This window comes from Sphingomonas cremea, from assembly GCF_021502585.1.
GTDB lineage: Bacteria > Pseudomonadota > Alphaproteobacteria > Sphingomonadales > Sphingomonadaceae > Sphingomicrobium > Sphingomicrobium cremea.
This window is the reverse complement of sequence record NZ_JAKFGM010000003.1, coordinates 54,118-163,950: the sequence shown is the minus strand read 5'-3', so window position 1 is coordinate 163,950 and position 109,833 is coordinate 54,118. Positions and strand designations below refer to the sequence as shown.

At 62.2% G+C, this 109,833-nt stretch carries 120 protein-coding genes, 3 tRNA genes and 2 pseudogenes (2 of these 125 cut by a window edge); 81 read left to right on the top strand and 44 right to left on the bottom strand.

Annotated elements, in window-relative coordinates; genetic code table 11:
* Positions 1-1,156, top strand: the 3' portion of a protein-coding gene (locus tag LVY65_RS11060) for a protein-disulfide reductase DsbD family protein (RefSeq protein ID WP_235068298.1). 842 nt of this gene lie to the left of the window's left edge; only the last 1,156 of its 1,998 coding nucleotides appear in the window; its start codon lies off the left edge, out of view; it ends in the stop codon at positions 1,154-1,156.
* Here LVY65_RS11060 and LVY65_RS11055 read toward each other — a convergent pair.
* On the bottom strand, positions 1,128-2,777 hold the full coding sequence (locus tag LVY65_RS11055) for an amidohydrolase (protein ID WP_235068296.1): 1,650 nt from the start codon (positions 2,775-2,777) through the stop codon (positions 1,128-1,130). The two genes, LVY65_RS11060 and LVY65_RS11055, sit on opposite strands and share 29 nt — an antisense overlap.
* Positions 2,778-2,830: 53 nt before the next feature.
* Here LVY65_RS11055 and LVY65_RS11050 point away from each other — a divergent pair, with 53 nt between their 5' ends.
* Positions 2,831-4,060, top strand: a complete 1,230-nt coding sequence (locus LVY65_RS11050; protein ID WP_235068295.1) for a threonine ammonia-lyase — start codon at positions 2,831-2,833, stop codon at positions 4,058-4,060.
* 133 nt (positions 4,061-4,193) lie between these two features.
* Positions 4,194-5,000 carry an arginyltransferase gene (locus LVY65_RS11045; protein ID WP_235068294.1) on the top strand — a complete coding sequence of 269 codons (807 nt, stop codon included), beginning with the start codon at positions 4,194-4,196 and terminating at the stop codon, positions 4,998-5,000.
* Positions 5,001-5,082: 82 nt separating this feature from the next.
* Here LVY65_RS11045 and LVY65_RS11040 read toward each other — a convergent pair whose 3' ends face one another.
* Both LVY65_RS11040 and ctrA read right to left on the bottom strand, forming a co-directional pair.
* On the bottom strand, positions 5,083-5,310 hold the full coding sequence (locus LVY65_RS11040) for a tautomerase family protein (protein ID WP_235068293.1): 228 nt from the start codon (positions 5,308-5,310) through the stop codon (positions 5,083-5,085).
* 207 nt (positions 5,311-5,517) lie between these two features.
* Positions 5,518-6,228, bottom strand: coding sequence for a response regulator transcription factor CtrA (gene ctrA, locus LVY65_RS11035; protein ID WP_235068291.1), 711 nt, complete (start codon positions 6,226-6,228; stop codon positions 5,518-5,520).
* Positions 6,229-6,457: 229 nt separating this feature from the next.
* Here ctrA and LVY65_RS11030 point away from each other — a divergent pair, with 229 nt between their 5' ends.
* From LVY65_RS11030 to LVY65_RS11020, 3 genes are read left to right on the top strand one after another with little or no spacing between them, the layout of a single operon-like run.
* Positions 6,458-7,153 carry an RluA family pseudouridine synthase gene (locus tag LVY65_RS11030; protein WP_408021989.1) on the top strand — a complete coding sequence of 232 codons (696 nt, stop codon included), beginning with the start codon at positions 6,458-6,460 and terminating at the stop codon, positions 7,151-7,153.
* Entirely contained in the window at positions 7,150-7,560 is a 411-nt protein-coding gene (arfB, locus tag LVY65_RS11025) for an alternative ribosome rescue aminoacyl-tRNA hydrolase ArfB (protein WP_235068289.1), read from the top strand. Before LVY65_RS11030 ends, arfB begins: the two co-directional genes overlap by 4 nt.
* Positions 7,560-8,039, top strand: a complete 480-nt coding sequence (locus LVY65_RS11020) for a GAF domain-containing protein (protein WP_235068287.1) — start codon at positions 7,560-7,562, stop codon at positions 8,037-8,039. Before arfB ends, LVY65_RS11020 begins: the two co-directional genes overlap by 1 nt.
* Positions 8,040-8,053: 14 nt before the next feature.
* Here LVY65_RS11020 and LVY65_RS11015 read toward each other — a convergent pair whose 3' ends face one another.
* On the bottom strand, positions 8,054-8,512 hold the full coding sequence (locus LVY65_RS11015; protein ID WP_235068285.1) for a universal stress protein: 459 nt from the start codon (positions 8,510-8,512) through the stop codon (positions 8,054-8,056).
* 163 nt (positions 8,513-8,675) lie between these two features.
* Between LVY65_RS11015 and LVY65_RS11010 the strand changes: the two genes are divergently transcribed.
* The 10 genes from LVY65_RS11010 (at position 8,676) to LVY65_RS10965 (ending at position 16,736) form a co-directional block, all read left to right on the top strand.
* Positions 8,676-9,983: a pyruvate dehydrogenase complex dihydrolipoamide acetyltransferase gene (locus tag LVY65_RS11010; protein WP_235068283.1), complete on the top strand. Its 1,308-nt coding sequence runs from the start codon at positions 8,676-8,678 to the stop codon at positions 9,981-9,983.
* A gap of 1 nt (position 9,984) precedes the next feature.
* Complete coding sequence (locus LVY65_RS11005; RefSeq protein WP_235068282.1) at positions 9,985-10,197, top strand: hypothetical protein; 213 nt, start codon at positions 9,985-9,987, stop codon at positions 10,195-10,197.
* Between the two features lie 46 nt (positions 10,198-10,243).
* Positions 10,244-10,594, top strand: a complete 351-nt coding sequence (locus LVY65_RS11000) for an acyl-CoA thioesterase (protein WP_235068281.1) — start codon at positions 10,244-10,246, stop codon at positions 10,592-10,594.
* The gene (gene lpdA / locus LVY65_RS10995; RefSeq protein ID WP_235068279.1) at positions 10,587-11,999 is read left to right on the top strand and encodes a dihydrolipoyl dehydrogenase; all 1,413 of its coding nucleotides are present in this window, start codon (positions 10,587-10,589) and stop codon (positions 11,997-11,999) included. Before LVY65_RS11000 ends, lpdA begins: the two co-directional genes overlap by 8 nt.
* Positions 11,996-12,925 (top strand): cation diffusion facilitator family transporter, encoded by a 930-nt coding sequence (locus tag LVY65_RS10990; protein ID WP_235068277.1) that lies wholly within the window; start codon positions 11,996-11,998, stop codon positions 12,923-12,925. Before lpdA ends, LVY65_RS10990 begins: the two co-directional genes overlap by 4 nt.
* Positions 12,926-12,978: 53 nt before the next feature.
* On the top strand, positions 12,979-13,911 hold the full coding sequence (locus LVY65_RS10985; RefSeq protein WP_235068274.1) for an aminotransferase class IV: 933 nt from the start codon (positions 12,979-12,981) through the stop codon (positions 13,909-13,911).
* A gap of 14 nt (positions 13,912-13,925) precedes the next feature.
* Positions 13,926-14,642, top strand: a complete 717-nt coding sequence (locus LVY65_RS10980; RefSeq protein WP_268828741.1) for a sulfotransferase-like domain-containing protein — start codon at positions 13,926-13,928, stop codon at positions 14,640-14,642.
* Positions 14,643-15,926 (top strand): Xaa-Pro dipeptidase, encoded by a 1,284-nt coding sequence (locus LVY65_RS10975; protein WP_235068269.1) that lies wholly within the window; start codon positions 14,643-14,645, stop codon positions 15,924-15,926.
* A gap of 69 nt (positions 15,927-15,995) precedes the next feature.
* Positions 15,996-16,334: a DUF3140 domain-containing protein gene (locus tag LVY65_RS10970; RefSeq protein WP_235068268.1), complete on the top strand. Its 339-nt coding sequence runs from the start codon at positions 15,996-15,998 to the stop codon at positions 16,332-16,334.
* On the top strand, positions 16,335-16,736 hold the full coding sequence (locus tag LVY65_RS10965) for a cupin domain-containing protein (protein WP_235068267.1): 402 nt from the start codon (positions 16,335-16,337) through the stop codon (positions 16,734-16,736).
* Here the strand turns inward: LVY65_RS10965 and LVY65_RS10960 are convergent, their stop codons facing one another.
* A complete protein-coding gene (locus LVY65_RS10960) occupies positions 16,737-17,195 on the bottom strand; it encodes a YbhB/YbcL family Raf kinase inhibitor-like protein (RefSeq protein WP_235068265.1) in 459 nt (152 codons plus the stop codon).
* Positions 17,196-17,403: 208 nt separating this feature from the next.
* Between LVY65_RS10960 and LVY65_RS10955 the strand changes: the two genes are divergently transcribed.
* The 29 genes and pseudogenes from LVY65_RS10955 (at position 17,404) to LVY65_RS10815 (ending at position 36,272) form a co-directional block, all read left to right on the top strand.
* Positions 17,404-18,687 (top strand): metal-dependent hydrolase family protein, encoded by a 1,284-nt coding sequence (locus LVY65_RS10955; RefSeq protein ID WP_235068263.1) that lies wholly within the window; start codon positions 17,404-17,406, stop codon positions 18,685-18,687.
* Between the two features lie 207 nt (positions 18,688-18,894).
* Positions 18,895-19,266, top strand: a complete 372-nt coding sequence (gene rpsL, locus LVY65_RS10950) for a 30S ribosomal protein S12 (RefSeq protein ID WP_235068262.1) — start codon at positions 18,895-18,897, stop codon at positions 19,264-19,266.
* A 60-nt stretch (positions 19,267-19,326) separates the two neighbouring features.
* On the top strand, positions 19,327-19,797 hold the full coding sequence (gene rpsG / locus LVY65_RS10945) for a 30S ribosomal protein S7 (RefSeq protein ID WP_235068261.1): 471 nt from the start codon (positions 19,327-19,329) through the stop codon (positions 19,795-19,797).
* A 66-nt stretch (positions 19,798-19,863) separates the two neighbouring features.
* Positions 19,864-21,960, top strand: a complete 2,097-nt coding sequence (fusA, locus tag LVY65_RS10940) for an elongation factor G (RefSeq protein ID WP_235068259.1) — start codon at positions 19,864-19,866, stop codon at positions 21,958-21,960.
* A gap of 80 nt (positions 21,961-22,040) precedes the next feature.
* The gene (gene tuf / locus LVY65_RS10935) at positions 22,041-23,231 is read left to right on the top strand and encodes an elongation factor Tu (protein WP_235068257.1); all 1,191 of its coding nucleotides are present in this window, start codon (positions 22,041-22,043) and stop codon (positions 23,229-23,231) included.
* Between the two features lie 171 nt (positions 23,232-23,402).
* Positions 23,403-23,714: a 30S ribosomal protein S10 gene (gene rpsJ / locus LVY65_RS10930; RefSeq protein ID WP_235068254.1), complete on the top strand. Its 312-nt coding sequence runs from the start codon at positions 23,403-23,405 to the stop codon at positions 23,712-23,714.
* A gap of 237 nt (positions 23,715-23,951) precedes the next feature.
* Positions 23,952-24,818 (top strand): 50S ribosomal protein L3, encoded by an 867-nt coding sequence (rplC, locus tag LVY65_RS10925; protein ID WP_235068253.1) that lies wholly within the window; start codon positions 23,952-23,954, stop codon positions 24,816-24,818.
* Between the two features lie 3 nt (positions 24,819-24,821).
* Positions 24,822-25,451, top strand: coding sequence for a 50S ribosomal protein L4 (gene rplD / locus LVY65_RS10920; protein WP_235068252.1), 630 nt, complete (start codon positions 24,822-24,824; stop codon positions 25,449-25,451).
* The gene (locus tag LVY65_RS10915) at positions 25,444-25,767 is read left to right on the top strand and encodes a 50S ribosomal protein L23 (RefSeq protein WP_235068250.1); all 324 of its coding nucleotides are present in this window, start codon (positions 25,444-25,446) and stop codon (positions 25,765-25,767) included. The genes rplD and LVY65_RS10915 overlap by 8 nt, the downstream gene beginning before the upstream one ends.
* Positions 25,767-26,603 (top strand): 50S ribosomal protein L2, encoded by an 837-nt coding sequence (gene rplB / locus LVY65_RS10910; protein WP_235068248.1) that lies wholly within the window; start codon positions 25,767-25,769, stop codon positions 26,601-26,603. The genes LVY65_RS10915 and rplB overlap by 1 nt, the downstream gene beginning before the upstream one ends.
* A 5-nt stretch (positions 26,604-26,608) precedes the next feature.
* The gene (rpsS, locus tag LVY65_RS10905; protein ID WP_119531602.1) at positions 26,609-26,884 is read left to right on the top strand and encodes a 30S ribosomal protein S19; all 276 of its coding nucleotides are present in this window, start codon (positions 26,609-26,611) and stop codon (positions 26,882-26,884) included.
* Complete coding sequence (rplV, locus tag LVY65_RS10900) at positions 26,884-27,261, top strand: 50S ribosomal protein L22 (RefSeq protein ID WP_235068247.1); 378 nt, start codon at positions 26,884-26,886, stop codon at positions 27,259-27,261. Before rpsS ends, rplV begins: the two co-directional genes overlap by 1 nt.
* Positions 27,261-27,968, top strand: a complete 708-nt coding sequence (gene rpsC, locus LVY65_RS10895; RefSeq protein ID WP_235068246.1) for a 30S ribosomal protein S3 — start codon at positions 27,261-27,263, stop codon at positions 27,966-27,968. The genes rplV and rpsC overlap by 1 nt, the downstream gene beginning before the upstream one ends.
* A 12-nt stretch (positions 27,969-27,980) precedes the next feature.
* Positions 27,981-28,412 carry a 50S ribosomal protein L16 gene (gene rplP / locus LVY65_RS10890; RefSeq protein ID WP_235068245.1) on the top strand — a complete coding sequence of 144 codons (432 nt, stop codon included), beginning with the start codon at positions 27,981-27,983 and terminating at the stop codon, positions 28,410-28,412.
* A gap of 2 nt (positions 28,413-28,414) precedes the next feature.
* Positions 28,415-28,621: a 50S ribosomal protein L29 gene (rpmC, locus tag LVY65_RS10885; RefSeq protein ID WP_235068242.1), complete on the top strand. Its 207-nt coding sequence runs from the start codon at positions 28,415-28,417 to the stop codon at positions 28,619-28,621.
* 12 nt (positions 28,622-28,633) lie between these two features.
* Positions 28,634-28,879 (top strand): annotated as a pseudogene (gene rpsQ, locus LVY65_RS10880) (30S ribosomal protein S17); the annotation flags it as partial.
* A 138-nt stretch (positions 28,880-29,017) separates the two neighbouring features.
* Positions 29,018-29,386 (top strand): 50S ribosomal protein L14, encoded by a 369-nt coding sequence (gene rplN / locus LVY65_RS10875; protein WP_235068240.1) that lies wholly within the window; start codon positions 29,018-29,020, stop codon positions 29,384-29,386.
* Complete coding sequence (rplX, locus tag LVY65_RS10870; protein WP_235068238.1) at positions 29,386-29,709, top strand: 50S ribosomal protein L24; 324 nt, start codon at positions 29,386-29,388, stop codon at positions 29,707-29,709. The genes rplN and rplX overlap by 1 nt, the downstream gene beginning before the upstream one ends.
* A complete protein-coding gene (gene rplE, locus LVY65_RS10865) occupies positions 29,702-30,280 on the top strand; it encodes a 50S ribosomal protein L5 (protein WP_235068235.1) in 579 nt (192 codons plus the stop codon). Before rplX ends, rplE begins: the two co-directional genes overlap by 8 nt.
* A 22-nt stretch (positions 30,281-30,302) precedes the next feature.
* Positions 30,303-30,608 carry a 30S ribosomal protein S14 gene (gene rpsN / locus LVY65_RS10860; protein ID WP_235068232.1) on the top strand — a complete coding sequence of 102 codons (306 nt, stop codon included), beginning with the start codon at positions 30,303-30,305 and terminating at the stop codon, positions 30,606-30,608.
* Positions 30,609-30,617: 9 nt separating this feature from the next.
* Positions 30,618-31,013 carry a 30S ribosomal protein S8 gene (gene rpsH, locus LVY65_RS10855; protein ID WP_235068230.1) on the top strand — a complete coding sequence of 132 codons (396 nt, stop codon included), beginning with the start codon at positions 30,618-30,620 and terminating at the stop codon, positions 31,011-31,013.
* Positions 31,013-31,549: a 50S ribosomal protein L6 gene (gene rplF, locus LVY65_RS10850; RefSeq protein WP_235068228.1), complete on the top strand. Its 537-nt coding sequence runs from the start codon at positions 31,013-31,015 to the stop codon at positions 31,547-31,549. The genes rpsH and rplF overlap by 1 nt, the downstream gene beginning before the upstream one ends.
* A gap of 3 nt (positions 31,550-31,552) precedes the next feature.
* The gene (gene rplR, locus LVY65_RS10845; protein ID WP_235068227.1) at positions 31,553-31,906 is read left to right on the top strand and encodes a 50S ribosomal protein L18; all 354 of its coding nucleotides are present in this window, start codon (positions 31,553-31,555) and stop codon (positions 31,904-31,906) included.
* Positions 31,907-32,677: a 30S ribosomal protein S5 gene (rpsE, locus tag LVY65_RS10840; RefSeq protein WP_235068225.1), complete on the top strand. Its 771-nt coding sequence runs from the start codon at positions 31,907-31,909 to the stop codon at positions 32,675-32,677.
* A gap of 6 nt (positions 32,678-32,683) precedes the next feature.
* Positions 32,684-32,860, top strand: coding sequence for a 50S ribosomal protein L30 (gene rpmD, locus LVY65_RS10835; RefSeq protein ID WP_037499835.1), 177 nt, complete (start codon positions 32,684-32,686; stop codon positions 32,858-32,860).
* A gap of 79 nt (positions 32,861-32,939) precedes the next feature.
* Positions 32,940-33,494, top strand: coding sequence for a 50S ribosomal protein L15 (gene rplO, locus LVY65_RS10830; protein WP_235068665.1), 555 nt, complete (start codon positions 32,940-32,942; stop codon positions 33,492-33,494).
* 103 nt (positions 33,495-33,597) lie between these two features.
* Positions 33,598-34,968, top strand: coding sequence for a preprotein translocase subunit SecY (secY, locus tag LVY65_RS10825; protein ID WP_235068224.1), 1,371 nt, complete (start codon positions 33,598-33,600; stop codon positions 34,966-34,968).
* A 34-nt stretch (positions 34,969-35,002) separates the two neighbouring features.
* Positions 35,003-35,647: an adenylate kinase gene (locus LVY65_RS10820; RefSeq protein WP_235068222.1), complete on the top strand. Its 645-nt coding sequence runs from the start codon at positions 35,003-35,005 to the stop codon at positions 35,645-35,647.
* Positions 35,648-35,744: 97 nt separating this feature from the next.
* Positions 35,745-36,272 carry an SRPBCC family protein gene (locus LVY65_RS10815; protein WP_235068221.1) on the top strand — a complete coding sequence of 176 codons (528 nt, stop codon included), beginning with the start codon at positions 35,745-35,747 and terminating at the stop codon, positions 36,270-36,272.
* On the opposite strand, the gene LVY65_RS10810 is transcribed toward LVY65_RS10815, so the two are convergent.
* The gene (locus tag LVY65_RS10810; RefSeq protein WP_235068219.1) at positions 36,269-36,766 is read right to left on the bottom strand and encodes a dihydrofolate reductase; all 498 of its coding nucleotides are present in this window, start codon (positions 36,764-36,766) and stop codon (positions 36,269-36,271) included. The genes LVY65_RS10815 and LVY65_RS10810 overlap by 4 nt on opposite strands.
* 61 nt (positions 36,767-36,827) lie before the next feature.
* Here LVY65_RS10810 and LVY65_RS10805 point away from each other — a divergent pair, with 61 nt between their 5' ends.
* From LVY65_RS10805 to LVY65_RS10795, 3 genes are all read left to right on the top strand, one after another.
* On the top strand, positions 36,828-38,147 hold the full coding sequence (locus tag LVY65_RS10805; RefSeq protein ID WP_235068217.1) for a metal-dependent hydrolase family protein: 1,320 nt from the start codon (positions 36,828-36,830) through the stop codon (positions 38,145-38,147).
* Positions 38,144-39,562, top strand: a complete 1,419-nt coding sequence (locus LVY65_RS10800) for an FAD-binding oxidoreductase (RefSeq protein ID WP_235068215.1) — start codon at positions 38,144-38,146, stop codon at positions 39,560-39,562. Before LVY65_RS10805 ends, LVY65_RS10800 begins: the two co-directional genes overlap by 4 nt.
* A gap of 105 nt (positions 39,563-39,667) precedes the next feature.
* Positions 39,668-40,765, top strand: a complete 1,098-nt coding sequence (locus LVY65_RS10795) for an AI-2E family transporter (RefSeq protein WP_235068213.1) — start codon at positions 39,668-39,670, stop codon at positions 40,763-40,765.
* 293 nt (positions 40,766-41,058) lie between these two features.
* Here LVY65_RS10795 and LVY65_RS10790 read toward each other — a convergent pair whose 3' ends face one another.
* Entirely contained in the window at positions 41,059-41,568 is a 510-nt protein-coding gene (locus LVY65_RS10790; protein ID WP_235068211.1) for a hypothetical protein, read from the bottom strand.
* Between the two features lie 129 nt (positions 41,569-41,697).
* Between LVY65_RS10790 and LVY65_RS10785 the strand changes: the two genes are divergently transcribed.
* Positions 41,698-42,552, top strand: coding sequence for a LytTR family DNA-binding domain-containing protein (locus tag LVY65_RS10785; RefSeq protein ID WP_235068210.1), 855 nt, complete (start codon positions 41,698-41,700; stop codon positions 42,550-42,552).
* A gap of 68 nt (positions 42,553-42,620) precedes the next feature.
* Here the strand turns inward: LVY65_RS10785 and LVY65_RS10780 are convergent.
* From LVY65_RS10780 to purS, 3 genes are all read right to left on the bottom strand, one after another.
* Positions 42,621-42,697 (bottom strand) — tRNA-Arg (locus tag LVY65_RS10780).
* A 22-nt stretch (positions 42,698-42,719) separates the two neighbouring features.
* Positions 42,720-43,385, bottom strand: coding sequence for a phosphoribosylformylglycinamidine synthase subunit PurQ (purQ, locus tag LVY65_RS10775; RefSeq protein WP_235068209.1), 666 nt, complete (start codon positions 43,383-43,385; stop codon positions 42,720-42,722).
* A complete protein-coding gene (gene purS / locus LVY65_RS10770) occupies positions 43,382-43,618 on the bottom strand; it encodes a phosphoribosylformylglycinamidine synthase subunit PurS (protein ID WP_235068207.1) in 237 nt (78 codons plus the stop codon). Before purS ends, purQ begins: the two co-directional genes overlap by 4 nt.
* Before the next feature lie 143 nt (positions 43,619-43,761).
* Between purS and LVY65_RS10765 the strand changes: the two genes are divergently transcribed.
* Positions 43,762-43,911 carry a hypothetical protein gene (locus LVY65_RS10765; RefSeq protein ID WP_235068205.1) on the top strand — a complete coding sequence of 50 codons (150 nt, stop codon included), beginning with the start codon at positions 43,762-43,764 and terminating at the stop codon, positions 43,909-43,911.
* 44 nt (positions 43,912-43,955) lie between these two features.
* Positions 43,956-44,333 (top strand): PaaI family thioesterase, encoded by a 378-nt coding sequence (locus tag LVY65_RS10760; protein ID WP_235068204.1) that lies wholly within the window; start codon positions 43,956-43,958, stop codon positions 44,331-44,333.
* Here the strand turns inward: LVY65_RS10760 and LVY65_RS10755 are convergent.
* From LVY65_RS10755 to LVY65_RS10745, 3 genes are all read right to left on the bottom strand, one after another.
* On the bottom strand, positions 44,330-45,457 hold the full coding sequence (locus tag LVY65_RS10755; RefSeq protein ID WP_235068664.1) for an acyl-CoA dehydrogenase family protein: 1,128 nt from the start codon (positions 45,455-45,457) through the stop codon (positions 44,330-44,332). The genes LVY65_RS10760 and LVY65_RS10755 overlap by 4 nt on opposite strands.
* 9 nt (positions 45,458-45,466) lie before the next feature.
* The gene (locus LVY65_RS10750) at positions 45,467-46,621 is read right to left on the bottom strand and encodes an acyl-CoA dehydrogenase family protein (protein ID WP_235068202.1); all 1,155 of its coding nucleotides are present in this window, start codon (positions 46,619-46,621) and stop codon (positions 45,467-45,469) included.
* 173 nt (positions 46,622-46,794) lie between these two features.
* Positions 46,795-47,466, bottom strand: a complete 672-nt coding sequence (locus LVY65_RS10745; RefSeq protein ID WP_235068200.1) for an NADPH-dependent F420 reductase — start codon at positions 47,464-47,466, stop codon at positions 46,795-46,797.
* A 101-nt stretch (positions 47,467-47,567) separates the two neighbouring features.
* On the opposite strand from LVY65_RS10745, the gene LVY65_RS10740 reads away from it, so the two are divergent.
* The 6 genes from LVY65_RS10740 (at position 47,568) to LVY65_RS10715 (ending at position 54,151) form a co-directional block, all read left to right on the top strand.
* A complete protein-coding gene (locus LVY65_RS10740; RefSeq protein ID WP_235068198.1) occupies positions 47,568-48,440 on the top strand; it encodes a LysR substrate-binding domain-containing protein in 873 nt (290 codons plus the stop codon).
* 96 nt (positions 48,441-48,536) lie between these two features.
* A complete protein-coding gene (locus LVY65_RS10735; RefSeq protein WP_235068196.1) occupies positions 48,537-49,784 on the top strand; it encodes an acyl-CoA dehydrogenase family protein in 1,248 nt (415 codons plus the stop codon).
* On the top strand, positions 49,781-50,566 hold the full coding sequence (locus tag LVY65_RS10730) for an SDR family oxidoreductase (RefSeq protein ID WP_235068194.1): 786 nt from the start codon (positions 49,781-49,783) through the stop codon (positions 50,564-50,566). The genes LVY65_RS10735 and LVY65_RS10730 overlap by 4 nt, the downstream gene beginning before the upstream one ends.
* The gene (locus tag LVY65_RS10725; protein WP_235068193.1) at positions 50,563-51,318 is read left to right on the top strand and encodes an SDR family NAD(P)-dependent oxidoreductase; all 756 of its coding nucleotides are present in this window, start codon (positions 50,563-50,565) and stop codon (positions 51,316-51,318) included. Before LVY65_RS10730 ends, LVY65_RS10725 begins: the two co-directional genes overlap by 4 nt.
* Before the next feature lie 138 nt (positions 51,319-51,456).
* Entirely contained in the window at positions 51,457-53,541 is a 2,085-nt protein-coding gene (locus LVY65_RS10720; protein WP_235068192.1) for a 3-hydroxyacyl-CoA dehydrogenase NAD-binding domain-containing protein, read from the top strand.
* A 25-nt stretch (positions 53,542-53,566) separates the two neighbouring features.
* Entirely contained in the window at positions 53,567-54,151 is a 585-nt protein-coding gene (locus LVY65_RS10715) for a cytochrome b (protein WP_235068190.1), read from the top strand.
* Here the strand turns inward: LVY65_RS10715 and LVY65_RS10710 are convergent.
* Positions 54,148-55,314 (bottom strand): MFS transporter, encoded by a 1,167-nt coding sequence (locus tag LVY65_RS10710; protein WP_235068189.1) that lies wholly within the window; start codon positions 55,312-55,314, stop codon positions 54,148-54,150. The genes LVY65_RS10715 and LVY65_RS10710 overlap by 4 nt on opposite strands.
* A gap of 56 nt (positions 55,315-55,370) precedes the next feature.
* Here LVY65_RS10710 and LVY65_RS10705 point away from each other — a divergent pair, with 56 nt between their 5' ends.
* The 3 genes from LVY65_RS10705 (at position 55,371) to typA (ending at position 58,747) form a co-directional block, all read left to right on the top strand.
* Entirely contained in the window at positions 55,371-55,784 is a 414-nt protein-coding gene (locus tag LVY65_RS10705; RefSeq protein ID WP_235068187.1) for a MarR family winged helix-turn-helix transcriptional regulator, read from the top strand.
* 163 nt (positions 55,785-55,947) lie between these two features.
* Positions 55,948-56,847, top strand: a complete 900-nt coding sequence (locus LVY65_RS10700; RefSeq protein WP_235068185.1) for a TSUP family transporter — start codon at positions 55,948-55,950, stop codon at positions 56,845-56,847.
* Positions 56,848-56,911: 64 nt separating this feature from the next.
* Positions 56,912-58,747: a translational GTPase TypA gene (gene typA, locus LVY65_RS10695; protein WP_235068183.1), complete on the top strand. Its 1,836-nt coding sequence runs from the start codon at positions 56,912-56,914 to the stop codon at positions 58,745-58,747.
* Positions 58,748-58,752: 5 nt separating this feature from the next.
* Here typA and LVY65_RS10690 read toward each other — a convergent pair whose 3' ends face one another.
* The 4 genes and pseudogenes from LVY65_RS10690 to LVY65_RS13465 form a co-directional block, all read right to left on the bottom strand.
* The gene (locus LVY65_RS10690) at positions 58,753-59,184 is read right to left on the bottom strand and encodes a DUF3828 domain-containing protein (protein ID WP_235068182.1); all 432 of its coding nucleotides are present in this window, start codon (positions 59,182-59,184) and stop codon (positions 58,753-58,755) included.
* 44 nt (positions 59,185-59,228) lie between these two features.
* Positions 59,229-59,738: a hypothetical protein gene (locus LVY65_RS10685; RefSeq protein ID WP_235068181.1), complete on the bottom strand. Its 510-nt coding sequence runs from the start codon at positions 59,736-59,738 to the stop codon at positions 59,229-59,231.
* Positions 59,735-60,133, bottom strand: coding sequence for an EVE domain-containing protein (locus tag LVY65_RS10680; protein ID WP_235068180.1), 399 nt, complete (start codon positions 60,131-60,133; stop codon positions 59,735-59,737). Before LVY65_RS10680 ends, LVY65_RS10685 begins: the two co-directional genes overlap by 4 nt.
* 106 nt (positions 60,134-60,239) lie before the next feature.
* Positions 60,240-60,470 (bottom strand): annotated as a pseudogene (locus LVY65_RS13465) (hypothetical protein); the annotation flags it as partial.
* Here LVY65_RS13465 and LVY65_RS10675 point away from each other — a divergent pair.
* Positions 60,467-61,090 carry a cell wall hydrolase gene (locus tag LVY65_RS10675; protein WP_235068178.1) on the top strand — a complete coding sequence of 208 codons (624 nt, stop codon included), beginning with the start codon at positions 60,467-60,469 and terminating at the stop codon, positions 61,088-61,090. The pseudogene LVY65_RS13465 and the gene LVY65_RS10675 sit on opposite strands and share 4 nt — an antisense overlap.
* Before the next feature lie 128 nt (positions 61,091-61,218).
* Positions 61,219-61,728, top strand: a complete 510-nt coding sequence (locus tag LVY65_RS10670; protein ID WP_235068175.1) for a response regulator — start codon at positions 61,219-61,221, stop codon at positions 61,726-61,728.
* 75 nt (positions 61,729-61,803) lie between these two features.
* Here the strand turns inward: LVY65_RS10670 and LVY65_RS10665 are convergent, their stop codons facing one another.
* Both LVY65_RS10665 and LVY65_RS10660 read right to left on the bottom strand, forming a co-directional pair.
* Entirely contained in the window at positions 61,804-62,541 is a 738-nt protein-coding gene (locus tag LVY65_RS10665) for a glutathione S-transferase family protein (RefSeq protein WP_235068173.1), read from the bottom strand.
* A 56-nt stretch (positions 62,542-62,597) separates the two neighbouring features.
* Positions 62,598-62,671: transfer RNA gene (locus LVY65_RS10660), tRNA-Gln, on the bottom strand.
* A 176-nt stretch (positions 62,672-62,847) separates the two neighbouring features.
* Here LVY65_RS10660 and LVY65_RS10655 point away from each other — a divergent pair.
* The 3 genes from LVY65_RS10655 to LVY65_RS10645 are packed head-to-tail and all read left to right on the top strand — an operon-like array spanning position 62,848 to position 66,279.
* Positions 62,848-63,891: a Ppx/GppA phosphatase family protein gene (locus LVY65_RS10655; protein ID WP_235068170.1), complete on the top strand. Its 1,044-nt coding sequence runs from the start codon at positions 62,848-62,850 to the stop codon at positions 63,889-63,891.
* Positions 63,888-64,565, top strand: a complete 678-nt coding sequence (locus tag LVY65_RS10650; RefSeq protein ID WP_235068167.1) for an RlmE family RNA methyltransferase — start codon at positions 63,888-63,890, stop codon at positions 64,563-64,565. Before LVY65_RS10655 ends, LVY65_RS10650 begins: the two co-directional genes overlap by 4 nt.
* A 31-nt stretch (positions 64,566-64,596) precedes the next feature.
* Complete coding sequence (locus tag LVY65_RS10645) at positions 64,597-66,279, top strand: FAD-dependent oxidoreductase (RefSeq protein WP_235068163.1); 1,683 nt, start codon at positions 64,597-64,599, stop codon at positions 66,277-66,279.
* Positions 66,280-66,340: 61 nt separating this feature from the next.
* Here the strand turns inward: LVY65_RS10645 and LVY65_RS10640 are convergent, their stop codons facing one another.
* The 3 genes from LVY65_RS10640 to LVY65_RS10630 form a co-directional block, all read right to left on the bottom strand.
* Positions 66,341-67,054 carry a DsbA family protein gene (locus tag LVY65_RS10640; RefSeq protein WP_235068162.1) on the bottom strand — a complete coding sequence of 238 codons (714 nt, stop codon included), beginning with the start codon at positions 67,052-67,054 and terminating at the stop codon, positions 66,341-66,343.
* Positions 67,032-68,411: a M48 family metalloprotease gene (locus LVY65_RS10635; RefSeq protein ID WP_408021988.1), complete on the bottom strand. Its 1,380-nt coding sequence runs from the start codon at positions 68,409-68,411 to the stop codon at positions 67,032-67,034. Before LVY65_RS10635 ends, LVY65_RS10640 begins: the two co-directional genes overlap by 23 nt.
* Before the next feature lie 91 nt (positions 68,412-68,502).
* Positions 68,503-70,956, bottom strand: coding sequence for an Rne/Rng family ribonuclease (locus LVY65_RS10630; RefSeq protein WP_235068159.1), 2,454 nt, complete (start codon positions 70,954-70,956; stop codon positions 68,503-68,505).
* A 398-nt stretch (positions 70,957-71,354) separates the two neighbouring features.
* Between LVY65_RS10630 and LVY65_RS10625 the strand changes: the two genes are divergently transcribed.
* The 4 genes from LVY65_RS10625 to LVY65_RS10610 all read left to right on the top strand — a co-directional run bounded on the left by LVY65_RS10625 (position 71,355) and on the right by LVY65_RS10610 (position 76,804).
* Positions 71,355-72,242 (top strand): N-acetylmuramoyl-L-alanine amidase family protein, encoded by an 888-nt coding sequence (locus LVY65_RS10625; protein ID WP_235068158.1) that lies wholly within the window; start codon positions 71,355-71,357, stop codon positions 72,240-72,242.
* Between the two features lie 44 nt (positions 72,243-72,286).
* Entirely contained in the window at positions 72,287-74,857 is a 2,571-nt protein-coding gene (locus LVY65_RS10620; RefSeq protein ID WP_235068156.1) for a penicillin-binding protein 1A, read from the top strand.
* Between the two features lie 92 nt (positions 74,858-74,949).
* The gene (gene prfB, locus LVY65_RS10615) at positions 74,950-76,077 is read left to right on the top strand and encodes a peptide chain release factor 2 (protein ID WP_235068153.1); all 1,128 of its coding nucleotides are present in this window, start codon (positions 74,950-74,952) and stop codon (positions 76,075-76,077) included.
* Positions 76,078-76,087: 10 nt separating this feature from the next.
* Positions 76,088-76,804, top strand: a complete 717-nt coding sequence (locus tag LVY65_RS10610) for a class I SAM-dependent methyltransferase (protein ID WP_235068151.1) — start codon at positions 76,088-76,090, stop codon at positions 76,802-76,804.
* On the opposite strand, the gene LVY65_RS10605 is transcribed toward LVY65_RS10610, so the two are convergent.
* The gene (locus LVY65_RS10605; protein ID WP_235068148.1) at positions 76,801-77,205 is read right to left on the bottom strand and encodes a JAB domain-containing protein; all 405 of its coding nucleotides are present in this window, start codon (positions 77,203-77,205) and stop codon (positions 76,801-76,803) included. The two genes, LVY65_RS10610 and LVY65_RS10605, sit on opposite strands and share 4 nt — an antisense overlap.
* Before the next feature lie 117 nt (positions 77,206-77,322).
* On the opposite strand from LVY65_RS10605, the gene LVY65_RS10600 reads away from it, so the two are divergent.
* Positions 77,323-78,117 (top strand): thymidylate synthase, encoded by a 795-nt coding sequence (locus LVY65_RS10600; protein WP_235068145.1) that lies wholly within the window; start codon positions 77,323-77,325, stop codon positions 78,115-78,117.
* A gap of 240 nt (positions 78,118-78,357) precedes the next feature.
* Positions 78,358-78,498: an entericidin EcnA/B family protein gene (locus LVY65_RS10595; protein ID WP_235068143.1), complete on the top strand. Its 141-nt coding sequence runs from the start codon at positions 78,358-78,360 to the stop codon at positions 78,496-78,498.
* A gap of 80 nt (positions 78,499-78,578) precedes the next feature.
* Here the strand turns inward: LVY65_RS10595 and rpoC are convergent, their stop codons facing one another.
* From rpoC to LVY65_RS10580, 3 genes are all read right to left on the bottom strand, one after another.
* The gene (gene rpoC, locus LVY65_RS10590; RefSeq protein ID WP_235068141.1) at positions 78,579-82,844 is read right to left on the bottom strand and encodes a DNA-directed RNA polymerase subunit beta'; all 4,266 of its coding nucleotides are present in this window, start codon (positions 82,842-82,844) and stop codon (positions 78,579-78,581) included.
* Between the two features lie 52 nt (positions 82,845-82,896).
* Positions 82,897-87,060, bottom strand: a complete 4,164-nt coding sequence (gene rpoB / locus LVY65_RS10585) for a DNA-directed RNA polymerase subunit beta (RefSeq protein WP_235068140.1) — start codon at positions 87,058-87,060, stop codon at positions 82,897-82,899.
* A gap of 208 nt (positions 87,061-87,268) precedes the next feature.
* Positions 87,269-87,817, bottom strand: a complete 549-nt coding sequence (locus tag LVY65_RS10580) for a L,D-transpeptidase family protein (RefSeq protein WP_235068139.1) — start codon at positions 87,815-87,817, stop codon at positions 87,269-87,271.
* A gap of 133 nt (positions 87,818-87,950) precedes the next feature.
* Between LVY65_RS10580 and LVY65_RS10575 the strand changes: the two genes are divergently transcribed.
* Positions 87,951-88,286, top strand: coding sequence for a DOPA 4,5-dioxygenase family protein (locus LVY65_RS10575; RefSeq protein WP_235068138.1), 336 nt, complete (start codon positions 87,951-87,953; stop codon positions 88,284-88,286).
* 84 nt (positions 88,287-88,370) lie between these two features.
* Here the strand turns inward: LVY65_RS10575 and rplL are convergent, their stop codons facing one another.
* From rplL to LVY65_RS10560, 3 genes are all read right to left on the bottom strand, one after another.
* Positions 88,371-88,751: a 50S ribosomal protein L7/L12 gene (gene rplL, locus LVY65_RS10570; RefSeq protein ID WP_235068137.1), complete on the bottom strand. Its 381-nt coding sequence runs from the start codon at positions 88,749-88,751 to the stop codon at positions 88,371-88,373.
* Positions 88,752-88,807: 56 nt separating this feature from the next.
* On the bottom strand, positions 88,808-89,314 hold the full coding sequence (gene rplJ, locus LVY65_RS10565) for a 50S ribosomal protein L10 (protein ID WP_235068136.1): 507 nt from the start codon (positions 89,312-89,314) through the stop codon (positions 88,808-88,810).
* 284 nt (positions 89,315-89,598) lie between these two features.
* Positions 89,599-89,988, bottom strand: coding sequence for a plastocyanin/azurin family copper-binding protein (locus LVY65_RS10560; RefSeq protein ID WP_235068135.1), 390 nt, complete (start codon positions 89,986-89,988; stop codon positions 89,599-89,601).
* A gap of 127 nt (positions 89,989-90,115) precedes the next feature.
* On the opposite strand from LVY65_RS10560, the gene LVY65_RS10555 reads away from it, so the two are divergent.
* Together LVY65_RS10555 and LVY65_RS10550 are read left to right on the top strand one after the other, a co-directional pair.
* A complete protein-coding gene (locus LVY65_RS10555) occupies positions 90,116-91,168 on the top strand; it encodes a metallophosphoesterase (protein WP_235068134.1) in 1,053 nt (350 codons plus the stop codon).
* A gap of 8 nt (positions 91,169-91,176) precedes the next feature.
* On the top strand, positions 91,177-92,208 hold the full coding sequence (locus LVY65_RS10550) for a hypothetical protein (protein WP_235068133.1): 1,032 nt from the start codon (positions 91,177-91,179) through the stop codon (positions 92,206-92,208).
* Here LVY65_RS10550 and LVY65_RS10545 read toward each other — a convergent pair.
* From LVY65_RS10545 to rplK, 4 genes are all read right to left on the bottom strand, one after another.
* Positions 92,192-92,881: a DUF4956 domain-containing protein gene (locus LVY65_RS10545; RefSeq protein ID WP_235068132.1), complete on the bottom strand. Its 690-nt coding sequence runs from the start codon at positions 92,879-92,881 to the stop codon at positions 92,192-92,194. The genes LVY65_RS10550 and LVY65_RS10545 overlap by 17 nt on opposite strands.
* Positions 92,882-92,915: 34 nt before the next feature.
* The gene (ppk2, locus tag LVY65_RS10540) at positions 92,916-93,707 is read right to left on the bottom strand and encodes a polyphosphate kinase 2 (protein WP_235068131.1); all 792 of its coding nucleotides are present in this window, start codon (positions 93,705-93,707) and stop codon (positions 92,916-92,918) included.
* Between the two features lie 106 nt (positions 93,708-93,813).
* Entirely contained in the window at positions 93,814-94,512 is a 699-nt protein-coding gene (rplA, locus tag LVY65_RS10535) for a 50S ribosomal protein L1 (RefSeq protein ID WP_235068130.1), read from the bottom strand.
* Between the two features lie 4 nt (positions 94,513-94,516).
* Positions 94,517-94,948 carry a 50S ribosomal protein L11 gene (rplK, locus tag LVY65_RS10530; RefSeq protein ID WP_235068128.1) on the bottom strand — a complete coding sequence of 144 codons (432 nt, stop codon included), beginning with the start codon at positions 94,946-94,948 and terminating at the stop codon, positions 94,517-94,519.
* A 514-nt stretch (positions 94,949-95,462) separates the two neighbouring features.
* Here rplK and LVY65_RS10525 point away from each other — a divergent pair.
* Positions 95,463-95,786 (top strand): type II toxin-antitoxin system MqsR family toxin, encoded by a 324-nt coding sequence (locus LVY65_RS10525; RefSeq protein WP_235068126.1) that lies wholly within the window; start codon positions 95,463-95,465, stop codon positions 95,784-95,786.
* Positions 95,779-96,237: a type II TA system antitoxin MqsA family protein gene (locus LVY65_RS10520; RefSeq protein ID WP_235068123.1), complete on the top strand. Its 459-nt coding sequence runs from the start codon at positions 95,779-95,781 to the stop codon at positions 96,235-96,237. Before LVY65_RS10525 ends, LVY65_RS10520 begins: the two co-directional genes overlap by 8 nt.
* Positions 96,238-96,407: 170 nt before the next feature.
* On the opposite strand, the gene LVY65_RS10515 is transcribed toward LVY65_RS10520, so the two are convergent.
* Positions 96,408-99,059 carry a class I SAM-dependent DNA methyltransferase gene (locus LVY65_RS10515; protein WP_328282515.1) on the bottom strand — a complete coding sequence of 884 codons (2,652 nt, stop codon included), beginning with the start codon at positions 99,057-99,059 and terminating at the stop codon, positions 96,408-96,410.
* A 125-nt stretch (positions 99,060-99,184) separates the two neighbouring features.
* Between LVY65_RS10515 and LVY65_RS10510 the strand changes: the two genes are divergently transcribed.
* Together LVY65_RS10510 and LVY65_RS10505 are read left to right on the top strand one after the other, a co-directional pair.
* The gene (locus LVY65_RS10510; protein WP_235068119.1) at positions 99,185-99,790 is read left to right on the top strand and encodes a LuxR C-terminal-related transcriptional regulator; all 606 of its coding nucleotides are present in this window, start codon (positions 99,185-99,187) and stop codon (positions 99,788-99,790) included.
* A 120-nt stretch (positions 99,791-99,910) separates the two neighbouring features.
* The gene (locus LVY65_RS10505; RefSeq protein ID WP_235068117.1) at positions 99,911-100,108 is read left to right on the top strand and encodes a DUF378 domain-containing protein; all 198 of its coding nucleotides are present in this window, start codon (positions 99,911-99,913) and stop codon (positions 100,106-100,108) included.
* A gap of 174 nt (positions 100,109-100,282) precedes the next feature.
* On the opposite strand, the gene LVY65_RS10500 is transcribed toward LVY65_RS10505, so the two are convergent.
* The 9 genes from LVY65_RS10500 to LVY65_RS10460 form a co-directional block, all read right to left on the bottom strand.
* Positions 100,283-101,413, bottom strand: coding sequence for an ABC transporter permease (locus LVY65_RS10500; protein ID WP_235068115.1), 1,131 nt, complete (start codon positions 101,411-101,413; stop codon positions 100,283-100,285).
* Positions 101,413-102,339 (bottom strand): ABC transporter ATP-binding protein, encoded by a 927-nt coding sequence (locus tag LVY65_RS10495; protein ID WP_235068113.1) that lies wholly within the window; start codon positions 102,337-102,339, stop codon positions 101,413-101,415. The genes LVY65_RS10500 and LVY65_RS10495 overlap by 1 nt, the downstream gene beginning before the upstream one ends.
* Positions 102,336-103,280: an HlyD family secretion protein gene (locus tag LVY65_RS10490; protein ID WP_235068111.1), complete on the bottom strand. Its 945-nt coding sequence runs from the start codon at positions 103,278-103,280 to the stop codon at positions 102,336-102,338. The genes LVY65_RS10495 and LVY65_RS10490 overlap by 4 nt, the downstream gene beginning before the upstream one ends.
* Positions 103,277-104,722 carry an efflux transporter outer membrane subunit gene (locus LVY65_RS10485; protein ID WP_235068109.1) on the bottom strand — a complete coding sequence of 482 codons (1,446 nt, stop codon included), beginning with the start codon at positions 104,720-104,722 and terminating at the stop codon, positions 103,277-103,279. The genes LVY65_RS10490 and LVY65_RS10485 overlap by 4 nt, the downstream gene beginning before the upstream one ends.
* A complete protein-coding gene (locus LVY65_RS13370) occupies positions 104,719-105,348 on the bottom strand; it encodes a TetR family transcriptional regulator (protein ID WP_235068107.1) in 630 nt (209 codons plus the stop codon). Before LVY65_RS13370 ends, LVY65_RS10485 begins: the two co-directional genes overlap by 4 nt.
* A 128-nt stretch (positions 105,349-105,476) precedes the next feature.
* Positions 105,477-106,013 (bottom strand): transcription termination/antitermination protein NusG, encoded by a 537-nt coding sequence (gene nusG, locus LVY65_RS10475; protein ID WP_235068106.1) that lies wholly within the window; start codon positions 106,011-106,013, stop codon positions 105,477-105,479.
* Between the two features lie 19 nt (positions 106,014-106,032).
* A complete protein-coding gene (gene secE, locus LVY65_RS10470) occupies positions 106,033-106,230 on the bottom strand; it encodes a preprotein translocase subunit SecE (RefSeq protein WP_235068104.1) in 198 nt (65 codons plus the stop codon).
* Between the two features lie 197 nt (positions 106,231-106,427).
* Positions 106,428-106,503: transfer RNA gene (locus LVY65_RS10465), tRNA-Trp, on the bottom strand.
* A gap of 167 nt (positions 106,504-106,670) precedes the next feature.
* Positions 106,671-108,434 (bottom strand): fatty acyl-AMP ligase, encoded by a 1,764-nt coding sequence (locus tag LVY65_RS10460; protein WP_235068102.1) that lies wholly within the window; start codon positions 108,432-108,434, stop codon positions 106,671-106,673.
* A gap of 109 nt (positions 108,435-108,543) precedes the next feature.
* On the opposite strand from LVY65_RS10460, the gene LVY65_RS10455 reads away from it, so the two are divergent.
* The 3 genes in view from LVY65_RS10455 to LVY65_RS10445 are tightly spaced (at most 52 nt apart) and all read left to right on the top strand, a layout consistent with a single transcriptional unit that may run on beyond the window.
* Positions 108,544-109,092: a RecX family transcriptional regulator gene (locus LVY65_RS10455; protein ID WP_235068099.1), complete on the top strand. Its 549-nt coding sequence runs from the start codon at positions 108,544-108,546 to the stop codon at positions 109,090-109,092.
* Positions 109,093-109,144: 52 nt separating this feature from the next.
* Entirely contained in the window at positions 109,145-109,735 is a 591-nt protein-coding gene (locus LVY65_RS10450; RefSeq protein WP_235068096.1) for a cold-shock protein, read from the top strand.
* A gap of 17 nt (positions 109,736-109,752) precedes the next feature.
* On the top strand, positions 109,753-109,833 hold the beginning of the coding sequence (locus LVY65_RS10445) for a DUF192 domain-containing protein (protein WP_328282514.1). It continues 375 nt past the right edge of the window; only the first 81 of its 456 coding nucleotides appear in the window; it begins with the start codon at positions 109,753-109,755; its stop codon lies beyond the right edge, outside the window.

Genomic DNA, 109,833 nt, shown 5'->3' with positions numbered 1-109,833 from the left:
ATTCGGCGCGATGGTGGGCGGCTTGTTGCTTAACCTTATGCCCTGCGTCTTCCCCATCCTTGCCCTAAAAGCGCTGCATCTGGCGAAGTTGGGCGGCGATGAGAGTCGGGCCCGACGAGACGCGCTGGCCTATACGGCGGGAGCAATCATTGGAACGGGATTGCTTGGCGCGGCCTTGCTGGCCATCCGCGCAGGGGGAAGCGCGGCGGGTTGGGCCTTCCAGCTGCAGGATCCGCGCACGACAATCGTACTGCTTCTGCTCACCACGGCCATTACATTGAACCTGCTCAGGGCCTTCGAGCTACCGGTGCTTGCTGGGGAGCATAATCCGCAAGGAAGTTTCGGCACCGGCGCATTGGCAGCGTTCGTCGCCACTCCTTGTGCAGGGCCGTTCTTGGGCGCAGCGCTAGGAACCGCCCTCCTCTTGCCAATCTACGGCTCGATCGCCGTCTTCGCGGCGCTTGGGCTGGGGTTGGCAATACCCTTCCTGCTCATCGCCTTCATTCCGATCTTGCGCGGCCGCTTGCCGCGGCCAGGACCGTGGATGGTGCGGTTGCAGCGCTTCCTGGCCATTCCGATGGCGGCTACGGCAGTGGGCTGCTTATGGTTACTCTACCGGCAGGGCGGACCGGCGGCGCTGCTGGTGGGGCTAGGCGTGGCTGGGGCGCTAACGCTGCTGCTCTACTTGACCGGCCTGCGACAGCGACGGGGCCAGCGTACCGGCTGGGCCGCGTTCGGAGTTGCGCTATTGCTGACAGGGGTGGCGGCAACGCAGGTTCCGCGACAGCCGCAGGCCGCCGCCCGCGTGCCCTTGGGGTCCGAGGCGTGGAGCGAGACCGCAGTCGAGAAATACCGTGCCGCGGGCAAGCCCGTCTTCGTTTATTTCACCGCCGACTGGTGCCTGACCTGCAAGGCCAACGAGGCTGCCGCGATCGAGCGCCAGGCGACCAGGGAGGCATTCGGCAAGGCCGGGATCAGGGTGTTCGTCGGCGATTGGACTAACGGCGACCCGGCGATCACGCGCTTTCTTGAGGGTCGCGGCAGGGCCGGCGTGCCGCTCTACCTATGGTATGAGCCCGGCCGCGCCGAACCCGAGGAACTACCGCAAATATTGACACCCGGAATGCTCATCGAGCGGGCATTGCGTCCGCGCTAGACCAGGCTTTCTTGCCGGCTACCCAGGATTCAATCACCTTGGTGCGGGCAAGGGCTTGGGCGTCGACCTTGCTGACATCGCGGTCGACGAGGATGAAGTCAGCCCATTTACCGGGTTCCAGGCTACCGATCTTGCTTTCCGCAAAGCCGGCATAGGCCGCGCCGCGGGTGAAGCCGGCCAGCGCCTGTTCGAAGTTGACCCGCTGTTCGGGATACCAGCCGCCCGGAGGCTGGCCGTTCATATCCTGGCGACTGACCGCGGCGGCAAGACCCGGGAAGGGGTTGGGGCTCTCCACCGGAAAATCGGAACCAAAGGCGATCGGAATGCCAAGCTGCTCGATCGTTTGCCAGGCGTAGGCACCCTTCAAGCGGTCTGACCCAAGGCGGGCCTCCGCCATCAGTCGGTCGCTCGTCTGGTGGGTAGGCTGCATCGACGCGATGATTCCCGCAGGCTTCAGGCGCGAAATGTCGGCGGGGTCGGCGATTTGGAAATGCTCGATCCGCCAGCGGCGATCACCGGGATAGCGTTTGCCCAGCGTCTCATAGGTGGAAATGACCTGGGCATTGGCGGCATCGCCGATGGCGTGGATGGCGAGCTGATAACCGAGTGAGGCAGCGGTATCGGCTTGCTGGAGGATCTGCGCATCGGTCAGGAACTGCAGGCCCGTGGTCTCCGGCTTGTCGGCATAAGGTTTCTTGAGCCATGCGCCGCGTGAGCCCAGCGCTCCGTCGGCATAGAGCTTTACCCCGGCCAAGTGCAGCCGGTCGCCATAAAGCCATTCGCTCGGCTTGCCGCCATTGATCGCCCGCATCCCCGGGATGCCCCCGGCATAGCTCAGGATCCGGACATTGAGCGTGCCGGCTTTTCCCGCACGCTCCATAGCGGCCCACTCGTCCGGTCCGGTACCCATGTCGGCGGCGGCGGTGAGCCCGTTCGCTAGCAGCAATTCCTGAGCCTTGCCCAGTACGGCATCTTCTTCGGTCGGAGTCGGCGTTGGAATCTTCGATTCGATCAGGCTCATTGCAGCATCGACGAAAAGGCCGTTCTCGATCCTGCCCCCGGCTGGCGCCTGGGTGTTGAGCGAGAAGCCCGCCGCTTGGATCGCCGCACTATTGGCAACCGCGGCATGGCCGTCGACCCGTCCGAGCCATACGGGGCGGTCATCGACCACCGCATCAATATCGGCCGATGTCGGGAAGCGCTTGTCACCCCACAATTCCTGGTTCCATCCGCGGCCAAGGATCCAACGGGCGGAAGGATTGGCTTCGGCGTAAGCCTTCAGGCGATGTTGCAATTCCGCTAGCGACTTGGTGCCCGTCAGGTCGAGTTGCAGCGCTGTGAGCCCCAACGCCATGACATGGCCGTGCGCATCGATCAGCCCGGGAAGCAGCGTCTTGCCGCCCGCATCGATCTTATGTTCCGCCAGCGGCATAGTTTTGTCGATCGGGCCTAGCGTCTTTTTGACCTTGCCGTCGTCACCGATCAGCAAGCTGGTGAAATGCTGGAGCTTGCCGCTGCCATCGACCTGAAGGCCGTTCGCATTGAAAATCAGCGTATCGGCCATCGCGGCCGACGAAGTGGCGAGAAGCAATCCAAACGTTGCGGTCAAACTCTTGATCATGTGGTGCTCGATAGCATTGTTTGACGCGGCGTGAAGGTTTAGGCCGCGTCGCCATGGACGCCCCAACAAAGACCCGCCCGACAATCGATGACATCCGCGCCGCCGCGGAGCGGATCAAGGGATCGGTGATCCGAACGCCGATGATGATGAGCCGGACCCTTTCGGAGATTGCCGACGCCGAGGTGTGGCTGAAATTCGAGAACCTCCAGTTCACCGCCGCCTACAAGGAGCGCGGCGCGCTCAATAAGCTGCTGCAGCTGAACGAATCGGAACGGGCTCGGGGCGTGGTTGCGGCCTCGGCAGGCAATCATGCCCAGGCGGTCGCCTATCACGGCCGTCGGCTCGGCATTCCGGTCACGATCGTCATGCCGGTGTCGACTCCGATGATCAAAGTCACCCAGACGGAGGGTCACGGGGCGCATGTGGTGTTGCGTGGCGAGCGGTTCGACGATGCCTATACCCACGCGCGGGAATTGGAGGCCAAGGACGGATATGTTTTCGTCCATCCCTTCGACGATGTGGCGGTCATGGCCGGGGCCGGAACCGTCGCACTGGAAATGCTCGAGGATGCCCCGGAACTCGACACGCTCGTCATTCCGATCGGCGGCGGCGGGCTGATTTCAGGTGTGGCGACTGCGGCTAAGGCGATCAAGCCCGGGATCAAAGTAGTCGGGGTCGAAGCCGAGCTTTACCCGTCGATGAAGAATGTCGTCGAGGGCGGCCATGGCGCGATTGGCGGCGACACCCTGGCTGAGGGCATTGCCGTCAAGGAACCAGGCCAGCTGACTCGCGCAATCATTGCCGATCTCGTCGATCGCATCGACCTGGTCGGCGAAAAGGACATCGAACATTCCGTGGCGATGCTTGTCGCAATCGAGAAGTCAGTGGTCGAAGGAGCGGGCGCCGCCGGACTCGCGGCGATCCTGGCACAGCCAGAGCGTTTTCGGGGCCGGAAGATCGGCACCACGCTATGCGGCGGCAACATCGATACGCATTTGCTTGCCAATGTCCTGGTGCGCGAACTGGTTCGCTGCGGACGAATTGCCCGCTTGAGGATCGCTGCGCAGGACCGGCCAGGCGCTCTGGCAGCGATTACGGCCAAATTCTACGAAAGCGGGGTCAATATCATCGAGACCAACCATCACCGCATCTTTACTCGCCTTCCGGCCAAGGACACCGTCATCGAGGTTGAATGCGAGGCGCGGGATGCCCAGGCGATCGACACACTGGTCAAGCATCTGGAAGGCGCCGGCTTCCATGTCGAGCGCGCTGAACTCGACTAATAATTAACCCCGATCCGTCCCCTTGCGGCACACCTTGCCGCATTAACCCTCTTTTCGGGGTAACACCCCCTTTTCTTACTCGTTTACGACGAGCATAAAGAGTTTCGTAACCATTTGCGGAGGGCAGGTCAGGGTGAGCGCACCATTTCGCTTCCCGAAGTTCTTTGTCACCAACCCTTCGCCATGCCCATATCTTCCGGGCAAGGTCGAGCGGAAGGTGTTCACGGAATTGAACGGCCGCAACGCCGGGGAGCTTAACGAAGCGCTCGGCCGCATTGGATTCCGCCGTTCTCAGTCCGTTGCATATCGCCCCAGTTGCGTGGACTGCTCGGCATGTGTTTCGGTTCGGGCACTGGCCAGCGAATTCACGCCCAACGCCACGCAGCGCAAAATCCTCCGTCGCCACAGCGACCTAGAGGTCAACGCCTGCCGGCCGTGGAGCACCGAAGAGCAGTATGACCTTCTCCGCCGCTATCTTACCGCGCGCCATCCCGGCGGCGGGATGGCCGAGATGGATGAGCAGGATTATGCGGACATGATCGAGCAGACGCCGGTCCGCACCTACGTCATCGAATATCGGGAACCGTCGGTTGACGGTAGACCGGGCAAACTCGTTGGGGCCTGCCTGAGTGATCAGCAGGGCGATGGGCTTTCGATGATATACAGCTTCTACGATGTGGGTGAGGGAGCCAGGAAGGGCCTAGGCACTTACATCATCCTCGACCATATCGTCCGCGCCGCACGCGCCGGCCTGCCTTATGTCTATTTGGGCTATTGGGTCGAAGGGTCTGATCGCATGGCCTACAAGGCGAGCTTCAAGCCAATGGAGAAGCTTGGCCGCGATGGATGGCGGCGCATGGACGTTCCGGAGCCGGTGCCTGTACCGCTAGACCTGGCGCTGCCGACACGCAGCCCGCGGCGGATCCTGGTCGACGCGTAGTCGCTCCTCAATCGGGGCGGGAGTTGCGAAAGGAAACGGCGGAGCGTTTCCGCCCCGCCATTCCGAAGCCCTGCCGGGCTAATCAGGCTGCTTTGAGCTTTCCGCCCATCCCATGGACGGCCGCGGCGCTCAGGCACTGTCCACCGATGGCCCAATTGCCCTGCTCGACCTCGACGATGCGGACCCAGGTCACCGAGCGCAATTCCTCGCCTTCGACTTCAACCATGGCCTCGGTCACCTTCTCGATGAGCTCCTGCTTCTTTGCCGGGCTAAAGACGTCCTTGATGACGTCGATCGTCACTAGCGGCATTTTTTGATCTCCTTCATTGGACCTTATTGCGGTCGCCGGCTTCCTGCCGTGGCGTGGCAATCGCCTCCAGTTCAGCAAATGAAGCAAATCACTACAGATTCTGTAGTGAGACATTCATATTCTTGCCCGCCGGGATATTAGGACAACGAAAAACGGCGGGGCATTTCCGCCCCGCCGCGTCCACTCCCCCAGGCTACTAATTCAGGGTTACGCTACTGCCGCCTCAATCGTGCCGGTATCGCCTTCGGCGTCACGCAGCACATAGCCGCGGCCCCACACGGTCTCGATGTAATTTTCGCCGCCGCAAGCAAGGCTCAGCTTCTTACGAAGCTTGCAGATAAAGACGTCGATAATCTTGAGCTCCGGCTCATCCATGCCGCCGTAAAGGTGGTTCAGGAACATTTCCTTGGTGAGCGTGGTGCCCTTGCGGAGCGAAAGCAGCTCCAGCATCGCATATTCCTTGCCGGTCAGGTGCACTCGGGCGCCGTCTACCTCGACCGTCTTGGCGTCGAGGTTCACGGCAAGCTTGCCGGTGCGGATGACCGATTGCGAATGACCCTTCGAACGGCGGACGATCGCATGGATGCGCGCCACCAGCTCGTCGCGGTGGAAGGGCTTGGTGACATAATCGTCGGCGCCAAAGCCCAGCGCGCGAACCTTCGAATCCATCTCACCGATGCCCGACAGGATCAGCACCGGGGTCGAGACCTTGGCGGTGCGAAGCTTCTTCAGCACGTCATAGCCGTGCATATCGGGCAGGTTCAGGTCGAGCAGGATGATGTCGTAATCGTAGAGTTTGCCGAGATCGAGGCCTTCTTCGCCAAGATCGGTGGTGTAGACGTTGAAGCCTTCCGTGCCGAGCATCAGTTCGATGCTCTTGGCGATGGTCGCTTCGTCTTCGATCAGCAGAACCCGCATGCTCTATTCCCCTGGTTAGCTCGCCGATCGGAGCGTAATAGTTTCACGCTCTTAACGACGTCTAAGCGTCCATTAACCATGCGGTTTCTGACCTTAAAAGGTTAATAGTGCGTAAAACTTCGTAAATGGCCGATATCGTTGCAGCGGTGCATCAGTTTAGATCAGCATCGGGAAAGGATCGGGTCAGCTCATTGTTCAAATTGAATTGCTACATGTTGCAGGTGCGGCAATGACGAGGCCGATGCACCTTGAAGACCGTATCTTGTTCGTCGACGGCGAAGCTATTGTGATCGATAAGCCCGCGGGCCTGCCAGTCGATGCGCCGCGTTCGGGCGGCGATAGCGTCGAGGCGCGCATCGAGGAGTTGAGTCTCGGTTTCAAACGTCCGCCAGTGCCGATGCATCGGCTCGACCGCGACACGTCGGGCTGCCTGCTATTTGCCCGCAATCCCAAGGCACGAGCGCGCTTCCAGCAGGCATTTGAGCGCGGCGAGGTAGCAAAAAGCTATCTCGCCGTGGTCGACGGCGAGATCGTGGAAGAAGAGGGGCTGATCGAGCTGCCGATCGCCAAAGTATCGAGCGCAGCCGGTGGCTGGCGCATGGTCGTCGATGAGGGCGGCAAGTCGTCGGCTACTAGATGGAGGCGACTGGCGGTCGCAGATGGACAAAGCCTGGTCGAGTTTCGACCATTGTCCGGCCGCACCCACCAGATACGGGTTCATGCCGCGCGGGGCCTGGGCGCAGCAATCGTCGGGGATCCGGTCTACAGCCTGCCCGACGATGCTGAGCTGGGCGGCATGACCTTGCCGGACAGCGGCATGCTGCTCCACGCCTGGAAGCTGGTTATGCCGCGCGGGGACAAGCCTGCGATCGACGTCACGGCACCGGTTCCCGACCGTTTCGGGCGCTGGCTGGATTTCCTGTGAAGCCGGAAGACGTATTGATCCCGGAAGCGGCGCTTTCGGAGCGCTTCCTCGCCGCAACCGGGCCGGGGGGGCAGAACGTCAACAAGGTTGCAACTGCCTGCCAGTTGCGTGTCGAGGTGTTCAAGCTGGGGCTGAGCCCCGATGCCTATGAGCGGCTAAAGACGATTGCGGGAAGCCGGATGACGACCGGCGGCGAGTTGGTGATAACCGCTCGCCGCTTCCGAACGCAGGAGGCCAATCGTGAAGATGCGCGGGCCCGACTGGCGGAAATGATCGCGGCTGCCCATATGGTCCAGGCCAAGCGCAAGCCGACCCGCCCTTCGCGGGCGGCTAAGGCGAGGCGGGTCGATGAGAAAAAGGGCCGCAGCGCGATCAAAGCGGCGCGCGGAAGGATAAGGCTGGACTGATGTACGACTATAAGATCGAAGCGGCGGACAAGCACACACTCTACGCCGACCTTGCACTCGCGCTGGAGGGGATTGTGGCCGGGGAGCCGGATGGCATCGCCAACATGGCCAATGCTTCGGGGCTGATTTACGAGACGCTACCCGATGTGAATTGGGTCGGCTTCTACCGCAATATCGGCGGCGAGCTGGTCTTGGGCCCGTTTCAGGGCCGCCCAGCCTGCATCCGAATGACGTTCGATCAGGGCGTGTGCGGAGCGGCGGCGAAAAGCCGGCAGGTGCAGCGGGTCCAGGATGTCCATGCTTTTCCCGGCCACATAGCCTGCGACAGCGCTTCGAACAGCGAGATCGTCGTGCCGCTGATCCGCGACGGAGAATTGCTCGGCGTACTCGACATCGACAGCCCCAAGCATGCGCGGTTCGACGCGGAGGACGAGGCGGGCTGCGTAAGGTTGGGCGAGATTCTTTCCAGGGCGATTTAGCAAGGGCCCGGGGGTTAGGAGAGCCCCTCCAGCTGCTCATCGGTCAAACCACCGGGGATGATCATCACCGGGCAGGGCAGCTTGCCAGCGTCATGACCGGTGAAATGGGCGACCATCGGGCCGGGGTGTCCGGACTGCGCGGCGCCGAGCACGAGCGCGGCAACGTCGTCGCGGGTGCCGATGTGGGCGCGGACGGCCGCGACCGGGTCCCCCGGCCGTACGACAATCTCCGGAGTAATCCCGGCTGCGTCCATGATTTCGCCAACGCTGGCCGCAACGCTGGCCTCAATGCGGAGACGCTGCTCCTCCTCCATCGCCGCCTGGACCCCGCCCCACTGGACGAAATCTTGCGGCTCGACCACGGCCAGCACATCGACAGCGCCACCGGTCTTGGCGGCACGGCGGGCAGCGAAGCGCAGCGCAACGCGGGCCTCCGGGCTGTCGTCAATTACGACCAGGTAAGTGCGAACCATCCCTGTTCTCCCCGGTGGGACGCTGCTGCAAGTGGGGCTCGGTGGCAAGCTTTTCCGGCACATCGTTTCTGCTTGTTCGCCGACAAGCTGCATACTCGCCACTTGACCCGCTTATCGCTTTGGCCTTTGTGCCGGTCGAGTCTGACCGAGCCCGAGAGAGCCCATGTCCATCGAACTGAAGATGCCCGCACTGTCGCCGACGATGGAGGAGGGAACGCTCGCCAAATGGCTGGTCAAGGAAGGCGACACGGTCGCTTCGGGCGATATTCTGGCTGAAATCGAGACCGACAAGGCGACTATGGAGTTCGAAGCCGTCGACGAGGGGACCATCGCCAAGATTCTGGTGGCTGAGGGTTCGGACGGAGTGAAAGTCGGCACGCCGATTGCGATTCTGGCTGGCGAAGGTGAAGAGATCAGCGCCGCCGCGCCCGCCCCCAAGGCCGAGGCCGCGCCGCCGCCCAAGGTAGAAGAGCCGAAGATCGAGCCTGCCGCGCCAGCCAGTGGCGGAGGTGAGACGCCGTCCGCGCCGCCCGCTGCTGCCACGTCCACTCCCAAGGCTGATGCAAGTAATCGGATCAAGGCTAGCCCACTCGCCCGGCGATTGGCGGAGGCGCAGGGCATCGACCTGTCGACGCTCAAAGGCTCGGGTCCGGGTGGCCGCATCGTCCGCGCCGACCTGGGCAAGGCGGCTGGTGGTGCAATGTCCGCGCCTGCGCCGACGTCAACCGCCGCACCCGCCGGGCTCCAGTCGGTGGAGACGGAATTGGCGTTCACCGATGGCGTTCCGCATGAGGCGATCAAGCTATCCAATATGCGAAAGACGATTGCGCGCCGGCTGACCGAGTCGAAGCAGCAGATTCCGCATATTTACCTGACGCTCGAAGCGCGGCTCGATGCGCTGCTCAAACTTCGCGGGGAACTCAACGCGGGGCTTGCCAATCGCGGCGTGAAGCTCAGCGTCAACGACATGCTGATCAAGGCGCTAGCGCTGGCACTGGTAGAGGTTCCGGAGTGCAACGTCAGCTTCGCCGGCGACCAGCTGATCAAATATCATCGCGCCGACATTTCGGTCGCAGTCAGCATCCCCAATGGGTTGATCACGCCGATCATTGCCGGAGCCGAGGACAAGTCGCTGTCGAAGATTTCGACCGAGATGCAGGACCTCGCCGGCCGTGCCAAGGAGGGCAAGCTGCAGCCCCACGAATATCAGGGCGGCACTGCCAGCCTTTCCAACATGGGCATGTTCGGGATCAAGCATTTCGAGGCGGTGATCAATCCGCCGCAGGCGATGATCATGGCCATCGGCGCGGGCGAGAAACGGCCCTACGTCATCGACGATTCCTTGCAGATCGCAACCGTCATGAGTGCCACGGGCAGCTTCGACCACCGCGCCATTGACGGGGCGGATGGGGCACGGTTGATGAAGGCGTTCAAGGAGCTGATCGAAAGCCCGCTTGGGCTGGTCGCTTAAGATGAAGTGGCTGGCGGCCCTGGCCCTTGGCGCTATCGTCGGCTTCCTGGTGCCGATGATTTTCGGTGGCGAAGCCGGTTTTTGGCTGCACAGCTGGACGAAATTCGGAACCATTCGTCCGCTCGAAGGCTCGCCAGGCTTACTGCTCTCGGTCCCGCTATTCCTGGGCTCGGCTGTGGCGTTTCGCCTTTTCTTCAACTGGCACAGCCGCTGAGTGCGGAAATTTGCCTGACCGTGTTCCCCTCATTCGTGTCACCGCAATGCCGTCTGACACCAATCCCTATGGCGGGGTATTCGGGGGCTGGCTGATGGGCCAGATGGGATTGGCCTGCGGCTCCTTCGCGTCGCGCCATACCGGCGGCAAGGCGGTGGTGGTCGCGGCTGACAATCTAACCTTCACCGGGGCAATGGCCGTGGGCGACGAGCTCAGCGTCTATGTCGATTTGAAACGGCAGGGGAGGACTTCAATGACCCTTGCCGCCCGCGCACTCGCGCGCACTCGCGACGGCAACGAGGAATTTGAAGTGGCGACCGGCGAATTCACCTTTGTCGCGCTCGATGAAAACGACAAGCCGCGGGAGATAGCGGCGAAAGAGGAAAGCAATGGCTGACACCTACGACCTTATCGTCCTCGGATCCGGTCCCGGCGGCTATGTCGCCGCGATCCGCGCGGCGCAGCTGGGCCTCAAGACCGCGATCGTCGAACGGGAAAATCTCGGGGGAATCTGCCTCAACTGGGGGTGCATCCCGACCAAGGCGCTGCTTCGGTCCGGCGAGATGCTGCATCACATGCGTCACGCCGACAGCTTCGGCCTCGTCGCCGGCGAAGTGAAGCCGGACTTGGCCAAGATTGTCGCCCGCAGCCGCGCGGTCGCCAAGCAATTGAACCAGGGCGTCACGCACCTGATGAAGAAGAACAAGATCACGGTTCATATGGGCGAGGGGACAATCACCGCGCCCGGCAAGATGACGGTGGCTTCCGATGGAAAGAAGACCGAGCTTGCCGCCAAGCACATCATTATCGCCACCGGCGCCCGGGCCCGCGAACTGCCCTTTGCTCAGAGCGACGGCAAGCGCATCTGGACCTATCGCCATGCGATGACGCCGCCGGAGATGCCGACCGAGCTGCTGGTCATCGGGTCTGGCGCGATCGGGATCGAGTTCGCCAGCTTCTATAACGACATGGGCTGCAAGGTGACCGTGGTCGAAATGCTGGACCGCGTCGTGCCCGTCGAGGATGCGGAAGTCAGCGATTTCCTCGCCAAGAGCCTCGCAAAGCAGGGCATGACCCTGCTCACATCGGCCGGTGTTGAAAGGCTCAAGGCCGATGCCAAAGGCGTGGCCGCGAAGATCAAGACCAAGGACGGCAAGGTCAGCGAGCAACGCTTCTCCCACTGCATCGTCGCGGTCGGAATCGCGCCCAACACCGAGAATATCGGGCTCGAAAAACTCGGCGTCAAAACCACCAAGGGCCATATCGACACCGATGCCATGTGCCGCACCAACGTGCCCGGCATCTCGGCAATCGGCGACGTCACCGCACCGCCGTGGCTGGCGCACAAAGCCAGCCACGAGGGGATCATCGCCGTGGAGGCGATCGCGCAGGCGCTGGGCAACAAGGATGTCCACCCGCACGCGATGGATGTCCGCAACATCCCTGGCTGCACCTATTGCCACCCGCAGGTCGCCAGCGTCGGCCTGACTGAAGCCAAGGCCAAGGAAGCCGGTTACGAGATCAAGGTCGGCAAATTCCCGGCCATCGGCAACGGCAAGGCAATCGCGCTGGGTGAGGTCGAAGGCTTCATCAAGACCGTGTTCGACGCCAAAACCGGGGAACTGCTTGGCGCGCACATGATCGGTGCCGAGGTGACCGAGCTGATCCAGGGTTATACCGTCGGCAAGACCGCCGAGTTGGTCGAAGCCGACTTCATCAACACCGTCTACCCCCACCCGACGCTTAGCGAGATGATGCACGAAAGCGTCCTCGCGGCCTACGGAAGGGTAATCCACATTTGAGCGCTGTCGGCCACGGCAACCGGACCTTATGGATCGCTTTCGGGGCGAACCTTGGCATCGCCGCCGCCAAATTCGGTGCAGCGGCGATCACTGGCAGTTCGGCAATGCTGACCGAAGGCGTCCACTCGGTGGTCGACAGCTCCAACCAGCTGCTGTTGTTGTGGGGCCGCAAGGCGGCAAAGCGGCCGGCGGACCAATATCATCCCTTTGGCTACGGCCGCGAAATATACTTCTGGAGCTTCATTGTCGCCGTGCTGGTGTTCGCATTGGGCGCCGGTGTTTCGATCTACGAAGGCATTATCCACATATCGGATCCAGAGCCGGCGGTTTCGCCGATCATCGCCTACGGCGTGCTGGCGATCGCCTTCCTGCTTGAAGGTGGATCGACACTGGAGGCCTTCAAGGACTTTAAGCAGCACAAGGGCCAGCTTGGCTGGATCCAGGCCGTGCAGCAGTCGAAGGATCCACCTGGCTTCATCGTCTTGCTTGAAAATGGCGGAGCGATGGTCGGGATCATTGCCGCGGCAATCGGTCTCGGGATCAGCCAATATACCGGCGACCCGCGCTACGACGGCGCGGCGTCAGTCGTAATCGGCCTAATCCTGGCGATCATTGCCTTCTTCCTCGCCTATGAATCAAAGGCGTTGTTGATTGGAGAAGCGGCCGATCCCCAGATGGTGGCGGAGATGCACCGCATGGTTGAAGCAAAGACAGGCGTGACGGCGGTAGGTGAGATTCTCACGGTTCACAGTTCTCCCGATCAGATCACCGCGATGCTGTCGGTCGATTTCGATGACAATATTTCAGCGCGCGACGTTGAACGTCTGGTTTGTGAGATCGAACGCGAGTTTGAATCCCGTTTCCCGATGGTCCATGCACTTTATATCCGCCCGTACAGCTCGGTAGACCGCGGGCCGCCTTGTTAAGCGGCCGGGGCCAGTATGGACTTGGCCGCTCGGCTCGCTAGCTTCGGCCTTTCATGACCAACGCTACCGGCACCCACCATTTCGTACCTGATCCGCGCAATGCGGAGGTCCTGATCGATATTAATGGCGAGCATGTGCCGCGGCCACAGGCGAGCGTGTCTGTGTTCGATAGCGGCTTTATGCTCGGCGACGGAGTGTGGGAGGGGTTGCGCGTCCATCAGGGGAGGATCGCTTTCCTCGACCGACATCTCGACCGCCTCTATCGCGGGGCCAAGGCGATCGCGATGGACGTTGGTCTGGCCAAAGAGGCGATGGAGCGGCGCCTCTATGCGCTGCTCGACGCCAACGGGATGGGTGGCGACGGAGTCCACATCCGACTGATGGTGACGCGCGGCATTCGCTCGACCCCATACCAGGACCCTCGGGTCGTGATTTCGCCGCCAACCATCGTCATCATTCCCGAATGGAAGGCGCCCGTCCCGGAAACGGCGACGCGGATGCTCAAGCTGTTCACCGTCCATGTCAGGCGCGGCTATCCCGACGTGCAGGATCCCAAGCTCAACAGTCACAGTAAGCTGAATTGCATCACCGCTTGTATTCAGGCGGCCGAGGCGGGGGCTGACGAGGCATTGATGCTCGACCCGCATGGATTCGTCGCGACCTGCAATTCGACCCATTTCTTCATCGTTCGCGGCGGGGAAATCTTGACGTCGAGTGGCGATTATTGCCTCGACGGAATCACGCGCGGGCTGGTGCTGGAGGTGGCGCGCGAGGCGGGCATTGCGGCTTTTGAGCGCAACTTCTCGCTGACCGACGTTTATGGCGCGGATGAGGCGTTTACGACCGGGACCTTCGCCGGAGTAGCGCCGGTCGGCACCATTGATGGACGGGTAATCTCGAGCGAGCGCGGGCCGATGGTCGAACGGCTTCAGTCGCTCTATCTCGCGCGGCTGGAGCGAGACGTCGCGGGACGGGCGCGTCCTTGACCCATCGCATTGCCATGTGGTCGGGACCCCGCAACATCTCGACCGCGATGATGCGTTCCTTTTCCAGCCGACCCGACTGCTTCGTTTCCGACGAGCCTTTCTATGGTGCCTTCCTGAAAGAGACCGGCGCCGACCATCCGATGGCCGAGGAAGTCATTGCGTCGATGGAGACCGATTGGCGCAAGGTCGCCGAAGCGCTCGCGGGTGATCCGCCCGATGGCTCGCCGGTCTGGTACCAGAAGCATATGGCGCATCACATGGTCGGGCCGATTGCGCCCGACGATCTTGAAGGGCTGACCCACGCCTTCCTTATCCGCGACCCACATCTGATGGCGGCATCCTATGCGAGGAAGCGCGAAACGGTCACGTCAGCGGACCTAGGGCTGCGCCTGCAGCGCGAGTTTTTCGATCGCGAGTGCCAACGACTGGGCCACGCTCCACCGGTCATCGACAGCGCCTACGTGCTTGCTGAGCCGTCAGGCGTGCTCTCGCAATTGTGCTGGGCACTGGGCATTTCTTGGGACCCGGCGATGCTTAGCTGGCCTGCGGGCCGCCATCCGCAAGACGGAATATGGGCATCGCACTGGTACGGACACGTCGAAGCCAGCACTGGATTTGAAAGCCCGGACTTTACCGACCCACTCCCGCTCGCCCCGGCATTGCAGGCCGTCGCCGATGCCTGCATGGACGACTACCTGCACCTTTCCCGATTTGCCCTGAGGAACGCCTAAATGATTCGAACCGTAGCCCTCCTTGCCGCTGCCCTCCTTGCCTCCACCGCCGCCTCAGCGGCGACGGTGGTTACCGCGGACCGCTATCTAGACGTTTTGACCGGCCGCTATGTCGAGCATCCGGCGATTTTCATTGGCGATGACGGACGGATCAGTTCCATCGGCGACGCACGGACAGTGCGTTGGGCTGCCGACGTCAAGCATATCGACATGAGCGGCAAGACGCTGCTCCCCGGCCTGATCGACATGCATACCCATCTGGGGCCCGCGAATATCGGCGGTTACCGCTTTCTCGAATATACCGACAGCTTCTGGCCGGTCGTCGCGACCAGCACGGCCCGGGACATGCTCAATGGTGGCTTCACGACCATGCGCGTCGTCGGTTCCGGCGACTGGGTCGACGTCGGCCTGAAGCAGGCGATCGAGGCCGGCTATGTCGTTGGCCCGCGCATCGTGCCCGCGGGCCATGCGCTCGGCGCGACCGGCGGCCATTGCGACGATACTTACCTGCCTCCGAATGCACAGAAGAAGGAAAAGGAAGAGGGTATCGGGGACAGTCCGGAGGAACTGAAGTATCAGGTGCGTCGACAGCGCAAGTTCGGCGCCGAGGTGATCAAGGTTTGCGCGACCGGCGGCGTGTTTTCCCGTGGCGACACCCCTGGGCAGCAGCAGCTAACCGAAGACGAGCTGCGCGCGATTGCCGATGAGGCACATATGGCTGGCCTGCGGGTCGCGGCGCACGCCCATGGCGCGGACGGCATCAACGCCGCGATCCGCGCCGGAATCGATACGATCGAACATGCAAGTTTGCTCAATGACGAGAGCATCCGGCTGGCCAAGGCGCGCAGCCGGCCGGTCTGGTTCTCGATGGATATCAAGAATACCGACTACACCCAGGCGGAAGGCCGCAAGAACGGCGAACTCGAGGAGAATATCCGCAAGGATTATGAGATCGGCCAGATCCAGCGCGACAATTTCCGCAAGGCGAACCAGGCAGGCGTTCGAATGGTCTTCGGGTCCGACGCCGGGGTCATGCCTCACTCGATGGTTGGCCAGCAGTTCGCGGTTATGGTCACTTATGGGATGACGCCGCTGCAGGCGATCCAGGCTGCGACCCGAAATGCCGCAGAGGCGCTTGGCCGCGAAAGTGACGTCGGCGTGATTGCTGTCGGACGCTACGGCGACCTTGTCGCTGTAAGCGGCGATCCGCTCCAGAACGTCCGCCTGCTTGAGGCCCCGGAAGCGGTCATCAAGGGAGGGGCATTGATCTCGCGGGATCGCTGATCAAGGGATCGATCACTCCTATCGAGAATTGCCATTGAACCTTAGGCGCGCGTCGAGGTTATGTCGCCAATGTCAAAGCTCGATCCACAACATGTTCGCCGGCAATTTGCCCAGGCAGTCAACATGACCGCATCGGAGCTGGCCGAATGGCTGGAGACGCCGGAAAGCCACGTGGTCGGCTTCAAGCGCCCAGGATCCACCGAAAGCGTCGGCCACGCCAGCGGGCGCCGGATCGTTTCCATCCTCGCTAAGAAGGCGCATGAGGTGACCGGCGACGATATCGCCCATATGCGCAAGGTCGTCGGCTATGTGCATCGTCATCGAGCCCAACGCCCGGAGAATATCTATACGTCGCGCTGGCGCTATTCGCTGATGAACTGGGGTCACGACCCGACCAAGGAGGCGTGAATGAACGGCTATCACGACGACATCGAGCATCAGACTACGAGCAACTCCGACTTCCGCCGCGTACTCTATACAGGCCATCACCTGCAGCTGGTGCTGATGACGCTTCAGGCCGGGGAGGAAATCGGAGCCGAGATTCACAAGGATCGCGACCAGTTCTTTCGGTTCGAGGAGGGACGCGGGCAGGTCGATATCGACGACAACACCTATGATGTCGTGGATGGCAGCGGCGTGATTGTGCCCGCCGGGGCACGACATAATGTCCGGAACACCGGCGATGACCCGCTCAAGCTTTACACGCTTTATGGCCCACCCGAGCATAAGGATGGCGTAGTCCAGTCGACCAAGGCCGACGCCGATGCGCGCCATTCTCATGAGGAATGGGACGGTCGCGCAACCGAGTAGCTATTTCCGTTCGTATGTGCCGACTAATTCCGTCCGGCCAATAAGGTGGCCGGCGGCCAGCGCTTCTATCTGGGCAGCACTCGGCTTCGGACCGGCTCCTAGCTTGTCGACATTGAGCGCAAGCAGTTTGAACCGATAGCGGTGCAACCCGTGGCCCTTCGGTGGACAGGGGCCGCCGTAGCCGGCCTTGCCGAAGTCGTTGGTCGCTTGGAGAATTCCCTCGCCAATTAAGCGGGCATTGGCGGGAATGTCATATGCGGCCCAGTGACGGAATGTGCCACCCGGCGCATCAGGATCGTCTACGATCAATGCGAAGCTATGGGTGCCTTCGGGTGGCTCAGACCAGGTCAGTGGGGGTGGTCGGTTGACGCCGTCGCAAGTGAATTGGGATGGGATTGCCTGTCCGCTGGCAAAGGCTTCGCTCGTCAAGGCAAATGTCGAAAGTGCGGTTTTTTCCATCGGTCCCTCTCCGCGTGCTTCGCTTGCGGTTCGGCTTCTCGCCCCGCAGCTTGCGAGAGACATGAGCAACAGCGCGGGCGCTAGCCGCTGAGACGTCGCCGTTTTCATTATGCTGTAATCAACGTGCAGTGAGACCGGGCAGTTCCTCCAGTTGCGTCCCGCCGACGCCTGCTTAAGTTGCCCCAAAACGAATCCGGGGAGAGCCATTTTGTTCAAGTTGTTGATGGGATCGGCGCTGGCAGCGTTGGCGGTGTCGAGTGCGCAGGCCGCGCCGACCTATATCCATGCGGGGAGATTGATCGACGTACCGGGCAAGGCGGTTCGTGGGCCATCGACGATTGTCGTCGACAATGGACGCATCGTATCGGTCACCGAAAGGCTGACGCAAGTAGAGCCAGGCGCGACATTGATCGACCTCAGCTCAAAGACGGTGCTGCCCGGGCTGATCGACAGCCATGTTCACCTGTCGTCCGATTGCGGTGGGGAACAGGGACTTCTCGCCGAAGTCCGGGAAGAGCCGCAAATGCACGCGCTTGAGGCGCAATGGAACGGGATGAAGACGCTCCGCGCCGGATTTACAACCGTGCGTAATCTTGGCGACGATGGCGCCACTCTGGCGCTTCGTGAAGCCATCAAAAGGGGCTGGGTCCAGGGTCCACGGATCATCGATGCCGGTCAGTCGATTTCGACCACCGGAGGACACATGGATGGCCGCGGCGCACTCAACGACGCGCTTGTGGCGCAGCTGCGCGAACCGGAAAACCTCTGCGACAGCGTCGAAAGCTGCCGTAAGGTAGTTCGTCGTCAGGTCGACCGCGGCGCGGACGTGATCAAATTCGCCACCACTGGCGGGGTCAATAGCGGTACGGGCCTTTCGACGCGCATGTATGAGGATGAAGCGCGAGCGCTGGTCGACACTGCCCATGCCTATGGTCGCAAGGTCGCGGTGCATTCCCACGGCGCTGACGGCACCAAGCTTGCGCTGCGCGTGGGAGCGGACTCGATCGAGCATGGCACGGTGATGGACGACGAGATCATTCGCCTGTTCAAGGCGAGCGGCGCCTATTACGTCCCGACACTGTCGACCGTGAATGGCTATATCGAACGTCTTGCGAAAGACCCCAACGCCTACACGCCCGAGGTGAGGAAACAGATCGATTGGCGGATCGGCATCACCGGCCAATCACTGGCCAAAGCCTATCCCGCCGGCGTCAAGATCGCCTTCGGCACCGATGCCGGCGTCTCAAAGCATGGCCGCAATGCCGAAGAGTTCGAACTGATGGTCAAATTTGGCATGCCGCCGGTGGAAGCAATCAAGGCCGCAACCGTCAATGCTGCCGATTTGCTGGGCGTGGCGGCGGAGGCAGGGACGATCGAACCCGGAAAGTCGGCGGATATCATTGCGGTGACAGGCGATCCGCTGAGCGACGTCAAGCTCCTCAAGAGCGTCGACTTCGTGATGGCGCGTGGTGAGGTCGTGGTCGGGGGGTAATCCCCACCCCCGTTGACCCGCAAGGCATTCCCCCGTAATGGGCCGCTCGTCCGGAGGGCTGGCGATTCTTCGCCCACCCCCTCGGACAAGAGCTGAACATTGCTCAACGACGTGAGGGCCGGGTGGCCGAAAGCCGCCAGGCGTTCGCGCTTTTGCGTTGCGCAAAGTAACCGCCGGAATGCTCCGGCAACGAAAGGTGAAGGCTTCATGCCGACGATCAACCAGCTGATCCGCAAGGGTCGCGAACCGCAGAAGGCCAAGTCGAAGGTCCCTGCGATGGAGCAGAATCCGCAAAAGCGCGGCGTCTGCACCCGTGTCTATACCACCACCCCGAAGAAGCCGAACTCGGCGCTGCGGAAAGTCGCCAAGGTGCGCCTGACCAACAGCCGCGAGGTCATCAGCTACATTCCGGGTGAGGGCCACAACCTGCAGGAGCACTCCGTTGTGCTTATCCGCGGCGGCCGTGTGCGCGACCTTCCGGGTGTGCGTTATCACGTGCTTCGCGGCGTCCTCGACACGCAGGGCGTGAAGGACCGCAGGCAGTCGCGCTCGAAGTACGGCGCCAAGCGCCCGAAATAAGCTGGATCGTCGGCTGCGCCGCTTGAGTGAGCTGGCGCGCCGCTCTGAAAGGAATTTCCTATGTCCCGTCGTCGTCGCCCGGAAAAGCGCGTCATCCTTCCCGATCCCAAGTTTGGGGATCTCGTCCTGTCGAAGTTCATGAATTCAGTCATGCTCGACGGCAAGAAGTCGGTAGCTGAAAGCATCGTCTACACGGCGCTCGAGAACGTCGAGGCCCGCCTCAAGAAGGACCCCATTCAGGTCTTTCATGATGCGCTAAACAATGTGAAGCCGGGCATCGAGGTCCGCAGCCGCCGCGTCGGCGGTGCGACCTACCAGGTCCCCGTCGAAGTGCGCACCGAGCGCGCGCAGGCGCTGGCAATCCGCTGGCTGATCTCGGCGGCGCGCAGCCGTTCTGAAAAGACCATGTCCGGCCGACTGTCGGGCGAGTTGATGGACGCGTCGCAGAACCGCGGCAACGCCGTCAAGAAGCGCGAAGACACGCACCGCATGGCCGAAGCCAACCGCGCCTTCTCGCACTACCGCTGGTAATTTTCGTACCTATATCATGGCGGACCGGCCCGGCCGGTCCCCCATAAATTCAAGGAAGCTCAGACCATGGCCCGCAGCCATCCGCTCGACCGCTATCGCAACATCGGCATCATGGCCCACATCGATGCCGGCAAGACGACCACGACCGAGCGCATCCTCTATTACACCGGCAAGTCCTACAAGATCGGCGAAGTGCATGAAGGCACCGCCACCATGGATTGGATGGAGCAGGAGCAAGAGCGCGGGATCACCATCACCTCCGCGGCGACGACCTGCTTCTGGCGTGCCGATGAGGGCAAGGGCGAAGAGCACCGCATCAACATCATCGATACCCCGGGCCACGTCGACTTCACCATTGAGGTAGAGCGTTCGCTGCGCGTGCTCGACGGTGCCGTTGCTTGCTTCGACGGCGTTGCCGGTGTCGAGCCGCAATCGGAGACCGTCTGGCGGCAGGCCGAGAAGTATAACGTTCCGCGGATGTGCTTCGTCAACAAGCTTGACCGCACCGGCGCCAATTTCGAGCGCTGCGTCGACATGATCAAGGATCGTCTCGGCGCGCGCCCGGCCGTGCTTTACCTGCCGATCGGCATCGAGGGCGGCTTCAAGGGCCTGGTTGACCTGGTCGAGAACCGCGCGATCATCTGGCTCGACGAGAGCCTGGGCGCGAAGTTCGTTTATGAAGAAATCCCGGCCGATCTCGCCGACGCCGCTGCGACTGCTCGCCAGGAGCTGATCGAAATGGCCGTCGAGCAAGACGACGAGGTCATGGAGCATTACCTCGAGGGTACCGAGCCCGACATCGCCACGCTGAAGAAGCTGATCCGCAAGGGCACGCTGAACTTCTCGTTCGTGCCGGTGCTTTGCGGCTCGGCGTTCAAAAACAAGGGCGTGCAGCCGCTGCTCGACGCGGTCATCGACTATCTTCCTTCGCCGCTGGACATTCCGCCGGTCGAGGGCCTCAAGATGGACGGCGTGACCACCGACACCCGTGCACCGGCCGACGATGCGCCCTTCTCGGCGCTGGCGTTCAAGATCATGAACGACCCGTTCGTCGGCACGTTGACCTTCGCGCGCATCTATTCGGGCAAGCTCGAGACGGCGAGCCAGGTGACCAACTCGGTCAAAGATAAGAAGGAAAAGGTCGGTCGCATGCTGCTGATGCATGCCAACGACCGTGAAGACATCCAGGTCGCTTACGCGGGCGACATCGTTGCGCTGGCGGGCCTCAAGGACACCACCACCGGTGATACGCTGTGCGCGGCCAATGCCCCGATCATCCTTGAGCGGATGGAATTTCCTGATCCGGTCATCGAGGTTGCGGTGGAGCCGAAGACCAAGGCCGACCAGGAGAAGATGGGCATCGCGCTCAATCGTCTCGCTCGCGAGGACCCGTCGTTCCGCGTGACCTCGGACCATGAGTCGGGCCAGACCATCATCAAGGGGATGGGCGAGCTTCACCTCGAGATCCTGGTCGACCGCATGAAGCGCGAGTTCAAGGTCGAGGCCAATGTCGGTGCGCCGCAGGTCGCCTATCGCGAATATCTCGCGAAGCCAGTCGAGCTAACCTACACTCACAAGAAGCAGTCGGGTGGTTCGGGCCAGTTCGGCGAAGTGCGCGTCAACCTCGTCCCCGGCGAGCGCGGCTCGGGCTTCCAGTTCTTCGACGAGATCAAGGGCGGTAACGTTCCCAAGGAATATATCCCCTCGGTCGAGAAGGGCATGCGCGAGACCGCCGAGACCGGTTCGTTGATCGGCTTCCCGATCATCGATTTCGAGGTCCACCTTACCGACGGCAAGTATCACGACGTCGACTCGTCGGCGCTGGCATTCGAAATTACCGGTCGCGGAGCAATGCGCGAAGCCGCCCAAAAGGCCGGCATCAAGCTGCTCGAGCCGATCATGAAGGTCGAGGTCGTCACTCCCGAGGAATATCTGGGCGACGTCATCGGCGACATGAATTCTCGTCGTGGCCAGATCCAGGGCACCGACAGCCGGGGCAATGCCCAGACAGTCGAGGCAATGGTCCCGCTGGCCAACATGTTCGGCTATGTGAACCAGCTGCGTTCGTTCACCCAGGGCCGGGCGCAATACTCGATGCAGTTCTCGCATTATGACGAGGTGCCGCAGAACGTCGCCGACGAAGTGAAGGCGAAGCTGGCGTAACCTATAATTTGTCGCTAAGGGCGCGCTCGCAACTAGGGCGAGCGCCGCCCGAATTACCTTAAGAGAAGAAGAGGCGTAAAATGGCGAAGGCGAAATTTGAGCGGACGAAGCCGCACTGCAACATCGGCACCATCGGTCACGTGGACCACGGCAAGACGTCGCTGACCGCGGCGATCACCAAGGTGCTGGCCGAGACCGGCGGCGCGACCTACGTCGACTATGCGAACATCGACAAGGCTCCGGAAGAGCGCGAGCGTGGCATCACCATCTCGACCGCTCACGTCGAGTATGAGACCGACAAGCGCCACTATGCGCACGTCGATTGCCCGGGCCACGCCGACTATGTGAAGAACATGATCACCGGCGCTGCCCAGATGGACGGCGCGATCCTGGTGGTTTCGGCCGCTGACGGCCCGATGCCGCAGACCAAGGAGCACATCCTGCTGGCGAAGCAGGTCGGCGTTCCGACCATGGTCGTCTTCCTGAACAAGGTCGACCAGGTCGACGATCCCGAGCTGCTCGAGCTGGTCGAGCTCGAAATCCGCGAGGAGCTTTCCAAGCGCGATTTCGACGGCGACAATATTCCGATCATTTCCGGTTCGGCGCTCGCCGCGCTCGAGGACAAGAATCCCGAGATCGGCCGTGAGGCGATCCTCAAGCTGATGGCCGCCGTTGACGAGTGGATCCCGCAGCCGGAGCGTCCGCTGGACAAGCCGTTCCTGATGCCGATCGAAGACGTGTTCTCGATCTCGGGCCGTGGCACCGTCGTCACCGGCCGTGTCGAGACCGGCGTGGTCAAGGTCGGCGAGGAAGTCGAAATCGTCGGCATCCGCGACACCCAGAAGACCGTCGTCACCGGCGTTGAGATGTTCCGCAAGCTGCTCGACCAGGGCCAGGCCGGCGACAACATCGGCGCGCTGATTCGCGGCATTGGCCGTGAGGACGTCGAGCGTGGTCAGGTCCTGTGCAAGCCGGGCTCGATCAAGCCGCACACCGACTTCTCGGCGGAAGTCTATGTCCTCTCGAAGGACGAGGGCGGCCGCCACACGCCGTTCTTCGCCAACTACCGTCCGCAGTTCTACTTCCGCACGACCGACGTGACGGGCGAAGTGGTCCTGCCGGAAGGCACCGAGATGGTCATGCCGGGCGACAACGTCACGCTTGGCGTCAAGCTGATCGCTCCGATCGCCATGGACCCGGGTCTGCGCTTCGCAATTCGCGAAGGCGGCCGGACCGTCGGCGCAGGGGTTGTCGGTTCGATCTCGAAGTAATATAGGGCGCGGGCCGCGCGATTCTCGCACACGGGAAATGAGCGGCCCGCAACCAGTTTTCAGTTGAGCGCGGCGTCGGCCGGACGGCCAGTGTCGCGCTTGGCTTTTTATGTAAGGGTAATGCCTTCGGCTGAAGGCGGCACTCAGGCTCTTTCGCATCGGTAAGTGGACATGGAAACGCAAAACATCCGGATTCGCCTCAAGGCCTTTGATCATCGCGTGCTCGACCAGGCAACTGGCGACATCGCTGATACGGCTCGGCGCACGGGTGCTCTTATCCGCGGTCCCATTCCGCTGCCGACGCGCATCGAGAAGTTCACCGTCAACCGTTCGCCGCACGTCGACAAGAAGTCGCGCGAGCAGTTTGAGGTCCGCACCTACAAGCGGCTCCTGGACATCGTCCAGCCGACGCCGCAGACGGTCGACGCTTTAATGAAGCTCGATCTCGCCGCGGGTGTAGACGTAGAGATCAGGCTAGCCTAAGGGGCTGGCACCGCGGCCAGATTCGGCCGCACGATCCTGACTTAAGGATCGACGTGGCGCTTAAGAAAGCGCCGCAACGGATCAAGGGATACCGCGGAACGCCCTTCAAGGCATTCCGGACTGCGTCCCCCGCATCCCGTTCACGCGGGAATGGCCCAAGCGGGGCACGCATAGTTTCACGGGCCGCACGCCCCCGATCGCGAGAAGCGGGACGGGGCCTCTGTAGGAGTGTGGATCATGCGCACTGGCGTGATCGCTAAGAAGATGGGGATGACCCGCCTGTTCCAGGCGGACGGGCGCCATGTGCCCGTCACCGTTCTCCAGCTTGAAGACGTACAGGTCGTTGGCCGCCGCGAGAAGGATCGCGACGGTTATACCGCCGTCCAGCTGGGCGCCGGTACGGCCAAGGCGAAGAATGTCAACAAGCCGCAGCGGGTGGCCTTCGGCAAGGCCGAGGTCGAGCCTAAGGCTCGCGTGGTCGAATTCCGCGTCGCCGAGGATGCGCTCCTCGATGTCGGTGCGACGATTACCGCCGATCATTTCGTTGCCGGCCAGATGGTCGACATTTCGGGCGTGACCCAGGGCAAGGGCTTTGCCGGCGCGATGAAGCGCTGGAACTTCGGTGGTCTTCGCGCCACTCACGGCGTTTCCGTTTCGCACCGTTCGCACGGCTCGACCGGTAACCGCCAGGATCCGGGCCGCGTCTTCAAGAACAAGAAGATGGCCGGCCACATGGGTGCGCGCAATCGCACCCAACAGAACCTCGAGATCGTCCGTACGGACGCCGAGCGCGGCCTGTTGTTCGTCAAGGGCTCGGTCCCCGGCTCCAAGGGTGGCTGGCTGACCGTTTCAGACGCGATCAAGCTGCCGCGTGACGAGCGTGCGCCATATCCGGCCGGCCTCCTCGAGAATGCCGCCGAGATCGTTGTCGAGCACGCCCCGGCGGGGTTCGTCGACGAAGCGGCGGTGCACGAAATTCCGGCGCTTCCCAGCGATGAGGAAGTGAAGGCGATCGCAGCCGAGCAGGAAGCTGGCGCTGCGGAAGTTCAGGACTCGGACGCGGAGGGCGAAACGCCTGCCGCCGACGAGAGCAAGGAAGGCTAAGCGATGAAGGTCAAGGTTCAGACCCTCGACGCCAAGGCTGGCGGCGACATCCAGCTCGACGACGAAGTGTTCGGCGTCGAGCCGCGCGCCGACATCCTGCACCGCGTTGTGACGTGGCAGCTCATCAACCGTCGCGCTCCGGCGCGTGCGGCTCGTGAGCGCGCTGACGTCGCTCGCACGGGCAAGAAGTTCGGTCGTCAAAAGGGTGGCGGCACGGCTCGTCACGGCGATCGCCGCGCTCCGATCTTCATTGGCGGCGGCAAGGCACACGGCCCTCGGGCTCGCGTTTTCACCTCGAGCCTCAACAAGAAGGTTCGGGCGCTTGGCCTGAGGATGGCGTTGTCGGCCAAGGCGAAGGGCGGCCAGCTCATCGTCCTCGACAATCTCGACATGGGCGAGGAAGCGAAGACCAAGGCATTGCAGGCGAAGCTCGGCAAGCTCGGCTTCGGCAAGACCGCGCTGGTGATCGATGGTGACGCGCTCAACGTCGGCTTTGCCCGCGCTTCGTCGAACCTGGAGGGGATCAACCTTCTCCCGGCGATTGGCGCCAACGTCTACGACATCATGCGCCACGAGACGCTGGTCCTGACCCGCGCCGCGGTTGAAAAGCTGGAGGCCCGGTTCAATGGCTAAGAAGCAGGCAGCAGGGGCGGTCGATATCCGCCACTATGACATCGTGCTCGCGCCGCACATCACCGAGAAGTCGACCATGTTGTCGGAACATAACGCGGTGGTGTTCAAGGTCGCTGGCACGGCGTCCAAACCCGAGATCAAGGCGGCCGTGGAAGCGCTGTTCGGCGTAACCGTGACCGGCGTCAACACGATCGTGACCAAAGGCAAGACCAAGAAGTGGAAGGGCAAGCCCTACACGCGGTCTGACTCGAAGAAAGCGATCGTCACGCTGGCCGAAGGCCAGTCGATCGACATTACGGAAGGGGTCAAGGCGTAATGGCTCTCAAGCAATATAAGCCGACGAGCCCGGCCCGCCGTGGCCTGATCCTCGTCGACCGGACGCAGCTCTACAAGGGCAAGCCGGTGAAGGCGCTGACCGAAGGCAAGACCAAGACCGGTGGCCGCAACAACAAGGGCCAGGTCACCTCGCGTGGCATCGGCGGCGGTCATAAGCAGCGTTATCGCCTGGTCGACTTCAAGCGTCGCACCTGGGACGTTTCGGCGACCGTCGAGCGTCTCGAATATGATCCGAACCGTTCGGCATTCATTGCGCTTGTCACCTATGAAGGTGGCGAGCAGGCTTACATCATTGCGCCGCAGCGCCTCGCGCCCGGCGACAAGGTCGTGGCCGGCAAGAAGGTCGACGTGAAGCCCGGCAACGCAATGGAGATCGGCCAGATGCCGGTCGGCACCATCGTCCACAATGTCGAGCTGAAGCCCGGCAAGGGCGGCCAGATCGCTCGCGCGGCAGGCACCTATGTGCAGGTCGTCGGCCGCGACAAGGGCATGGTCATCGTCCGCCTGAACTCGGGTGAGACGCGCTATGTTCGCTCCGACTGCATGGCGACCGTTGGCGCGGTGTCGAACCCCGACAACGCCAACCAGACGCTGGCCAAGGCCGGACGTACCCGCTGGATGGGCAAGCGCCCGCTGACCCGCGGCGTCGCCAAGAACCCGGTCGACCACCCGCACGGCGGTGGCGAAGGCCGGACTTCGGGCGGCCGTCACCCGGTTACCCCGTGGGGCAAGCCGACCAAGGGTGCTCGCACCCGTCACAACAAGGCGACCGACAAGTTCATTATCCGGTCGCGTCACGCGAAGAAGAAGGGCTAACCGAGATGGCTCGTTCCGTTTGGAAAGGTCCGTTCGTCGAGCTTTCGCTCCTGAAGAAGGCAGAAGCCGCTCAGGAGGCAAGCAAGCGCGCGCCGATCAAGACCTGGTCACGTCGTTCGACCATCCTGCCGCAGTTCGTCGGCCTGACCTTCAATGTCTACAACGGCCGCAAGTTCGTGCCGGTGTCGGTCAATGAGGACATGGTTGGCATGAAGCTTGGTGAATTTGCGCCGACGCGCTTCTTCCCGGGCCACGCTGCCGACAAGAAGGGTAAGCGCTAATGTCCAAGCCCGCATCCCCCCGCAAGGTCGGCGATAAGGAAGCGCTTGCCGTCGGCACCATGATCCGTGGTTCGGCGCAGAAGCTCAACCTCGTCGCGGGCCTGATCCGCGGCCGCAAGGTCGAGGAAGCGCTCAATATCTTGAAGTTCTCGACCAAGGGCATGGCGCCCGAGGTGGCGAAGGTACTCGCTTCGGCGGTCGCCAACGCCGAGAACAACCACAACCTTGACGTCGATGCGCTCATCGTCGCCGAAGCGTCGGTCGGCAAGTCGATCACCATGAAGCGCTTCGCGACCCGCGCTCGCGGCCGCTCGACCCGTATCGAGAAGCCGTTCAGCCGCCTTCGCGTCGTCGTTCGCGAGCAGGAAGAAGCGTAATGGGTCAGAAATCGTCTCCCGTCGGCCTTCGTCTCCAGATCAATCGGACCTGGGACAGCCGCTGGTTCGCTGAGGGTCAGGACTATGGCCGTCTGCTGCTCGAGGATCTCAAGATCCGCCAGTATATCTTCAAGACGCTGCCTCAGGCGGCGATCTCGAAGGTCGTCATCGAGCGCCCGGCCAAGCTGTGCCGCATTTCCATCTATGCCGCCCGCCCCGGTGTCATCATCGGCAAGAAGGGCAGCGATATCGAGAAGCTGAAGAAGCTGCTCGGCAAGATGACCGGGTCGGAAGTCAGCCTGAACATCGTCGAGATCCGCAAGCCGGAGATCGACGCGCGCCTCGTCGCGCAGGGCGTCGCCGACCAGCTCGAGCGTCGTATCGCTTTCCGCCGCGCCATGAAGCGGGCCGTTCAATCGGCACTTCGGCTCGGCGCTGAGGGCATTCGTATCACCTGCGCCGGCCGTCTGGGCGGCGCGGAAATCGCGCGCACTGAATGGTACCGCGAGGGTCGCGTTCCGCTGCACACGCTGCGTGGCAACGTCGATTACGCCGAAGCGCAAGCGCACACCGCTTACGGTGTCTGCGGCGTCAAGGTGTGGGTCTTCAAGGGCGAGATCCTCGGCCATGACCCGCTCGCTCAGGACCGCCTCATGATGGACGCTCAAACGTCGGGCGTCCGCCCGGCGCGCGACGATCGCCGCTAAGGAACTAAGGACATGCTGCAACCGAAACGCACCAAGTTCCGCAAGGCCTTCAAGGGCCGGATTCACGGCAACGCCAAAGGCGGCACCGAGCTCAATTTCGGCTCGTTCGGCCTGAAGGCGATGGAGCCGGACCGGATCACTGCGCGCCAGATCGAGGCGGCCCGCCGCGCGATCACGCGTCACATCCGTCGTCAGGGTCGCTTGTGGATCCGCATTTTCCCGGACGTCCCCGTGTCGTCGAAGCCGGCCGAAGTCCGCATGGGCTCGGGCAAGGGTTCGCCGGAATTCTGGGTAGCCCGCGTGAAGCCGGGCCGCATCCTGTTCGAGCTGGACGGCGTTCCCGGCCCGCTCGCCAAAGTTGCCTTCGAGCGCGCCGCCGAAAAGCTGCCGATCAAGGTCAAGGTCGTCGCCCGCCTGGGTGAATCGATGGTTGAGGAAGACTGATCATGGCCAAGAAGGAAAATCTGGTTGTGAAGACCGAGGACCAGCTGGCAACCCAGCTGGCGGAATTGAAGCGCGAGCAGTTCAACCTGCGCTTCCAGGCCGCCACCAACCAGCTCGAGAAGCCGAGCCGGGTTCGCGAGGTGCGCCGCACCATCGCCCGGATCAAGACGCTGCAGTCCGACCGCGCTCGCGCGGCGGCCAAGGCGTAAGGAGTATTTGAGATGCCGAAGCGCGTCCTCACTGGCACCGTGGTGTCGGACAAGGGTGACAAGACGGTGGTGGTCCGTGTCGAGCGGCGGGTGAAGCACCCGCTCTATGGCAAGATCATCAAGCTGTCGAAGAAGTATCACGCCCACGACGAAGGCAATGCCTATAAGTCGGGCGAGCAAGTGCGCATCCAGGAGTGCGCGCCGGTTTCCAAGCTGAAGAGCTGGACCGTGCTCGATCGTATTGGCGCCGCCCCCGCGGAAGTGGCCGATATCGTCGAGACCGATGTCTCGAAGCCGGTCGCGGTGGCCAAGCCGGCCACCCCGGCCAAGGCTGAAAAGGGCAAGGCCAAGAAGGCCGAGCCCGAAGCAACCGAAGCATAAGGAAGGACTGAACTCATGATCCAGATGCAGTCCAACCTAGAGGTTGCGGACAACAGTGGCGCCAAGCGCGTTCAGTGCATCAAGGTGCTGGGCGGATCGAAGCGCCGCACCGCTGGCGTTGGCGACATCATCGTCGTCAGCGTCAAGGAAGCCGCTCCGCGCGGCCGCGTGAAGAAGGGCGACGTTCACCGTGCGGTGATCGTGCGCACCGCCAAGGACATCCGCCGTCCCGACGGCTCGGTGATCCGCTTCGACACCAACGCGGCAGTGCTGGTGAACAAGAACGAAGAGCCGATCGGCACCCGTATTTTCGGGCCGGTGGTTCGTGAGCTGCGCGCGAAGAAGCATATGAAGATCATTTCGCTCGCGCCGGAGGTGCTGTGATGTCGGCCGCGAAGATCCGCAAGGGTGACAAGGTCGTGGTCCTGTCGGGCCGCGACAAGGGCAAGACGGGCGAAGTCGTCACGTCGATGCCGAAGGACGGCAAGGTGATCGTGTCGGGCGTCAATGTCGCGACCCGTCACCGCAAGCCGACCCAGCTCAATCCGCAGGGCGGTCTCGAGCGCAAGGAAGCGCCGATGCACGTTTCGAAGGTCGCGATCGTCGACCCCAAGGACGGCAAGGCGACCCGCGTCCGTTTCGAGTTTGCCAAGGACGGCAAGAAGGTCCGCGTTGCTGCGCGGTCCGGGGAGAAGATCGATGGCTGATGCGAAGTACACGCCGCGTCTGCGCAAGGACTATGACGAGCGCATCGCCAAGGCGATGACCGAGAGGTTCGGCTACAAGAATGCTCTTGAAGTGCCGAAGCTCGAAAAAATCGTCATCAACATGGGCGTCGGCGAGGCGACCCAGGACAAGAAGAAGGTCGAGCAGGCCGCGGCTGAGATGGAAAAGATCTCGGGCCAGAAGCCGGTGATCACCAAGGCGAAGAAGTCGATCGCTCAGTTCAAGCTGCGCGAAGGCATGCCGATCGGTTGCAAGGTCACCTTGCGCCGCGAGCGTATGTACGAGTTCCTCGACCGGCTGGTCACGATCGCCCTCCCGCGCGTTCGCGACTTCCGTGGGCTGAACCCCAAGTCGTTCGACGGCCGCGGCAATTACGCGATGGGTCTCAAGGAACAGATCGTGTTCCCGGAGATCAACTATGACCAGATCGAAAAGGTCCGGGGCATGGACGTCATCATCACCACGACCGCGAAGACGGACGAGGAAGCGCGCGAATTGCTGCGCCTCTTCAACTTCCCCTTCCCGGCCGACGAACAGAAAGAAGCCGCGTAAGCGGCGCTGGAGAACTTAAGTCATGGCGAAACTGAGTTCCGTGAACAAGAATGAGCGTCGCAAAGCGCTCGTCGCGAAGACCGCGGCGAAGCTTGCGAAGCTCAAGGCGAAAGCGAACGACACGTCGGTCGATGAGACCGAGCGCCTGATCGCGCGCCTGAAGATGGCCGAGCTGCCGCGCAACGGCAACCCGACCCGCATCCGCAACCGCTGCGAGCTGACCGGCCGTTCGCGCGGATATTATCGCAAGTTCCGCCTGTCGCGGATCATGCTCCGGGAAATGGGCAATAAAGGCCTGATTCCCGGTCTCACCAAGTCGAGCTGGTAAGGGCACGCTATGCCGATGACCGATCCTTTGGGTGATATGCTCACCCGCATTCGCAACGGCCAGCAGGCGCGCAAGGATTCAATCCTGACGCCCGCTTCCAAATTGCGTTCCCACGTGCTCGATGTGCTTCAGCGCGAAGGCTATATCCGCGGCTATACCGAGGAAGAGCTTGCCGGCCAGAAAGGCCTGCGCATCGAGCTGAAATATTTCGAGGGCCAGCCCGCGATCCAGCATCTGGCTCGCGTGTCGAAGCCGGGTCGCCGCGTCTATTCGGGCGCTCGCGAGCTGCCGCGCATTCGCAACGGGCTGGGCATCACCATCGTTTCGACGCCTCGCGGCGTTCTGTCGGACGCGGAAGCGCGCGATCAGAATGTCGGCGGCGAAGTACTGGCGGAGGTGTTCTAATGTCCCGCATCGGTAAAAAGCCGGTCGCGATGCCTTCGGGCGTTTCGGCCACTGTCGAGGGCCAGACCCTGACCGTGAAAGGCCCCAAGGGTACGCTGTCGATGCAGCTGCTCGACGACCTGGTTAAGTATGAGATCGCCGAAAGCGAAATCCGCGTGACGCCGCTTGTCGACGCGCAGCGCAACCGCGCCGCGTGGGGCATGCAGCGCACCAACGTGCAAAACCTGGTGACTGGCGTCACCGAGGGCTTCAGCAAGGTGCTCGAGATCACCGGCGTCGGCTACCGCGCCCAGGCTCAGGGCAAGAACCTGAAGCTGCAGCTCGGCTACAGCCACGACGTCAACTTCGCCGTGCCTGAAGGTGTCGACGTCAAGACCCCGGACAATACTACGGTCGAGATCAGCGGCATCGACAAGCAGAAGGTCGGCCAGGTGGCCGCCGAAATCCGCCGCTGGCGTAAGCCGGAGCCCTACAAGGGCAAGGGCATCAAATATCGCGGCGAGTATATCTTCCGCAAAGAAGGCAAGAAGAAGTAAGCCATGGCTAAACTCTCTCTCTTCGATCGCCGCCGGCGCCGTGTCCGCACCGCGCTTCGTGCGCGCGCCGCGGGCAAGCCGCGTCTGTCGGTTCACCGCTCAGGCAAGCATATCTATGCCCAGGTCATTGACGATGCTGCCGGCAAGACGCTGGTTTCGGCCTCGACGCTGGATAAGGATTTGCGCGGCAAGACCAGCGCAACTCGCGACGGTGCTGCCGAAGTCGGCAAGACCCTGGCCGAGCGCGCCAAGAAGGCGGGCGTTTCGGCGGTCGTGTTCGACCGCGGCGGCTTCCTGTTCCATGGTCGGGTAAAGGCCCTGGCCGATGCCGCCCGCGAAGGCGGATTGGAGTTCTAAATGGCTGACGAAAACGAAACCCCGCAGGTGGAAGCTCCCACCGAAGCGACTGCCGAGCCCCAGGTTCCGGTTGAAGCCGCTCCGGCTGAGGCCGCTCCCGGCGCTCCGGAAGGCCGCGAAGCTCGCGGTCCGCGTGGCGGCCGTGGTCGTGGCGGCGGTGGCCGTGACAATCGCGGCGGCAACCGCGGTCGTCGCGACGATCGCCGTGGCGGTCGCGGTGGCGACGACGAGGGTGGCGAGGAGCTGATTGAAAAGCTCGTTCACATCAACCGCGTCTCCAAGACTGTGAAGGGCGGCAAGCGCTTCGGTTTTGCCGCGCTGGTCGTGGTTGGCGACGGCAAGGGCCGCGCCGGCTTCGGTCACGGCAAGGCTCGCGAAGTGCCGGAAGCCATCTCCAAGGCGACTGCGGCCGCCAAGAAGGCGATGATCCGCGTTCCGCTGCGCGATGGCCGCACGCTGCATCATGACGGCAAGGGCCACTTCGGCGCCGGCAAGGTCGCGGTTCGCGCCGCTCCGGCCGGTACCGGTATCATTGCCGGCGGCCCGATGCGCGCCGTGTTCGAGAGCCTTGGCGTCCACGACGTGGTCACCAAGTCGGTCGGCACGTCGAACCCCTACAACATGATCCGTGCGACCTTCGAGGCGCTGAAGGATCAGACCAGCCCTCGTTCGGTCGCGCAGCGCCGTGGCAAGAAGGTCGCCGACCTTCTCGGTCGTGGCGGCCTGGCCGCCGCCGAGGCGGAAGCGACCGCCGACGCGGTCACGGAGTAATCAGTGATGGCCAAGATCAAGATCACCCAGACCGGATCGCCGATCCGCCGTCACAAGACCCAGCGGGCGACCCTCGTCGGCCTGGGCCTCAACAAGATGCATCGCACGGTTGAGGTCGAAGCCACGCCGGAAGTGCTCGGCCAAGTGCGCAAGGTCGCGCACCTGCTGAAGGTCGAAGACTAACCATTTGAGTATCGGGGCCGGCGGCTCAGCCGACCGGCCTCATGCGCGACAAAAGCGAAAGCGAGTGCAAGACATGACTATCAAGATCAACGAACTCCGCGACAATCCTGGTGCCCGCAAGAGCCGCGTTCGCGTCGGTCGCGGCATCGGTTCGGGCCTGGGCAAGACCGCTGGCCGCGGTCAGAAGGGCCAGAAGAGCCGCTCCGGCGTTTCGATCAAGGGCTTCGAGGGCGGCCAGATGCCGCTCCACATGCGGCTGCCGAAGCGTGGCTTCAACAACATCTTCGCCAAGGATTATGCCGAGGTGAACCTTGGCGCCGTCCAGAAGCTGATTGATGCCGGCAAGATCGACATCAAGGGTGTGCTTGACCATGGCGCGCTGAAGGCCGCTGGCTTGGCGCGTGGGGGCAAGGACGGCGTCCGCCTGCTCGGCAAGGGCGAATTGAAGACCAAGATCAGCTTCAAGGTCGCCGGCGCGTCGAAGGGCGCGATCGAGGCGGTCGAAAAGGCTGGCGGCAAGGTTGAGATCCTGGAGAAGAAGGATAGTGCCGCGTTGGCCGCTGCCAAGAAGGGCAAGGCTCGCGAGGCGCGGTTGGCCGACAAGGCAGCCAAGAACTCTGCGGCGAAGGCCTGACTGCTTTCTAAGGATTGGGGGCTTCGCAACGGCCTTCCAGTGACTATATCGGGCGGCGGGGGGCTGATGCCCGTCGCCGCCTAAATTTTTCTAGGGATAATCGATGGCATCCGCAGCCGAACAGTTGGCAGCCAATATTTCGCTGGCAAGTTTCTCCAAGGCGACCGAGCTAAAGAAGCGCCTGTGGTTCACGCTTGGGGCGCTGGTGCTATTCCGATTGCTTTCATTCGTCCCGATCCCAGGCATCGACCCGCGCGCGCTGGCTTCGCTGTTCCAGACGCAGCAGGGCGGCGTGCTCGACTTCTTCAACACTTTTTCTGGCGGCAGCCTGTCGCGCATGTCGATCGTCGCACTTGGCGTGATGCCTTACATCACCGCCTCGATCGTCGTGCAGTTGGGCGCCTCGCTCTACGAGCCCTGGAAGGTGCTCAAGAAAGAAGGCGAGACGGGGCGCAAGAAGCTCAACCAATATACGCGCTACCTGACCGTGCTGCTGACGACGGTTCAAGGCTATTTCATCGCCGTTGGCCTCGAAGGCTGGGCGGCGACCCAGGGCGTCGCCGCAGTGGTCGAACCCGGAATGCTGTTCCGCGTCGCTGCAACGATCAGCTTGGTCGGCGGAACCCTATTCCTGATGTGGATCGGCGAGCAGATCACCAGCCGCGGCATCGGCAACGGCGTTTCGCTGATCATCATGGCCGGAATCGTGGCCTCCATGCCGCGGCACCTGGCCCAGCTGTTCGAGGGCGGTCGCTCCGGAACGCTGGACCCGATCCTGGTCTTCGGCATCGTGATCGCCGTGGTCGTGCTGGTCATGTTCATCTGTTTTATGGAGCGCGCCCAGCGTCGGGTTCTGATCCAATATCCCAAGCGCCAGACGGCCCGGGGAATGATGCAGCAAGAGCGCAGCCATTTGCCGCTCAAGATCAACACGGCGGGGGTAATTCCGCCGATCTTCGCTTCGTCGCTGCTGCTGATGCCGCTGACGGTCCTCCAATTCGCCGGTGGCAGAGCGGGCCAGCCCGACAATTCGTCGAGCGACTGGCTGATCACCGTAAGCACCTATTTGCAGCATGGAGCGCCGCTCTACCTGCTGCTTTACGCATCCGGCATCATCTTTTTCTGCTTCTTCTACACCGCGGTGCAGTTCAACTCCGAGGAAACCGCGGAGAATCTGAAGCGTCATGGCGGCTTCATTCCCGGCATTCGTCCCGGCAAGGCGACCGAGCATTATTTCGATTACTTGCTCAACCGTATCACCGTGATCGGCGCTGCCTACCTCACGACGATCTGCCTCATTCCGGAGATTGCGCTCAGCCAGGCGGGGGTTCCCTTCTACCTGGGAGGCACCAGCTTGCTCATCGTGGTCAATGTGACAATGGACACGGTCAGCCAGATTCAGAGCCACTTGATCGCGCACCAATATGGCGATCTGATCAAGAAGGCGAAGTTGAAGGGTGGGCGCCGCCGGTAACGGTGTCGCCGCGCCAACGGGGAGGGCTTCAAAAGTGGACATTATCCTGCTGGGGCCTCCGGGGGCGGGCAAGGGAACCCAGGCGCAGCGGCTGCAGCGCAATCGCGGCATGATCCAGCTGTCGACCGGCGACATGCTTCGCGAAGCTGTTGCCAAGGGTACGCCGACCGGGCTCAAGGCCAAGGCGGTCATGGAAGCGGGAGAGCTGGTTTCGGACGCGATCGTTTCCGCGCTGATTGGCGAGCGGCTAGACAGCGCGGGCGATCACGGGGCCATCTTCGACGGATTTCCGCGCACGAAGCACCAGGCGCAGGCGCTCGAGATCCTGCTCGGCGAGCGGGGCCGCAAGCTCAACCATGTGATCGAACTGATCGTCGATGAGGAAGTGCTGGTCGACCGTATTATAGGCCGCTTTACCTGCGCGACGTGCGGCGCGGGCTATCATGACAGCCTCCACCGGCCAAAGGTTGAAGGCACCTGCGATGTCTGCGGCGGCCATGAATTCAAGCGGCGCCCCGACGACAACGAGCAGACGGTTCGCACCCGCATGGCCGAATATCGCGCCAAGACCGCACCGATCCTTCCCTACTATGAAGAGAAGGGGCTGGTCCGACGGATCGATGGCATGGGTAGCGTCGAAGAGGTTGCAGCGGCGATCGACGCCGTTCTCGATAGCTAGACAAACCGGTTCGTCATTGCGAGCGTAGCGAAGCAATCCGGCGATACCTGGATTGCCGCGTCGCTGCGCTCCTCGCAATGACGAGAAGGGGGTTGTTATGCGGTTCCTGTTTTTAGGTCTCACTGCCCTATTCGCCACTCCTGCCGCCGCTGAAGTGATCAGCGCCGAGCCGCATGGCTTTGAGATTCAGCATGTCGTTAATCTCGTCATTCCCCAACCAAAGGCCTTCAGCGCGTTCGGTGAGGTCGCGCAGTGGTGGTCCAAGGACCATACCTACTCCGGCGATGCGGCGCGATTGTCGCTGCAGATGCGACCGGGGGGCTGCTTCTGCGAAACGCTGGAAGGCGGCGGTGGGATCGAGCATTTGCGGGTCGCCTACCTTCAACCCGGCGAGCGGGTGGTGTTGACTGGCAGTCTCGGGCCGTTGCTCTACGAAGCCACGACAGGCGTGATGGACGTCAAGGTTGAGCGAATCGCGGGCGGATCGCGCGTCACGATGAATTACCGCGCTGCGGGTTTTGCCAACGGCAACGCGGAAAAACTGGCAACTGCGGTCGACCAGGTGCTGGGTGAACAAATGAAGCGGTTCCGCGTGTTTGCGGCGGGAGGAGCGCCGAAGCGTTAGGCCTTGGCTTTTACCAATGTCACCGTACGCCAGGCGGGCGTGCCGGCTGTTGGCATATGGTCTTCGCTGGCGACTTCCCGCCAGCGCTCGCTCGAACGGAGGTCGGGCATCGTCACGTCGCCATCGACCTCTGCAATCACCTCGGTCAATTCGATCTTGTCGGCAAGCGGCTCAAACAGTCCGAAGATCGCCGCGCCGCCGATGACCGAAATCGGCGTCGATCCTGCCGTCTTGATCGCGCTATCGACGTCATACGCCACCTCGACCCCTTCAACCTGCCAGTCGTGATCGCGAGTCATGACGATGTGCCGGCGACCCGGGAGGATTCCGGGAAGGCTGTCGAAGGTCTTGCGTCCCATGATCATCGCGCTGCCCATTGTCAGCGCTTTAAACCGCTTCAAATCGCCGGGAATGTGCCAAGGCAGCCGATTATCCTTGCCGATGACGCCATTGATAGCACGGGCGAGGACAATGGTAATTGGAGGGCGGGCCATGGCGGCACCTTGCCTCGGACGCCCGCCTTTGCAAAGCCCATGCGTGACGAGGAGATGTAAGATGCAAGTCAGGCTGATGGGTATGTTGATGCTGGCGGCATCATTTTCCGCGTCCGCGGGCGCAGAAACGGTCCAGCTGCGCGCCGGCCACCTGATCGACCCGGGAACGGGGACGGTCACCCATGACCGGGAGTTGATCATCACCGATGGCAAGATCGTTAGTGATCGGCCATGGAAAGGCGTGCGTGCCGATGGCCGGTTGATCGATTGGTCGAGCAAATGGGTCCTTCCCGGCCTGATCGATCTCCATACCCATGTGGCCGATGGCTATGGTCAGGGCGATGACCCGGCCGAGCCGCTGACCCACAGCGAGGGAGCGACCGTCCTCAAGGGCGCCGAAATGGCGCGTATCACGCTTCACGCGGGCTTCACCACGGTTCGCGACGTCGGCGTCTATCGCGGGCTAACCGATGTCGCACTTCGCAATGCGATCGCGGCGGGCGAAGTCGAAGGACCGCGAATGTTCGTGGCGGGCGGCTATATTACGATTCCGGGCGGCGGGGGCGCGGTCACCGGGGCGAAGCCGGGAACCGTGATCGGGCCGGAATTCCGGATCGGCGAGGTGCGCGGCCCAGTTGATGCGCGCCAGAAGGTGCGGAACCTCATCGGCAGCGGCGCCGACTTCATCAAGCTGATAGCGACCGGTGCGGTCCTCGCGATCGGCAGCGAACCCGGGGCGCTGGAGCTGACTCCCGAGGAAATGCAGGCGGCATGTGACGAGGCCAAGGTTCTTGGGAAATATTGCATCGCGCATGCCCACGGCGCGGAAGGAATTAAGGCGGCGATTCGGGCTGGCGCCCGAACGATCGAGCATGCTTCGCTAGTCGACGATGAAGGGCTTCGGCTTGCGAAGGATCGTGGCGTCTGGCTCGACATGGATATCTATGACGGCGACTGGATCGACGAGATTGGAACCCGCGACCATTGGCCTGCCGAATATTTGAAGAAGAACCGCGACACGACCGACCTTCAACGCCAGGGCTTTGCCAAGGCAGTGAAACTTGGCGTGCCGCTGACGTACGGCACGGATGCGGGTGTCTATCCGCACGGCCTCAATGCCCGCCAGTTCGGCTATATGGTCCGCTATGGCATGACGCCGATGCAGGCGCTTGCAAGTGCAACCAGCGAAGCTGCCAAGGCCCTGGGACATGAGGAGCTGGGCTCTGTTACGGCCGGTCACGTAGCCGATTTCGTTGCGGTCGGTCGCGATCCGCTGGTCGATATTACCGTTCTCCAATGCATAGATGGTGTGATCCAGGGCGGCCGGCTGATTTATCGCGGCGACGCGGCCGAGCGCTGCGATCGCTGGGCCCGGAAATGACAGGCGCGCGCCAACAGCTGATTGACAGTGTCCGGGCTCGTTTTGGCGAGCGCGCGGCGGTCACTGAGCCGGCAGACATCGAACCGTGGCTGACCGACTGGCGAGGCCGATGGCATGGTAGGTCGGACGCCATCCTGCAGCCGGGATCGACTGAAGAAGTCGCGGCGATGATTGCACTAGCGGCCGAGTTGGAGATCGCGCTGGTGCCGCAGGGCGGCAATACGTCGATGGTCGGCGGGGCGACGCCTCCGGCAGATGGGTCCGCGCTGATCCTGTCATTGAGGCGGATGAACCGCATTCGCTCGATCGAGAAGGGCACCATGCGGGCCGTGGTCGAGGCAGGCGTCATCCTGCAAACCCTTCATGAAGCGGTCGCTGCCAAGGGCGTCCGCTTTCCACTGACGCTCGGCGCCAAGGGCAGTGCAACGATCGGGGGGCTCATTTCAACCAATGCTGGCGGCACGCAGGTGCTGCGGTTCGGGCCGATGCGGGCGCTGGTCGATGGAATAGAGGCGGTGCTACCCGACGGAACCGTCCATGACGGCCTTTCCGGTCTCAAGAAGGACAATCGCGGGTACAGTCTGGACCAACTGCTGATTGGCGCAGAAGGAACGCTGGGAATCGTTACCGCTGCCAGGCTCAAGCTGTTCCCCGCAATCCATTCGCGCGCCGTGGCATGGCTCGGGCTGGCCAGTCCGCAGGCTGCACTCGACACTCTGCGCGCGCTGGAAGCGGGCACCGACAGGATTGAAGGTTTCGAAATCTTGCCTCGGGAATCACTGGAGGCGGCGCTCGATCATATTGCCGATCTGCGTGCACCATTGGACGGCGTCCATGCATGGCATGCGCTGGTCGAGGCGACCGTCAGTCAGCCCGGCGATGAACCGCCTGAGGATTTGCTGGCTCGCCTGCTTGCACCGCTTGTCGACAAGGGCATGGTCGAAAACGCTGTTATCTCATCCAGCGAAGCGCAGGCGGAGGCCTTCTGGCGAATTCGCGACAGCCTGTCAGAGGCCGAGCGCGCTGCCTTTGGGCCCGCAACCCAGCATGACATCTCGGTTCCGGTCGACCTCATGCCTCGGTTCATGGCAGACGCCGCTGCAGAGATTGAACAAGCATTTCCCGGTACCCATGCCTCTGGGTTCGGTCATTTGGGCGACGGGAACATCCATTTTCATGTTCGTGCTGGCGAGCGGGGGGGAGCGGACTGGCTCCAACGGGAGGGGCCCGCAGTAACGCAATTGGTTGACGACCTCGTAACGGCGATTGGCGGCTCGATCAGCGCCGAACATGGCATCGGCCAGATGAAGCGGGACGAGCTGGAGCGACTTTCGCCGGATCGAATGCGGACAATCAGGGCGATCAAGGCGGCGCTGGACCCCCACAAGCTGATGAACCCCGGTAAGCTCGTCTAGGACGGCCATATACCGGGGTTTCCCCCGATACATTAGGTTAGAAACTGCCACTAATCCGAAGGTCCGGGCCCGAGGGCTCAACCTCTGGCAAAATAGGGGTGGCATATGGCGACGACGTCGGGCGGGACCAGGCCGGTCCAGAATCTCATTGATCTCCTGCTGCCGCTACTCCTGACGGCGCTGCTGATAGCGCTTTGTATCCAATTGCTATTGCCCTTCGTGGGCCTGCTGCTGTGGACGATCATCCTCGCCATCTGCTTCAATCCGCTGCAGGAGAAGTTGCTGGCGAAGGGATGGAGGCCGGGCAGGGCTGCCATGCTGTTGGGAGGCGTCCTGGTCGCCCTGATTCTCATCCCCACGGCGATTGCGGCCATTCACGCGGCGAGCAGTATCCCGGGCCTGGTTGAAGGAATTCGAACCGGGGCGGTCGATGTCAGGCCGCCTCCTGCGAGCCTTGAAGGAGTACCGATCGTCGGTCCCAAGATTCATGCGGCATGGGCGCAAGCGGCCAATGACTTCCCCGCATTCCTCAAGGGCCATGGCGAGCAGATGAAAGCCTTTACAAAGTGGCTTCTAGCGCAAGCCGGCAGCACCTTCGTCGTGGTGCTGGTACTGATCCTTGCGATCATTCTAGCCGCCGTCGCCCTTGCCTATGCCAAGACTATACGCGCCTTCTTTGCAGCGCTGTTCGCCCGCATTACCGGCAGCCGCCAGCAGGGCGAACATCTGATGGACATCATTGCGGCCACGGTGCGCTCGGTTGCGAATGGCGTGATCGGCGTGGCCTTCGTCCAGGCGCTGCTGGTCGGGATCGGCTTTTTCGTCGTCGGCGTTCCAGGCGCGGGGCTGTTGTCGCTGTTGGCGTTCATGCTCGGTATCGTGCAGGTCCCGGTGCTGATCGTCACCCTGCCTGCGATCGCCTGGGCTTTTTCGACCCAGAGCACGACCGTAGCTGTCATTTTCACCGTTTGGTCAGTGATCGGTGGGCTTAGCGACGCGGTGCTGAAGCCAATGTTGATTGGCCATGGGCTGGAAGTGCCGATGCCGATCATCCTGCTCGGCGTGATTGGTGGAGTCATGGCCTACGGACTGGTCGGCCTGTTCATTGGCGCCGTTATCCTCGCGGTCGGCTATGTGCTGTTCTACGAATGGCTCGGCAAGCCAGTCGCGGGCGCAGCTAAGGCCGAAGAACCCGCTTCGTAAGTGTTAAGTCCGGGAAAATCCCGGAGACGGAACAGAGAGTTTCTCGGGCTGCTGCCAGTTAGCGCAAGCCGTCCCAAGTCTGTCTTCCCCGAACCCAACGGCCAGTTGGCGCGCCCGGCATGAATTTGATGGGCAATCAGACCATTGGGAAATTTCGGCTAAGTTGGACGGCCGAGGTCCGAAATGCGCCTGAAGTCGACGTTCACGGGCATGCCGGACGGAGCCGGAAGCGGCCATCGCCAAGGAAGCATGCAGCAAGGACACCAGCTGAAAAGCCCAGCTGGTGCTGGCTCTCACCTGCCCGCCTTAACGCCCGGCGCCGTGCGCCCGTCCAGCCCCTTACCGCGCCGCTGGGCCTGAGGCTGCGACTGATAGGTTGAAGGCCGCTTCTGCGCCACCATCGGGAAGGTTTCGCCTCCGTGGTAGGTTACGGTTCCGCACATAAGGTCGCCCTTGGCCGAGAGCCTGCCGTCGAACAGGACATCGCCCTCGCGGGAGGCAACAACCATGTGGACGCTGTTGCCGGCCAAGGTGATCTTGCGCAGGACAACTGGCGCGGTCCTCACCGGCGCCAGCGATCCGCCATACTCAGCGCCGACGAATCCGATAGACATAAGCCCGAAACTGGGCGTTCCCCCGGGAACCATCAGGAAATCCCAATGCCCGTGAAGGTTCGGGACCTCGCCGTCCGCCGCAGCGGCTCCCGCGCTGCAGTTCATGGCGATCGAAGTCGCGGGCTGTGCAGCAATCGCTGCAGGGGCAACGAAGGCTGCGGCCAGGGCAAGCGTCATCAAGCGTTTCATCTTCATTCTCCATGTTGGACAAGCTTTGGGCGCGGATCGCGCCGGCCACGGTGACATCCTCTGGTCTCCGCCTCATCGACAAGCCGGGATTTCGCCAATAGCTTCCGCTTTTTCGCCAATGTGGGAAGCATGCAGTTCACGCGGCGCCAACGGCCTTTCTGGGGGAGATGGAAGCCATTCCTGGCCGCGATACCATTGGGACTGCTCCTCGGCTTCGCAGGCCCCTTCGGCTCCTACCCGGCCTTCCCGACCGCGACCCGCTACGCATTCTGGCTAGGGCTGACGGCGGCCGGCGCGGTGGCTGCCGTCGCGGCAGACGCCATGCTGCCAGTCACAAGGGTTCGCGCCGGTGCGACCCGGATCGGAGCCGTCGCTCTGGTTTCCGCATTGCCGATGACCTTCGTCGTGGCGTGGACGATGTCGTTTGTTCAGCCGGGCCGCTTCTTTACGCCCCAGCAACTGCTGGCCCTGTTCGCGGCGGTCGCGGCCGTTCAACTGCTGGTCGTTTACACGACGACAATCACCGCACCCACGGCCGATGGCGCTGAAACACCTGGCCATGCGCCGGCTCTGCCGGAACCAGGGGCAGAGGCGATTCCTGCCGCCTTTCCGCCCGCTCTGCTAAGTAGACTGCCGCCAGGGATCGGCAGCGACATAATCGCACTCGAAACGGAGGATCACTATCTTCGCGTGCATGCGGTCGGAGGGAGCGCCCTGATACTGATGCGGATGGCCGATGCGGTAGCCTTGCTCGACCCGCAACTGGGAGCGCGGGTTCATCGCCGCTGGTGGGTCGCCCAAGCGGCGGTCGCAGGCTTGCGGACGGAGCGGCAGAAGCTTTCCCTCTGCCTGATCGACAAAACCCTGGTGCCGGTCGGCAGGACCTTCTCTGCAGCTGCCCGGGCAAGGTTTGCCCATGCCCCCAACATCGGCCCGCCCGGTCAGGCTTCGGTCGCTGGCCAAGGGCCCTGCACGGGCCTCTAACGGCCAATTTCGGCTGCGGGTGCCCAACTTCAATCGAAAAATGGCAGGATTCCGCGCACTGATGGGAATGGCGCGCCCGGCAGGATTCGAACCTGCGACCTCATGCTTAGAAGGCACGTGCTCTATCCAGCTGAGCTACGGGCGCGCGACTGCGCTTGTCTAGCAGGTCAGGAGACCGCTTCCAGCAGGCCTTCGAACAGGCGTCTCCCGTCAGTGTTGCCGTGGGCGGGCTCCAGCGCACGCTCAGGATGCGGCATCATGCCGAGGACATTGCCGGCAGAGTTGAGGATCCCGGCAATGTTCCGCGCCGAGCCGTTGACCTCTCCAGTATAGCGGAACGCGACCCGGCCTTCACCATCGAGCCGGTCGAGCGTTTCGGCATCGGCCTGGTAGTTGCCGTCGTGATGGGCAACCGGAATGCTGATTTCTTCCCCTGCCTGATAGGCGCTGGTGAAGATTGACTGGCTATTCTCGACCTTAAGCCCAACCGACCGGCAGACGAAATGAAGCCCTGCGTTGCGCATAAGCGCACCAGGCAGAAGCCCAGCCTCGGTCAGCACCTGGAAACCATTGCAGACACCCAGCACCGGCACGCCCTTGCCCGCCGCCTCGGCCACCGCCTGCATGATCGGCGAGCGGGCGGCCATCGCGCCGGAGCGGAGATAATCGCCATAGGAAAAGCCGCCGGGAATTGCGATGAAGTCGGTGCCCTGCGGAAGCTCGCTTTCGCGGTGCCAGACCATTGCGGGCGCGCGGCCGGTCACGGTCTCAATGGCTACCGCCAGGTCGCGATCGCAGTTGGAGCCGGGAAAGACGAGTACCGCACTTTTCACGCCGCTTGCCTCTCGATCCTGAAATTCTCGATGACGGTGTTGGCAAGCAGCTTCTTGCACATCGCTTCGATGTCCGCATCGCTGGTGCCGTCGGCAAGGTCGAGCTCGATCAGCTTCCCAGCGCGGACATCCTGGACTCCGCCGAAGCCAAGGCCTTCGAGAGCATGGTGGATCGCCTTTCCCTGGGGGTCGAGGACGCCTGGTTTCAAGGTGACGAACACGCGCGCTTTCATCGGCCTGGCCTCTCTGAATTCCAATTGGCGGCCCTATGCCGTCAGGGGCGCCGATCGGCAAGCTTTACCGGATGTTTACCCTTTTCTGTTCTAATTTCGCGCGCCGGATTCTGCGTCTGGCGAGGTAAGGAGTTAAGGGAACGATGGTCGCAATCGCAGCCATGATGTTCGTCGCGCTGTTCGGGTGGGGGGCGGATTATTTCCACTGGACCGACCCGACCGGGAAGGTCCAGCTCGCACTTTTCACCTCGTTCATTCTCGGGATTATCTGCGGGTATAAGACTCGCAGCTGACCTTGGGGGCTGACCCCGGACCGTTGCCGCGCTAGGGCGGTCGGGTGAAAACGCTACCACCTTATGCGCGACTGTTGAGACTTCGAACCGAGCAGCACGATGGGCAGCTTCGCTTCGTCATGCCGTTTCACGAGGATGTCGTCGGGCGCCCCGGCTATCTGCACGGAGGCGCGATCGCCGGACTGCTCGAATTCGCCGCCTTCAATGCCCTATCGCGTGCGATTGGCGACGAGGTTGTCAAAAAGCCGATCACGGTCACGGTCGACTATATGCGTGGCGGGATTGCGCGGGATACCTATGCCGAAGCGGTGATCGAGCGGCTGGGAAAGCGCATGGCCAATATCGAAGCCTATGCCTGGCAGGCGGAGCGCGACAAGCCGATCGCTTCGGCGCGGATCAATTTCCTGCTCGATCGAGGCTAATAGCCGCTGAGCTCCGCTACGCGGGCGGCATGGTAGCGCGGCGACCCGAACAACTCTGAAAGCACGGCCTCACGCTTCATGTAGAGGCCGATGTCATGCTCGTCGGTCATGCCGATACCGCCGTGCATTTGTACGCCTTCCTGCACGGCCAGCGCCGAAGTCCTTGCCGCCTTCGCCTTGGCGACCGAGACGAATAGCTCTGCACGTGGATCCCCGGCGTCGAGCAACTGCGCGGCCTTGAGCGCCGCGGCGCGGGCAATTTCGATTTCGCCATAGAGATGCGCGGCACGATGCTGCAGGGCCTGGAACTCGCCGATCAGGCGGCCGAACTGCTTGCGCTGCTTCAGATACTCGAAGGTCATCTCGCTGGCCCCGACGGCCACTCCGACCAACTCGGCCGCGGCGCCTGCCCGTCCGGCGTTGAGGCCTCGCGAAATCGGCGTCCAGCCGCCATCCACTTCGCCGACCACTGCGTCTGCGTCGACTTCCACCTCGTCGAGGCGGAGCCGGGCAGCCTTGCTGCTGTCAGCCAAGGCCACATTGTCGATTTCAAGGCCGCTGGCGCAGCGTTCGACCGCGAACAGGGTCAGCCCCCGCGTTTCGCCAGACGAGCCCGCGGTGCGTGCGGCGACAAGGATGACGTCGGCGCTGGCGCCGTGGACGACGAATTGCTTGCCCCCGTTAAGGACGAACCCGTTGCCTGATCGCCTGGCCTCGGTTGCGATCCGCGTTGGATCGTGGTGCTTTCCCTCGTCGATCGCCAGCGCAGCGATCGTCTCGCCGGCGACAATGCCGGGGAACCAGCGCTCGGCCTGGGCCGACCCTTGCATTGCCCGGACGGCCGCGACTGCAGTTGTGAGAAAGGGGGAAGGGGTGAGGTTGCGGCCGATCTCCTCAAGCACCACACCCGCCTCGACCGCGCCCAGCCCCGCACCACCCTGCGCTTCGGGGATGAGGATGCCGGTCAGCCCAAGCTCGCCGAATTGCTTCCACAGGCCATGGCCGAAGCCGTCGCCGCAGCCCGTGTCGCGCCAATGGCGGAGCTGCGACTTGATCGCGCCTTCATCCGCCATGAACGGGCGAACCGTGTCGTGAAGCATCCTCTGGTCGTCGGTCAGGGTCATCATGTCGAATCAGGCTCCCGGGAGGCGGAGGATATGCTTGGCGACGATGCCGAGCTGGACTTCGCTAGTCCCGCCCTCGATAGAATTGGCCTTGGTACGGAGCCAGTCGCGGGCGGACTTGCCGCCTTTCGATCGTTCGCTGTCCCATTCGAGCGTATCGCTGCCGCCCGCGGCCATGATCAGCTCGTGACGGCGCTTGTTGAGCTCGGTCCCGGCGTATTTCATGATGCTAGGCATCGCGGGATGGGCTTCGCCCGCTTTCAGCTGATCGATGAATCGCTCGCTCATCGCCGCGAAAGCTAAAGCGTCCACATCGAATGCCGCGATCTCAGCGCGCAGCAGCGGATCTTCGATCGGCCCGACCGCCTTGCCAAGGGCTTCCCTCTCGCCGCCCAGGCCAATTCCGCTGATCATCTCACGCTCATGGCCGAGGAGATATTTGGCCACGTCCCAGCCCTTATTCTCATCTCCGACCAGCTGGTTCTTCGGCACCTTCACATCGTCGAAAAACGTCTCGCAGAAGGGCGAGTTGCCGCTGATCAGCAGGATCGGCTTGGTCGAAACGCCGGGGCTTTCCATGTCGAACAGCAGGAAGCTGATCCCGCCATGTTTCGACTCGGTCGAGGTGCGGACAAGGCAGAAGATCCAGTCGGCCTGGTCGGCATAGCTGGTCCACACCTTCTGCCCGTTGACGAGGAAATGGTCGCCCTTGTCTTCGGCCTTGGTCTGAAGGCCGGCGAGATCCGACCCCGCGCCCGGTTCCGAATAGCCTTGGCACCAGCGGATTTCGCCGCGGGCGATTTCGGTCAGGAAGCGCTTCTTCTGTTCTTCATTCCCATATTTGAGCAAGGCGGGCCCAAGCATCGAGATGCCGAAGCTGGTAAGCGGCGGCCGGCAGCCGAGCGCGGCCATCTCTTCCTTCAATATCTTGGTTTCGGCCGGGCTTAGCCCTCCGCCGCCATATTCCCTGGGCCAATCGGGCACCGTCCAGCCGCGCGACGCCATGACGTCGAGCCATTGCTTCTGCGCGGGCGACGCATATTCAAAATGCCGCCCACCCCAACAGGCATCCTTTTCAGAGCGCATCGGGGTGCGCATTTCGGCCGGGCAATTGGCCTCCAGCCAGGCGCGGGTTTCGGCGCGAAACACCTCCAAATCGGCCATCGTTCTTGCCCTTCCTCTCCGATCGTCCAGCCCGTTGTGGAACGGGACAGGCGGGTGAGGCAAGCGCCTAGGGAAGGGGGCAATTTGGACCCTACGGAAAGGTTATAATTCCAATGCGGCAAGGGCCGCGACTCCACCTGGATTTGGGGCAAGGTCGAGTCGCGGCCCCCCAGTCAGGCTGCCTTGACCGTTTGGCCAAGCAGCCGCCAGTTCATCGTCGGATAGATGTCGAGCTGTCGGCCGAGTCTCCCGGTCAACAACGTCAGCCGCTCGACCGTACGCGAATTTCGCAGCGGTCCCGCGTCCAGGTAGCGAAATGGCGTGTCGGCCGCGAGGTTGAGGAACGCCTGCTTCGCCAGCTCATCGTCTCCCGTCACCAGGACATCGCTCGTGACTCCATCGAACAGGGGCCGATCGAACACCTCCGACCAGACATTCTTGAAGGCCCCGACGATGCGTGCTTCCGGAAACTGCTGCTGCAGCAACTCGGCGCTGCTTCCATCCCAAGGCGTCAGAAAGTCGCTGTAATCGTCGTTGAATGGGTTGCTGATGTCGATCAGCAGCTTGCCCGAAAGATGCCCGCGAAGCGCCTCGAGGTGCTGAATCAGCTCGTCGCGCAGGAATAGCGCCGGCAGGACCGCCGGTGCGCTGGCTGCATCCTCGTAGGTCCCGGCATGAAGGCGCGGTACGCCGAGCGCTTCGACGATAGCTTCGGCGCGGCGCGGGTCGCGTGAACCAAGGATGACGCGCCGGCCCGCCCTGGCGAACATCGCGGCGAGCCGAGTGCCCATCCGGCCCGTTCCAATCACACCGATTTCCGGCAACCATCCCGTTGGCAAGGTCATTTCCTGTCTCCTTCTGCGCGGGATTCTGCAGCCGAACCGGACAGCATGGCCAACGATCATGCGTTGACTAGGTTGTGACTTGAATTCACAACCTAAGAATCATGCACATGCCTTCGCTTCAGACGTTGCGGGCGTTCGACGCTGCCGGCCGGCACCAAAGCTATTCGAAGGCGGGCCGGGAGTTGGGCCTGACCCATAGCGCAATCAGCCATCGCATTCGTGAGTTGGAGGCTCTGCTTGGCACAAGGCTGTTCGAGCGGAAGGGCAATCGAATGATGCCGACGGCCGAGGGCATTCGCCTGTTGGGCCAGGTACGAAACGCCCTCGGACTTCTGGAGAGCATTTTCAGCCCATCCAACGCACAAGCGAAGCGACGTCTAACAATCAGCGTCTTTCCGGCGCTGTCGTCGTGGCTGGTCCCCCGACTCGGATCATTCAGGGCCCTGCACCCTGAGCTGGACCTGCGGCTTGACCTGTCATCCCGGCCGGTCGAGCTCGGCGAGGGCATTGACGCGGCGGTCCGCTATGGAATGGGCAGCTGGACCAATACCGACGCCAGCCCGCTGGCCAAGGAAATCCTCTTTCCGGTTTGCTCGCCGAAATATCTTGCCGAACATCCCGTAAATCGCCCGGGCGACCTGTTGAACTGCAATCTGCTTCGCCATCCATGGCACAGCTGGGCGGCATGGTTCGAAGCTGCCGGGGTGTCGGCCGGGGAGCCGCTCTCAGGGCCGGAGTATGCGGATTCCAGCCTGCTGATCGAGGCGGCAGAAGCCGGAGAAGGCGTGGCGCTGGCGAGGGAATTGGGCGTTGCGGACAGGCTCCACGAAGGAAAGCTCGTGCGTCCGTTCGACATTACGATCCCCGATCAGCGGGCCTATTATTTCGTCAGGCCGAAGGGGGCGCGCGTTGCGGAGGTCGACGAGATCGAAAGCTGGTTGGCGAACGAATTCCATAGCGTGCAGCAAGTCTAGGAACTGGAAAGCTGAACACCACTTGCCCAGTCGGTCCCACCGTCCTAGCCCGTTTTGGAACGATACTGGACGGTCGCCCAAGCGGGAGAAGCAGCGGTGGATTTTGACCTTACGGAACGCCAGTCTTTTTTCCGCGACCGCGTCCGCGAGTTCATCGACCAGCACATCCGTCCCCGAGTCGCGGACTATAAGAAAGAGATCGACAGCGGCGACCGCTGGCAGCCGCTGCAGCTGATCGAGGGCCTAAAGCCCAAGGCAAAAGCCGCGGGTCTGTGGAACCTGTTCATGCCGCCGGGTGGGGCACTCAACCATGTCGACGAGACATTTGCGTTCGGGGGCGAGCAACTGACCAACCTCGAATATGCGCTGTGCGCCGAGGAAATGGGGCGAATCCTCTGGTCGTCGGAGGTGTTCAACTGCTCGGCTCCGGACACTGGAAATATGGAAGTGCTCCATCGCTACGGTACCCGCGAGCAGAAGGAGCAATGGCTTGGCCCCCTGATGCGTGGGGAGATCCGCTCGGCATTCCTGATGACCGAGCCAGGGGTCGCTTCGTCCGATGCCACCAACATCGAATGCCGCATCGACCGCGATGGCGACGATTATGTCATCAACGGCCGCAAATGGTGGTCGTCAGGCGCGGGTGATCCGCGCTGCAAGGTCGCGATCCTGATGGGCAAGACCGATACGGCCGAGGCCAAGCACCGTCAGCAATCGATGATCCTGGTGCCGATGGATGCCCCCGGCATCACCGTCGAGCGGTTCCTGTCGGTCTATGGCTATGACGACGCCCCGCACGGCCATATGGAAATTGAGCTCAAGGACGTGCGCGTGCCCGCGGCAAGCTTGCTGCTCGGCGAGGGCCGCGGGTTTGAAATTGCGCAGGGCCGCCTGGGACCAGGCCGAATTCACCATTGCATGCGTACCATCGGCGCCGCCGAAGAAGCGCTCGACTATATGGCGCGGCGGCTTCAGAGCCGCGTGGCCTTCGGCAAGCGGCTCAGCGAGCACAGCGTGTGGGAGCAACGGGTGGCCGAAGCGCGGATCGAGATCGACGCTACACGGCTGCTTTGCCTGCTTGCCGCCGACCGTATGGACAAGTCCGGTAACAAGGCAGCCAAGGCCGAGATCGCGATGATCAAGGTAAAGGCGCCGCGCATGGCGCTGAAGGTGATCGACGACGCGATCCAGGCGCACGGCGGGGCGGGAGTCAGCCAGGATACCCCGCTGGCGGCGAGCTGGGCCGGAATCCGCACGCTGCGGCTCGCCGATGGGCCCGATGAGGTTCACAATCGCGCGATCGCATTGATCGAATTCGCCAAGCATGCGGAGGCACTTGCGTGACTTGCCCCCGGCTCTTCGACCTGACCGGTAAGGTAGCGATCATTACCGGCTCGTCGCGCGGCATCGGTTTGGCCATCGCTGCGGCGCTCGCCGAACATGGCGCGAAGGTCGTCATTTCCAGCCGAAAGCAGGACGCCTGCGACGAGGTGGCTCATGCCATAAATGCGCAGCACGGTGAGGGCCGCGCGATCGCGGTGGCGGCCAACATCTCTAGCAAGGATGACTTGCAGCATTTGGTCGACGAATCCCGCCGCGCGTTCGGGCGGATTGACGTCCTGGTCTGCAATGCCGCCTCCAATCCCTATTACGGCCCGATGGCAGGGATCAGCGACGACCAGTTCCGCAAGGTCCTTGAGAACAACGTCATTGCCAACCATTGGCTGATTTCGATGGTTGCCCCGGAAATGCTCGAGCGTGGAGAAGGATCGATCATCATCGTCAGTTCCATCGGCGGGCTGACCAGTTCGACTATGATCGGCGCCTACAACATTTCCAAGGCGGCGGACTTCCAACTGGCCCGCAACCTTGCGGCCGAATTCGGGCCGAAGGGCGTGAGAGTAAACTGCATCGCGCCAGGGCTGGTGAAGACCGACTTTGCCCGCGCGCTGTGGGAAAATCCCGACACGCTGAAGGCGGTCACCCGCTCGACGCCGCTTCGTCGGATCGGCGAACCGCACGAGATCGCCGGCGCCGCGGTCTATCTCGCTTCACCCGCGTCGACCTTCATGACCGGCCAGGCGATGATCGTCGACGGCGGGAGCACGATCGGGGTCGGGCTGTGAGCGGACGCCTCAGCGGAAAGATCGCGATCGTCACCGGCGCCGGCTCGGGGATCGGCAAGGCGACAGTCGAGCTCTTCCGGCAGGAGGGCGCACGCGTTGTCGGCGCGGATCTTCGCGGGACCGATTTTGAATGTGATGCGGGGGACGAAGAGCAGGTGGAGGCGCTGGTCGCTCACACCGTGCGTGATTTCGGTGGGTTGGACATCATGTTCGCCAACGCCGGAATATCTGGCGGGTTTGCCAGTATCTTCGAACAGGATGCGGACGATTGGGCCGAGATTCTCCGGGTCAATCTGATCGGGCCATTCCTGGCGATCAAATATGCTGCGCCCGCAATGAAGGAGAGGGGCGGGGGTTCGATCGTCGCTACCGCTTCGGTGGCTGGCCTTCGTTCTGGAGCGGGCGGCCCGGCCTATTCGGCGTCGAAGGCGGGAGTGATCAACCTGGTCAAAATCGCCGCGACCCAGTTCGTTGGCGCCAACATCCGGGTCAACGCCATTTGCCCCGGCCTGATCGAGACCGGCATGACCGAACTCATCTATGAGCGGGCGCGGGCCAAGGGGCAGGAAGGCCAGATTGGTCATTTGAATCCACTCAGGCGTGGCGGTGCACCGATCGAAATCGCCAATGCCGCGCTGTTTCTCGCTTCCGATGAGGCAAGTTACGTCAACGGGCAGGCGATCGTTGTGGACGGCGGCTTGTCGGCGTCGCACCCCTTCAACCATCAAAGCTACGGGCGGACGACGACGTGACGAATCTGCTGTCCTACGGACGGACCCGCCGACTATTACTGGCTGCAGCTGTCCATTCTTATCGGACGACCTGGAGGGGCTGAAAATGGCGCCTCATCCCGAGACTTTTGTGAACTTAGTGAACTTACGGAGCCCCTCATGACCGACGTCATCGACAAGCCCACCACCAGCCCGATCTCCACCACTCGCCACGGCGACGTGTTGATTGTCACATCGAACAATCCGCCAGTGAACGCTCTAGGCGCCGCTGTACGGCAGGGGTTGGTTGCGGCGATCGACGAAGCGGAGAAAGACGATGCCATCAAGGCGGTCGTCATCCGATGCGAAGGGCAAACCTTCTTCGCCGGGGCCGACATCACCGAATTCGGCAAGCCGCCGGTGATGCCGTGGCTTCCGAGCGTGGTCGATACGATCGAGAATTGCTCGAAGCCGGTGGTTGCCGCGATTCACGGAACTGCTCTCGGCGGCGGGCTCGAGGTCGCGCTCGGTTCCCACTATCGCATCGCCGTTCCCGACGCGAAGCTAGGCGTTCCCGAGGTGAAGCTTGGCCTGCTCCCCGGCGCAGGCGGCACGCAGCGGCTGCCACGCGTCGCGGGTGTCCAGAAGGCCCTGGAAATGGTCACTTCCGGCACGCCGATTGGCGCTAGGGAGGCATTTTCTGTCGGGCTGGTTGACCGAATTGCGGAAGGCGAACTGCTTCAGCATGCCGTCGCGCTGGCCGATGAGGTTCGCGACATTCGTCCGCTGCCAAAGTCGAGCGAACGCGACGAAAAGCTGAAGGAGGCGCGTGAAAATCCGGCGATCTTCGACGAATTCCGCAAAGCCAATGCCAGGAAGTTCCGCGGCTTTGAGGCGCCAGAGGCGAACATCAAGGCGGTCGAGGCTGCCGTTGCCAAGCCCTATGCCGAAGGCGTTATCGACGAGCGCAACCTGTTCATGGGGCTGATGGCCGGCACCCAGTCGAGGGCGCAGCAATATTTTTTCTTCGCCGAACGCAAGGCAGCCAAGATCGAGAATATTCCCGAGAACACCAGGCCGCGCGACGTGAAGAAGGTCGGTGTGATCGGTGCCGGAACGATGGGTGGCGGCATCTCGATGAACTTCCTGTCCGCCGGCTTCCCGGTCACGATCGTCGAGATGGCGCAGGAAGCGCTGGACCGCGGCACGGGAGTGATGCGCAAGAATTACGAAGCGACCGCCGCGAAGGGCCGAATGACCGGCGAACAGGTCGAAAAGGCGATGGGGCTGCTGAAGCCCACGCTGGACTTCGACGCGCTGGCCGATTGCGATCTGATCATCGAGGCGGTGTTCGAAACCATGGAGATCAAGAAGGACGTCTTCGGGCGCCTCGACAAGATCGCCAAGCCGGGCGCCATCCTTGCTTCCAACACCAGCTATCTCAACATCGATGAGATTGCGGCCAGCACATCGCGGCCGCAGGATGTGGTCGGTCTCCACTTCTTCTCGCCCGCCAATGTGATGAAGCTGCTGGAGATCGTCCGGGGTGCCAAGACCGCGCCGGACGTGCTGGTTACGGCGATGCAGCTGGCGAAGAAAATCAGGAAGGTCGCCGTAGTCGCCGGTGTCTGCCATGGCTTCATCGGCAATCGTATGCTGATGCCGCGCCAGGTCGAGGCGACCAAGCTCCTCCTAGAGGGCGCGACGCCGGAGCAGATCGATCGGGTCCATGTCGAATTCGGTATGCCTATGGGACCGTTCCAGATGGCCGACCTGGCCGGGGTCGATATCGGCTGGCACCGCGATCCCAGCCGGATCGAAAATATTCGCGACGCTCTGTGTGCCATCGATCGTTGGGGCCAGAAGAAGGGGGCCGGCTTCTACGATTATGATGACAAGCGCCGACCAAGCCCGTCGCCGGTCGTTCAGCAGATCATCGAGGATTTCGCTGCCAAGCAGGGCGTCACCCGCCGCGACATCAGCGATGAGGAGATCGTCGAGCGTACTCTTTACACGATGGTCAACGAGGGATCGAAGATCCTCGAGGAAGGCATGGCGCAGCGCGCGTCCGACATCGATGTGGTGTGGGTCTATGGGTATGGCTGGCCGGTGTATCGGGGCGGCCCGATGTTCTGGGCCGACACCGAAGGGCTGGAAAAGATCGTTGCCGGTTTAAGGAACCAGGAAGCGCGAATGGGGAGCGATTTCAGCTTCAGCCAGTTGTTGCTCGACAAAGCTGCCAAAGGAGAGAAATTCTCCCGCTGACCGTTGCCAGCCTAAGGGGATTTAGATGAGCGATTATATGATTACGGAATCGAGTGGGCCGGTGGCGATGCGCTATCGCAAGATCGTCATGTGGATCCATTGGATCACTGCGATCCTGCTAATCATGCAGGTCTATATCGGTTTCACCTTCCAAGACCTGCCGCGCGGCACTCCCGAGCGAGCATTCGTATTCGGCTGGCACAAAACCTGGGGAGTAATGATCCTTTTGCTGGCCGTGGCCCGGCTAGCGGTCCGCCTGATGAACCCGCCGCCCCCATTCCCCTCAGACTATCCCAAGTGGCGCCGCCTCATCGCGGTCTGGAACCATCGCCTGTTCTATTTGCTGCTGATCGGGATTCCGCTGACCGGTCTTGCGGCGGTCTCGGGCCGTGCGGAAGGCGGTTGGGTACCGCTGCAACTCGGCCTGTCGGTGCCCGCCATTCCCGGTATTCCCAAGGAAAATGAGTTTAACGAAGTGCATGAGCTACTGATCTGGGCTGTGCTGGCATTGCTTGCCCTGCATGTCACGGCGGCGCTCTACAATCAGTTCGTTTATCGGGGCTCTGTCGCGGGCAGGATGTGGCCGTTCAAGTCGGTGCGCGAGGCTTAGCGGCGCGACGGCAATAGATATAGCATCGCGCCGGCCATCGCGGCGGCGCCCGCGGCGGCCGTAAAGGTGTCGGCCGGCCCGCCGCGATCCCACAACAGTCCGGCGCCGAGGCTGGCAAGCAGGGCGGAGACGCCACTGGCGAAGAAAAAGGCGCCGAAGCTGGAGGCTCGCTGGCTTTCGGGGGCAGCGTCGGCGATCATCCGCGCGAAGATGCCCTGGGTCAGCGCCATATGCGCGCCCCACAGGGCGACACCGGTCAGCACCGCCCACAGGGTGGATGATTGGGCCAGCCACAGATCGGCAGCGACCAGCACCGCGATGCCGCCGAGCAACAGCGATTTCGGGTCGATCCGGTCGCTGAGCGCGCCCGCAGGATATGCGAGCACCAGAAACGCCAGGCTGAACAGCGCAAGGACCAGGGGCGACCAGGTTGGGGCGAGGCCAACGTCCATCGCCTTCAGGATCAGGAAGCCTTCGGAAAATCTGGCAAGGCCGAACAGGAAGCCTACACCGATCAGCCGCTTGACCTGCTTGTCGAGCGAGCGCCAGCCACCCCAGGCAACCGTGCTTTTGATTGCGATATGGCGCTCGGGCTCGTGGAGCATGATCCAGGCAAATAGGAAAGAAAGCACAGCCGGAACTGCCGCGATCCAGAATACGGCGCGAATGTCGTCCGCCAGCAACAACATCAGCCCAATTGCCACGAGCGGCGCAAGGAAGGCGCCTACGGTGTCGAGCGCCTGCCTTAGGCCATAAGCCGCGCCGCGCAGCTCGGGCGGCGTCTCGTCGGCGATCATCGCGTCGCGCGGTGCGCCGCGGATGCCCTTGCCGATGCGGTCGACGAACCGGGCGCCAAGCACCGGCAGAGCGCCTTGGGCGAGGGGGAATAGCGGCTTGGACAATGCGGCCATGCCATAACCAAGCAGGATCCAGGGTTTGCGCCGCTGGTTGCGATCGCTCAGCCGCCCGGAGACCAGCTTGGCGATATTGGCGGTCGCCTCCGCCACCCCATCCAGCGCGCCCATCGCGACCACTGGAAGGCCGAGCGTAACGGTCAAGAAGGCTGGCAGCAGCGCATGATAAATCTCGCTCGACAGGTCCATCAGCAGACTGACGATGCCGAGAATCCAGACCGTTCGGGGGAGGGAAGAGCGCGTCGTCACGACGCTTGCCTATAGGCAAATTTGCCAAACGCGAAATCTTTGATAGCGTGGATTCCATGTGGGGGAGTACATCACCGGGCGCCATTGCGGCGCGCTTCGCTCGGTTGGTCGAACTGCTTGGCGGGGATACCGCCGCGGCCAAGGCCATGGGTCAACAGCGTGACCTTCTTGCCGCCGTTCAAGCGACCGAGCCAGCGACGCTCAACCAGGTTGCAGCGAAGGTAAAGCGCGGCGCTCCAGCGGTGAGCAGGGCTGTGGACGTGCTCGTTCGCGCGGGGCTGGTCGACCGTCAGGCCGATCCCGACAACCGCCGCCGCCTTGCGCTCAAGCTAACCGACGAGGGACGCCAGCATCTCAATCGACCGCCCGCGGCGGACAGCTCATTGGAAGGCCGCCTCGGCAAGCTGGCGGCAAGCGAACTTCGTGCGCTGGAGCGCGGGATCGAAATCCTCGAACGACTGCCGCGCTAGGCTCTACAATCCGAGCTTGCCCCGGCGGCGCGGCGGCTGCTGATTATCCTCCTACTAGCCAATGCCTAAACGCTTGAGAGAGCCTGGTTGCCGCTCGGTTGGGGTTCGCTCCGATCGATGTTAAGTCCTTCGGGAAACGTCAGATGGACGGGAAAGGGCCGATATGTTGCTCGTGTTGCTGGTCGCGGGATTGACCATTGGCGCCGCCGGCCTTTTTGTCGGCATTATCCGCGAGGCCGCGAAGAAGAACCAGCTGGTGCCGAAAGGGGAGGCGCTAGCACTTGCTGCGGTAACGAACTTCTTCGACACGCTCGGGATCGGTTCATTCGCGCCGACGCTCGCCTGGTTCAAGTTCAGAAAGTTGGTCCCGGACCGGCTGATGCCGCTGACCATGTTCATCGGCTATACGATTCCGGCGATCCTCCAAGGTGTGATTTTCCTGATCCTGCTTGGCGTGAAAGTCGATTTGCTACTTCTGACGGGCTGCGTCATTGCGATCGTTGCCGGGGGCTACATAGGAGTACCGATCGCTGCACGGTCCCCAGTGCGATTGATCCAGGCAATCGTCGGTTTCGCGCTTCTGATCGCCGCGCTGTTTTATAGCCTATCCAACCTTGGGCTAATGCCGCCCGGCGGCTCGGCGAGCGGTCTGCCGCCCACCTTGGCAATAATCGCCATTATTGCCAATTTCATATTCGGCATCCTGCTCAGTTTCGGGGTCGGCAATTACGCCCCGACGCTTGCCATGCTGAGCCTGATGGGAATGGACCCAAGGCTGGCATTTCCGATCATGGCGGCAGGTGCCGGATTTTCCGGAATCGCTGCCGGAGTGCAGTGTGTCCGCAAGGTCGATCTTGATTGGCGGATCGTGCTGGGCCTGACAATCGGAGCGATTCCGTCGGTTCTGGTTGCTGCCCTGATCGTGAAAGAAATGGACCTGGTATTGCTGCGCTGGCTGGTCGTGGTGGTCGTGACCTATGCTGGCGTGGTCCTGCTGATGACCGCACTGCGCAAGGCGGAACTGGTTCCGCCCGATGCCGCAGAGGCCGCAGTGACACATTAGCCGCGGTTGCCGCAACGCAGCATTTAAGGTAGGGGGCGCGCAACTTAACTCCGGGACATCGATAATGAACCTGCGCAACGTGGCGATCATCGCCCACGTCGATCATGGCAAGACCACGCTCGTCGACCAACTTTTCCGCCAATCGGGCACCTTCCGCGACAACCAGCGGGTGGAAGAGCGCGCCATGGACTCGAACGACCTCGAGAAGGAGCGCGGGATCACCATCCTTGCCAAGTGCACTTCGGTCGAATGGCCCGACGCCAACGGCACGGTGACCCACATCAACATCGTGGACACGCCGGGCCACGCCGACTTCGGCGCCGAGGTGGAGCGCATCCTGTCGATGGTCGACGGCGTTATCCTGCTGGTCGACAGCGCCGAAGGACCGATGCCGCAGACAAAATTCGTCACCGGCAAGGCTCTTGCACTCGGTCTCAAGCCCATCGTCGTCGTCAACAAGATCGATCGCCCCGACGCACGGCCGGCCGAAGTGCTGGACGAGGTGTTCGAGCTGTTCCTGAACCTCGAAGCCAATGACGAGCAACTCGATTTTCCGACGCTCTACGCATCGGGCCGCGCTGGCTATGCCGGCTTCACCGACGACGTCCGCGAAGGCGATCTGACCCCGATGTTCGAGACAATCGTCAAGCATGTGCCGGCGCCGAACCTCGACACGACCGCCGAATTCAAGATGCTCACGACGTTGCTTGACCGCGACCCCTTCCTCGGCCGTATTCTGACGGGCCGGATCGAAAGCGGTACGCTCAACGTGAATATGCCGATCCGGGCGATGGACGTGAATGGCAACGTCGTTGAGGACGGCCGCGCGACCAAGGTATTCGCCTTCCGCGGCCTTGAGCGCGTGCCGGTCGAGACGGCCCAGGCGGGCGACATCGTCGCCATTGCCGGCCTGGTCAAAGCGACCGTGTCCAACACCATTGGCGAACTGACCATTTCCGAGCCGCTTCATGCCCGCGAAATCGATCCGCCGACTTTGTCGATGACTTTCGCGGTCAACGACAGTCCGTTTGCCGGCAAGGACGGCGACAAGGTGCAGAGCCGCGTCATCCGCGACCGGCTGGCGCGAGAGGCCGAAGGCAATGTCGCGATCCGGGTCAGCGAAACTCCAGGCGGCGAGGCGTTTGAAGTGGCCGGCCGCGGCGAGCTGCAGCTTGGCGTGGTGATCGAGACTTTGCGCCGCGAAGGGTTCGAACTTTCGATCAGCCGCCCGCGAGTGCTGTTCCGCGATGGCCCGGGCGGCCGCGAGGAGCCGTACGAGACGGTGGTGATCGACGTCGACGACGAATTTTCCGGCACGGTCATCGACAAGATGGCGATGCGCAAGGCGGAAATGACCGATATGCGCCCGTCAGGCGGCGGCAAAACCCGCCTGACCTTCTCGGCGCCGAGCCGCGGCCTGATCGGCTATCATGGCGAATTCCTGTCCGACACGCGCGGCACCGGAATCATGAACCGGCTGTTCGAAAAATATGGCCCCTACAAAGGCCCGATCTCAGGGCGCCAGAACGGCGTGCTCATTTCGATGGAGCAGGGACCCGCCGTGGCCTACGCGTTGAGCGCCCTGGAGGATCGCGGGGTGCTGTTCATTACGCCGGGCGAAATGCTTTACGAAGGCATGGTGATTGGCGAGAATGCGAAGACGCAGGATCTTGAGGTCAATCCCCTGAAGACGAAGCAGCTGACCAATTTCCGCGCATCCGGGCCCAAGGACGAGGGCATCCGCCTGACTCCACCCAAGCGAATGACCTTGGAGCAGGCAATCGCCTACATCCAGGACGATGAGCTGGTCGAGGTTACGCCCAAGGCGATCCGCATCCGCAAGCGCTACCTCGATCCGCACGAGCGGAAGCGGGCATCGCGGAAAATGGAAGCGGCATAGCTACTTCACCGCTTGGCGTTCGAGTGCTGCAGTTCCTTGAGCAGGCTGTGGCCGTCAGCGCCGACCACATCGGCAATCCGCCAGCCGGAGGCGGTTAGTATCAGGCTCAGCCTAAGGTCTCGCATCTCCTTCGGTCCTAGTTTGACGTGGATCCGGGCGTCGGCGGAGTAGGCATTTGGCTGCCTTATGCTCAGAATCTTTGCGGATATTCGGTCATAATCCTGGCAGTCGCACAAAGGATCGCCGTCGAGATAGCCAACCTCACCGCTCGAGCTATCTCTTTGAATTGCCGCGGTTAGCGCCGGCGCGAACACTTGCTCGGGAATGGTTAGCGGATTGTAGCCGCTGTGGCTGTAGCCGGCATAGACCCGGCGCACGAAGGCGGCGGGACTTTCGACCGGAGCAGATGCTGCAATCAAGAGCGCAATAGGAATCACCACTGACCTCCCGTTGCAGTTGTTGGCCCGCCGCCCTTTTCGCCTCAGGCGCAACCCTCGATATACTGGATTGCGTCGTTTCCGGCATGGATTGTCTGCACTCGGCGCGAGGTGTCGGTTTCAAAACGAACCCCGCTTTTTTCCGGTTTGAGCCAGTAGGTCAGATATTCGGCCGGCTCGCCTTCATAATGGTGCGTCTCCGCCTTCAGGTCCGAGCCATAGGCCTTGCGAACATCGTCGGCGCTGGAGCCGATACCGATCCCGCGTGGCGTTACGACCTTGCCGGGCTCCGTCACCGTTATTCGTGCCAACTTGCCATCAATGAGCATGAATATGAGGCCGGGCAGGGCATTGTCCGCCGCGTAGAGTTCGATGCAGCTCCCCTCATTGTCGAATGCGTCGCCTTCCAGCCCTACATGAAGCGCCTTAGTGAGCTGGGCCCGGTTCATGCCGATGTGAGCTGGCCCCCAGCCGCTTGGCGTTAGCTTCCAGCTCGGCCCCTGGGCCGAGGCCGTGACGGCGAGGAAAAGACCAAAAATTCCGAGCAATTTCACTTAGCCATCTCCAGGATCAGCTTCCATTCGTCGTCGCGCACGGGAGCGACGGAAAGGCGTGACTGACGAATCAGTTCCATCTTAGCCAGCCTTGGATCGGCCTTAATGGCGCCAAGGGTGACCGGCTTGTTCAGCGGCCGCACCGGCTCGACGGGCACCTTGACCCAGCTTCCGTCGGCACCGTCCGGTTGGCCGGTTCCAGTGATCCGCATGATCCCAACCACCGCCCGCTCATCCATGCTGTGATAGACGAAGGCCTCGTCACCTGGCTTCATCGCGCGTAAATGAAGGCGCGCGGCATTATTGCGCACTCCGTCCCACATCGTGCCGCCATCGCGGACCAGGTCGTCCCAGCTGTAGCTGCTGGGCTCGGATTTCATCAGCCAATAGGCCATTCGATCGGATCTCCCTTTGACCCGGCTTACAGACGGGAACGCGACTAGGTGCAATCATAAGCCGATCAAAAATTCCGGAAATCTGTCAATTTGTTCATTGTTCCAGTCATTTATCCCGCCATCCGCTCCATTCATCGCTCAAGCGGTTGCTCACTGGCTCCCTTAGCTTATGTGCACTGCAACATTTTAATGAGCGGGTGGATCCACCTGGCGCTGCTGAAGGCAGCTGCCGGATCCCAGGGCAAGACGGACGAGCCCTCCGCGATCGCCAGTCAGCGTTTAGTAGCGTGGAAGCGATCGTTGGACGGCCGGCCGCCATAGTTAGAGCAAGAATTGAAGAAGTTTTTAGGAACCGGCGGCGCGTCGGCGTTTGCTGCTGCCATGTTGCTTACCGTTGGGGGTTCCGGCCAGGCCGTCGCCCAGCAAGTTACAAATCTTCCTGTGGTTCAGGCGGTCGTCAGGACTACCACCACTGTCGTGGCGCCGGCGGCGGCTGCGGCAAATACTGCACCGGCAACTACTGCCCCGGCAGCGCCGATGTCACTGACTGACCTGGTCAATGTTCATCGGACAGGAGCCGAGCTTGACGAGCAAGGCCAATGCCTGGCTACCGCCGTCTATTTTGAAAGCATGGGCGAACCGCTCGAAGGGCAGCTTGCCGTCGCCAATGTCGTCATCAATCGCGCCAAGTCGGGCCGCTATCCGGCCAGCTGGTGCGGTGTCGTTAAGCAGAAGGCGCAGTTCAGCTTCGTGCGCTCAGGGCGTTTTCCGCGGATCGATTACGGTTGCGATGCCTGGGCCAAGGCGCAGGCGATTGCCCGTATTGCGGCACTCAATCTGACCTCAGCGCTCCCTCAGGATGTGCTTTGGTATCATGCCGATTATGTCGCGCCGCGCTGGCGTAACAACCTTCGGCGGGTCGAAAAGATCGGTGCGCACATCTTTTACAGGGGCTGATCCATCAGCCTGTCGCAGCACTGCGTCATCTTGGCGTTAACCATGTTCAAGGGGGATTCGCACTTGCTCCCTCATCGCGCAGAATCCCTTCAAGGATAAGTATTTATCCAAGGCGGGGAGGCCTGGCGGTGCTCAAGATCCTGATCGTCGAAGACGATGTGCAGCTGGCGACGACGCTGAAATATCTGGTTGAAGACAATCCGCGTTACCGTGTCGTTGCCACTGCCGATGATCTGGATGGGGCGGTCGCCGCCGCCGCGGAGCATTTACCCGACCTCGCTCTCGTCGACCTGCGGCTCGCTCACGGTTCGACTGGATTTTCAGTCGCCGTGCGAATGGGCGATTTCGACATCCCCTGCTTCTTTATCACCGGCAAGGCGCCCGATTTCCCGATGCCGGATCTGGCGCTCGGTTGCCTGATGAAGCCATTTACCGCCGAGGACATCCACCGCAGCCTGGCCGCGGCCGAGGACCTGATGCGCGGGCGCGAGGCACTCAGGCCCAAGATGCCGGTCAATCTCACACTTTACGACAAGGTCGAAGAAGAGGAGGGCGCCGAGACGCAGCCCGGCTACATCCCTTCGCGACGCTCCCTGAAGACCCGCCTCGAACATTGGATCGCGGGCACTCAGCATTGAACTTTGGAACTGCCCGCGAATAGCAGGGCTACCTTGTCCGGGTGGAACTGTCCGGGGGACGGTACCACCCGGGCACTAAAGCCGCATCACGCCCTTGCGCGGTTCCCGCTCGCCATAACTATCCAGCGTCAGCTTCGCTCCTGCTTCACACAGCGCCTGCCGCCGGCCCTGGATCGACGTGCTGAGCTGGATCTGCTCGAGCCGATGCAGCTTTTCGAAGGCTGGGTGCGCCAGCACAAAGGGCACGAAGCGTGCGGTCCTTGGCCAGCGCTCAGCGTCGACGGCGAATCCGGCATAAGCGCCGTTGCGAAAGAAGCTGGCGATGGCAATGTCAGCCAGGCCAATCTCGCCGAAGAGATAGCCGTCCTCTGGAAGCTCACCTTCCAGATAGTCGAGCGCCGCCGGAATGTCGGCCGAAAGAGAATGTTCGATCCGCGCAGTATCTCCCGGTTCCTTCCAAACGTTGGGGTGGACGCATTTGGGATAGAAAAGCCCCCAGATGAACACGTCGCCCAGACGCGTGTCTGCGAACTCTTCCAACCAGCGGGCGCGAGCGCGTTCTTTCGGATGTTTGGGTAGCAGCGGCGGATCCGGGTGCGTTTCGTCGACATATTCCGCGATGACGGTTGAATCGGTCAAAACGATATCATTTTCGATAAGTACAGGAATGCGCCGTAACGGGCTCAAACGCTCGAATTCGTCATTGCCGAAGAAGGGAGTGATCGGATCGACCTCATAATCGAGGCCCTTGAGTTCAAGGCAGACCAGCACTTTGCGGACATATGGGCTAACGTAGCTGCCGATGATCTTCATGGGCAGAGGTGATGCTCCGTGAGAAGCCGCTGTTCAAGTCGCAGAAAGAGGGAGGCTGGATGCCCGACGAGGATTCGAACCTCGATTGACGGAGTCAGAGTCCGTAGTCTTACCATTAGACGATCGGGCAACACTGGTCGCCGGGCGGGCAGATAGAAAGCCCACCTTCTCCTGTCAACGTCGCGCCGGCCGGAACGACCTCGAACCCATCGCCTGGTTGCACCTTAAGACTTATTCAGGTTAAGCTCGTTCCAAGTCAGCCGTGCGGCATCCCTGTGCGGCCAAGGATAGAATGGGCATGTGACGATGGCGCAGCAAGCCGTCAGTGCGCCGAGCCCTCGATATGAGGGAACGGCAGGCGGAGGACCGCCGCTCCGGAGGAGCCACAGGCGCGATATTTACGGCGCACTGGACCTAGGCACCAACAATTGCCGGCTGCTGATTGCCCGTCCCAGCGACGACGGCTTCACCGTGCTCGATGCCTTTTCGCGCATCGTTCGGTTGGGTGAGGGCTTGTCGACCAGCGGCAAACTCACCCAGGGCTCCATGGACCGAGCGGTTGATGCGCTCGCCGTATGCGCCGACAAGCTCAGGAGGCGGCATGTCACACTCTCCCGGTCGGTTGCTACGGAGGCCTGTCGGCGGGCCGTTAATGGCCGCGATTTCACCGAACGAGTAAAGCGGGAAACTGGGATCGCGCTGGAAATCATTGCCCCGCGGGAGGAAGCTCGGCTGGCGGTGCTCGGCTGCCACAAGCTGCTCGAGCCCGGTGATGGGCCGGCGCTCATCTTTGACATTGGCGGGGGATCGACTGAACTAGTGCTAGTCGAGCAGGGCGAGCAAGCGCCGCGCATCCGCGCGTGGTGGTCGGCCCCTTGGGGGGTTGTTTCCTTAACCGAGAGCGAGGGCCGCGAGGCAATCGAGGGCAAGGATCGGGTCCTAGCTTATGCCCGGATGCGCGAGCGCGTCTTGCGGAGTTTCGCCCATTTCGTCGAAATGCTGCCGGGGAAGCTCAAGAATGTCCGATTGCTCGGCACCAGCGGAACGGTGACCACATTGGCCAGCGTCCATCTCGCGCTGCCAGCCTATGACCGGCGGATGGTTGACGGGCTCCACGTACCCGTAGGCGATATGCGGCGTATCTCGACGATGATCGCTGAAATGGATTTCGGCCAGCGCAGCGGTTTGCCCTGCATCGGCGCCGACCGTGCCGACATGGTCGTCGCCGGCTGCGCGATCCTGGAGGCGATCCTCGACATCTGGCCGGCCGAAACGCTGGGAATTGCCGACCGCGGCATTCGTGAGGGAATTTTGCGCTCGCTGATGGCGCGCGATGGTTATCAGCTGTGAGCCGGTCCGGGCAGGGGCCGAAACAAAGGGTCAAGACCGCCAAAGGCCGCAAGATTGGCTCGACACGCTGGCTAGAGCGGCAGCTCAACGATCCCTATGTGAGGAAGGCCAGAGCGGAAGGCTATCGCAGCCGTGCGGCCTACAAGCTGCTTGAACTCGATGAGAAATATGGCCTTTTGAAGGGCGTAAAGGGCGTGGTCGACCTCGGTATCGCACCGGGCGGCTGGAGCCAGGTCGTTCGCCGTCGATCCCCGGTGGCGCGGGTCGCGGGTATCGACCTGCTGCCGACCGACCCGATCGACGGGGTCGCAATCCTGCAGATGGATTTCATGGACGACGAAGCTCCCGAAAAGCTTCGGGCGGCCTTGGGCCTTCCCGAAGCCGATCTCGTCATGTCGGACATGGCCGCCAATACTGTCGGGCATCCGCAGACGGATCACCTGCGGACCATGGCACTGGTTGAGGCAGGGATGTTGTTCGCAACCGAGGTTCTGAGGCCTGGCGGCGCCTATGTTGCGAAGGTCCTGGCGGGTGGCGCCGATCATAATCTCGTCGCCGAACTGAAGCGGCACTTCAGTACGGTAAAGCACGCAAAACCGCCCGCCAGCCGCAAGGATTCGTCAGAATGGTACGTCATCGCCCAGGGGTTCAAAGGGCGAGCGACCGAAGAGTAGGCGCGGGGCTTGAAGCGGATTATGAAAAGAAATGGCTGATCCTGTCCAAACCATGATCGCCACTCGCGGCGCTCAGATGTTTCCCACTTTGACGCCGGACGAGATGGCGCGGTTGCGCCGGTTCGGAGGGATCGAAAAATTCCGCCAGGGGGAGGCGTTGGCCACCGTTGGCAAGTCCGGGCTCGGACTTATCCTGATACTCGACGGAGAGGTCGAGATCAGCCAGCACGACGAGACAGGTCAACGGACCCACATCGTCACCCACCAGCGCGGCTCCTTCATGGGCGAACTGGCGCAACTGTCGGGGCGCCCGTCGCTGGTAGATGCCTACGCGCTGACCGATGTCGAGGCCGTGGTGCTTCCGCCGGAACGGCTCCGGGCGCTGCTTATCGCCGAGGCTGACCTGGGCGAGCGGATCATGCGGGCCTTGATCTTGCGGCGGGTCGGGCTGATCGAATCCGGTGCCGGGCCGATCATCATCGGGGCGGGCGACGATGCCGACGTGCTCCGCCTGACCAATTTCCTGACGCGCAATGGCCATCCGCATCAGCATCTGGACCCCGCAACCGACAGCTGCGCGGCAACGCTGATTGAGCGATTCAAGGTTGAGGTCGAGGAATTGCCGATCGTACTGTGTCCGGGCGGGGCGCTGCTCCGAAACCCGCCGGAAGGTACGCTGGCACGCTGCATCGGCCTGGTCGGGCCAATCGATCCGGACCGGCTATTCGATCTCGTCGTGGTTGGCGCGGGGCCAGCCGGACTGGCCACCGCGGTCTATGCCGGGTCGGAGGGACTGTCGGTGCTCGTGCTCGATTGTCGGGCATTCGGTGGCCAGGCGGGCGCTTCGGCGCGGATTGAGAATTATCTTGGCTTCCCGACCGGGATATCCGGCATGGCCTTGATGGGTCGCGCGTTCAGCCAGGCCCAGAAGTTCGGCGTGGAAATGGCCATTCCCGATGAGGCGTTGAAACTGGAGTGCGGCCGGGACCCGTGCCGGATCCAGCTTGCCACCGGCGAGATTGCGCAGGCGCGAGCCGTGGTCATTGCCACCGGCGCGCGTTACCGGCGATTGGGCGTCGAGCGGCTCGAAGAATTTGAGGGGACATCGGTCCACTACTGGGCCTCACCGCTTGAAGCGGATTTGACCGTGGGACATGATGTAGTGCTGGTGGGCGGCGGCAATTCCGCGGGACAGGCTACAGTTTTCCTTGCCAATCGAGCTCGACGCGTAACCGTGCTCGCGCGCAGGCCGCTCAGCCAGACCATGTCCCAATATCTGATCGACCGAATCCAAGGCCTTCCCAACGTCGACGTCGTGATCGGTTGCGAAATCGCCGGGCTTGAAGGCTCCGAAGGCGCATTGGAGGCGGTGAGATGGCGCGAACGGGTGTCGGGAACCGAAGTGCGCCACCCGGCAAGATTCCTGTTCTCATTTATCGGCGCCCAGCCCAACACTGACTGGCTCGCTGGGGCGGGATTGAAGCTCGACGAACGTGGATTCCTCCAGACCGGCGAAGAAGTGGGCGAAGACCGCTTGCCGCTTGAAACCAGTCGACGGGGCGTGTTCGCTGTCGGCGACGTCCGCGCCTGCTCAATCAAACGCGTCGCAGCTGCGGTCGGCGACGGCGCCCAGGTGGTATCGGCGATCCATGGCTATCTGGCGCAGGCCGCTGCAACCGCTCCTGGTCGCGTCGAAGTTCAGGCGGTGCAATAGACGTGTTTTTATTTTGGCGGGGCTTAGGCGTGAAATTGGACGCCAGCGATGCGCAAACGTCCTAGCTCTTCCGAGCCGCCTTCACCGCTTGTTTGAGCGCGTCATAGCCAACCGCGGCGTTGATCACGCGATTGCCGACCACGAACAAGGGCGTGCCAGTCGCGCCCAGCTGGCTGGCGAGAGCCATGTTTTCCCTGAGCTCCGCTTCTTGTGCAGGATCGGCGGCCGGCTGAGGAGGGACGCCGGCAGTGCGAGCAGCTAACGCAATCGTATCCGGGCCAGGGCGGCCGGCAGCATAGAGTGCGTCATGATAGGCTCCGAACCTGCCGGCCTTGGACGCGGCGAGCGAGACGCGTGCCGCCGCTACGCTTTCGGGGCCGAGGATCGGCAGCTCACGATAGACGACGCGCAATCCCTTTTCTTCTTTCAGCAGCCGCTCGATGTCGGGGTTGCTTTGCCGGCAATAGCCGCAGGCATAATCGAAGAAATAAGTCAGCGTGACTTCGGGCTTCTCCGCGCCCTTCCAGCTTGAATGGTAAGGCCGTTCGAGCGATGCCCTGATAGGCGCCAGGGTCGAGGCATATTGTTGTTCGCGGAGTGCCTCCCCGGCTTGTACGAGCATTTCGGGGTTGGCGACGAGCGCTTCGCGCACCATCCGTTCGCCGAACAGCGTTGGTCCGGCTAGAACGATCGTAGCGGCGGTCAGTCCCGCGCCGATTACGCCACCCGCGATCGCCGGAACCCAGGGCCCGCTATTCCTTTGGCTTTGGCTCACGATATTTCTTGTCCTTCTTCAGCGCATTTTCGGAAACCATGGCGATATCCTGCGCGCGAAGATAGTCCGGCGTTCCCTGTGGCAGGCCGGCAAGCGCCATCCGGGCGCTAGCCAAGGCAAGTTTGTCCTGGCCTTCGAGATTGTTGCGCTCGGCCGTTGCCAGCGCCGCCCGCGGCTCATCGCCTTCCCGGTCGTAAACGATGCCGAGCTGGTACCAGGCGAACGGATTGTCGTTGTCGCGGTTGACCGCGGTCTTCAGCACCTGCTTGGCCTCGTTGAAATTCTTCGGGTCCTCCGACGCGATGAGGGCGTGACCGAGCATCACCGCGATCATCGGCATGTCGGGGGCATTCGCAACCGCCTTGCGCAGCGGCGCTATTGCCTCTTTCGGATGACCGCCTTCGAGCAGGATTTGACCCTTCAATTCGAGGAAGAAGGGGTCGTCCGGTGCGGTAGCGAGCAGCGCATCCGCCTCTGAATTGGCCTTCTCGGGATAAGCTCCGAGATGATAGGCATAGGCCCGCGCATAGTGCGCCGGTACGCTCGTGTCCGTTTCAGGATAGAATTTCACCGCTTCCTGAGGAGTTACGTAGCCGATCAGCTTGGCCTTGACCCGTTGGAAGCGGGCTTCAAGCGCCGGGTCGATCGGGCGGTTCCAAGCCGGGTCCTTCTGATAAATGCCCTCCAGCGTGGCAATACGCTCGCTCGATAGCGGGTGGGTTCGATCGTAACTGTCCTTGGCGTAGATCGCGAGCCGATACTCCTGGTTCTGCAGCTTCTTGAAGAACTGGATGCTTCCCTTCCCGCTGATTCCCGCCTTGGAAAGATAGGAGGCGCCGGCGAGGTCGGCGCTCGACTCCTGCGCCCGGGTGAAGGCCAGGAATGAACCCAGGGCGGCTTGCTGGCCAGCGGCGAAAATGCCCATGCCGGCATCGCCCGCGCCCGCAGCGATGGCCGCGGCTCCAAGCACCAGGCTAAGAATGCTGATGGCCGTAGCCTGCTTGGCGCCGTCATAAATCCGGATCGAATGTCCGCCGGCGACGTGCCCAAGCTCGTGCGCGATAACGCCCTGGAGCTGGTTAACATTGTCGGCGGCGGTCAACAGGCCGCTATGGACATAAACGACCTGGCCCTGGGCGACGAACGCATTGATTTCGGGGTCATTGATCAGGACGACCTTGACGCTGGCCGGATCGAGACCCGCGGCCTCGACCAGCGGATCGCTGATATTCTTGAACAGCAGCTCCGTTTCACTGTCGCGCAGGATCGATTGCGCTAGCGCCGGACGCGCGGCGGCAAAGAAAAGCGCGAGGCCGAGCATGAACAGCCTGGCCAGGCGGGTAAGCCGAACGGACATGCCTTGCTGTCCCACCGTGCGCATGAACGGTGAATGAAAACCAGCCCGCGGGTTCGATGCGCGGGCCGGTTTCATCGGTAAGTGGCAGTCATTAGCCGAAGGTCCGCTGCCACCAGCCGCGACGCGGCTCGCCGGGAACATCCTCATTGCTTGCCTCAGGGGCGGGCGCGGGCCTGGGTGCCGGAGTAGGCTCGATGGGTGCAACCTCGGGCTCTTTCTTGGCCCGGCTGCGCCGCTTCGGCTTTTCTGCCGGTGCTATTTCCTCGGCGGGCTCCTCAACGGGTGCCATAGCTGGAGCCGCTTCGGCTCCGGCGGTATCCTCGACCTTCTTGCGAGCACGCGGACGGCGGCGAGTCTTGGGTTGCTCGTCCGCCGCCGGTTCGGCGGTCTCGGGGGCAGGTTCCTCGGATACCGGCAGGTCCGCCATGGGCGGGGCCTCGGGGGTGATTTCCGCCGCTTCGACGTCGGTCCCGGCCCGGCCGCGCCGGCCTCTCCCCCCGCGTCGGCCGCGGCGGGGCTTGGACCCCTCCGCGTCGGCCGAAATCGGCCGCTCCGCAGCCTCTTCTTCGCCCAACTGCTCGGCTTCGGATGCCTGAGTGGCAGTTTCGGGAAGTTCGGCTGCCTCGCTCGCCTCGGTCTCGCCGTCGCGACGGCGGTTGCGCCCACCGCGACGCCGACGCCGACGACGCCGGCTGTTGCGATCGCCTTCATCTTCGGCGCGGTCGTCGCTGGCTTCGGCTTCCTCGACCTCTTCCTCGTCGACTTCGGGGAGATACTCCTCTTCCTCGACGACCATCGGCTGAACAGCAGGACGCTCTTTGGGCTGGGGCCGGGGGCCCGAGCTTTCGACGGTCATCCGCGCGCCCTCGAATGTTTCTTCGATGACGATTTCGACGGTGACGCCGTAGCGCTCTTCGATCTCGGCCAGTTCGGACCGCTTTTTGTTCAGGACATAAATCGCCGCCTCGCGCCCAGCTCGGAGCGTGATCCGGTCGCCGCGGCCACGAGCGGCCTCGTCTTCGATGATCCGAAGTGCGCTGAGCCCGGACGAGGAGGCCGTACGCATCAGGCCAGTGCCCTCGCAGTGCGGGCAGGTCTTGGTTGAAGCTTCAAGCACGCCAGTACGCAGGCGCTGGCGGCTCATTTCCATCAGTCCGAAACTGCTGATGCGGCCGACCTGGATTCGAGCGCGATCGTTCTTCAGCGCCTCCTTCATCGCCTTCTCGACCTTCCGGACATGGCTCGATTGCTCCATGTCGATGAAGTCGATGACGACTAGGCCGGCCATGTCGCGAAGCCGTAGTTGACGCGCGATTTCGGCCGCAGCCTCGAGGTTGGTCGCAAACGCTGTTTGCTCGATATTATGCTCACGGGTCGAACGACCGGAGTTGATATCGATCGAGACCAGGGCCTCAGTCGGGTTGATCACCAGGTAACCGCCCGACTTCAACTGGACGATCGGCTGGTACATGGCGGTAAGCTGGTCCTCGACGCCGTAGCGCTGGAATACGGGCACCGGATCGGCATATTGCATCACGCGGCGAACATGGCTCGGCATCAGCAGCTTCATGAAGCCGCGAGCAGCCTTATACCCGTCGTCCCCCTCGACAATTACTTCATCAATCTCACGATGATACAGATCGCGGATCGCACGCTTGATCAGGTCGCTGTCGCGATAGATCAGCGCTGGCGCCGAGGACGACAGCGTGCGCTCGCGTACTTCGTCCCAAAGCCGGGCGAGATAATCGAAGTCGCGCTTGATCTCCGTCTTTGTCCGCGACAGTCCCGCGGTGCGGACGATCAGGCCCATGGTCGAAGGCAGCTTGAGGTCGGAAATGATCGACTTGAGCCGTTTGCGATCGGCGCCATTGCTGATCTTCCGGCTGATACCGCCGCCGTGGGACGTGTTCGGCATCAGCACGCAATAACGGCCGGCGAGGCTCAGATAGGTGGTCAGGGCCGCGCCCTTGTTGCCGCGCTCTTCCTTGACCACCTGGACCAATAGCACCTGGCGGCGCTGGATTACGTCCTGGATCTTATAGCGACGGCGCAGGGCCTGGCGCTTCTTGCGCAGCTCCTCGGCGGCGCTTTCGTCGACGGGCGATCGGGCCGATCCGGTACCCACCTCATGCGCTTCCTCGCGCTCGCCATCGGGATCGCCGGCGTCCTCGCCCGTGTCCTCCAAATCGTCCACGTTGTCGTCATCATCGTCGTCGTAGCCGAGCTCGGCCGCACGAAGCCGCTCTTCCTCGGCGGCATGCTCGGCCTCTTCTGCCAGCAATGCGTCGCGATCCGCCTTGGGGATCTGATAATAGTCGGGATGGATTTCGCTAAAGGCAAGGAAACCGTGGCGGTTGCCGCCATAATCGACGAACGCCGCTTGCAGCGACGGTTCGACGCGGGTCACCTTGGCTAGATAAATATTACCTTTGAGCTGCTTGTGCTCCGAGGATTCGAAATCAAATTCCTCGATCCGATTTCCCTTTGCGACGGCTACCCGGGTCTCCTCCGGGTGGCGCGCGTCGATTAGCATGCGCATGGACATTGAAAATTCTCCGGGCGCGGGGCGCGGCCCTGGTGGGCCGGCGGCGCGCAATAGTCTTGGCCAGTGCCTTATTGGCGATGGCGCGATGTGCGGAAATTGCCTCTGCTGCTAAATGCCTCGCGATCGTCGTCGCGAACGACGCGTGGCCATACTCGGATCTGAGCACGGCGGTGGCGTCCTGTGGCATCATGCAGCGTCAACCTTGAAAGCCGCGGGTCCGACCAGCCTGCTTGCCGTCTGGGGACGGAACAATTGGCCGGTGGTCGCAGCGCGTCCGTCCGAATTGCCGGAAGGACAATCTCGGTTAGCATCCGGCCTGCGACCTCGCAACCTTGACGGTCAAATAATCGCTTCAGTCTTGCCTTGGCGAGGAAGCCGACGAGCCCTAACCTCACCTCATGGATCGGAATAAGCGAATTGGCTTGGCAGTCGCTTCGGGCACGTTGGTAGCAGTCGCGCTTCTCTCGCTGGCGCTGGGACGAGGCGGTGGCGGCGTAGTCGGCGATGCAATTGCGTTAATCGGCGAAGCGCGAACAGGCGGCCTTACTCTCGAGCTCCCCGAGGCCGTGGCGGATGTTCGGGTTCGCGAAGCGCGCATTCCTGGGCGGCCAATCGTGCTGATTGATCCTGGGCATGGCGGCAAGGATCCCGGGGCTCCGGGCGTTTCAGGGGCGAGCCAGGAAAAGGAGCTGACCCTGGCAATGGCCAAGGAGTTGGCCGACCTCCTTGAGCAGCGGGGCCGGGTACGCGTCGCCCTGACCCGCGAGGACGACAAATATCTTACCCTGGAACAGCGCGCAGGCATTGCCCGGCGGCTTCACGCAAGCCTGTTCCTGTCGCTGCACATGGACAGCGCGCCCAATCCGCTGGCCAGGGGCGCCACAGTCTACTCCCTTTCCGACGTCGCCTCGAGCGCCGAAGCCGCCCGCTTCGCTGAGGCGGAAAATATAAGGGACGGGGCCTTGTCCAGCGAAGCCGACGGTTCCGTCCGGGCGTTGCTTACAGACGTAGCACTGCGAGAGCAGATGGAGGCCTCTGCCGGTCTTGCCGAGCGCCTGCTTCGGCGGGCGACGGGGCTGGTAGAGCTGCGGCCGCGGCCACACCAGTTCGCCGCCTTCCATGTGCTTCGTCGGGCCGAAACACCGGCGGTTCTTGTAGAGGCTGGGTATATCAGCAACGCGGACGATGAGGCTATGCTGGTTACCACGGAGGGACGGGCGCCGCTCGTCCTCGCGTTGGCTCAGGCCGTCGAAGCTGACCTCGCAACGCGGTCGGCACGGCAATAGGCGGCTTTCGCGGCGCTGGGGAAGGCGCTAGACGGGTAGGGAAGATGACTTCCCTGGCGTTACAAATTCCCGATCTGGTCGCGTTCAATCAGCGAGTCCACGACCGCGTCGATCATTGGTTCGAGCGCAAGTGGGTTCGTCGCTCGGCATGGTGCGCCGTAGGCGGGCTGCTGTTCGGAAGCCTGATATTCGTCTATTTCGCCACCGGCCTGCCGAGCTCGGAGAAACTACTCGCCTATCAGCCACCGCTACCGACCAACGTCCGTGGCTATGACGGCAATCCGGTGCAGACCTTTGCACGCGAGCGGCGGGTCGAACTGGCCTATGACGAATACCCACCGTTGGTGGTCCACGCCTTCGTCTCGGCTGAAGACAAGACTTTCTTCAGCCATGGCGGCATCGACTATCCCGGCCTGATCGGCGCAGTGTTCGACTATACCCGCAAGTCAGTAAGCGGTGGGCGCGCGAAGGGTGGCTCGACCATAACTCAGCAGGTCGCCAAATATCTGCTCCAGGACGACACATATGCGATTAGCCGCAAGATCCGCGAAGCGATCCTGGCATTCCGCCTTGAGGACACGCTGAGCAAAGAGCAAATACTCGAACTCTACCTCAATTCGATCTTCCTCGGCCGCAATGCCTATGGTGTCCAGGCGGCAAGCCGCGCTTATTTCGATAAGGACGTCGCCGACCTGACCCTTCCCGAAGCGGCCTACCTTGCCGTGCTTCCTAAGGCGCCGAGCAATTACGACCCTGTGCGGGCGACCGAAAAGGCCTTGGCCCGGCGCAATTACGTCCTGCGCGAAATGGCCAGGAATGGTTACATCACCGAAGACCAACGCGCGGCCGCTGCAGCAGCGCCCTTGGGCACGATCCGCTACGGAAGCAGCGCCAAGTTCCGCGACCAAGGCGGCTACTTCATGGAGGAGGTTCGCCGGGACCTTTTGAAGCGGTTCGGGGAAAAGGCGGAGGACGGGCCCAACAGCGTCTACGCCGGCGGCCTATGGGTCCGCACTTCGATGGTCCCCAAAATGCAGGATGCAGCCGCGGATGCACTTCGTGAGGGCCTATCCAGGTTCGACGGCGGTCGAGGCTGGCGCGATACTGGCCTCAGCATCGATGTCGGCAGCGACTGGCAGACTCAACTGCGGGTTGCCGCGCTCGGTACCGGCTTTCCCGACTGGAAGAAGGCAGTCGTTCTTTCAAAGGATTCCGGTAGCGCACGGATTGGTCTTCCTGACGGATCAACCGGCACCCTACCGGCCTCGGCTGCGGTCCAGCCCGTACGCGGTGCAGGCGGGACCGCGTTCAACGCGCTCCGACCTGGGATGATAATCATCGTCAAGCAGCTTGGACTGGACAGCTATGCTCTGCGATCGATCCCAGAAGTTGGCGGCGGCTTCATCGCAGAGGAAGTTCATACCGGACGCGTGTTGGCGATGCAGGGCGGGTTCGACGTGATCGGGTCATCCTACAACCGCGCGACCCAAGCGCTGCGGCAGCCGGGCTCCGCATTCAAGCCGGTCGTTTATGTAACTGCGCTCGAAAACGGGATGACTCCAGCCTCGATTATCGTCGACGCACCGTTCTGCGTTTGGCAGGGCGCCGGTCTGGGCAACAAGTGCTTCCGCAACTTCGACGGCAAATATTCTGGACCGAAGACAATGCGCTGGGGCGTCGAGCAGTCGCGCAATCTGATGACCATTCGCGCTGCATCGCAAACCGGAATGGATAAGGTGGTTGCCAATGCGTCCAAGCTGGGGGTCGGCAATTATGATCGCTATCTGTCGATCGCCCTGGGCGCCGGTGACACGACAGTTCTTAAGCTGACCAACGCCTACGCTATTTTAGCTAACAGCGGCCGGTCGGTGACACCTACGGTGATCGACTATGTCCAGGACCGGAATGGCAAGGTCATCTTGCGCAGCGACAATCGCTGCCAGGTGATGGAGGCCGACAACGGCGGTGCCTGCAATGCAGCCGAATGGGATGGCAAGGCGATGCCGCGCCCGCCATCCCGCCAAAAGCAGCTGCTCGATGCCCAGGCCGCCTATCAGATGGTCCACATAATGGAGGGTGTGATCGAGCGCGGTACTGCGACCGTGCTTCGTGACCTCGACCGACCGATGTTCGGCAAGACCGGAACGACGTCGGGACCCACCAATGTCTGGTTCATCGGGGGTACTCCGGAAGTCGTTGCCGGCGTCTACATCGGCTATGATCAGCCGCGCCCAATGGGGCATGGTGCACAGGGCGGACGAGTGGCGGCACCGATCTTCAAGCAATTTGCCCAGGTCGCTTTCAAGGATTTGCCGAAAATACCGTTCGTCGCCCCGCCCGGCATCCGCATGGTCCGGGTCGATCGGGCAACAGGAAAGCGCGTTTTCGGGGTTTTCCCGACGACCGTTGATCCCAAATCTTCTGTCATCTGGGAGGCGTTCCAGCCTGAGACGGAGCCACGGCGCTCCTTCCGCCGGAGCATTGAGCTGGCCAAGGCGCAAGTGGACGGTGAGAGCCGAATTGCGGCTCGCCCAATTCGGCGGGCAGGGCCCGCCAAGCCGAAATCACCCGCCGACAGTTCCGAATTCTTGCAAAGGCAGGGCGGCATCTACTAACGCCCCTCTCACAAATCGTCCCCCGACCTCGGCTGGGCACCGAGTATCTGCATGGATGCCGGCCATCGCGGGAATGAAGACTGGAGTTTCCCATGCGCGCTGAAGCGCAAGCTCATATCGATCAAATCAATGCGGCCACCGCGCTCCTGCGCCGGTTCCTTGACTGGGATAAGGCCAACCGGCGGCTGGAAGAATTGAACGCCAAGGTCGAGGATTCAACGCTGTGGGACGACCCCAAGGCAGCGCAGGACGTAATGCGTGAACGCCGGCGACTGGACGAGGCGATCGGCGCGACGCGGAAGATCGAGTCCGAGCTTAATGACACGGTCGAGTTGATCGAAATGGCCGAAACGGAAGGCGACGACGAACTGGTCGACGACGGTGTCCGCGCGCTGGCAGAGCTTGCCGAACGGGCCGAGCGAGACAAGGTGGCCGCTCTCCTTGCCGGGGAAGCTGACGCCAATAACAGCTATGTCGAGGTCAACGCCGGCGCCGGCGGCACCGAGAGCAATGACTGGGCCGGGATGCTCCAGCGCATGTACACGCGCTGGGCCGAACGGCACGGCATGAAGGTCGAACTGATCGACCATCATTCAGGCGAGCAGGCCGGGATCAAGTCGGCGACTATCCTGGTCAAGGGCGAGAACGCCTATGGCAACCTCAAGACCGAGAGTGGGGTCCACCGTCTGGTGCGGATCAGTCCCTATGACAGTTCAGCGCGCCGCCATACCAGCTTTGCATCGGTGTGGGTCTACCCAGAGGTGGACGACGACATCGACATCGAAGTGAATGAATCAGACTTGCGGATCGACACATATCGGGCGTCCGGTGCGGGCGGGCAGCATATTAACACCACCGATAGCGCGGTCAGGATCACCCATATCCCCACGGGCATCGTTGTCGCTTGCCAAAACCAGCGCAGCCAGCACAAGAATCGCGCCGAAGCTTTTAAGCAACTCCGCGCCCGCCTTTATGAAAATGAACTGCAGAAGCGCGAGGCGGAGGCCAATGCCGTCAATGCGGCCAAGACCGACATCGGCTGGGGCCACCAGATCCGCAGCTATGTGCTGCAGCCCTATCAGCTGGTGAAGGACCTGCGCACAGGTGTGACCTCGACGGCACCGTCGGACGTTCTCGACGGTGATCTCGACCGCTTCATGGCAGCGGCCCTCTCGCAGCGCGTTACGGGCGAGAAGGTGGATGTCGAGGACGTCGATTAGGATGAGCCGCATGCGGGACTACCTGAAGGGCAGTCCCGGCCCGCTCATGTCCTATCTGTTGCTATTGCTCGGTCTTGCGGCTTGCCGAGCGGAGCCGCAGCCCAGTGCGTTCCCGCCCGCCGGACGCGACATCGCGCCGATCGTGGGTGACAGCTTTTCGACCGAGGACACCCGCGATCGGGTCGGCGAGGCGGAAGAAGTGATGCGATTGGCGGGGGTCGTCCCAGCCATGTCGATTGCTGACGTTGGCGCCGGCGAAGGTTATTACACCGTTCGATTGTCGCCGATTGTTGGTCCGCGGGGACGTGTACTGGCTCAGGACATTGTACCGGAAACTCGCGACAGGCTGGCGCAGCGGGTCCAGCGTGAGAATCTGGACAATGTCGCGGTGAGACTGGGCCAGCCTGCCAATCCGCTTCTGCCCGCGCATTCGTTCGACCGGATCTTCCTGGTTCACATGTACCATGAGGTGACCGAGCCCTACGAATTTCTCTGGCATCTTCGGGACGGACTGAAAGATGGCGGTTTGGTGATCGTGGTGGATGCAGATCGGCCGGTAAAAAGGCATGGTATGACGCCGAAGCAGCTTATCTGCGAATTCGCCGCGGTGGGGCTTTCGCCGGTGAGAACCAGCCGGCTGGCCGGCAGCGACGCCTATTTCATTGCGTTCAAAGTGTCCGCGCCACGTCCCGAGCCGGCGCAGATCAAGCCTTGTGGCAAGGCCTAAAGCAGCCCCATCCTCCGCATGCTGCTGCAGTTACTGCCGGCGAAGACCAGATGATCGAGTACGGCCAGGTCGATGGTTTCCCCAGCGCGGGCCAGCCTGCGCGTTGCCCGATAGTCCGAATCGCTTGGTTGGCAGTCGCCGCTGGGATGATTGTGCGCCAGCACGACCCCGGCACTGCCGAATTTGGCCGCATCGGAGACGATCTGGCGCACGGGGAGGCCGACCGAAGTAAAATCGCCCTGATAATGTTCAACATGGATGCATCGCGCGGCGCTGTCGACATGTGCGACCAGCAAATGCTCTCGCGACTGGTTCTTGCCGCTGAAACTGGAGGAAAAGAAGCGACGTGCGGCTTCATGGCCGTTGAGAAGCGCGGGTGTTTCGGCACGCTGATACAGCATGCCCGCCAGCCTATGATTCCGGCTGCTTCATGCCTAACCGAACAAAGTCCGATCCGGATTGACCGATCCCCTGCTTCAGGCGCTGGACGTATCAAATCGGACGGCTAGGGTGACGCCATGCGCCAATATCTCGACCTGATGCAGCGGATTCTCGACGAAGGCGTCGAGCAGATGGATCGCACTGGAACCGGCACGCTATCGCTGTTCGGCGGCCAGATGCGTTTCGACCTTGCCCAGGGCTTTCCGCTGCTGACGACGAAGAAGCTCCATTTGCGATCAATCATCGTCGAATTACTGTGGTTCCTCCGCGGCGACACCAATATTCGCTGGCTGCAGGACCGAAAGGTCCGCATCTGGGACGAATGGGCCGACGAATATGGGGATCTTGGCCCGGTCTATGGCAAACAGTGGCGGGATTGGGAGGCACCCGACGGGCGCCATATCGACCAGATCCGAAACCTCATCGACCTGATTAAGCGCGATCCCGGCTCCCGGCGGCAGATCGTTACCGCATGGAACCCGGGAGAGATCGAACGAATGGCGCTGGCGCCCTGTCATTGCCTGTTCCAGACCCAGGTCGCGGCTGGACGGCTAAACCTGCAGCTGTATCAGCGCAGTGCCGACTTCTTCCTGGGCGTCCCGTTCAATATTGCCAGCTACGCGCTGCTGACCCACATGCTGGCGCGCGAGTGCGGGCTACAGCCTGGCATATTCGTTTGGACCGGTGGGGACGTGCACCTCTACTCGAACCATCTCGAACAGGCGCGGTTGCAGCTGGGGCGTGAGCCGCGTCCGCTGCCCCGACTGGTAATGAGGGAACGCGGCCAAACAATTGGCGCCTATGAGCCGGAAGATTTTGCGTTCGAAGCCTACGATCCGCATCCCCACATCGCCGCGCCCGTCGCGGTCTAGGAGCATTTCGCCTGCGTGATGGCACCGAACGGGATTTGCGGCGTTCGTTCAGCCACAAGACAGGAGATTATGCCATGTTTCGGAAAGTAGTGACCATAATGATAATCGGCGCCAGCGTTGCCGTCACGGCGTGCAATACGGTTCGCGGCACGGCGAAAGATTTGAACTCGGCGGCGAACGCTGTCGACAACGCCACCTGATTTCGGCCATGGTCGTTACGCCAAGACAAGGAGCTCGACCATGGTTCGTAAGGTGACTACGCTGCTGTTGATCGGTGGCGCGCTGGCAATTGCCGCGTGCAACACGGTCCGCGGGGCTGGCCAGGATATCTCCTCGGCCGCCAACTGCACCGAGAACGCGATTAACGGCGGCAACTGCTGAACTGCCGTTTTTTACAAAAGATAAAAGGCCCGCCGGTTTGCGCCGGCGGGCCTTTTTTTGTTGGCTGAACGGGCCGAGGCTTAGTCGTTCAGATATTCGCCTGCGTCAGCGTCGGTACCGTGGCCCGAAGGTGCGACCTCTGCCAACGGATCGGAGTTCGTAGCAGCTTCCGGGCCCTGGGCGAGCTCGGCAGCATGCTCCTGCGCCGCGGTTTCTGGAGCGATCAGCGCTTCCTGCAACTTGCGCTGCTGGGCGCGGAGCGCGGCATCACGGCTGGTGGCCGCAATGCGCATCCGGTTCATGCCTGCGCCAGTGCCCGCCGGGATCAGGCGGCCGACGATCACATTCTCCTTAAGGCCGTTGAGCGTATCGATCTTGCCCTGGACCGACGCCTCCGTGAGGACGCGAGTAGTCTCCTGGAACGACGCGGCCGAGATGAAGCTGCGAGTCTGGAGACTGGCCTTGGTGATGCCAAGAAGCACTGGCTTGCCTTCGGCAGGCTTCTGCTTCTTTTCCAGCTTCGAGTTGATCTCGTCCATTTCCTCCCGGTCGACTTGTTCGCCGGCAAGGAGGGTAGTGTCGCCGCCGTCGGTGATCTCGACCTTCTGCAGCATCTGGCGAACGATCACCTCGATGTGCTTGTCGTTGATCTTCACGCCCTGCAATCGATAGACTTCCTGGATCTCGCTGACGAGATATTCGGCCAGCGCCTCGACGCCGAGCACTTCCAGGATGTCATGCGGATCGGGCGAGCCGCCGACGAGATTGTCGCCGCGCTTGACGTAATCGCCTTCCTGCACGTCGATGACCTTCGACTTGGGCACCAGATACTCGACCGCCTCCGAACCGTCGTCGGGGATGATCGCGATCTTACGCTTTGCCTTATAGTCCTTTTTGAAGCTGACCTTGCCCGAGACTTTGGCGATGATCGCATTCTCCTTGGGCTTGCGGGCTTCGAACAGCTCCGCAACCCTCGGCAGACCGCCGGTGATGTCACGCGTACGGGCGGCTTCGCGCGGCATACGCGCCAGCACTTCACCAGCTTCGACCGCCTGCCCGTCCTCGACTGCAATGACCGCACCCGGAGCCAGGCGATAGACGCCTGTTTCGTCGTCGCCCTTGCCCATCATGGTCAGGCGCGGACGAAGGTCTTCCTTCTTGGACTTGGCGAGGTCGTCGATGACCGCGCGCTGCGAAATGCCGGTCGACTCGTCGGTCTGTTCGACCAGCGTGCGGTTCTCGATCAGGTCCTGATACTTAACCGTGCCGGCACGCTCGGTGATCACCGGGCTGAACGAGGGATCCCATTCAGCAATGCGATCGCCACGGCTGACGATGTGGCCGTTCTCGACCATCAAGTGCGCACCGTAGGGGATGCGATGTGTCGAAAGCTCGCGACGGTCCATGTCGAGGATCGCGATCTCGCCAGAACGCGACAGCGAAAGGTGCCGTCCACGAGGGTCGGTGATCGTCGGCATGTCGCGGAGCTCGATCGTCCCGTCGACCGGTGCTTCGAGGTTCGAGACTTCGTTGAGCTGGGCCGCGCCGCCGATGTGGAAGGTCCGCATCGTCAGCTGGGTGCCTGGCTCACCGATCGACTGAGCGGCGATGACCCCGACCGCCTCGCCGATGTTGACCGGCGTACCGCGAGCAAGGTCGCGGCCGTAGCATTTGGCACAGACGCCCTGCTTGGAAGCGCAGATCAGCGGTGAGCGGATCTTGATGCCCTGCAGGCCCAAGTCCTCGAGTTGAGCGACCATTGCCTCGTCGAGAAGAGTTCCCTCGGCGATGATCACATCATTGGTCTTCGGATCGACGATGTCCTCTGCCGTGGTGCGACCCAAGACGCGGTCGGCAAGCGAAGCGATGACCGCGCCGCCCTGCACAATCGCGCGCATTTCCAGCGCGCGTTCGGTGCCGCAATCCTCCTCTATGATCACCGCGTCCTGCGACACGTCAACCAGGCGGCGGGTCAGGTAGCCTGAGTTCGCCGTCTTGAGCGCCGTGTCGGCCAGGCCCTTGCGGGCACCGTGGGTCGAGTTGAAATATTCAAGGACGGTCAGGCCTTCCTTGAAGTTGGAAATGATCGGCGTCTCGATGATCTCGCCCGACGGCTTGGCCATCAGGCCGCGCATGCCCGCCAGCTGCTTGATCTGCGCCTGGCTACCACGAGCGCCCGAATGGGCCATCATGTAGATCGAGTTGATCGGCAGCTCGCGGCCATCCTCGCCCTTCTTTACGGACGAAATTTCCTTCATCATCTCGCTCGCAACCTTGTCGCCGCAACGCGACCAGGCGTCGATCACCTTGTTGTACTTTTCCTGCTGCGTGATCAGGCCGTCCTGATACTGCTGCTCGTAATCCTTCACGAGCGCGCGGGTCTCGTCGACCAGCCCTACCTTCGTGTCGGGAATGACCATGTCGTCCTTGCCGAACGAAATGCCAGCCTTGAACGCGTGGCGGAAGCCGAGGCCCATGATGGCGTCGGCGAACAGCACCGTCTCCTTCTGGCCGGTGTGACGATAGACGGTGTCGATAACGTCGCCGATTTCCTTCTTGGTGAGGAGGCGGTTGACGGTTTCGAACGGCACCTTGTGGCTCTTGGGTAGCGTTTCGCCGAGCAGCATCCGGCCCGGGGTCGTCTCGAAGCGCTTCATATATTCGTTGCCGTCCTCATCCGTCTGCGGGACTCGGCTGACAATTTTGGTGTGAAGCGTGACCGCGCCGGCAGCGAGCGCCTGATGGACTTCGGTCATATCGGCCAGAAGCATTCCCTCGCCCGGCTCAGCTTCCTTCTGCATCGAGAGGTAATAGAGACCGAGGACCATGTCCTGCGACGGAACGATAATCGGCTTGCCGTTGGCAGGCGACAGGATGTTGTTAGTCGACATCATCAGGACGCGCGCTTCCAGCTGAGCTTCAAGGCTCAGGGGCACGTGCACGGCCATCTGGTCGCCGTCGAAGTCGGCGTTGAAGGCCGAGCAAACCAGCGGGTGAAGTTGGATCGCCTTGCCCTCGATCAACACGGGCTCGAACGCCTGAATGCCGAGGCGGTGGAGCGTCGGCGCGCGGTTCAGCAGCACGGGATGCTCGCGGATAACCTCATCGAGGATATCCCAGACTTCCTTGCGCTCCTTTTCGACCCACTTCTTGGCCTGCTTCAGGGTCATTGACAGACCCTTGGCGTCGAGGCGAGAGTAGATGAACGGCTTGAACAGTTCCAAAGCCATTTTCTTCGGCAGGCCGCACTGGTGGAGCTTCAGCTCCGGACCGGTGACGATGACCGAGCGACCCGAGTAATCGACGCGCTTGCCGAGCAGGTTCTGGCGGAACCGGCCCTGCTTGCCCTTCAGCATGTCGCTGAGCGACTTCAGCGGGCGCTTATTGGCGCCGGTAATCGTGCGGCCGCGGCGGCCGTTGTCGAACAACGCATCGACCGCTTCCTGCAGCATGCGCTTTTCGTTGCGGACGATGATGTCCGGTGCGCGCAGCTCCATCAGCCGCTTCAAGCGGTTGTTGCGGTTGATGACGCGGCGATAAAGGTCGTTCAAATCCGACGTCGCGAAGCGGCCGCCGTCGAGCGGCACCAGCGGACGAAGCTCGGGTGGGATGACCGGAATCACTTCCAGGATCATCCATTCCGGGCGGTTGCCGGAATCGATAAAGCTCTCGACAACCTTAAGGCGCTTGATGATCTTCTTCGGCTTGAGCTCCGACTTGGTCTCGGACAGCTCCTTCAGAAGGTCTTCGCGCTCGCCGACGAGATCGAGGTCCATCAGCATGGTCTTTACCGCCTCGGCGCCGATTCCGGCCGAGAAGGCGTCTTCGCCATACTCGTCCTGCGCGGCAAGCAACTCGTCCTCGCTAAGGAGTTGGTACTTTTCGAGCGCGGTCAGGCCGGGCTCGATCACCACATAGCTCTCGAAATAAAGAATGCGCTCGAGTTGCTTCAACTGCATGTCGAGCAACAGGCCGATGCGGCTAGGCAGCGACTTTAGGAACCAGATGTGGGCAACCGGCGCGGCCAGCTCGATATGGCCCATGCGCTCGCGGCGGACCTTGGAGACGGTCACCTCGACGCCGCACTTCTCGCAGACGATGCCCTTGTACTTCATGCGCTTGTACTTGCCGCACAGGCACTCGTAGTCCTTGATCGGCCCGAAAATGCGCGCGCAGAACAGGCCGTCACGCTCGGGCTTGAACGTGCGGTAATTGATCGTCTCCGGCTTCTTGATCTCGCCGAACGACCAGGAACGGATCTTGTCTGGCGACGCGATGCCGATCTTGATTTGGTCAAAGGCCTCCGGCTTTGCCACCGGGTTCGCGAAGTTGGTCAGCTCGTTCATATCTTTAAGTCTCCATTCCCCTCCCGCTTGGGGAGGGGCGGGGGAATGTCAGTTACTCGGCGGCAATCGCGACTGGTTCGGCGTCCGGGTCCACGATCGAGTCCAGCTCGACGTTGAGGCCCAGCGAGCGCATTTCCTTGACCAGCACGTTGAAGCTTTCCGGAATTCCGGCTTCGAACGTGTCGTCGCCCTTTACGATCGCCTCATAGACCTTGGTGCGGCCGATGACGTCGTCCGACTTCACCGTCAGCATTTCCTGAAGCGTGTAGGCAGCGCCGTAAGCCTGGAGAGCCCAGACCTCCATCTCGCCGAATCGCTGTCCGCCGAACTGCGCCTTGCCGCCCAACGGCTGCTGGGTGACCAGGCTGTATGGTCCGATCGAGCGGGCGTGGATCTTGTCGTCGACCAAGTGATGGAGCTTCAACATATAGATGTAGCCCACCGTCACCTTGCGGTCGAAGGCATCGCCGGTCCGTCCGTCGAACAGGGTCACCTGCCCCGACTGGTCGAGCCCTGCCTTCTCCAGCATCGCCGACACGTCCGCTTCACGGGCGCCGTCGAACACCGGGGTGCCCATCGGCACGCCGCCGATCAGGTTGCCTGCCAGTTCCATCACCTGCTCGTCGTTTCGAGCATCAATGTCCTTGGCATAATTGTCGCCATAGACGTCCTTCAGCTTGGCGCGGACTTCCTTGGCGTCCTTGCCGCTGAATTCGGCGCCGCGGGCGTGAATGCCCTCCAGCATCTCCTGGATCTGCTTGCCGAGGCCGCGGGCGGCCCAGCCAAGGTGAGTTTCGAAGATCTGGCCCACGTTCATGCGCGATGGCACGCCGAGCGGGTTCAGCACGATGTCGACTGGAGTTCCGTCCTCGAGGAACGGCATGTCTTCCTGCGGCAGGATCCGGCTGATGACACCCTTGTTGCCGTGACGGCCGGCCATTTTGTCGCCCGGCTGAAGCTTGCGCTTCACCGCGACGAACACCTTGACCATCTTGAGCACGCCCGGCGGCAACTCGTCGCCGCGCTCCAGCTTCTCGACGCGGTCCTCGAACTTGCGGTTGATGACGCCGGTGGCCTCATCATACTGCGCCTTCAAGGCCTCTAGATCGGCCTGGCGGGCATCGTCCTTGACGGCGATCTTCCACCATTCGTGTTTCTCGGTCGCCTCAAGCATCGCTTCGTCGATGGTAGCGCCCTTCTTGATGCTCTTCGGCGCCGCGGTTGCGACCTGGCCGAGCAGCATTTCGGAGAGGCGGGCAAAGGTGGCGCGGTTGAGGATGCCTTTTTCGTCGTCGGCGTCCTTGCGCAGGCGATCCTTCTCCTCGCTCTGGATGGCACGGGTACGATCGTCGATGTCGATGCCGTGGCGGTTGAACACACGAACCTCTACCACCGTGCCGGTAACGCCCGGTGGCAAGCGCAACGAGGTGTCGCGAACGTCCGAAGCCTTCTCACCGAAGATGGCGCGGAGAAGCTTCTCTTCCGGCGTCATCGGGCTTTCGCCCTTCGGAGTGATCTTGCCGCACAGAATGTCGCCCGGCTCGACCTCGGCACCGATGTAGACGATGCCCGCCTCGTCGAGGTTGCGCAGCGCTTCCTCGCCGACGTTAGGAATATCGCGGGTGATGTCTTCCGGCCCGAGCTTCGTGTCGCGGGCCATCACTTCGAATTCCTCGATGTGGATCGACGTGAAGACGTCGTCCTTAACGATGCGTTCGCTGATGAGGATGGAGTCCTCATAGTTGTAGCCGTTCCAGGGCATGAACGCGACGAGCACGTTGCGGCCCAGCGCCAGCTCGCCGAACTGGGTCGACGGTCCGTCGGCGATAATCTCGCCGGCCTCTACCGTGTCACCGACCTTCACCAGCGGACGCTGGTTGATGCACGTGTTCTGGTTCGAGCGCTGGAACTTCATCAGCGTGTAGATGTCGACGCCCGATTCACCGGCGCGCAAGTCGCTCGTGACGCGAACGACAATACGGGTCGCGTCGACCTGGTCGACGATGCCCGTACGGCGGGCGGCAATCGCCGCGCCTGAATCGCGCGCAACCGTCTCTTCCATGCCGGTTCCGACCAGGGGGGCATCGGCTTGGAGGAGCGGCACAGCCTGGCGCTGCATGTTCGAACCCATCAGCGCGCGGTTGGCGTCGTCATTCTCCAGGAAGGGAATGAGCGAGGCGGCAACCGAAACCAGCTGCTTCGGGCTGACGTCCATCAGGGTGATGGTGTCGCGGGGCGCCATCAGGAAGTCGCCGTTACGGCGGCTCGAGACGATTTCCTCAACGAAGCCGCCGGTCTTCGACAGCTCGGCGTTGGCCTGCGCGATGGTGTGCTTGGCCTCTTCCATCGCCGACAGATAGACGACGTCGTCGGTCACCTTGTTGTCGACGACCTTGCGGTACGGCGTTTCGATGAAGCCGTACTTGTTTACCCGGCTGAAGCTGGCGAGCGAGTTGATGAGGCCGATGTTCGGCCCTTCCGGCGTCTCGATCGGGCAGATGCGGCCATAGTGGGTCGGATGGACGTCGCGGACTTCGAAGCCCGCACGCTCGCGGGTCAGGCCGCCCGGCCCGAGCGCCGACACGCGGCGCTTGTGCGTCACTTCGGAAAGCGGATTGGTCTGATCCATGAACTGCGACAGCTGCGACGAGCCGAAGAATTCACGCACTGCGGCCACTGCCGGCTTTGCGTTGATCAGGTCGTTCGGCATGACGGTCGACACGTCGACCGAGCTCATGCGCTCCTTCACGGCGCGCTCCATGCGGAGCAGGCCGACCCGATACTGATTCTCGAGCAACTCGCCGACCGAGCGGACGCGGCGGTTGGCGAGGTTGTCGATGTCGTCGATCTCGCCCTTGCCGTCCTTGAGGTTCACCAGCTCCTGAACGACCGCAAGGATGTCCTCGCGGCGAAGCGTGGTGACCGTGTCATCGGCGTCGAGGCCAAGGCGCATGTTGAGTTTGACCCGGCCGACGGCCGAGAGGTCGTAGCGCTCGGGATCGAAGAACAGCCCGTAAAACAGCGCGTCCGCAGTCTCGCGGGTCGGCGGTTCGCCGGGGCGCATGACGCGGTAGATGTCGGCCAGCGCGCTATCGCCATCTTCCGATTTGTCGGCCTTTAGCGTGTTGCGGATCCAAGGGCCGGTATTGACATAGTCGATGTCGAGCAGCTCGAGGCGGTCGACGCCGGCCTTGTCCAGCATTTCGAGATTCTCGGCGGATATCTCGTCACCCGCCTCGACGTAAATCTCACCGGTCTTTTCGTTGATCAGGTCGAACGCCGAGAAGCGGCCGAAGATTTCCTCGGTCGGGATGATGACATTCTTCAGTCCATCCTTGGCGGTGGCATTGGCCTTGCGCGGCGTGATTTTCTCGTGCGCCTTGAAAACCACCTCGCCCGTGTCGGCATCGACAACGTCGTGGGTCGGCTTCTGGCCGCGCCAGCTTTCCGGCGAATAAGGGATCTGCCAGCCGTTCTTACCGCGCACGTAAATGACGCGGTTGTAGAAGGTGTTGAGGATTTCCTCGCTGGTAAGGCCCAGCGCGTGCAGCAGCGCGGTGACCGGCAGCTTGCGCTTGCGGTCGATGCGGACGTTGACGATGTCCTTGGCGTCGAATTCGAAGTCTAGCCAGCTACCGCGATAGGGGATGACCCGAGCCGCGAAGAGATACTTGCCGCTGGCGTGGGTCTTGCCGCGGTCATGGTCGAACAACACACCCGGCGAACGGTGCATCTGCGACACGATGACGCGCTCGGTGCCGTTGATGATGAAGGTGCCGTTGCCCGTCATCAGGGGCATGTCGCCCATGTAGACGTCCTGCTCCTTGATATCGATGACCGACTTGGCCTCGGTGTCGGGATCGATTTCGAAGGTAGTGAGGCGCAGCGTGACCCGCATCGGCGCGGCATAGGTCAGCCCGCGCTGGCGGCACTCGTCGGTGTCATACTTTGGGTTCTCAAGCTCGTAGCGGTCGAAGTCGAGATGCGCCGTGCCGGCGAAATCCTGGATCGGGAAGACTGAGCGAAGGGTCTTTTCGAGGCCGGAGACATAGCCGATCGCGGGATCGGAACGAAGGAACTGCTCATAGCTTTCCCGCTGTACCTCGATCAGGTTCGGCATCTCGCTGATTTCGTGGATGTTACCGAAGATCTTGCGGATGCGGCGCGAGTTGTTGGTGCGGGCCATGGTGGGCACGTCTTTTTGCTTAGTCGCCATCTTATTCCCTGCGCTCCGGGCACGCGTCGAGGAACGCGGCCCAATGAAGTCCGGCGCGGCTCCTGGAAGTTCCTCACCATACGTTCGGACCGTTGCGCGGGGTCGGTCCGTGTCCCGGTGAGGACAGGAAAGGCCCCGGGCGCACGTCACCGTGCGGCGGAGCCGTTAAATGTTGGATTGAGCGGATATACGCCTTTTTATTCCGGGTTCAAGCCCCGATCATCACTGTCGCGCCAAGGTCGGTCACGGCATAGAGCTTCTTCGCGAAATCGGCTGGCAGGCGGATGCAGCCATGGCTGGCGGGATAGCCGGGATTGTGCCCGGCATGCAGCGCGATCCCATATTGGTCGATCTGCTGCATGAACGGCATCGGCGCATTCTCATATTTGATGCTGCGATGCATCGGCTTCTTCTGCAATATCGAGAAGATGCCGGTTGGCGTCGGGTTTGTTTCGCGGCCGGTCGAAATGCTTGATACCGCCACCAACTGGTCGCCGCGAAAAAGGAAGGCGAGCTGGTCGGCGATGCTTATAACCACGCGGGGATCGCCTTCGAACGATCCCTTTCGCCAGAGATATTGGCCGGCCTTTATTTGCTTGTCGCCAAATACTTCCTCCATCTGGAGCCGGGCCATCGCGACAGCATCGCTGGCCTCAGCTTTGGCTTCGTAAGTTTCGATGGAAGCGACCGCCGGGGAAATGGGGATCGCGAGTGCAAAGGCGCTCGTTACCGCGAGCGCAAGCGCTAGCTGTTTCATCGTTCCTGCTCTTTTCTAAATGCTTGACTTTTGCAGGATGAATGCGCGTCCGCCGAGTCGGTTCCTCCGACTGGCGCATCGGCTGCCTTGAATTGCGCAGTTGGGCCTACAAACTAGGCACAAAGGAGCCGTCATGACCGAACCGACCATCCAGGATTTTCACGCTCATATCTATTTCGATCCTGCGGAGGTGGAACGCTCCAAAGCTCTGGCCAAGGCAGTCCAGGATAAGTTTGGGGTCGCAGTTGGCCATTTCCATCTGGCGCCGGTCGGCCCGCATCCCCGGGGTAGTGTGCAGATGACGGTCCCGCCCGATCTGTTCGGGCGAGTGGCGACCTGGCTGGCGGTCAATCGGGCGGGACTGACGATCTTCGCCCATGCTTCGACCGGCGACGACCGCCAGGACCATACACATAATGTCGTATGGTTCGGGCCGAGCGAGGCGCTCGACTTGTCGATATTTGGCTAACTCAAACGAAAAGGGGCGACCCCTCGCGGAGCCGCCCCTTCCATCCACGGGCGCTTCAAGACACCCGTGAAACTTGTCAGAAGCTTACTTGAGCTCGACGGTGCCGCCGGCTTCCTCGATCTGCTTCTTGATTTTCTCGGCTTCGTCCTTGTTGACGCCTTCCTTGACGGCCTTCGGAGCGCCTTCGACGAGCGCTTTGGCTTCGCCGAGGCCCAGACCGGTGATGGCGCGGACTTCCTTGATGACGTTGATCTTCTTGCCACCGTCGCCGGTGAGGATCACGTCGAATTCGGTCTGCTCTTCAGCAGCCGGGCCAGCAGCAGCGGCGCCGGCGGCCGGGCCAGCTACGGCGACGGCAGCGGCGGCCGAAACGCCCCACTTCTCTTCGAGCAGCTTCGAAAGCTCAGCGGCTTCGAGGACGGTCAGAGCCGAAAGCTCTTCAACGATTTTGTTAAGGTCAGCCATTTGAATACTCCTTGCGGGCGCTCAGGCCCCAATGTCGTGCGTGGTTGGGTAAGAACTTAAGCTGCGGCCTTGGCGGCGAGAACGCGCGCCAGCTGGCCACCCGGCTCCTTGGCGATGCGGGCGATCTTCGTGGCGGGCGCCTGAATGAGGCCCACCAGAGTGCCGCGCAGCTGATCGAGTGACGGAAGCGCGGCAAGCGCCTTGATCCCGTTCAAATCGAGCAGCGTATCGCCCATCGCGCCACCGACGATCTCGAGACGATCGTTGGTCTTGGCGAAATCCACCGCGACTTTTGCAGCCGCGACGGGATCGATCGAGGTGGCCAAGGCGGTCGGGCCGGTCAGCATTTCGCCGATCGATCCGTACTTGGTGCCCTCAAGCGCGATCTTGGCAAGCCGGTTCTTCGCAACTTTGAACTGGGCACCGGCATCGCGCATCTTCAAGCGCAGGTCGGTCGACTGGGCGACCGACAGGCCGAGATTGCGGGTGATCACCACCACGCTGGTCTCGTTGAAGACGTTCTTCAGCTCGGCAACCAGATCGGCTTTTTGCGAACGATCCATGCCATACTCCTAGTCATTCCGCCGGCCGGACCATCCGGCAAGCGGTTGGAGCCGCAGGAAATTCCCACGTCTCCGAGATGTCCGGGGGATGGATCGAGAGGCGTTGGCAAAGCCAACGCACGACCGGATCGCAGCGCGACCCGTCCTGAATTCCTGTCCCCGTCTAGGCCGCGAATTAAGGGGCGAACCCCAGCGGCTGTCTCGGACGAGCGTCATGTCCCGAGGGACGCGACGCGGCGGTCCCTACAGCCAAGCAGTGGAAAGTCAAGGCTTTGCCGCCCTTGCTAGCGGACGACAATGGTGCCTGACATGCCGAACACCTTGTGCAGGCTATGCGAGCATTTGAGTTTGTATGTCGCCGCTGCTGCCGGCGCGGTCAGGTGTATTTCGCGGACCTGGCCAGAGGGCACTTCGATCACGCCTTCCTGTATCCACTTGCGATCGCCCGGTACCACGTTGGCCGCAGCGAAAAACTCCTGCGCGGTAAAATCATGGCCGCTGCCAGAGACATTGGAGAGTCGAAGGACATAAGGCTGCCCATGGTCGAGCATGATCGACTTCGGCGTAAAGCTGAAACTTGCCAGCTGCACCTGAACGACCGCCGGTGCCTGGGCGGTTGCCATGGAAACCGCAAAGACCAGCATGGGCAGAACGAACAGACGTGAAATGGGCATGGCCAACTCTCCTTTGCCACGATGGAACGCTCGTAACATTGATCCTATGCGTCCGTCGACCGGGACACGGCTTGACAAAGCAAGGACAAGAGCGCCCATTTCCGGCGCTGTTCGCCGCGGAGTTTCGATGCTCAGGCTTTTGATCTGGCCCCTGCTCCTATTCGCCGCGGTGCTGTTTCCCGGCGCGACCCAGGCCAAACCAGCCCCCGATCGGATCGTCGCCGTGGGCGATCTCCATGGCGATTATGACGCTTGGGCTGCGATTGCCCGGGCCGCCGGACTGGTCGACCCAAAGGGACATTGGGCCGGTTCCTCGACCGTGCTCGTCCAAATGGGCGACGTGGTCGATCGCGGACCCGACAGCCTCAAGATCATCCGCCAATTGATGAAGCTCCAGCGGGAAGCGCCTGGCCGCGGCGGCAAGGTGATCGCCTTGGTCGGCAATCATGAAGCGATGAATATGATCGGCGACCTTCGCTACGTTCACCCGGGGGAATATCGCGCCTTCGCCGACCGTGACTCCGAAGCGCGTCGCGAGCGCATTTATGTGGCGAACAGTGTCGCAATCGAAACCGCTTATCGGGCGCGCGATCCCACATTGACTCCAGCGGCAATCCGAGAGGCCTGGATGAAGGCAACGCCACTCGGCATGCTGGAGCATCAGGCCGCGTGGCGGCCCGATGGCGAGATCGGTAAATGGGTGATCGGCAATCCGGCCGTGGTCAGGCTGGGCGACTCCTTGTTCGTCCACGGCGGCGTGAGCTCCGCTTTTGCCAAGCTTTCGCCGGAGCAGATAAACCGGCGGGTTGCCGATGCGCTCAAGGCGCAGGAACAAGGCCCCACATCGATCATCAACGACCCGGCCGGCCCGCTCTGGTACCGCGGGCTGATTAGCCGCGAGCCTGGTGATGGGACTACGGTGTCGCCGCTCCTTCCCGGTGACAAACTGCCTCTCACAATCGATCAAGAAATCCACTTGGTGTTGGTGGATTTCAACGTCGCACGGATTGTTGTCGGTCACACTCCATCTCCGAATGGAATCGTATCATCGGACAATGGGCTGCTGTGGCAAACGGATACCGCCATCAGTCGCGCCTATGGCGGTAAGCTTTCCTATCTCGAAATAGTCGGCGACCAGGTCACGGCGCATGAGGTGCCACGGCCAACTGGCAAGCCGTAGGGGGACCGATGATGAAATGGACCATTGCTGCAATGCTGGCAGCCAGCAGCCCCGGACTCGCAAGTGCTCAGGGTGCGTCGACCCCCCTTTTCGCAAGCGACGCGCCTATTCGCATGACCATTCAGGGTCCGGTGAACCTCATCGCCCGAGATGCCGAAGATTCTACGACCCCGCGAGCCGCAACCCTGTCGCTAATCTCACCGTCCGAAACGCATGCGATACGCCTTTCAGCACGCGGCATTACGCGACGCCTGAGACAGACCTGTACGTTTCCGCCGCTGCGAGTGGACCTCGCTCAACCGGCGGCTCCCAATTCGCTTTTCGCGGGCCAGGGCCGGCTAAAGTTGGTGACCCACTGCCGGTCACAGGATGGCTTTCAGCAATATCTTCTTCTTGAATATACGAGCTATCGCATTTTCAACCTGATTAGCCCCGCGAGCTATAGGGTCCGGCTAGCGACCGTCGACTATGCCGAGCCGAATGGCAAAGTCTCAACCAGTCGCTGGGGGTTTTTCATTGAGGATCTGGACGACGCCGCGCGTCGTAATGGCACGACGCCGGCGCGGGTCGGAGACCGAATTCTGGCGAGCCAGCTCGATCCGCGCCAGGCCGCGCGCGTTGCCCTGTTCGAATATATGATCGGCAACCTCGACTGGTCGATGCGCGCAGGGCCCCAAGGAGAGGGCTGTTGCCACAATACACGTCTTATTGTTGGCAAGGGCTCTTCCTACGTGCCTCTGCCTTATGACTTCGACTATTCGGGGCTGGTCGATGCGCCATATGCCGTGCCGCCTGACGGCTTTAGCATCAGGAGCGTGAAGACCCGGGTTTACCAGGGTTATTGCCGGTTCAACGGGGAGGTTCTTGGAGCTGCCGCTGAGTTTCGTAGCCAGCGCCCGGCGATCGAAGCTCTATTCGGCCAAATTCCGGGCCTGTCCGATCGAACCCGGAGCAAGGCGCTTGCCTATCTGGGCGAATTTTACGCGCAGATCGCATCTGACGAGACGGTGAAAACGAAGATCCTCAAGAACTGCCTGTAGGCGGTGCCGGGGGAACGGTAGGATCGGGAGGCGGCGCCGTACCTTGAGCTACACTCGGGCTGAAGTCGCTCATGAACCGCTTCATTCCTTCGCGCTCGCCATATTCGCTGATCCACAGCAGGACGAAGCAGTAATTGAACGCGAGGCTCATGACGAGCGCGAGCTCCACCGCACCGATTCCTGCCGAAAGGCCGATGCCCACGGACAGCAGGATGTAAAGGGCATCGCCCGAGCTCTTGAGGCTGTTCTTGAACCTTACTGCACCGGCAATGCCGCCAAGTGCGAAGGCCAGGGCCAGGCTGTGCTGGACGACGATGACGATCGAAGTCACAACAACCGGCAGGATGAGGATCGAGCTGATCAGCGACTGATCATATTCCTCGGAAGTGCGCGTACCCATGTAGATCCAGCTGACGGGCAGGGCAGTAAGCAGCGCGCCGATGATCGCGGTTGCCATCCAGCCGAGGCTTTGGCCGAGATTTTTGACCTGGGTGGCCGCGGCCATCGCTTCAAGCGTGTTCGATTTTCCGCCACCGGGATTGATCAGCTGCTCAGTGCCCCCGATGGGGAGATAGTGGCGAAGGTCGGGATAGGCTTTGAGCACCAGCCACGCGCCGCCGAACAGGATCAGATAATAGATCGTAAGCTGTACGAATAATTTTGCTGCCCGCATGATCGATACCCCCACCGATACTGATGAGCTTAGGTCAATCGTTCCGATCATTCCAGCGGTACGATGGGATCGGCGTCATGACGCCGTACCGCTCCTTGATCGGATCGTGACCGAGTTTGGACCACGGAATATTCTCTTCAGGCAATTTGGTATCCGGCAGCCGGTCGAGCAGGTCGCGCAGCAGGGTCAGGCGGCCCAGTCGCTGGTCATTGTAGTCGACCAAAGTCCACGGCGCATGCGGCGAGTCAGTCGCGGCAAGCATCCGCTCGCGCGCTTCGGTGTAGGCATCGTATAGCTGCCGCGCCTTGTGGTCGACGGGGGAGAGCTTCCAGCGGCGAAGCGGATTGTTGAGCCGATCGGCAAAACGCTCTTCCTGCTTTTCCTGATCGCAGCACAGCCAATATTTGAACAGGTAGATGCCATCATCGACCAGCTGTCGTTCGAAATCGGGTACCGCTTTCAGGAAGCTACTGACCTGTTCCGAGGTGCAAAACCCCATGACGGCTTCGACCCCGGCGCGATTGTACCAGCTTCGGTCGAACAGGCTGATTTCGCCTTTGGCCGGAAAATGTTCGACGTAGCGTTGGAAATACCACTGGTTCCGTTCGCGCTCGGACGGCGAGGGTAGCGCAACGACACGGCATTGGCGGGGATTGAGCGTATTGGCGAACATGTGGATCGAGCCGCCCTTGCCGGCCGTGTCCCGGCCTTCGAACAGCACCATCAGCCGCTGGCCGGTCTCCTGGATCCACCGCGCCGCGTCGGATAGCTCATGGAGCAAAGGCTCCAGAGCAGTATCATATTCCTTCTGGCTGAGATGACCCATTTCAATGCCCCTGCGTCCTGCCGGGACCTTATAGCGATTGGCGCATAAGAAAAGGGCCGGAGCGTCGCCGCCCCGGCCCTTGATATTTGCCTTGAATTAAAGCGGCTTAGGCGCCCGCGATCTCTTCGAGGTCGAGCCGGACGCCCGGGCCCATGGTGGAGCTCAGCGCGACCTTCTTGACATATTTGCCCTTGGCGCCGGTCGGCTTGGCCTTGACGATCGCGTCCACGAACGCGTCGAAATTGGCCTTGAGGTCCGCTTCGGGGAAGCTCGCCTTGCCGATTCCGGCGTGAATGATCCCGGCCTTTTCGACGCGGAACTCGACCTGGCCCGACTTGGCGGCCTTGACCGCTTCGCCGACGTTCGGGGTGACGGTGCCCAGCTTCGGGTTCGGCATCAGGCCCTTGGGGCCCAGCACCTTACCGAGACGGCCGACGATGCCCATCATGTCCGGGGTCGCGATGACGCGGTCATAATTGGTGTCGCCGCCCTGCATGGCTTCCATCAGGTCCTCGGCGCCAACAGTCTCGGCGCCCGCCTTCTTGGCTTCCTCGGCCTTGTCGCCCTTGGCGAACACGGCGACGCGGACGTCCTTGCCGGTGCCCTTGGGCAGGTTGACGACGCCGCGGACCATCTGGTCGGCGTGGCGCGGGTCGACGCCCAGGTTGATCGCGACTTCGACGGTTTCGTCGAACTTCGACGTGGCCAGGCTCTTCACCAGGCCGATCGCCTCGGCGACGCCATAGTGATTGTTGGGGTCGATCTTGCCCTCTACGGCCTTCTGCTTCTTGGTCAGCTTCGCCATGGTCTTAACCCTCCACAACCTGGAGGCCCATCGCGCGAGCGGAGCCTTCGATGATCTTCGTAGCGGCCTCAAGATCGTTGGCGTTGAGGTCCTTCATCTTCGCGGTCGCGATCTCGGCGACCTGCGAACGCTTGATGGTGCCCGCCGAAACCTTGCCCGGCTCCTTCGAGCCCGACTTCAGCTTCGCCGCCTTCTTCAGAAGGAAGCTCGCCGGCGGGGTCTTGGTGGTGAAGGAGAAGCTGCGATCGGCATAGACGGTGATGACCGTCGGGATCGGAGCGCCCTTTTCCAGTTCCTGCGTCGCGGCGTTGAACGCCTTGCAGAATTCCATGATGTTGACGCCGCGCTGACCCAGGGCAGGGCCGATCGGCGGGGAGGGATTGGCGGTGCCGGCCGGCACCTGGAGCTTGATATAGCCCGTGATTTTCTTAGCCATTTTTCTCACTCTGTAGTGGACGGGCACCCCGGATCAGGTCCGGGGGACACGTGCCGTTCAAGTTTAGCGGTCCAGACGGCGTCCCTAGGGTCGCCTCCCGCAATCCAACGCTAATGCTTTGGAAGGGCGCGCCATTAGCAGATAGTGGCGGTAATTCAACTGTTGGTTGAAAAGCTAAGTTGACTCGGTCGACTGGGAGCGAGGCCTGGAAGTTCACTAACTTAACCCTCCATTCGCGCGTGACGCTCAGAGCGAAGTTGATGAAGTTGATGGTGTCGCGCTGAATCCCGGAAGAGCGAATGTTCACGATGTTCACACTGGCTCGCGCGTGAGCGGGGCAGGGCTGTTTATGTTCAAGGTGTGCCAGTCGCGCATCGAGCAGCTTGAAACAGATTTCTGGCGTGTAGGACAGATGTTTGTAGCCCCTCGACCATTTGGAATTTGGGGCTAAGTTCCGCTCGCTCGGCGCAAGGGCGTCCGTCCTTGACGAAATGACCTTTAAGGTGTATTTCGCATGACAGTAAAGCGTCGGGCTCACCATGATCTCGTGGCGGTGCAGGCCAAGTTCGCCTCGGTCGAAACGCTGGAGATGACGACTTCCGCCATTCGGTCGGCCACGGCAATCGGCTTTGGGCGTGAGGATGTGGTGGAGGCAGTGCAGGCATTAAGTCGATCGGATTTCGTTAAATCGGAGACCCAGCACAATCCGCCCAATCACCGCTGTTGGCACGACACGTATAAAAGCCAGCAGGGAGAATTTTATCTCTACCTGAAGTTCGCCGGCGAGACGCTGATCGACGTGATGCTGGTGTCATTCAAGGAAGCGCATGATGGCTGAAACACGAATCCATCCGGTGACCGGAAAGTCGCTGAAGCGGGACATCCGGCCGTTCACGGTCGAATATGGGTCGATGGCGCGCGAAGTGGCGCTGCCGGGTTGGTATCCGGACGACGATGGCGATGCAGTCCATAGTGGCCTCGACCTGGCGGAGGCGGACGAGGTCTTTCTTGAGCTTCGCGCTGCCTATGCCGCGCATGTGCGGGAGGTGCGCAAATCGCTGGGCCTGACGCAGGAAGAGGCGGGCGAGATCATCGGCGGCGGCAAGCGTGCCTTCCAAAAATATGAAAGCGGCAAGGCGCCGCCTAGCGATGCCGCAGTCGGATTGATCGAGATACTTTCAAGGCAGCCGAAGGCGATTGAGGTACTCAAGGAAATCCGCCGGATGCCGGGTACCGGCAAATTGGGCAAAAGGGCCGGTCATAAAAGGCGCGAACGAGCCGTCGCCTGACGGCACTCGACCTACGTCAACTAGTTCCTGACGGCCTCTTTCCTTCTGGTGCGACGGGCGACGCGTTTGATCTGGCGCTCGGCGTCGGCTTCCAGCGGGTTCACCAGCTTTTCATAGAGGCCGAACAAATGTTCTACACGGTCGCGGTCACTGTCGAACGGCTTCTTGCGTTAGAGCTGGTCCACCGCCGCATCGAGCGCGGCGTGCGCCTTGCGCAAATTGGCGGGCATGATGTCGGGGTCATAGAGGTCAGCCAAGCTGGAGGTCGGCCAAGCTTCACGGGCGTCGAGGACTGCCTTCGTGAGTGATTCGATTTCAGCCTTTTGCTTGTCGTTGGCTTCGGGCCAAGGGAAAGTATTGTAGACCATCGTCGTCGTGTACTGAAAATCGCTCTTAGTTCGGCCTCCAACGGTTCGCATCCAAGCCATGTGCATTGCCGACGTCACTACGCCCACCGTGAAAAGAGACGGCCCTTCAATGAATTGAGCGCTACCGCTGACAACAACTGCCGCATCAACGATACCGATCGGCACATATTCGCGACGCTGTGATGATACTTTCGGTATCAGCAAATACGGCTCAGACGGTTGGCGAATTTCACCGAACGCATATGGGTATTTAGCTAAATCTCTTGTGCGGGGCTTCGGGCTTTTCGCCCTTTCCAATTGGACGGCATCAAGCCGATCCCTAATTTCAGGCGACTGGCGGAGCTCATTCGGATTGGCGTTAGCCAGCCATAAACAGAATCGCTCTTCTCCGTTTATGTATTCGTCTCCACCCCAGAAGGGCCTTATCCAATCTGGATTGATCGTTGACTTGCCTCGAAGTTCATCTGCCTCACGCTTGGAAAGTGTGAGATGTCCCCAGTCAGTTGCTTCGCTACCCTTCGAGATTTCCTGTCTAGGACTTAAGGGCCTGCTCTCCTTCTTGATGAGCAGGTTCGAGCCGTCGACCAGATAAGGATTGATATTTTCAGCCTCGCTTTGGAGAGGCTCGCCCTTTTGGTTTTCGTATTCAAACAGTCGCTTCGTTATGGGTCTTTCAGACCGGTCAAATCCAATAACGATGACATGGACATGGGCTTTGCCTCGAGCGTCGCTCCCCCATTCAAAAGTTCGATGGGCGAACAGGATGCGGAAGTCACTTAGCCGCAAAAGTTCGGTCCATAGGGGAGCGACCTGCTCGCCTTGTGTTATCGAGTTCGTCGCAACGAGGGCTGTTCTGCATTGCGAACCGCCTATGTAGTGCGCGGCCAGAGCGAACCAGCAAGCAACGAAGTCGAGCTCGCCAGACCCCTTTGAATTCTCGAATATACGCCGAACCTGATCCTTTTGCCTCGCAGACTGCTCCTTTTTTCCCGCGAATGGCGGATTGCCCATAACGGCGAAACAATCCTCATGCGGCAGCACGTCGTTCCAATTGATTTCGAGCGCATCGCCGTGAACGATGTGCGCGCTGTCCCGTAGCGGGATGTCGGCGAATACTTTGCCGAAGGTGCGGCCCAGCTCGATGTTGGCAAGATGCTCGGTCATCCACATCGCCACTTCGGCGATGTGGGCAGGAAATTCCTCCAGCTCGATGCCATGGAAATGGTCCAACCTGAGGACCGATAGTGCTTCCACCTCGTAGAGCATCGGCGAGTTCGGATCGAACACAAGCTCAAGCGCTTCCTGTTCGAGCCGGCGAAGTTCGCGGTAGGTGACAACCAGGAAGTTGCCACAGCCGCAGGCCGGGTCGAAGAATTGAAGTCGGCCGAGCTTCTCTTGAAAGGCAAGGAGTGCAGCGCGCTTTCCGCCGTCACGACGCTGCTTCAGGTGCTCGAACTCGGCTCGCAGCTCGTCGAGGAACAGCGGGCCGATAAGCTTCATGATGTTCGGCTCAGTCGTGTAATGAGCGCCCTTCTTGCGGCGCTCCTCCTTATCCATCACCGATTGGAACAGTGAGCCGAAGATGGCCGGGCTGACTTTGCCCCAGTCAAACTTGGCGGCGGCGAGTAGATCGTCGCGCATTTCGGCGTCGAACACGGCACGCCGCAAATGGCCCGAGAACAGCTTGCCGTTCACGTAGGGGAATTTGTCGAATTCCGGGTCGTCGCCCTGTTGTCGTTCGTCGGGCGGCGTATCAAGGATTTCGAACAGGTCGTTGAGGACCGAGCCGACGTTGCCGCCGTCGACGTCGGTGCGCTCCTCAATCAGGTAGAGGAAGTCGTCCTTGCTCTCGAAGATGCCGGTGTCGTCGGCGAACAGGCAGAAGAGCAGCCGGACCATGAGCTTTTCGAGATCGCCGCCGCGATAGCCCTTGGCCTCCAGCGCATCGTGCAGTGTGCCGAGCAACTCGGCCGCCTTGATGTTGACTGCGGCCTGGCGCCCGTAGGTGCGGCGTTCGACTCCGAGCATGAAGCCGAATTCGTCGACGTTCTTATGCAGCTCCGGCAGGGTGAAGCTGACTTCCTTGCCGGTCTCGAGATGGCGCAGACGGAAGCGCTGAAAATCGCAGACCAGCACGTATCGCGGTATGTCCCGATCGCGCAGACCGAGCACGTAGTCGTCGGCTTGCTGACCGGCCTTGAACAGGTCCTTGCCGGCGCTTTTCTGCTCAACCAGCAGGACGCTCGGCCAGAAGAGGTCGATGAAGCCGCGCTTGCCTGCTTCGATCAACTCGATCTTGCGTTCGAAGATGGCGACGCGTTTCCGGTCGATCCCGAAGATCTGAAAGAATTCATTGTAAAAAGTCTGTGTTTCGCCCTTTTCGTAGTGGGCGTCTTTCCATCGGACGGAAAAGTCCTTCGCTCGCCGCCGAATTTCCTGCCACCCGAGACGCATATACCCCCCTTACTCCGGCGCGTTCAGCTTGGCGGGAAGTGGGGAAGGGAGCAAGCGTGTTCCGGTGACCATGCGCCAGCTCTTCGGCGCTGGCCCGTCGCCATCGCCGAGACTATGATGCCCGCATGAATGGCATCAGCCAGCGGCAGGTCATCGACAGCATCGGCATTAGCCCGATCGCGACGGTGGTCAGCAATCCGCGCCGTCCTGACAATCCGCTGGAAGCCGTCAATCCCGCATTCTGCGCCCTGACCGGCTATGCCGAGGCCGAAATCGTGGGGCGCAATTGCCGATTCCTGACTGGCGCGCGGACGGAGCCGTGGGTCAGCGATCGCATCCGCAGCGGGATCGCCGGGCGCAAGCCGGTGCTGGTCGAGATCATCAACTATCGCAAGGACGGGTCGCCGTTCCGCAACGGGGTAATGATCACTCCGCTGTTCGATGACGAAGGCGAGTTGCAATATTTCCTGGGCTCCCAAGTCGACCTGGGCGACAGCGATATCATGCTGGCCGGCCAGCGGGCGTCCGCCGCCGCGAAGGTCGCGGCCCTGCCATCGCGCCAGCGGCAGGTGCTGCAGGCGATGAGCAGGGGCTATCTCAACAAGCAGATCGCCCACCGGCTGGGGATTTCCGAAAAGACGGTGAAGATGCATCGCGCCCTGCTGATCGAGCGGCTCGGCGTGCAAAGCTCCGCGGACGCGATCCGCGTCGCGGTAGAAGGCGGGCTCTAGAGTACGGCACAAAGGCCGTATTGGAGCGACTGCCACCAAAGCCGACATATGCGTCCCTAAGGTTACGCTGGTCGCGATCTCCCCCGACCGGCGTAACCGCCCTTCACAGGAGTTATGGAAATGCGCGCACTCAACATATTGACGCAGGTGCTGCTGATCGTCGGCGGGCTTAATTGGGGGCTGGTCGGGTTGGCCAACTTCGACCTGGTCGCGACCCTGTTCGGCGACATGTCGCCACTGTCGCGGATCGTCTACGGGCTGGTCGGGCTGTCGGCTGTTTATCAGATCATTCCGCTGGTTTCTGGGAAGCAGGCTTAGGGGGCGGGCGTCACTCGCGTTCGTTCTCGCCATGCTTCCGCATGGCTGCTACTCACTTCGTGACGTCAGTCCTGTCCCCCGGATCAAGTCCGGGGGCAGGCTGGCCGGCATGCGCCGTCTCTCGCGTAACGACGCTCGCTTCGCTCCGCTCTCGTTACGCTCGGCGGCTTATGCTCAATCCAAGGTCGTCCGGTACTGCTTCACCGCCAACCCAGCGACGATCACCACAAACAGCGCCAGCGCCCCCAGGCTTGGTGCCGCTTCGGCGAGGCCTACGCCCTTCAGCATCGCCCCCCTCACCACGCGGAGCATGTGGGTGACCGGCAGGATGGTGCCGAGCCACTGCGCCCATTCCGGCATTCCGCGGAAGGGGAAGAGGAAGCCGCTGAGGAGGATCGAGGGCAGGAAGTAGAAGAAGCTCATCTGCATCGCCTGCAGCTGGTTGCGCGCCACAGTCGAGACGAGGAAGCCGAGCGCGAGGCTGCCGACGATGAACAGGAACAGGCCGAGGATGAGCGCCGCCCATCCGCCGGCCATCGGCACGCCGAACAATATCCTGGCCATGCTGATGATGAGGGCCGCCTGGATGATGCCGACCACCACAAAGGGGGTGAGCTTGCCGACCATCACCTCGATCGGCCGGAGGGGGGTGGACAGAAGGGTTTCCATCGTCCCGCGCTCGGTCTCTCGAGTCATCGCCAGCGACGTCATCATGACCAGGGTCATGGTCAGGATCGTCGCCACCAGCCCGGGGACGATGTTGTAGGAAGTGATGTTTTCCGGATTGTAGCGGCGCTGGATGACGACCTCGAACGGTTGCGGCCCGGGCGCCGCCGATGCGAGCGGGCCCTTGAGGTCGTGCTTCAGTCCCTCGATCGGTAGCGAGGAAAGCGCCGCGACGGCGCTTCCCGTAGCGGCCGGATCGGAGGCATCGGCCTCCACCAGGATCTGGGGCTTGTCGCGGCGGACCACCCGGCGGGTGAAGTCGCCGGGAATGGTGATGGCGAACTGCACCGCGCCGCGCTCGATCAGCTTATCCATCTCCGCCGGGGATCGGGCGACGTGGACGATCCTGAAATATTCGCTGTTCTGGAGCGAGCCGAGGATCGAGCGGGAGAATTGGCCCTGGTCCTGGACCAGGACCGCGGTCGGCAAATGCTTGGGATCGGTATTGATCGCATAGCCGAACAGCAGCAGCTGGACGATCGGGATGCCGATGATCATCGCATAGGTCAGCCGGTCGCGGACGAGCTGGGTGAACTCCTTCGTCAGCACGGCCATCATCCGCGAAAGGGAAAGGCCCATCATGCCGCCTTGACCTCCGCCGGTGCGTGGACGCGCATCAGGTTGATGAACACATCCTCAAGCGTCGGCTGGACCTCGGTCCATCGATAGGGCTCGCGCCGATAGGATTGGATGGCGGCTTCCAATGCCGCGCGGTCGGTGCCGCTGACGTGCAGCGCTTCGCCGAAGGGCGCGGCCATTTCGACGCCCGGCCGGGCGGCAAGTTCCCGGGCCAGCCGGTCGGCGCGCGGACCTTCTGCCTCGAACGTGACCAGCCGGCTTTCGGCGATCACCTGATCGGCCGTGCCGCGAGCGATGAGGTGGCCGTTGAAGATGTAAGCGATCTCGTGGCAGCGCTCGGCCTCGTCCATGTAATGGGTCGAAACCAATACCGTCATGCCTTCGTCGGCAAGGCCATGGATCCTGTCCCAGAAGTCGCGGCGCGCCTGCGGATCGACGCCGGCGGTCGGCTCGTCGAGCAGTAGCAGCTTGGGATCGTGCATCACCGCGGCGGCAAGGGCGAGGCGCTGCTTCCAGCCTCCGGACAATTGGCCGGCAAGCTGCTTGCGGCGCTTTGTGAGGCCGAGCCTTTCGAGCGTCTGGTCCACGCTGTCCTGGACGTGTGCGAGTCGATAGACCCGCGCGATAAAGGTCAGATTCTCCTCGATCGTCAGGTCTTCGTAGAGCGAGAAGCGCTGCGTCATGTAGCCGGTCTGGCGCTTGATCGCCTCCGCCTCGCGCGGGAACTCCAGCCCCAGCACTTGCCCGTGCCCGGTATCGGGCGTCAGCAGGCCGCACAGCATACGCAGGCTGGTGGTCTTGCCCGACCCGTTGGGGCCGAGAAAGCCGGTGATGTGACCTTGCTCGATCTGCAGGGAGATATTGTCGACGGCCTTGAACGTGCCGAAGCTCTTGCTTAGCCCTTCGACGTCGATTGCCAGGGTCATCGCAGGGGCTCCACATCGACCGGAAGGCCCGGCATCAGCCCGCCGGGCTTCTGCGGAAGCGCTTCGACCATGAACACCAGCCGATCGCGGCTGTCGCGGCTGAAGATGACCGGCGGGGTGAATTCGGGGCGGGGGCTGACGTAGCTGATCTTCGCGGTCAGGCCGCTGGCGCAGCCGTCGCAGGAAAAGCGGACGCTTTGGCCGGGGCGGTAGCGCGCCACTTTCTGTTCGGGAACGAAGAAGCGGACCTTGATCCTGTCGTCGGGAAGCAGGCTGACGATCGGCTGGTTGGCCGCGACCCATTCGCCGGGGCGATAAAAGACTTCCTCCACCCGCGCCGCGGACGGGGCAGGGGGCGACAATTGGTCGACCCGGATCGAGACTTCGCGCTCGCCGCCCCTGGCCTGGTTTTCCTGCGCCTGGGCGGCGGCGACCTGGGCACGGCGAGCCTGGCTCGTCTTGCGCGCAGCACTGAGACGCGCGTTCGCCTCGCGCAGCGTGGCCTGGGCCGCGTCGATATCTTTGCCGGCGACGGCCGCAGGGTCGTCGCTGCGGACGGTAAGCAGCCGATTGAGGTCCTGGCGTGCGCGGTTGGCGTCCGCCGCGGCAGCGGTCACTTCGGCTTCAGCCTGTTGGGCATTGGCCTCGCTCGTGGCGATTTGGGTGCGAGCCTCGACCACCTGGGCGCGCGCTTGCTCGCCTTGGGCCGATAGGGTCGCGGGATCGATGGTGAACAGCTGCGTTCCTGCGCCGACCCGCTGGCCTTCCTGCGCAAGGATCGAGGCGACCGTGCCGGAGACCGGCGCGGCCAGGAACAGGCTTTCACCCTCAATATAGCCGGATAGTTGGCGCTCCCGCTTCGATCCGCTGAGGAAATACCAGACGAGCGCGGCGGCCCCTATCAGCAGCACGACGATCATGATCGGTTTTGCGCGGTTCATTGCGCTGCCCCTTCCTGCCAACCGCCGCCCAGCGCCTTCACCAGCGCCACATTGTCGCGCGCCAGCGCGCCTCGGGTTTCGATCACTTGTTCCTCCAATGCGATGCGGCGGGCCTGGGCAACCAGCACGTCCGAATAGGTGACGAGCCCGCCGCGATAGCGGGCGCGGGCGATCTCCTCGGCCCGGGTGGCGGTTGCCAGTGCCTCTTCCAGGCGCGCGAGTTGGTTGCGGTCGCCGTCCGTAAGGCTGAGAGCATCCTCCACGTCCTGCAGCGCGGTCAGTACCGCCTTGCGATAGGCGATGAGCGCCTGTTCCTGCCGCGCATTGCGGACTTCGACGTTCGCGCGCCTGCGTCCACCGTCGAACAGCGGCCAGTCGATGGCACCGCCCGCGCTGAAGCTTCGGCTGCCCCATGCGAGCAGGGATCCAAGGGCGGTGCTGACCAGTGCCGGCGCGGCGGTTAGTGAAAATCGCGGATAGAGGTCGGCGGTGGCGACACCAATGTCGGCGGTCGCCGCCGCGAGCTCTCGTTCGGCGGCACGGATGTCCGGACGGCGTCGAAGTAGGTCCGACGGGAGGCCCGCGGGAACAGGCGGAGAGGATGGCAGTGCCGCCGGTGCGGAAAGATCGGCCGTAAGCGCGTCGGGGGTCGTCCCGGTAAGGACCCCCAATGCATGGATTTCTGCCTTGGCCTCAGCCTGCAGCGATGGGATCGCCGCGGCGGCGGCGGCTCGTTCGGCACGCTGCTGCTCAAGGTCCTGGCCGGTCACCAGCCCGCCGCGCGTGCGCGCACCGACGAGCTGTTCGAAGCGTAATTGCCGCTCCAGCTCCGCCTCGGCATTGGCAATCCTTGCCTGTAGCGTTCGCAGCCTGAGGTAGGCGCTGGCAACCTCCGCCGCGACCGTCACTTCCGAATCGTGCCGGTTCCAGATTGCTTCGCCGGTTCGGGCGGCTGCTGCCTCGCGCTCGCGCCGGTTGCGGCCGAACAGGTCGATTTCCCAGGATGCGTCGAACCCGATCCGCCAGGTGGTGAAGGATTCCCCGGGTAGGGCGAAGCCGCTGGTGCCGCCGCCGGGTGCACCTCCACCAGGAGGAGCTGGAATCGCGTGCTCGCTGATCCGCTGGCGCGTGATCGATCCCTCCGCCGCAACCTGTGGCGAAGCACCGGCTCCGGCCACCGCCTCGAGCGCGCGCACCTCACGAATCCTCGCGGCCGCGGCTTCGATATCGAGGTTTTGGGAAAGTGCCCGCTCGACGAGGCTGCTGAGCTTAGGATCGCCGAAAGAGAGCCACCAATTGGTAAGGGCGGTATCGGATGCACCAGATTCGCTGTTCGATTCCAGATATTGCCCAGGGACTGCGACGTCGGGCTGCCTATAGTCAGGACCAACGGTCGTGCATCCCACGAGCAAGGCGGAGAGCAAGGCGATCTTCGATTTCACTGCTCCGACTCCGCCAGGAGTCCGGTAAGCACCGTTTGGGAATGTTGCCGGGCAAGGGCCTCGATATCCAGCGGCGCGCCTCCAACGGGTTGCAGTATCTCCCGCCAGATCACGCCCATCAGCATCGGTCCCATCAGGGTAAAGGCATGCAGGCGCGGGTCGCCGGCGCGGACCTCGCCTTTCGCCTGTGCCTTCTCGATCAGTCCGGCCAGCAGGCCAATCGAGGGGCCTGCGACCTGGTCGTGCCAGACCTTGGCCAGTTCGGGAAAATTGCCGGATTCGCCGATCACCATCTTGGCGACCGCCCCGACGGGAAGGCGCTGGGCGAGATCGGCGAAGCGGGAAAGAAACATATTGGCGACCGCCGCGAACGGCAGTTCGGAGGCCATCGCCGCGTCGCGCAACGCACCGACATTGGGCGCGACAGTGTCGCGCACGACAGCCCGGAACAGATCTTCCTTGTCCTTGAAATAGAGATAGAGAGTGCCCTTCGACACGCCGGCACGCTTTGCGATTTCGTCGAGCCGGGCGGCCGCGAACCCTTTTTCCGTGAATACATCAAGGGCCGCCGCGCAAATCTCGCGCGGACGGTCTTCTGCCCTTCTTTGCCATCGAGGTGATTGCACGATTCATTCCTAACTGACCGGTCAGTTATTTAAATTGCGATCGAAAGGCAAGCGATTTTGGTGACGCGCAACGAAAAAGGGCCGGCGCAACGCACCGGCCCTTTGTGAAAATGTCGGAAAGTTGAGGGTTACTTGACCCGTTCGACCTGTTCGAATTCCAGCTCGACCGGGGTGGCGCGACCGAAGATCGAGACGCTGACCTTGACCCGGCTGCGGTCGAAATCGAGTTCCTCGACGACGCCGTTGAACGACGCGAAGGGACCGTCCAGGACCTTCACTGCATCGCCAATCTCATAGTCGACCTTGACCTTGGTCTTGGGCGCTGCCGCAGCCTCTTCCTTGGTGTCGAGCATGCGATGCGCCTGCGCGTCGGGGATCGCCTGCGGCTTGCCGTTGGGACCGAGGAAACCCGTCACCTTCGGCGTATTCTTCACCAGGTGATAGACGTCGTCGTTCAACGCCAGCTTGGCGAGGACGTAGCCCGGCATGAACTTGCGTTCGGCCTGGACCTTCTTGCCGCGCTTGATCTCGGTGACGGTTTCGGTCGGGACCTCTACTTGCTCGACCAGCTGCTCGAGCCCGAGGCGCCTCGCCTCGCTCAAGATAGCGTCGCGGACCTTGTTCTCGAAACCGGAATAAGCGTGGATGATGTACCAGCGGGACATGGGCTTACCTTGAAAAATCTTAGCCGAGCAGGCCGAGCAGGAATTTGACGATCGCGCTGAAAGCCGAATCGACCCCGAAGAAGAAGATGGCCAGCATCGCAGTCATGATCAGCACCATGATCGCAGTGGTGCGCGTTTCCTTCATCGACGGCCATACAACCTTGCTGCCTTCGGCGCGCACCTGCCGGATGAATTCGCCGGGTGTAACCTTTGCCACTGCTCGTGCCTTCCAACGGATAGAAAAACGAGGTCCGCGGGCATCCCCGCCGGACCTCGAACGAGGGAGCGATTAGCGCACCCCGTCACGGGAGTAAATCCCGTGACGTCGAAGCTCGCTGCGCGAGCCCGGCCGGGCGGCTCCGCATCCGCTTCGCGGACCGACGACGTTGCTCCGCAACGCGCCTTGCTACGGCCTGGCAGGGGCAGGGGGACTCGAACCCACGACCCTCGGTTTTGGAGACCGATGCTCTACCAACTGAGCTATACCCCTAGGCCGGCGGGCGAAGTAGCCTCGCCAAGCGGTTCACGCAAGGGCCGTCACGGGAGTAAAACCCGTGACGTCGATCCATTCAGACTGAGGCCGGTGTTCGGCCGGCTTTCGCTCACTCTTCGCGCTGCTAGCGATCGCTCCGCAATCGCCGCGCGGCGCTCGGGAGCTCAAGCCGCTATATCGTAGGGTTGGATCTCACCCGACAGGTAGAGGTTACGCGCCTTGGTCCGCGACAGCTTGCCCGAGCTCGTGCGAGGCAGGGTCCGCGGCGGGATCAGCTCCACCACAGGCGAAATACCAGTGATCGCGCGGACTCGTTCGCGGATGTCGTCGCGTAGCTTGCCGCGCTCCTCGGGATCGCTGACCCGGCAATGGACCAGGACTGCAGGAGTTTCCTCTCCACTCGGACCGGTGATGGCGAAGGCGGCGATGTCGCCGGACTTGAAGCCAGGCAGCTGCTCGACTGCCCATTCGATATCCTGCGGCCAGTGGTTCTTGCCGTTGATAATGATCATGTCCTTGGCGCGGCCGACGATGAAGATGTAGCCGCCCGACATGTAGCCCATGTCGCCGGTGTCCAGCCAACCGTCCTTCATGCACGCCTCGGTCGACTCCGGATCGCGGAAATAGCCGACCATCACGCTCGATCCGCGGACCCAGACCTTTCCGATCGAGCGATCGGCGAGCTGATTTCCATCGGCACTGCGGATCTCGATCTCCATGCCCTCGACCGGCTTGCCGCAATTGACGATCGCGCGGTAGCGGCGCGGGCGTTCCTGTGCCGGCGTGCCAACGCCCGACAGTTCGCTTTCCTCCACCAGTTCAAGGCGAATGCCCTCGCCCGGCGGCATGATCGACACGGCTAATGTGGCTTCGGCCAATCCGTAGCTTGGGCAGAAGGCGGAAGCCTTGAACCCGGCGTCGGCGAAGCTGTCGACGAATGCCTGCATCACGTCCGGACGGATCATGTCGGCTCCGTTGCCGGCAAGCCGCCAGCGCGACAGGTCGAAACGATCGGCGGCGCGGGTCTGAGACGACATGCGCCGCGAGCAAATGTCATAGCCGAAAGTAGGCGAATAAGAGAGGCTGGTGCCGGGGTTGCGGCTGATTAGGTCGAGCCAGGCCAGCGGGCGGCGCGCGAAATCTTCGGTCTTCAGATAGTCGACCGAAACCTGCAGTGCGAGCGGCGAAAGCATGCAGCCGACCAGGCCCATGTCGTGATACCAGGGCAGCCAGCTGATGCAGCGGTCGGTCGGCTGGATTTCGGTGCTGATGCCGTGTGCACGAAGATTATCGAGAAGTGCCCGATGCGTCACCGCCACGCCATGCGGGAAGCGGGTCGAACCGGAACTATACTGAAGGTAGGCAATCTCATGCTCACCTGCGGTCGGCAGTGTGCCAGGCGTTGGCTCAATGGCCTGGAGACTTTCCCAATCCCGTGCCGTGACGGCGCGCCGTTCGGCAGCGGCATTGGCGAAATCGGTCAATTCGGAGGGATAGAGAAACAGCTTCGGGTCGCTGCTCGTCAGCATCACTTCCAATTGATCGACATAAGCGTCACGTCCGCCGAAGCTGGTCGGCAGGGGCAGCGGTACGGGCCACAGCGCGGCATAGATTGCCCCGAAGAAGCAGGCGGCGAATTCGGGCCCGGTTTCCGCGACCAGCGCAATACGGTCGCCCTTTTCGAGGCCAAGCGCCTGGAAGCGGTGGGCGTGACGAAGCGCATCCTCCCGAAGCTCGGCATAAGGATAGGCACGCACCAATGTCCCGCGAGCATCGTGAAAATTCATCCCACGACTGCCCTTGGCGGCATAATCGAGCGCGTCGCCGAGCGTCGGGAAATCGGCGATACGCCGCTCCAGTCGGTCGGCCGTCGGCGTATAGCCGTCGAACGTCAGGGTGGTGTCGATCCTGTCGGTACGGTCGAGCACGCGGCAAATCCTGTCCAATGATCCCATATTCCCGGCATGCGCGCCGGCGGACCCGTCTAGGTACGGGCCTTTTTGCCTGATGGTGACGGAGTGTGGCACAAACATGGCCATGAGCGCCAGTTATCCCCGTAAACCGCGACCTCCGCTCGATGCAGCCAGGCTGAATGAGCTGGCGATCGCTTATGTCGGCAGGTTTGCAACTAGCCGGTCCAAGCTCATCTCTTATCTCAAGCGCAAACTGCATGAGCGGGGCTGGGATGGCGACGGCGAGCCGCCCCTAGACGCACTTGCCGACCGGTTGGTTGAGCTCGGCTACATCGACGATCGCGCCTACGCCTTATCGAAAGCCCGTTCGCTGACGGGCCGAGGCTATGGCGGGCGCCGCATTCGACAGGCCCTCAGCCTAGCCGGCATTGCCGAAGAGGAGGCGGGCGAAGCGCGGGAACTGGTCGAGGCGGAGGCAGTCGAATCTGCTTTGCGTTTTGCCCGTCGAAGGTCGATCGGCCCATTCGCGTCAGTACGGCCTGACCCACGCCGCCGCGAGCGAGAGATGGCTGCGATGATCCGCGCTGGTCACGGATATGGCGTAGCTAGGGCAATTATCGATTTGAATCCCGGGGAAAATCCCGATTTCGAAGCCTTGGCAAAGCTGCGTTAAATTAACGCTTATGTCGGTTCCCCGACACAATTGTCCGTGGTAAGGAATTGCCGTGCAGCGTTTGAGTGCCGAAACGACTCAGGAGGTAGGCCCGGATCCGATGTCCACGGCCGAAGAAATTCTTCCTGAAGGTCAGCTTTGTACGGGTCGAGTCAAATGGTTCGACGCGACGCGGGGTTTTGGCTTCCTGATATCGGACGATTGCGAAGGCGACATCCTGATCCATTTCAGCGTGCTCAAGGAACATGGCCGCCGCTCGCTTCCGGAAGGAGCGACGGTGGAATGCATTGCCGCGCACCAGGATCGCGGATTCCAGGCGCGCAAGATTTTGTCGATCGACCTGTCTACGGCCTTGCCCATGCCGGCCCGTCCGGTCCAACCTTCGGGCGAGCGCGCGGATCGCAAGGCTTTGGCCGATGCCGCGGGCGAATATGAGCCGGTGGAGGTCAAGTGGTTCAATCGCGTGAAGGGTTACGGTTTCCTCAATCGCGAGGGGGAATCGGAAGAGGGCGAGGATATCTTCGTTCACATGGAGACTGTTCGACAGTCGGAGATCGTCGACCTTCAGCCGGGACAGCGGTTGGAGGCTCGGATCGCGGAAGGCCGCAAGGGGCTGACAGCCGTCGAACTTCGAGAGCCCTGATCGGCCGCGCTGTCGCATTGGGGATCATTGCGTCGCTTGCAGCGTGCCAGTCTTCGACATCGAGCGCAGTAGAGCTTGGGCGATCGCCCGCCGGGCTT

What these genes read in the sequence shown, in the direction of transcription:
- rpsH (WP_235068230.1), top strand. Translation starts at nt 30,618, where the DNA reads ATGCCGATGACCGATCCTTTGGGTGATATGCTCACCCGCATTCGCAAC.
- LVY65_RS10665 (WP_235068173.1), bottom strand. Translation starts at nt 62,541, where the DNA reads ATGAAGATCATCGGCAGCTACGTTAGCCCATATGTCCGCAAAGTGCTG.
- nusG (WP_235068106.1), bottom strand. Translation starts at nt 106,013, where the DNA reads ATGTCCCGCTGGTACATCATCCACGCTTATTCCGGTTTCGAGAACAAG.
- rpmC (WP_235068242.1), top strand. Translation starts at nt 28,415, where the DNA reads ATGGCCAAGAAGGAAAATCTGGTTGTGAAGACCGAGGACCAGCTGGCA.
- LVY65_RS10715 (WP_235068190.1), top strand. Translation starts at nt 53,567, where the DNA reads ATGAGCGATTATATGATTACGGAATCGAGTGGGCCGGTGGCGATGCGC.
- LVY65_RS10980 (WP_268828741.1), top strand. Translation starts at nt 13,926, where the DNA reads ATGTGGTCGGGACCCCGCAACATCTCGACCGCGATGATGCGTTCCTTT.
- rplL (WP_235068137.1), bottom strand. Translation starts at nt 88,751, where the DNA reads ATGGCTGACCTTAACAAAATCGTTGAAGAGCTTTCGGCTCTGACCGTC.
- LVY65_RS10805 (WP_235068217.1), top strand. Translation starts at nt 36,828, where the DNA reads ATGCAAGTCAGGCTGATGGGTATGTTGATGCTGGCGGCATCATTTTCC.
- rplD (WP_235068252.1), top strand. Translation starts at nt 24,822, where the DNA reads ATGAAGGTCAAGGTTCAGACCCTCGACGCCAAGGCTGGCGGCGACATC.
- LVY65_RS10970 (WP_235068268.1), top strand. Translation starts at nt 15,996, where the DNA reads ATGTCAAAGCTCGATCCACAACATGTTCGCCGGCAATTTGCCCAGGCA.
- lpdA (WP_235068279.1), top strand. Translation starts at nt 10,587, where the DNA reads ATGGCTGACACCTACGACCTTATCGTCCTCGGATCCGGTCCCGGCGGC.
- LVY65_RS10750 (WP_235068202.1), bottom strand. Translation starts at nt 46,621, where the DNA reads ATGGCCGATTTGGAGGTGTTTCGCGCCGAAACCCGCGCCTGGCTGGAG.
- ppk2 (WP_235068131.1), bottom strand. Translation starts at nt 93,707, where the DNA reads ATGGGTCATCTCAGCCAGAAGGAATATGATACTGCTCTGGAGCCTTTG.
- LVY65_RS11015 (WP_235068285.1), bottom strand. Translation starts at nt 8,512, where the DNA reads ATGGTTCGCACTTACCTGGTCGTAATTGACGACAGCCCGGAGGCCCGC.
- LVY65_RS10505 (WP_235068117.1), top strand. Translation starts at nt 99,911, where the DNA reads ATGCGCGCACTCAACATATTGACGCAGGTGCTGCTGATCGTCGGCGGG.
- LVY65_RS11050 (WP_235068295.1), top strand. Translation starts at nt 2,831, where the DNA reads ATGGACGCCCCAACAAAGACCCGCCCGACAATCGATGACATCCGCGCC.
- rpsN (WP_235068232.1), top strand. Translation starts at nt 30,303, where the DNA reads ATGGCGAAACTGAGTTCCGTGAACAAGAATGAGCGTCGCAAAGCGCTC.
- typA (WP_235068183.1), top strand. Translation starts at nt 56,912, where the DNA reads ATGAACCTGCGCAACGTGGCGATCATCGCCCACGTCGATCATGGCAAG.
- LVY65_RS10550 (WP_235068133.1), top strand. Translation starts at nt 91,177, where the DNA reads ATGATGAAATGGACCATTGCTGCAATGCTGGCAGCCAGCAGCCCCGGA.
- LVY65_RS11010 (WP_235068283.1), top strand. Translation starts at nt 8,676, where the DNA reads ATGTCCATCGAACTGAAGATGCCCGCACTGTCGCCGACGATGGAGGAG.
- LVY65_RS10755 (WP_235068664.1), bottom strand. Translation starts at nt 45,457, where the DNA reads ATGACCCTGACCGACGACCAGAGGATGCTTCACGACACGGTTCGCCCG.
- LVY65_RS10560 (WP_235068135.1), bottom strand. Translation starts at nt 89,988, where the DNA reads ATGCCCATTTCACGTCTGTTCGTTCTGCCCATGCTGGTCTTTGCGGTT.
- LVY65_RS10965 (WP_235068267.1), top strand. Translation starts at nt 16,335, where the DNA reads ATGAACGGCTATCACGACGACATCGAGCATCAGACTACGAGCAACTCC.
- LVY65_RS10915 (WP_235068250.1), top strand. Translation starts at nt 25,444, where the DNA reads ATGGCTAAGAAGCAGGCAGCAGGGGCGGTCGATATCCGCCACTATGAC.
- LVY65_RS10455 (WP_235068099.1), top strand. Translation starts at nt 108,544, where the DNA reads ATGAGCGCCAGTTATCCCCGTAAACCGCGACCTCCGCTCGATGCAGCC.
- rplK (WP_235068128.1), bottom strand. Translation starts at nt 94,948, where the DNA reads ATGGCTAAGAAAATCACGGGCTATATCAAGCTCCAGGTGCCGGCCGGC.
- LVY65_RS10975 (WP_235068269.1), top strand. Translation starts at nt 14,643, where the DNA reads ATGATTCGAACCGTAGCCCTCCTTGCCGCTGCCCTCCTTGCCTCCACC.
- LVY65_RS10705 (WP_235068187.1), top strand. Translation starts at nt 55,371, where the DNA reads ATGTGGGGGAGTACATCACCGGGCGCCATTGCGGCGCGCTTCGCTCGG.
- fusA (WP_235068259.1), top strand. Translation starts at nt 19,864, where the DNA reads ATGGCCCGCAGCCATCCGCTCGACCGCTATCGCAACATCGGCATCATG.
- rplR (WP_235068227.1), top strand. Translation starts at nt 31,553, where the DNA reads ATGGCTAAACTCTCTCTCTTCGATCGCCGCCGGCGCCGTGTCCGCACC.
- rplN (WP_235068240.1), top strand. Translation starts at nt 29,018, where the DNA reads ATGATCCAGATGCAGTCCAACCTAGAGGTTGCGGACAACAGTGGCGCC.
- LVY65_RS10985 (WP_235068274.1), top strand. Translation starts at nt 12,979, where the DNA reads ATGACCAACGCTACCGGCACCCACCATTTCGTACCTGATCCGCGCAAT.
- LVY65_RS10740 (WP_235068198.1), top strand. Translation starts at nt 47,568, where the DNA reads ATGCACATGCCTTCGCTTCAGACGTTGCGGGCGTTCGACGCTGCCGGC.
- LVY65_RS10635 (WP_408021988.1), bottom strand. Translation starts at nt 68,411, where the DNA reads ATGTCCGTTCGGCTTACCCGCCTGGCCAGGCTGTTCATGCTCGGCCTC.
- rplV (WP_235068247.1), top strand. Translation starts at nt 26,884, where the DNA reads ATGTCCAAGCCCGCATCCCCCCGCAAGGTCGGCGATAAGGAAGCGCTT.
- LVY65_RS10720 (WP_235068192.1), top strand. Translation starts at nt 51,457, where the DNA reads ATGACCGACGTCATCGACAAGCCCACCACCAGCCCGATCTCCACCACT.
- rplA (WP_235068130.1), bottom strand. Translation starts at nt 94,512, where the DNA reads ATGGCGAAGCTGACCAAGAAGCAGAAGGCCGTAGAGGGCAAGATCGAC.
- rpsC (WP_235068246.1), top strand. Translation starts at nt 27,261, where the DNA reads ATGGGTCAGAAATCGTCTCCCGTCGGCCTTCGTCTCCAGATCAATCGG.
- LVY65_RS10605 (WP_235068148.1), bottom strand. Translation starts at nt 77,205, where the DNA reads ATGCTGTATCAGCGTGCCGAAACACCCGCGCTTCTCAACGGCCATGAA.
- LVY65_RS10800 (WP_235068215.1), top strand. Translation starts at nt 38,144, where the DNA reads ATGACAGGCGCGCGCCAACAGCTGATTGACAGTGTCCGGGCTCGTTTT.
- LVY65_RS10620 (WP_235068156.1), top strand. Translation starts at nt 72,287, where the DNA reads ATGACTTCCCTGGCGTTACAAATTCCCGATCTGGTCGCGTTCAATCAG.
- LVY65_RS10680 (WP_235068180.1), bottom strand. Translation starts at nt 60,133, where the DNA reads ATGGCCTATTGGCTGATGAAATCCGAGCCCAGCAGCTACAGCTGGGAC.
- LVY65_RS10495 (WP_235068113.1), bottom strand. Translation starts at nt 102,339, where the DNA reads ATGACCCTGGCAATCGACGTCGAAGGGCTAAGCAAGAGCTTCGGCACG.
- rpsL (WP_235068262.1), top strand. Translation starts at nt 18,895, where the DNA reads ATGCCGACGATCAACCAGCTGATCCGCAAGGGTCGCGAACCGCAGAAG.
- rpsS (WP_119531602.1), top strand. Translation starts at nt 26,609, where the DNA reads ATGGCTCGTTCCGTTTGGAAAGGTCCGTTCGTCGAGCTTTCGCTCCTG.
- LVY65_RS10610 (WP_235068151.1), top strand. Translation starts at nt 76,088, where the DNA reads ATGCGGGACTACCTGAAGGGCAGTCCCGGCCCGCTCATGTCCTATCTG.
- rplE (WP_235068235.1), top strand. Translation starts at nt 29,702, where the DNA reads ATGGCTGATGCGAAGTACACGCCGCGTCTGCGCAAGGACTATGACGAG.
- LVY65_RS10700 (WP_235068185.1), top strand. Translation starts at nt 55,948, where the DNA reads ATGTTGCTCGTGTTGCTGGTCGCGGGATTGACCATTGGCGCCGCCGGC.
- LVY65_RS11040 (WP_235068293.1), bottom strand. Translation starts at nt 5,310, where the DNA reads ATGCCGCTAGTGACGATCGACGTCATCAAGGACGTCTTTAGCCCGGCA.
- LVY65_RS10815 (WP_235068221.1), top strand. Translation starts at nt 35,745, where the DNA reads ATGCGGTTCCTGTTTTTAGGTCTCACTGCCCTATTCGCCACTCCTGCC.
- LVY65_RS10555 (WP_235068134.1), top strand. Translation starts at nt 90,116, where the DNA reads ATGCTCAGGCTTTTGATCTGGCCCCTGCTCCTATTCGCCGCGGTGCTG.
- LVY65_RS10600 (WP_235068145.1), top strand. Translation starts at nt 77,323, where the DNA reads ATGCGCCAATATCTCGACCTGATGCAGCGGATTCTCGACGAAGGCGTC.
- LVY65_RS10575 (WP_235068138.1), top strand. Translation starts at nt 87,951, where the DNA reads ATGACCGAACCGACCATCCAGGATTTTCACGCTCATATCTATTTCGAT.
- LVY65_RS10790 (WP_235068211.1), bottom strand. Translation starts at nt 41,568, where the DNA reads ATGAAACGCTTGATGACGCTTGCCCTGGCCGCAGCCTTCGTTGCCCCT.
- rpoC (WP_235068141.1), bottom strand. Translation starts at nt 82,844, where the DNA reads ATGAACGAGCTGACCAACTTCGCGAACCCGGTGGCAAAGCCGGAGGCC.
- rpsE (WP_235068225.1), top strand. Translation starts at nt 31,907, where the DNA reads ATGGCTGACGAAAACGAAACCCCGCAGGTGGAAGCTCCCACCGAAGCG.
- LVY65_RS11020 (WP_235068287.1), top strand. Translation starts at nt 7,560, where the DNA reads ATGTACGACTATAAGATCGAAGCGGCGGACAAGCACACACTCTACGCC.
- LVY65_RS10765 (WP_235068205.1), top strand. Translation starts at nt 43,762, where the DNA reads ATGGTCGCAATCGCAGCCATGATGTTCGTCGCGCTGTTCGGGTGGGGG.
- LVY65_RS10785 (WP_235068210.1), top strand. Translation starts at nt 41,698, where the DNA reads ATGCAGTTCACGCGGCGCCAACGGCCTTTCTGGGGGAGATGGAAGCCA.
- LVY65_RS10595 (WP_235068143.1), top strand. Translation starts at nt 78,358, where the DNA reads ATGGTTCGTAAGGTGACTACGCTGCTGTTGATCGGTGGCGCGCTGGCA.
- prfB (WP_235068153.1), top strand. Translation starts at nt 74,950, where the DNA reads ATGCGCGCTGAAGCGCAAGCTCATATCGATCAAATCAATGCGGCCACC.
- purS (WP_235068207.1), bottom strand. Translation starts at nt 43,618, where the DNA reads ATGAAAGCGCGCGTGTTCGTCACCTTGAAACCAGGCGTCCTCGACCCC.
- LVY65_RS10960 (WP_235068265.1), bottom strand. Translation starts at nt 17,195, where the DNA reads ATGGAAAAAACCGCACTTTCGACATTTGCCTTGACGAGCGAAGCCTTT.
- LVY65_RS10795 (WP_235068213.1), top strand. Translation starts at nt 39,668, where the DNA reads ATGGCGACGACGTCGGGCGGGACCAGGCCGGTCCAGAATCTCATTGAT.
- LVY65_RS10525 (WP_235068126.1), top strand. Translation starts at nt 95,463, where the DNA reads ATGACAGTAAAGCGTCGGGCTCACCATGATCTCGTGGCGGTGCAGGCC.
- LVY65_RS10655 (WP_235068170.1), top strand. Translation starts at nt 62,848, where the DNA reads ATGGCGCAGCAAGCCGTCAGTGCGCCGAGCCCTCGATATGAGGGAACG.
- LVY65_RS11030 (WP_408021989.1), top strand. Translation starts at nt 6,458, where the DNA reads ATGACGAGGCCGATGCACCTTGAAGACCGTATCTTGTTCGTCGACGGC.
- LVY65_RS10515 (WP_328282515.1), bottom strand. Translation starts at nt 99,059, where the DNA reads ATGCGTCTCGGGTGGCAGGAAATTCGGCGGCGAGCGAAGGACTTTTCC.
- LVY65_RS10625 (WP_235068158.1), top strand. Translation starts at nt 71,355, where the DNA reads ATGGATCGGAATAAGCGAATTGGCTTGGCAGTCGCTTCGGGCACGTTG.
- LVY65_RS10580 (WP_235068139.1), bottom strand. Translation starts at nt 87,817, where the DNA reads ATGAAACAGCTAGCGCTTGCGCTCGCGGTAACGAGCGCCTTTGCACTC.
- LVY65_RS11055 (WP_235068296.1), bottom strand. Translation starts at nt 2,777, where the DNA reads ATGATCAAGAGTTTGACCGCAACGTTTGGATTGCTTCTCGCCACTTCG.
- LVY65_RS10500 (WP_235068115.1), bottom strand. Translation starts at nt 101,413, where the DNA reads ATGGGCCTTTCCCTTTCGCGGATGATGGCCGTGCTGACGAAGGAGTTC.
- LVY65_RS10645 (WP_235068163.1), top strand. Translation starts at nt 64,597, where the DNA reads ATGGCTGATCCTGTCCAAACCATGATCGCCACTCGCGGCGCTCAGATG.
- LVY65_RS10520 (WP_235068123.1), top strand. Translation starts at nt 95,779, where the DNA reads ATGGCTGAAACACGAATCCATCCGGTGACCGGAAAGTCGCTGAAGCGG.
- rplF (WP_235068228.1), top strand. Translation starts at nt 31,013, where the DNA reads ATGTCCCGCATCGGTAAAAAGCCGGTCGCGATGCCTTCGGGCGTTTCG.
- LVY65_RS10545 (WP_235068132.1), bottom strand. Translation starts at nt 92,881, where the DNA reads ATGCGGGCAGCAAAATTATTCGTACAGCTTACGATCTATTATCTGATC.
- ctrA (WP_235068291.1), bottom strand. Translation starts at nt 6,228, where the DNA reads ATGCGGGTTCTGCTGATCGAAGACGAAGCGACCATCGCCAAGAGCATC.
- LVY65_RS11000 (WP_235068281.1), top strand. Translation starts at nt 10,244, where the DNA reads ATGCCGTCTGACACCAATCCCTATGGCGGGGTATTCGGGGGCTGGCTG.
- secY (WP_235068224.1), top strand. Translation starts at nt 33,598, where the DNA reads ATGGCATCCGCAGCCGAACAGTTGGCAGCCAATATTTCGCTGGCAAGT.
- rpsJ (WP_235068254.1), top strand. Translation starts at nt 23,403, where the DNA reads ATGGAAACGCAAAACATCCGGATTCGCCTCAAGGCCTTTGATCATCGC.
- rplX (WP_235068238.1), top strand. Translation starts at nt 29,386, where the DNA reads ATGTCGGCCGCGAAGATCCGCAAGGGTGACAAGGTCGTGGTCCTGTCG.
- rpmD (WP_037499835.1), top strand. Translation starts at nt 32,684, where the DNA reads ATGGCCAAGATCAAGATCACCCAGACCGGATCGCCGATCCGCCGTCAC.
- tuf (WP_235068257.1), top strand. Translation starts at nt 22,041, where the DNA reads ATGGCGAAGGCGAAATTTGAGCGGACGAAGCCGCACTGCAACATCGGC.
- LVY65_RS10745 (WP_235068200.1), bottom strand. Translation starts at nt 47,466, where the DNA reads ATGACCTTGCCAACGGGATGGTTGCCGGAAATCGGTGTGATTGGAACG.
- LVY65_RS10630 (WP_235068159.1), bottom strand. Translation starts at nt 70,956, where the DNA reads ATGTCCATGCGCATGCTAATCGACGCGCGCCACCCGGAGGAGACCCGG.
- LVY65_RS10490 (WP_235068111.1), bottom strand. Translation starts at nt 103,280, where the DNA reads ATGAACCGCGCAAAACCGATCATGATCGTCGTGCTGCTGATAGGGGCC.
- LVY65_RS10510 (WP_235068119.1), top strand. Translation starts at nt 99,185, where the DNA reads ATGAATGGCATCAGCCAGCGGCAGGTCATCGACAGCATCGGCATTAGC.
- LVY65_RS11005 (WP_235068282.1), top strand. Translation starts at nt 9,985, where the DNA reads ATGAAGTGGCTGGCGGCCCTGGCCCTTGGCGCTATCGTCGGCTTCCTG.
- rplJ (WP_235068136.1), bottom strand. Translation starts at nt 89,314, where the DNA reads ATGGATCGTTCGCAAAAAGCCGATCTGGTTGCCGAGCTGAAGAACGTC.
- rplP (WP_235068245.1), top strand. Translation starts at nt 27,981, where the DNA reads ATGCTGCAACCGAAACGCACCAAGTTCCGCAAGGCCTTCAAGGGCCGG.
- rpsG (WP_235068261.1), top strand. Translation starts at nt 19,327, where the DNA reads ATGTCCCGTCGTCGTCGCCCGGAAAAGCGCGTCATCCTTCCCGATCCC.
- LVY65_RS10810 (WP_235068219.1), bottom strand. Translation starts at nt 36,766, where the DNA reads ATGGCCCGCCCTCCAATTACCATTGTCCTCGCCCGTGCTATCAATGGC.
- rplC (WP_235068253.1), top strand. Translation starts at nt 23,952, where the DNA reads ATGCGCACTGGCGTGATCGCTAAGAAGATGGGGATGACCCGCCTGTTC.
- rplB (WP_235068248.1), top strand. Translation starts at nt 25,767, where the DNA reads ATGGCTCTCAAGCAATATAAGCCGACGAGCCCGGCCCGCCGTGGCCTG.
- rpoB (WP_235068140.1), bottom strand. Translation starts at nt 87,060, where the DNA reads ATGGCGACTAAGCAAAAAGACGTGCCCACCATGGCCCGCACCAACAAC.